103 protein-coding genes (2 of these 103 cut by a window edge) are annotated in these 115,343 nt (G+C 66.1%); 64 read left to right on the forward strand and 39 right to left on the reverse strand.

The window, feature by feature from the left end; all coding sequences use genetic code 11:
- The 6 genes in view from V6U71_RS15000 to V6U71_RS15025 are tightly spaced (at most 29 nt apart) and all read left to right on the forward strand, a layout consistent with a single transcriptional unit that may run on beyond the window.
- Positions 1-572, forward strand: the final stretch of a protein-coding gene (locus tag V6U71_RS15000; RefSeq protein WP_411339208.1) for a CpaF family protein. It extends 796 nt beyond the left edge of the window; only the last 572 of its 1,368 coding nucleotides appear in the window; its start codon lies beyond the left edge, outside the window; the stop codon is at positions 570-572.
- A gap of 1 nt (position 573) precedes the next feature.
- Positions 574-1,575 (forward strand): type II secretion system F family protein, encoded by a 1,002-nt coding sequence (locus V6U71_RS15005; protein WP_411339209.1) that lies wholly within the window; start codon positions 574-576, stop codon positions 1,573-1,575.
- A gap of 1 nt (position 1,576) precedes the next feature.
- A complete protein-coding gene (locus tag V6U71_RS15010; protein WP_411339210.1) occupies positions 1,577-2,557 on the forward strand; it encodes a type II secretion system F family protein in 981 nt (326 codons plus the stop codon).
- On the forward strand, positions 2,554-3,450 hold the full coding sequence (locus V6U71_RS15015; protein ID WP_411339211.1) for a hypothetical protein: 897 nt from the start codon (positions 2,554-2,556) through the stop codon (positions 3,448-3,450). Before V6U71_RS15010 ends, V6U71_RS15015 begins: the two co-directional genes overlap by 4 nt.
- Entirely contained in the window at positions 3,450-4,349 is a 900-nt protein-coding gene (locus V6U71_RS15020) for a tetratricopeptide repeat protein (protein WP_411339212.1), read from the forward strand. The genes V6U71_RS15015 and V6U71_RS15020 overlap by 1 nt, the downstream gene beginning before the upstream one ends.
- A gap of 29 nt (positions 4,350-4,378) precedes the next feature.
- A complete protein-coding gene (locus tag V6U71_RS15025; RefSeq protein ID WP_411339213.1) occupies positions 4,379-4,816 on the forward strand; it encodes an A24 family peptidase in 438 nt (145 codons plus the stop codon).
- A gap of 18 nt (positions 4,817-4,834) precedes the next feature.
- Here the strand turns inward: V6U71_RS15025 and V6U71_RS15030 are convergent, their stop codons facing one another.
- From V6U71_RS15030 to V6U71_RS15040, 3 genes are read right to left on the reverse strand one after another with little or no spacing between them, the layout of a single operon-like run.
- The gene (locus V6U71_RS15030) at positions 4,835-5,206 is read right to left on the reverse strand and encodes a TadE family protein (RefSeq protein WP_411339214.1); all 372 of its coding nucleotides are present in this window, start codon (positions 5,204-5,206) and stop codon (positions 4,835-4,837) included.
- A gap of 59 nt (positions 5,207-5,265) precedes the next feature.
- Positions 5,266-5,724, reverse strand: coding sequence for a TadE/TadG family type IV pilus assembly protein (locus V6U71_RS15035; RefSeq protein WP_411339215.1), 459 nt, complete (start codon positions 5,722-5,724; stop codon positions 5,266-5,268).
- Between the two features lie 4 nt (positions 5,725-5,728).
- Positions 5,729-6,883: a pilus assembly protein TadG-related protein gene (locus tag V6U71_RS15040; protein ID WP_411339216.1), complete on the reverse strand. Its 1,155-nt coding sequence runs from the start codon at positions 6,881-6,883 to the stop codon at positions 5,729-5,731.
- Positions 6,884-7,367: 484 nt separating this feature from the next.
- Here V6U71_RS15040 and V6U71_RS15045 point away from each other — a divergent pair, with 484 nt between their 5' ends.
- Entirely contained in the window at positions 7,368-9,152 is a 1,785-nt protein-coding gene (locus tag V6U71_RS15045) for a gamma-glutamyltransferase (RefSeq protein ID WP_411339217.1), read from the forward strand.
- A 112-nt stretch (positions 9,153-9,264) separates the two neighbouring features.
- Here the strand turns inward: V6U71_RS15045 and V6U71_RS15050 are convergent, their stop codons facing one another.
- The 5 genes from V6U71_RS15050 to V6U71_RS15070 form a co-directional block, all read right to left on the reverse strand.
- Positions 9,265-10,185 (reverse strand): alpha/beta hydrolase, encoded by a 921-nt coding sequence (locus V6U71_RS15050; RefSeq protein WP_411339218.1) that lies wholly within the window; start codon positions 10,183-10,185, stop codon positions 9,265-9,267.
- Positions 10,185-11,459: a metal-dependent hydrolase family protein gene (locus V6U71_RS15055; protein ID WP_411339219.1), complete on the reverse strand. Its 1,275-nt coding sequence runs from the start codon at positions 11,457-11,459 to the stop codon at positions 10,185-10,187. Before V6U71_RS15055 ends, V6U71_RS15050 begins: the two co-directional genes overlap by 1 nt.
- Positions 11,456-13,156: a DUF885 domain-containing protein gene (locus V6U71_RS15060; protein WP_411339220.1), complete on the reverse strand. Its 1,701-nt coding sequence runs from the start codon at positions 13,154-13,156 to the stop codon at positions 11,456-11,458. The genes V6U71_RS15055 and V6U71_RS15060 overlap by 4 nt, the downstream gene beginning before the upstream one ends.
- A gap of 17 nt (positions 13,157-13,173) precedes the next feature.
- Positions 13,174-14,877 (reverse strand): gamma-glutamyltransferase, encoded by a 1,704-nt coding sequence (locus V6U71_RS15065; protein WP_411339221.1) that lies wholly within the window; start codon positions 14,875-14,877, stop codon positions 13,174-13,176.
- Positions 14,878-15,085: 208 nt separating this feature from the next.
- Entirely contained in the window at positions 15,086-16,240 is a 1,155-nt protein-coding gene (locus V6U71_RS15070; protein ID WP_411339222.1) for a helix-turn-helix transcriptional regulator, read from the reverse strand.
- Positions 16,241-16,359: 119 nt separating this feature from the next.
- On the opposite strand from V6U71_RS15070, the gene V6U71_RS15075 reads away from it, so the two are divergent.
- From V6U71_RS15075 to V6U71_RS15120, 10 genes are all read left to right on the forward strand, one after another.
- Positions 16,360-18,399 carry a prolyl oligopeptidase family serine peptidase gene (locus V6U71_RS15075; protein WP_411339223.1) on the forward strand — a complete coding sequence of 680 codons (2,040 nt, stop codon included), beginning with the start codon at positions 16,360-16,362 and terminating at the stop codon, positions 18,397-18,399.
- A 105-nt stretch (positions 18,400-18,504) separates the two neighbouring features.
- Complete coding sequence (locus tag V6U71_RS15080; protein ID WP_411339224.1) at positions 18,505-20,505, forward strand: S9 family peptidase; 2,001 nt, start codon at positions 18,505-18,507, stop codon at positions 20,503-20,505.
- Between the two features lie 173 nt (positions 20,506-20,678).
- Positions 20,679-22,826 carry a TonB-dependent receptor gene (locus V6U71_RS15085; RefSeq protein WP_411339225.1) on the forward strand — a complete coding sequence of 716 codons (2,148 nt, stop codon included), beginning with the start codon at positions 20,679-20,681 and terminating at the stop codon, positions 22,824-22,826.
- 124 nt (positions 22,827-22,950) lie between these two features.
- Positions 22,951-23,835 (forward strand): bifunctional methylenetetrahydrofolate dehydrogenase/methenyltetrahydrofolate cyclohydrolase FolD, encoded by an 885-nt coding sequence (gene folD / locus V6U71_RS15090; RefSeq protein ID WP_411339226.1) that lies wholly within the window; start codon positions 22,951-22,953, stop codon positions 23,833-23,835.
- A 73-nt stretch (positions 23,836-23,908) separates the two neighbouring features.
- Positions 23,909-25,156, forward strand: coding sequence for a sarcosine oxidase subunit beta family protein (locus V6U71_RS15095; RefSeq protein ID WP_411339227.1), 1,248 nt, complete (start codon positions 23,909-23,911; stop codon positions 25,154-25,156).
- Positions 25,157-25,168: 12 nt separating this feature from the next.
- A complete protein-coding gene (locus V6U71_RS15100) occupies positions 25,169-25,468 on the forward strand; it encodes a sarcosine oxidase subunit delta (protein WP_054586972.1) in 300 nt (99 codons plus the stop codon).
- Positions 25,465-28,395 carry a sarcosine oxidase subunit alpha family protein gene (locus V6U71_RS15105; protein WP_411339228.1) on the forward strand — a complete coding sequence of 977 codons (2,931 nt, stop codon included), beginning with the start codon at positions 25,465-25,467 and terminating at the stop codon, positions 28,393-28,395. Before V6U71_RS15100 ends, V6U71_RS15105 begins: the two co-directional genes overlap by 4 nt.
- Complete coding sequence (locus tag V6U71_RS15110; RefSeq protein WP_411339229.1) at positions 28,388-28,951, forward strand: sarcosine oxidase subunit gamma family protein; 564 nt, start codon at positions 28,388-28,390, stop codon at positions 28,949-28,951. Before V6U71_RS15105 ends, V6U71_RS15110 begins: the two co-directional genes overlap by 8 nt.
- Before the next feature lie 84 nt (positions 28,952-29,035).
- A complete protein-coding gene (purU, locus tag V6U71_RS15115; protein ID WP_411342359.1) occupies positions 29,036-29,821 on the forward strand; it encodes a formyltetrahydrofolate deformylase in 786 nt (261 codons plus the stop codon).
- A 37-nt stretch (positions 29,822-29,858) separates the two neighbouring features.
- Positions 29,859-30,296 (forward strand): DUF1801 domain-containing protein, encoded by a 438-nt coding sequence (locus V6U71_RS15120; protein ID WP_411339230.1) that lies wholly within the window; start codon positions 29,859-29,861, stop codon positions 30,294-30,296.
- On the opposite strand, the gene V6U71_RS15125 is transcribed toward V6U71_RS15120, so the two are convergent.
- The 4 genes from V6U71_RS15125 to V6U71_RS15140 all read right to left on the reverse strand — a co-directional run bounded on the left by V6U71_RS15125 (position 30,284) and on the right by V6U71_RS15140 (position 35,010).
- The gene (locus V6U71_RS15125) at positions 30,284-31,522 is read right to left on the reverse strand and encodes a class I SAM-dependent methyltransferase (RefSeq protein ID WP_411339231.1); all 1,239 of its coding nucleotides are present in this window, start codon (positions 31,520-31,522) and stop codon (positions 30,284-30,286) included. The two genes, V6U71_RS15120 and V6U71_RS15125, sit on opposite strands and share 13 nt — an antisense overlap.
- Positions 31,523-31,560: 38 nt before the next feature.
- Positions 31,561-32,340 (reverse strand): molybdopterin-dependent oxidoreductase, encoded by a 780-nt coding sequence (locus tag V6U71_RS15130; protein WP_411339232.1) that lies wholly within the window; start codon positions 32,338-32,340, stop codon positions 31,561-31,563.
- The gene (locus tag V6U71_RS15135; RefSeq protein ID WP_411339233.1) at positions 32,337-33,176 is read right to left on the reverse strand and encodes a cytochrome b/b6 domain-containing protein; all 840 of its coding nucleotides are present in this window, start codon (positions 33,174-33,176) and stop codon (positions 32,337-32,339) included. Before V6U71_RS15135 ends, V6U71_RS15130 begins: the two co-directional genes overlap by 4 nt.
- Positions 33,177-33,297: 121 nt before the next feature.
- Complete coding sequence (locus V6U71_RS15140; RefSeq protein WP_411339234.1) at positions 33,298-35,010, reverse strand: class I adenylate-forming enzyme family protein; 1,713 nt, start codon at positions 35,008-35,010, stop codon at positions 33,298-33,300.
- A gap of 77 nt (positions 35,011-35,087) precedes the next feature.
- On the opposite strand from V6U71_RS15140, the gene lgt reads away from it, so the two are divergent.
- The 6 genes from lgt (at position 35,088) to V6U71_RS15170 (ending at position 40,963) form a co-directional block, all read left to right on the forward strand.
- Positions 35,088-35,963 (forward strand): prolipoprotein diacylglyceryl transferase, encoded by an 876-nt coding sequence (lgt, locus tag V6U71_RS15145; RefSeq protein ID WP_411339235.1) that lies wholly within the window; start codon positions 35,088-35,090, stop codon positions 35,961-35,963.
- A gap of 25 nt (positions 35,964-35,988) precedes the next feature.
- Positions 35,989-37,026 carry a class I SAM-dependent methyltransferase gene (locus V6U71_RS15150; RefSeq protein ID WP_411339236.1) on the forward strand — a complete coding sequence of 346 codons (1,038 nt, stop codon included), beginning with the start codon at positions 35,989-35,991 and terminating at the stop codon, positions 37,024-37,026.
- A complete protein-coding gene (locus V6U71_RS15155) occupies positions 37,023-37,541 on the forward strand; it encodes a GNAT family N-acetyltransferase (RefSeq protein WP_411339237.1) in 519 nt (172 codons plus the stop codon). The genes V6U71_RS15150 and V6U71_RS15155 overlap by 4 nt, the downstream gene beginning before the upstream one ends.
- Positions 37,538-38,299, forward strand: a complete 762-nt coding sequence (gene pgeF, locus V6U71_RS15160; protein ID WP_411339238.1) for a peptidoglycan editing factor PgeF — start codon at positions 37,538-37,540, stop codon at positions 38,297-38,299. The genes V6U71_RS15155 and pgeF overlap by 4 nt, the downstream gene beginning before the upstream one ends.
- Positions 38,300-38,317: 18 nt before the next feature.
- Positions 38,318-39,601 (forward strand): MFS transporter, encoded by a 1,284-nt coding sequence (locus V6U71_RS15165; protein WP_411339239.1) that lies wholly within the window; start codon positions 38,318-38,320, stop codon positions 39,599-39,601.
- A 69-nt stretch (positions 39,602-39,670) separates the two neighbouring features.
- Positions 39,671-40,963, forward strand: coding sequence for a cystathionine gamma-synthase family protein (locus tag V6U71_RS15170; RefSeq protein WP_411339240.1), 1,293 nt, complete (start codon positions 39,671-39,673; stop codon positions 40,961-40,963).
- On the opposite strand, the gene V6U71_RS15175 is transcribed toward V6U71_RS15170, so the two are convergent.
- A complete protein-coding gene (locus V6U71_RS15175; protein WP_411339241.1) occupies positions 40,960-41,685 on the reverse strand; it encodes an HAD family hydrolase in 726 nt (241 codons plus the stop codon). The genes V6U71_RS15170 and V6U71_RS15175 overlap by 4 nt on opposite strands.
- 89 nt (positions 41,686-41,774) lie before the next feature.
- Between V6U71_RS15175 and V6U71_RS15180 the strand changes: the two genes are divergently transcribed.
- The 4 genes from V6U71_RS15180 to V6U71_RS15195 are packed head-to-tail and all read left to right on the forward strand — an operon-like array spanning position 41,775 to position 45,323.
- Positions 41,775-42,881, forward strand: coding sequence for an ABC transporter permease (locus V6U71_RS15180; protein WP_411339242.1), 1,107 nt, complete (start codon positions 41,775-41,777; stop codon positions 42,879-42,881).
- A gap of 11 nt (positions 42,882-42,892) precedes the next feature.
- Entirely contained in the window at positions 42,893-43,759 is an 867-nt protein-coding gene (locus V6U71_RS15185; RefSeq protein WP_411342360.1) for an ABC transporter ATP-binding protein, read from the forward strand.
- On the forward strand, positions 43,759-44,700 hold the full coding sequence (locus V6U71_RS15190) for an MlaD family protein (protein WP_054730474.1): 942 nt from the start codon (positions 43,759-43,761) through the stop codon (positions 44,698-44,700). The genes V6U71_RS15185 and V6U71_RS15190 overlap by 1 nt, the downstream gene beginning before the upstream one ends.
- Before the next feature lie 11 nt (positions 44,701-44,711).
- A complete protein-coding gene (locus V6U71_RS15195; protein ID WP_411339243.1) occupies positions 44,712-45,323 on the forward strand; it encodes an ABC-type transport auxiliary lipoprotein family protein in 612 nt (203 codons plus the stop codon).
- Positions 45,324-45,333: 10 nt separating this feature from the next.
- On the opposite strand, the gene V6U71_RS15200 is transcribed toward V6U71_RS15195, so the two are convergent.
- Complete coding sequence (locus V6U71_RS15200; RefSeq protein ID WP_411339244.1) at positions 45,334-45,804, reverse strand: Lrp/AsnC family transcriptional regulator; 471 nt, start codon at positions 45,802-45,804, stop codon at positions 45,334-45,336.
- A 118-nt stretch (positions 45,805-45,922) separates the two neighbouring features.
- Between V6U71_RS15200 and V6U71_RS15205 the strand changes: the two genes are divergently transcribed.
- Together V6U71_RS15205 and V6U71_RS15210 are read left to right on the forward strand one after the other, a co-directional pair.
- Complete coding sequence (locus V6U71_RS15205) at positions 45,923-46,963, forward strand: Glu/Leu/Phe/Val family dehydrogenase (protein WP_411339245.1); 1,041 nt, start codon at positions 45,923-45,925, stop codon at positions 46,961-46,963.
- Positions 46,960-47,322, forward strand: a complete 363-nt coding sequence (locus tag V6U71_RS15210; protein ID WP_411339246.1) for a nuclear transport factor 2 family protein — start codon at positions 46,960-46,962, stop codon at positions 47,320-47,322. The genes V6U71_RS15205 and V6U71_RS15210 overlap by 4 nt, the downstream gene beginning before the upstream one ends.
- A gap of 4 nt (positions 47,323-47,326) precedes the next feature.
- Here V6U71_RS15210 and pepN read toward each other — a convergent pair whose 3' ends face one another.
- On the reverse strand, positions 47,327-49,918 hold the full coding sequence (gene pepN / locus V6U71_RS15215) for an aminopeptidase N (protein WP_411339247.1): 2,592 nt from the start codon (positions 49,916-49,918) through the stop codon (positions 47,327-47,329).
- A 46-nt stretch (positions 49,919-49,964) separates the two neighbouring features.
- Here pepN and V6U71_RS15220 point away from each other — a divergent pair, with 46 nt between their 5' ends.
- Positions 49,965-50,756 (forward strand): SDR family NAD(P)-dependent oxidoreductase, encoded by a 792-nt coding sequence (locus tag V6U71_RS15220; protein ID WP_411339248.1) that lies wholly within the window; start codon positions 49,965-49,967, stop codon positions 50,754-50,756.
- Here V6U71_RS15220 and V6U71_RS15225 read toward each other — a convergent pair.
- The 5 genes from V6U71_RS15225 to V6U71_RS15245 all read right to left on the reverse strand — a co-directional run bounded on the left by V6U71_RS15225 (position 50,753) and on the right by V6U71_RS15245 (position 57,677).
- The gene (locus V6U71_RS15225; protein WP_411342361.1) at positions 50,753-51,991 is read right to left on the reverse strand and encodes a DUF445 domain-containing protein; all 1,239 of its coding nucleotides are present in this window, start codon (positions 51,989-51,991) and stop codon (positions 50,753-50,755) included. The two genes, V6U71_RS15220 and V6U71_RS15225, sit on opposite strands and share 4 nt — an antisense overlap.
- Positions 51,992-52,106: 115 nt before the next feature.
- Positions 52,107-55,523, reverse strand: coding sequence for an efflux RND transporter permease subunit (locus V6U71_RS15230; protein ID WP_411339249.1), 3,417 nt, complete (start codon positions 55,521-55,523; stop codon positions 52,107-52,109).
- 31 nt (positions 55,524-55,554) lie between these two features.
- Positions 55,555-56,757 (reverse strand): efflux RND transporter periplasmic adaptor subunit, encoded by a 1,203-nt coding sequence (locus V6U71_RS15235; protein ID WP_407696664.1) that lies wholly within the window; start codon positions 56,755-56,757, stop codon positions 55,555-55,557.
- 265 nt (positions 56,758-57,022) lie between these two features.
- Positions 57,023-57,292, reverse strand: coding sequence for a GlsB/YeaQ/YmgE family stress response membrane protein (locus V6U71_RS15240; protein WP_054730500.1), 270 nt, complete (start codon positions 57,290-57,292; stop codon positions 57,023-57,025).
- A gap of 121 nt (positions 57,293-57,413) precedes the next feature.
- A complete protein-coding gene (locus V6U71_RS15245; RefSeq protein WP_054730503.1) occupies positions 57,414-57,677 on the reverse strand; it encodes a GlsB/YeaQ/YmgE family stress response membrane protein in 264 nt (87 codons plus the stop codon).
- Positions 57,678-58,059: 382 nt separating this feature from the next.
- On the opposite strand from V6U71_RS15245, the gene V6U71_RS15250 reads away from it, so the two are divergent.
- The 8 genes from V6U71_RS15250 to V6U71_RS15285 all read left to right on the forward strand — a co-directional run bounded on the left by V6U71_RS15250 (position 58,060) and on the right by V6U71_RS15285 (position 65,094).
- Positions 58,060-58,977, forward strand: coding sequence for an MBL fold metallo-hydrolase (locus V6U71_RS15250; RefSeq protein WP_411339250.1), 918 nt, complete (start codon positions 58,060-58,062; stop codon positions 58,975-58,977).
- A complete protein-coding gene (locus tag V6U71_RS15255; RefSeq protein ID WP_411339251.1) occupies positions 58,978-59,766 on the forward strand; it encodes a hypothetical protein in 789 nt (262 codons plus the stop codon). It begins immediately after the preceding gene.
- Positions 59,763-60,404 (forward strand): DUF4230 domain-containing protein, encoded by a 642-nt coding sequence (locus tag V6U71_RS15260; RefSeq protein ID WP_411339252.1) that lies wholly within the window; start codon positions 59,763-59,765, stop codon positions 60,402-60,404. The genes V6U71_RS15255 and V6U71_RS15260 overlap by 4 nt, the downstream gene beginning before the upstream one ends.
- Before the next feature lie 66 nt (positions 60,405-60,470).
- Complete coding sequence (locus V6U71_RS15265) at positions 60,471-61,184, forward strand: adenylate cyclase (RefSeq protein WP_411339253.1); 714 nt, start codon at positions 60,471-60,473, stop codon at positions 61,182-61,184.
- A 69-nt stretch (positions 61,185-61,253) separates the two neighbouring features.
- Complete coding sequence (gene nadA, locus V6U71_RS15270; protein ID WP_411339254.1) at positions 61,254-62,243, forward strand: quinolinate synthase NadA; 990 nt, start codon at positions 61,254-61,256, stop codon at positions 62,241-62,243.
- A gap of 129 nt (positions 62,244-62,372) precedes the next feature.
- Positions 62,373-63,554 carry a DUF2853 family protein gene (locus V6U71_RS15275; RefSeq protein ID WP_411339255.1) on the forward strand — a complete coding sequence of 394 codons (1,182 nt, stop codon included), beginning with the start codon at positions 62,373-62,375 and terminating at the stop codon, positions 63,552-63,554.
- A gap of 801 nt (positions 63,555-64,355) precedes the next feature.
- Positions 64,356-64,652 carry a hypothetical protein gene (locus V6U71_RS15280; RefSeq protein ID WP_411339256.1) on the forward strand — a complete coding sequence of 99 codons (297 nt, stop codon included), beginning with the start codon at positions 64,356-64,358 and terminating at the stop codon, positions 64,650-64,652.
- 130 nt (positions 64,653-64,782) lie between these two features.
- Positions 64,783-65,094: a hypothetical protein gene (locus V6U71_RS15285; protein WP_411339257.1), complete on the forward strand. Its 312-nt coding sequence runs from the start codon at positions 64,783-64,785 to the stop codon at positions 65,092-65,094.
- Positions 65,095-65,230: 136 nt separating this feature from the next.
- Here the strand turns inward: V6U71_RS15285 and V6U71_RS15290 are convergent, their stop codons facing one another.
- From V6U71_RS15290 to V6U71_RS15310, 5 genes are all read right to left on the reverse strand, one after another.
- A complete protein-coding gene (locus V6U71_RS15290; RefSeq protein WP_411339258.1) occupies positions 65,231-66,919 on the reverse strand; it encodes a M56 family metallopeptidase in 1,689 nt (562 codons plus the stop codon).
- On the reverse strand, positions 66,916-67,284 hold the full coding sequence (locus tag V6U71_RS15295) for a BlaI/MecI/CopY family transcriptional regulator (protein ID WP_411339259.1): 369 nt from the start codon (positions 67,282-67,284) through the stop codon (positions 66,916-66,918). The genes V6U71_RS15290 and V6U71_RS15295 overlap by 4 nt, the downstream gene beginning before the upstream one ends.
- Before the next feature lie 360 nt (positions 67,285-67,644).
- Positions 67,645-68,970, reverse strand: coding sequence for a L,D-transpeptidase family protein (locus V6U71_RS15300; protein ID WP_411339260.1), 1,326 nt, complete (start codon positions 68,968-68,970; stop codon positions 67,645-67,647).
- Complete coding sequence (locus V6U71_RS15305; protein ID WP_054730523.1) at positions 68,970-69,224, reverse strand: hypothetical protein; 255 nt, start codon at positions 69,222-69,224, stop codon at positions 68,970-68,972. Before V6U71_RS15305 ends, V6U71_RS15300 begins: the two co-directional genes overlap by 1 nt.
- 157 nt (positions 69,225-69,381) lie before the next feature.
- A complete protein-coding gene (locus V6U71_RS15310) occupies positions 69,382-69,822 on the reverse strand; it encodes an RrF2 family transcriptional regulator (RefSeq protein ID WP_411339261.1) in 441 nt (146 codons plus the stop codon).
- 134 nt (positions 69,823-69,956) lie between these two features.
- On the opposite strand from V6U71_RS15310, the gene V6U71_RS15315 reads away from it, so the two are divergent.
- Both V6U71_RS15315 and V6U71_RS15320 read left to right on the forward strand, forming a co-directional pair.
- Complete coding sequence (locus V6U71_RS15315) at positions 69,957-70,325, forward strand: group III truncated hemoglobin (RefSeq protein WP_411342362.1); 369 nt, start codon at positions 69,957-69,959, stop codon at positions 70,323-70,325.
- Positions 70,326-70,370: 45 nt separating this feature from the next.
- Complete coding sequence (locus V6U71_RS15320) at positions 70,371-70,820, forward strand: globin domain-containing protein (RefSeq protein WP_054730533.1); 450 nt, start codon at positions 70,371-70,373, stop codon at positions 70,818-70,820.
- A 203-nt stretch (positions 70,821-71,023) separates the two neighbouring features.
- On the opposite strand, the gene grxD is transcribed toward V6U71_RS15320, so the two are convergent.
- Genes grxD through V6U71_RS15335 form a run of 3 tightly spaced genes read right to left on the reverse strand, consistent with a single transcriptional unit; the run spans position 71,024 to position 71,971 of the window.
- Entirely contained in the window at positions 71,024-71,356 is a 333-nt protein-coding gene (grxD, locus tag V6U71_RS15325; RefSeq protein ID WP_054586938.1) for a Grx4 family monothiol glutaredoxin, read from the reverse strand.
- Positions 71,357-71,406: 50 nt separating this feature from the next.
- On the reverse strand, positions 71,407-71,640 hold the full coding sequence (locus V6U71_RS15330) for a BolA/IbaG family iron-sulfur metabolism protein (protein ID WP_054586937.1): 234 nt from the start codon (positions 71,638-71,640) through the stop codon (positions 71,407-71,409).
- A 4-nt stretch (positions 71,641-71,644) separates the two neighbouring features.
- Positions 71,645-71,971 carry a DUF1476 domain-containing protein gene (locus V6U71_RS15335; RefSeq protein ID WP_054730536.1) on the reverse strand — a complete coding sequence of 109 codons (327 nt, stop codon included), beginning with the start codon at positions 71,969-71,971 and terminating at the stop codon, positions 71,645-71,647.
- A gap of 213 nt (positions 71,972-72,184) precedes the next feature.
- Between V6U71_RS15335 and V6U71_RS15340 the strand changes: the two genes are divergently transcribed.
- The 8 genes from V6U71_RS15340 to V6U71_RS15375 all read left to right on the forward strand — a co-directional run bounded on the left by V6U71_RS15340 (position 72,185) and on the right by V6U71_RS15375 (position 93,108).
- Positions 72,185-75,286, forward strand: coding sequence for a CHAT domain-containing protein (locus V6U71_RS15340; protein WP_411339262.1), 3,102 nt, complete (start codon positions 72,185-72,187; stop codon positions 75,284-75,286).
- Between the two features lie 4 nt (positions 75,287-75,290).
- Positions 75,291-77,378 carry a CHASE2 domain-containing protein gene (locus V6U71_RS15345; protein WP_411339263.1) on the forward strand — a complete coding sequence of 696 codons (2,088 nt, stop codon included), beginning with the start codon at positions 75,291-75,293 and terminating at the stop codon, positions 77,376-77,378.
- Entirely contained in the window at positions 77,365-78,126 is a 762-nt protein-coding gene (locus V6U71_RS15350; RefSeq protein WP_411339264.1) for a hypothetical protein, read from the forward strand. Before V6U71_RS15345 ends, V6U71_RS15350 begins: the two co-directional genes overlap by 14 nt.
- A gap of 175 nt (positions 78,127-78,301) precedes the next feature.
- The gene (locus tag V6U71_RS15355; RefSeq protein ID WP_411339265.1) at positions 78,302-80,110 is read left to right on the forward strand and encodes a ShlB/FhaC/HecB family hemolysin secretion/activation protein; all 1,809 of its coding nucleotides are present in this window, start codon (positions 78,302-78,304) and stop codon (positions 80,108-80,110) included.
- 28 nt (positions 80,111-80,138) lie between these two features.
- Positions 80,139-90,248, forward strand: coding sequence for a hypothetical protein (locus V6U71_RS15360; RefSeq protein ID WP_411339266.1), 10,110 nt, complete (start codon positions 80,139-80,141; stop codon positions 90,246-90,248).
- Positions 90,249-90,294: 46 nt separating this feature from the next.
- Positions 90,295-91,761 (forward strand): cysteine--tRNA ligase, encoded by a 1,467-nt coding sequence (cysS, locus tag V6U71_RS15365; RefSeq protein ID WP_411339267.1) that lies wholly within the window; start codon positions 90,295-90,297, stop codon positions 91,759-91,761.
- Positions 91,762-91,799: 38 nt separating this feature from the next.
- Positions 91,800-92,156: a hypothetical protein gene (locus V6U71_RS15370; protein WP_411339268.1), complete on the forward strand. Its 357-nt coding sequence runs from the start codon at positions 91,800-91,802 to the stop codon at positions 92,154-92,156.
- A gap of 7 nt (positions 92,157-92,163) precedes the next feature.
- Complete coding sequence (locus V6U71_RS15375; RefSeq protein ID WP_411339269.1) at positions 92,164-93,108, forward strand: D-2-hydroxyacid dehydrogenase; 945 nt, start codon at positions 92,164-92,166, stop codon at positions 93,106-93,108.
- On the opposite strand, the gene V6U71_RS15380 is transcribed toward V6U71_RS15375, so the two are convergent.
- Positions 93,102-93,662 carry a hypothetical protein gene (locus V6U71_RS15380; protein ID WP_411339270.1) on the reverse strand — a complete coding sequence of 187 codons (561 nt, stop codon included), beginning with the start codon at positions 93,660-93,662 and terminating at the stop codon, positions 93,102-93,104. The two genes, V6U71_RS15375 and V6U71_RS15380, sit on opposite strands and share 7 nt — an antisense overlap.
- Positions 93,663-93,750: 88 nt before the next feature.
- Between V6U71_RS15380 and V6U71_RS15385 the strand changes: the two genes are divergently transcribed.
- A complete protein-coding gene (locus tag V6U71_RS15385; protein WP_411339271.1) occupies positions 93,751-94,794 on the forward strand; it encodes a winged helix-turn-helix domain-containing protein in 1,044 nt (347 codons plus the stop codon).
- Here the strand turns inward: V6U71_RS15385 and V6U71_RS15390 are convergent.
- From V6U71_RS15390 to pyk, 6 genes are all read right to left on the reverse strand, one after another.
- Complete coding sequence (locus V6U71_RS15390) at positions 94,791-95,639, reverse strand: phosphodiesterase (RefSeq protein ID WP_411339272.1); 849 nt, start codon at positions 95,637-95,639, stop codon at positions 94,791-94,793. The genes V6U71_RS15385 and V6U71_RS15390 overlap by 4 nt on opposite strands.
- Before the next feature lie 42 nt (positions 95,640-95,681).
- Entirely contained in the window at positions 95,682-97,616 is a 1,935-nt protein-coding gene (locus tag V6U71_RS15395) for a cytochrome C (protein WP_411339273.1), read from the reverse strand.
- Between the two features lie 10 nt (positions 97,617-97,626).
- Positions 97,627-98,508, reverse strand: a complete 882-nt coding sequence (locus V6U71_RS15400) for a hypothetical protein (protein ID WP_411339274.1) — start codon at positions 98,506-98,508, stop codon at positions 97,627-97,629.
- Entirely contained in the window at positions 98,508-100,940 is a 2,433-nt protein-coding gene (locus V6U71_RS15405; RefSeq protein WP_411339275.1) for an NAD(P)-binding domain-containing protein, read from the reverse strand. Before V6U71_RS15405 ends, V6U71_RS15400 begins: the two co-directional genes overlap by 1 nt.
- 206 nt (positions 100,941-101,146) lie before the next feature.
- Positions 101,147-101,920 (reverse strand): arginyltransferase, encoded by a 774-nt coding sequence (locus V6U71_RS15410; RefSeq protein ID WP_411339276.1) that lies wholly within the window; start codon positions 101,918-101,920, stop codon positions 101,147-101,149.
- A gap of 316 nt (positions 101,921-102,236) precedes the next feature.
- Entirely contained in the window at positions 102,237-103,691 is a 1,455-nt protein-coding gene (gene pyk / locus V6U71_RS15415) for a pyruvate kinase (RefSeq protein ID WP_411339277.1), read from the reverse strand.
- A 106-nt stretch (positions 103,692-103,797) separates the two neighbouring features.
- Between pyk and V6U71_RS15420 the strand changes: the two genes are divergently transcribed.
- The 15 genes from V6U71_RS15420 (at position 103,798) to pal (ending at position 113,152) form a co-directional block, all read left to right on the forward strand.
- Positions 103,798-104,118 carry a DUF1244 domain-containing protein gene (locus tag V6U71_RS15420; protein WP_411339278.1) on the forward strand — a complete coding sequence of 107 codons (321 nt, stop codon included), beginning with the start codon at positions 103,798-103,800 and terminating at the stop codon, positions 104,116-104,118.
- 62 nt (positions 104,119-104,180) lie between these two features.
- Positions 104,181-104,423: a DUF2312 domain-containing protein gene (locus V6U71_RS15425; protein ID WP_077148139.1), complete on the forward strand. Its 243-nt coding sequence runs from the start codon at positions 104,181-104,183 to the stop codon at positions 104,421-104,423.
- Positions 104,424-104,455: 32 nt separating this feature from the next.
- The gene (locus V6U71_RS15430; protein WP_054733731.1) at positions 104,456-104,773 is read left to right on the forward strand and encodes a heavy metal-binding domain-containing protein; all 318 of its coding nucleotides are present in this window, start codon (positions 104,456-104,458) and stop codon (positions 104,771-104,773) included.
- A 56-nt stretch (positions 104,774-104,829) separates the two neighbouring features.
- Positions 104,830-105,576 carry a YebC/PmpR family DNA-binding transcriptional regulator gene (locus V6U71_RS15435; protein ID WP_054586920.1) on the forward strand — a complete coding sequence of 249 codons (747 nt, stop codon included), beginning with the start codon at positions 104,830-104,832 and terminating at the stop codon, positions 105,574-105,576.
- Positions 105,573-106,046, forward strand: coding sequence for a crossover junction endodeoxyribonuclease RuvC (ruvC, locus tag V6U71_RS15440; RefSeq protein WP_411342363.1), 474 nt, complete (start codon positions 105,573-105,575; stop codon positions 106,044-106,046). Before V6U71_RS15435 ends, ruvC begins: the two co-directional genes overlap by 4 nt.
- Before the next feature lie 142 nt (positions 106,047-106,188).
- Entirely contained in the window at positions 106,189-106,788 is a 600-nt protein-coding gene (gene ruvA, locus V6U71_RS15445; RefSeq protein WP_411339279.1) for a Holliday junction branch migration protein RuvA, read from the forward strand.
- Positions 106,785-107,129 (forward strand): hypothetical protein, encoded by a 345-nt coding sequence (locus V6U71_RS15450; protein ID WP_411339280.1) that lies wholly within the window; start codon positions 106,785-106,787, stop codon positions 107,127-107,129. The genes ruvA and V6U71_RS15450 overlap by 4 nt, the downstream gene beginning before the upstream one ends.
- Positions 107,126-107,530, forward strand: coding sequence for a GFA family protein (locus V6U71_RS15455; protein ID WP_411339281.1), 405 nt, complete (start codon positions 107,126-107,128; stop codon positions 107,528-107,530). Before V6U71_RS15450 ends, V6U71_RS15455 begins: the two co-directional genes overlap by 4 nt.
- Positions 107,523-108,551 carry a Holliday junction branch migration DNA helicase RuvB gene (gene ruvB / locus V6U71_RS15460; protein WP_054730592.1) on the forward strand — a complete coding sequence of 343 codons (1,029 nt, stop codon included), beginning with the start codon at positions 107,523-107,525 and terminating at the stop codon, positions 108,549-108,551. The genes V6U71_RS15455 and ruvB overlap by 8 nt, the downstream gene beginning before the upstream one ends.
- 101 nt (positions 108,552-108,652) lie before the next feature.
- The gene (locus V6U71_RS15465; protein ID WP_411339282.1) at positions 108,653-109,132 is read left to right on the forward strand and encodes a YbgC/FadM family acyl-CoA thioesterase; all 480 of its coding nucleotides are present in this window, start codon (positions 108,653-108,655) and stop codon (positions 109,130-109,132) included.
- Positions 109,126-109,824, forward strand: a complete 699-nt coding sequence (gene tolQ / locus V6U71_RS15470) for a protein TolQ (protein ID WP_054730598.1) — start codon at positions 109,126-109,128, stop codon at positions 109,822-109,824. The genes V6U71_RS15465 and tolQ overlap by 7 nt, the downstream gene beginning before the upstream one ends.
- Positions 109,824-110,321 carry a protein TolR gene (gene tolR / locus V6U71_RS15475; RefSeq protein WP_411339283.1) on the forward strand — a complete coding sequence of 166 codons (498 nt, stop codon included), beginning with the start codon at positions 109,824-109,826 and terminating at the stop codon, positions 110,319-110,321. The genes tolQ and tolR overlap by 1 nt, the downstream gene beginning before the upstream one ends.
- 76 nt (positions 110,322-110,397) lie before the next feature.
- Complete coding sequence (locus tag V6U71_RS15480; RefSeq protein ID WP_411339284.1) at positions 110,398-111,162, forward strand: hypothetical protein; 765 nt, start codon at positions 110,398-110,400, stop codon at positions 111,160-111,162.
- A 2-nt stretch (positions 111,163-111,164) separates the two neighbouring features.
- Positions 111,165-112,529, forward strand: coding sequence for a Tol-Pal system beta propeller repeat protein TolB (gene tolB / locus V6U71_RS15485; protein WP_407696666.1), 1,365 nt, complete (start codon positions 111,165-111,167; stop codon positions 112,527-112,529).
- 113 nt (positions 112,530-112,642) lie between these two features.
- Positions 112,643-113,152 (forward strand): peptidoglycan-associated lipoprotein Pal, encoded by a 510-nt coding sequence (pal, locus tag V6U71_RS15490; RefSeq protein WP_201258368.1) that lies wholly within the window; start codon positions 112,643-112,645, stop codon positions 113,150-113,152.
- Here pal and V6U71_RS15495 read toward each other — a convergent pair.
- The 4 genes in view from V6U71_RS15495 to gspL are tightly spaced (at most 2 nt apart) and all read right to left on the reverse strand, a layout consistent with a single transcriptional unit that may run on beyond the window.
- Positions 113,139-113,915, reverse strand: a complete 777-nt coding sequence (locus V6U71_RS15495) for a prepilin peptidase (RefSeq protein ID WP_411339285.1) — start codon at positions 113,913-113,915, stop codon at positions 113,139-113,141. The genes pal and V6U71_RS15495 overlap by 14 nt on opposite strands.
- 1 nt (position 113,916) lies before the next feature.
- A complete protein-coding gene (gspN, locus tag V6U71_RS15500; protein ID WP_411339286.1) occupies positions 113,917-114,627 on the reverse strand; it encodes a type II secretion system protein N in 711 nt (236 codons plus the stop codon).
- A gap of 2 nt (positions 114,628-114,629) precedes the next feature.
- Positions 114,630-115,112: a type II secretion system protein GspM gene (gene gspM, locus V6U71_RS15505; protein WP_411339287.1), complete on the reverse strand. Its 483-nt coding sequence runs from the start codon at positions 115,110-115,112 to the stop codon at positions 114,630-114,632.
- A protein-coding gene (gspL, locus tag V6U71_RS15510) for a type II secretion system protein GspL (protein ID WP_411339288.1) crosses the window boundary here: on the reverse strand, positions 115,109-115,343 show its final stretch. It continues 908 nt past the right edge of the window; the window shows 235 of its 1,143 coding nt (coding positions 909-1,143); its start codon lies beyond the right edge, outside the window; the stop codon is at positions 115,109-115,111. The genes gspM and gspL overlap by 4 nt, the downstream gene beginning before the upstream one ends.

The following is a 115,343-nucleotide window of genomic DNA, read 5'->3' on the forward strand; positions in this document are numbered from 1 at the left end:
TGCAATTGCAGCAAGAACATGTCGCGCGCCTCGAGACGCGTCCCGCGAATATCGAGGGCCGCGGCGAGGTGACGCAGCGCGATCTTGTCAAGAATGCGCTTCGTATGCGGCCCGACCGGATCATCATCGGCGAGGTGCGCGCCGGCGAGGCGTTCGACATGTTGCAGGCGATGAACACCGGTCACGACGGTTCGATGACCACCGTCCACGCCAACACCGCCCGCGACGCGCTGGCCCGCGTCGAACAGATGGTCAGCATGAGCGGGATCGAGATGTCGCCGCGCGCCGCGCGGGCCCAAATCGCCTCGGCCATCAATGTCGTCGTCCAGATCGGCCGCCTGTCGGACGGGCGCCGCCGCCTGCTCAGCCTTTCCGAGATCACCGGGATGGAGGGCGATATCGTTACCATGCAGGATATTTTCCTGTTCCGCATGACCGGCCGCGATGCCGACAACCGGGTCCTCGGTCATTTCGAGGCGACAGGAATCCGTCCGAAGTTCCTCGATACCTTGTCGGCATATGGGATCGAACTGGCGCCCGACCTGTTCCGGCCCGACCGGCCGGTGGCCTGAGATGAGCGACACCGCCCTTCGTTTCGTGACCATGGTGGTGCTTTTCGCCTTCATCGTTCTGGTCGCGCAACTGGCGGGCGGCGCCATCGCCGACCGGCGCAGCAAGAGCCGGGCGGTCAATGCGCGTCTGCGGATGATCGAGGCGGGGGTCGACCGCGAAATGGTCACCGCCCGGTTGCGCAAGGACGTGCCGCACGACATTCCGGGAGCCCCGCGCTGGGTTTCCAACGCGGCGCGTGCGTTTCACCGCATGCTCAACGCCGCCAACATCAAACGCTCGCCGCTCGAGATCTTCATCTTCATGCTGCTCGGGGCGGCGATAGTCACGGCTGCCGTTCTCACATTGGCGGGATGGTCCGGCACCGCGGTCACCATCGGGGTCATCCAGCTTGCGATGGCGGTGGGCATCGTCGTCGGCCTGCTCCTGCCCTGGATGGTGATCGGCCGGCTGGCCGATGCGCGGCGGCGGCGCATGGAAAGCCAGTTTCCGGTCGCGCTCGACGTCTTTGTCCGCGGGCTGCGCGCCGGGCATCCGATCCCGGCCGCGCTCAACCTGCTGGTCGAGGAGATGGAAGATCCGGTCGGCACCGAATTCGGCATCGTCGCCGACGAGATCGCGTTCGGTTTCGGCCTGCGCGAAGCCTTGGCGCGGATGGCCGAACGGTGGGGCCTCCCCGACATCGACATATTCGTCGTATCGGTCTCGGTCCAGATGGAAACCGGCGGCAATCTCGCCGAAATCCTCGAGAATCTGGGCCGGGTCATCCGCGAGCGCGCCAGCATGTTCATGAAGGTCCGCGCCCTGAGTTCGGAGGGCCGGATGACCGCTCTCGTCCTGACCGTACTACCTATTCTGGCGTTCATCGGCCTGTTTACCGTCAGGCCGGCCTTCTATCTCGATGTTGCCGACGATCCGATCTTCATCATCGGTTTTGCGGCCATATTGCTGCTCTACCTGGTCGGCTTCCTTGCGATCCGGAAGATGGTGGACCTGAAGGTCTGATATGGTCGAACAGATCGCCCTGTCCCCCTTCATGCGCTGGGCCGTCCTGCTGCTGCTGTTCGCGCTCGTGACCGCCGCCACCTTTCTGGCGATCCGGACCGTACTCAGCCGCCGCCTGGTTCTCGATCGGCTTGAGGAGCAATCGAAGGCGGCCATTTCGGAAAGCGCCGCCGCCAGGCTGCAAGCGTCCGCAGCAAAGGCCAGCGCCTGGGCAAGGCTCACCGAGCGGATCGAGCGAGGCGGTCTTTCGCTGGGGGATTCCGATCCCAAGGCATTGCAGCGCAAGATGATCGCCGCAGGCTATCGCTCACCGCAGGCTCCGAAAATCTTCACGCTGGTCCGCCTGCTCTTGATCGTGCTCCTGCCCACGATCGTCGTTCTCCCCCAACTGGCGTCGGACAAGCCGATCTCGTTGCTGAGCCTCTATCTGCAGGGGGCGGGCTTCGCCGCGATGGGTCTTTTTCTGCCCAATCTCTACCTGACGGCGAAAGCAGACCGCCGGCGTCAGGAAATCGTCAACGGCTTTCCCGATTGCCTCGATCTGATGCTGGTCTGTGTCGAAGCGGGGATGGGGCTCGAAGCCGCGCTGGACCGGGTGGCGCGCGAAATGACGACTTCGCACCCGCTCGTCGCCGAAACGCTGCTGCAAACGACCCTCGAATTGCGCGCCGGCGCCAGCCGCGAAGAAGCGTTGCGCGCCATGGCCGACCGCACCCGCGTCGACGAAATCCGCGCCTTTGCGACGCTGCTGATCCAGTCCGACAAGCTGGGATCGAGCATCGCAATGACGCTCCGCACCTACGCCAGCGAGATGCGCGAAAAGCGGCGGATGCGCGCCGAGGAAAAGGCGCATCGCCTGCCCGTCCTCCTCTCGATCCCGCTCGTCGTCTGCATGCTGCCGGTCATGATCGGCGTGCTGATGCTGCCCGCTGCCGTCCGGGTCGTGCGCGAAGTCGCGCCGGCCCTGACGGGAGGGGGATGACCGTGCGCGTCCGTGCGCTGTCCTTTGCACTGGCCGCATGCGTTCTCGCAAGCTGCTCGTTCGGCCCGCGCCTGCAATCGGCGCTGCCGGTGGTTCGGGACGTACCGGTTCTCGCCGGCCTGTCGCCGGCCGAATCGCTCGCCCGCGCACGGACCTATCTGACGTCGCGGCAATATGGCCTGGCGATCGAACTGTTCAGGGCGGCGGGCCGCGATCCGGCGCTCGAGATCGACAGCCTGAACGGGCTTGCGATCGCCTATGACGGTATCGGCCGACGCGATCTCGCCGAGCGCTATTTCCAGAAAGCGCTCGCCTCGCGAACCGGCGACGAGCGCACGCGTCGCAACCTCGCGGCCTTCTATGCAGCGTCGGGGCAGTCCGAAAAGCGGCAGGCCCTGCTCGCCGACGCGGCGGCCGCGCCGATCGATACGCAGGCGGCCGCTGTCACGAGCGAGCCGTCTTTTCCGCCGACACCGGGGTCCGCCGCGCGACCGGTCGCGGCCGCGAGCGCCGATCTGCGCACAACAAGCCCGCTTGGCGAAAGTTTTGCCCCCTTGCTGGTAAAGGCCGGCTTCAGTGACGAAGCATCGCCGCTGCCGGCATCGCTTTCGGACGATTTATCGATAGCGTGCCTCGGCAACAGCGCGGCTGCGCGACGCGATGCCGACGGGGCGATGCGGATGTTTCGCATCAGTATCGGCGAAGTCTATATTGCAACCGAACCCGGCGGAACCTCCTGCGCCCTGGCCCCGCAGGCCGGGGATCCGGCGAGCGGAGCCGGGACGATGAGCAACACGGCCTATCTGGAGCTGCTCGCTGCCTATCTCGACCGGCTCAACCGGCTGAATCTTTTCGCGGAGCTTGCCTTGCCAGCCCCGACCGGGACCAGCTGATGCATCGCCGTCGTAACCCGGCCTTCGCGCTGATCGCGGCGATCGCTGCGGTCTGGCTGTCGATCGCTCCGCTCCGGGCCTATGAAAATCCACCCGCGCCTCCCCTGCCCACCAACCTCGCTGCACAGCGAGCCGATATGCTGGGGGCGATCGACAAGGCGTTGGCGGGTCAGCGGCTCGTCGAAGCAAAGGCCTTACTCGACCGGCTGGAACACGCGCCGGGCATGGACGAAGACGGCCGCGCCGACCTGCTTCGCGCCGAATGGCTGATCGCGGTCGGGCGTCCGCGCGACGCGATCCCGCTCCTCGTATCGACCGAAGAGGTCGACGGCCGACGGTGCCGGAAATTGTCGGCCGGCATGATCGCCCTCACCCAGCTTTCCGAACTCGATCAGGCCGACCGTCTCGCCGCTGCTCCCGCAGCGACCTGCATCGCGGATCCGTTATACTGGCGCAGCCTTGCCCGGTTGCACCTTGCCCGCGGTCGCGCGCCGGCCGCGGTAAGCGCGCTTCGCAGGGCTCTTGCACTGGTTCCGGAAAGCAACGCCGTGGCGGCCGATCTGGGCGTCGCATTGATCGCAACCGGCGACGCCGCCGAGGCGGCGGGTCTGTTGTCGAAGCTTCTGGCAAGCGACCCCGGTCAGTCCGAGGTCCGGATGAACCTCGATTATGCGAACGGCATGCTGGGATTGCAGCCAGCGCGCGCGGTATCAGACAGCGATCTCGGGTGGAGCAACCGCCTGCAGTTCGCGGGGCTGGGCGCACAGCGGGCGAACCATCTTGTGCTTGCCGAGGCCTTGCTGGGTCAGGCGCTGATCGAACGGCCGCGCCATGACGACCGGCTGTGGCACCAATATGTCGCCGTCGCCGGGCGCCACCGAAAGGGCGCGGGACTTTGATCGCCATCAAGGCGGCGTTTGTGACCATATTGGCGTTCGCCGCCTGGTCCGACGCGCGCCGCTTCCTCATTCCGAACATCTACCCATTGCTGCTGCTGTTGCTGGGCGCGCTGGCCTGGGTCGCGGGCTTCCCCTTTGCCGCGCCGCTCTGGTCGCACGCGGCGCATTTCGTCGTGGCGCTCGGACTTGGAATGCTGCTGTTTCATTTCGGCTGGTTCGGCGGCGGCGACGTGAAACTCTATGCGGCGCTCGCTTCGTGGTTCCCGCTCTCAAGCGGTCTTTTCCTGTTGCTTGCCGTGTCGTTGAGCGGTGCGGCGGTCGTCCTGCTGTCGATCGTCTTTCACCAGATCCGGGCATTTTACGGTCCGGCGGAGCGCAAAAAGAGCAGCTTCATGACGCGCCGGATTGCGTACGGGCTGGCGATTGCGGCCGGCGGGGCGTTTTCGATGTTCTGGCGCTATTCCTGACCGGCGGCCCGCGGGAACTCAGGTTACCGGCACGGCGGGACGGCAGGCCTTTGCGGTCAGTGTAACGCTCAGCGGGATCGCCGGCACGAGCGCCTGAAAATCATAGGATGCCTCGACCTGCCTGCCGCATGCGGGGGACGAGGCGGTGAAATTGTCCGCCGTGAGGACGACCCCCGCGTTGCTCGCGGCGGTCGCCGCAAAACCCTGAACATTCTCCGCTGTGTCGCACAGGCGGGTCGTCAGTTCGGGACGATCGAGCGCGTAACAACGCGCCGCCGCCTCGACCACCGATTGCATCGTGCTGCGCATCCACATCGCCCGCCCAAATTCGATGATGCCAAAACTGAACACCAGCAGCAGCGGCATGACCAGTGCAAACTCGGCCGCCATCGCGCCGCCCCGCGCGCGACGGAATCGGCGCAGCCACGCCGCCATTCCGGCCCGCCCGGTCATGATATACGCACCGTCGCGGTGCCCGACAGCGACACCGGACTGAACCAGATCGGCGTGTAGTCGGTGCTCGTCTGCACCGTCACATAGCTGCCGGGAAATTCATCATTCGCGCATTTGACGCCGGCGCTGCCGGGTGTGATTCCCGTTGTCGCGTCGGGACAGCCGAATGCCTTCGCCGGCGCCGCGGGGAAAGTGACCGCCAGATTGGTCGCGCTCGTTGCGGCTGCCTGGATTTTTACCGCGTCGAACCCCTTGGTCGCATTGACGAGCGCATAGTTGGCACCGGCACGCGCTGCCGCCTGCACCTCCATCTTCGTCCACGCCATCGCGCCGAGATCGATGGTGCCGATCAGCAGCGCGATCAGGATCGGCAACACCAGCGCGAATTCAACGCCGCTCGCGCCCGCTCGATGGCGCAGCAGTCGGTTCAGGAAGGAAGGCACGCGTCCGGGCATCGCTTCACTCCATCAACGCGATCGATGAACTACCCGGGCTGCGGATTCCGGTGCCCGGGCAATTATTGTTCATGTTCGCGTTGTTCTTCATGCTGATGCGTTGCGCCACCAACTGCGTGCACAGCCCGGCGTTGAACGTCATATTGTTCTTGAAATCGATATTCTGATTGCGGAAATACATCGCGCCCTGGACGTTGAACGTGACATTGTTCTTGAAGTCCTGGCTGGTCGGTGACGTCGCCAAGCTCATGATGGCAATGCCGGCATAGGTGCCTGTGCTGGGCGCCGTGATGTTCAACGTCATACCGTTGTTGGTGTTCGCGTCGTTAAACGCAGCGCCGTTCATAAGGATCAGGGTCACCCCGCCGGTTGCATTGATCGTCAGATTGTTGCCGTTGGTCAGGCTCTTTCCGATGTAGTAGGTGCCGGCGGACAAGTTGATGGTCACGCCGTTCCCGACCGCGATGCCTTCGCAAAAATAACCGGGGCTGTAGTTGACCGTCTGGTTGTTGCTCGCGGTCATTTTGGCGGTGCCGGTGCAGGAGGATGGCACCGTCACGTCGGCATAGGGGTCCGCCACGGGCGGAACGCCGGTCTGTTCGGTTCCGATCGTCGCGCCGTTGCTCTTGCTGACCGTCCCCGACACATAAGCCGATCCGAAAATCTTGCTGTTGTTGGACATCGACATATTGGCGTTCGAATAGACGGCACATCCGGGATTTGTGACTTCGTTGTTGTTGCTCATGCTGATCGCGGTGCCGCTCGTGGCAAGGCCGATGATGCAGGCGTTCCCGCCGGCTGAGCCGCCCGCGACCGCACGGGCGCGGACATTCGCTTCGCCGCCGAGCAGATATCCGGCGAGCCAGGTCGCCTGCGGCTCGGTCACCGTTACTTCCCAATAGCCGCTTTTCCCGGCAAACTGTCCCGCGGCTGGCGGGTTGGTCACGGTCACCGCGACGCCATTCTGGCCATCGACGAAACCCATGCCCGCCGTGATCGCGCGGGCATTCATTGCCGCGTTGGCACTGGTGTTCCCGGCTTTTGCCGCCACCGCCGCCGAGAAGGCGGCCTGATCGGCAGCGCCCTGCGCCTGCCGCTTCTGGACATTCCAGATGCCGACATCGACGGCCAACGCGCCCATGCCGACCAGAACCGGCATCGCGATTGCAAAAACGGCTGCCGTCGCGCCGCGGCGATCCGCAGGCAGCCTGGTCCAATTCCGCATGCGAGCCCTCCCACAAGAATCACGCTGCGACCCGCAAGAATGCTACGCCATGGTTGATGAATCTTCAACCAAGAAATGGGCAGAAAAGCGCTCCTTATGGCACAAAATGAGGCATATTATCCAAGCAAAGGCGGCGCGAATATTATAATCCTATCCGCCAGATTGCCGGACTCTGCCTTTCGCTCCGATGGAAAGATCCTTTTTCTTCCATGTCATCGTGTCCGATTTGCATCGGCCATGCTGTTTACCGCCAGATCTCGTCTCGTATATTTTCATTCTTTTATAGCGACTTATCTCGTCACCCGTTTCGCGAATATGCCGCACGACCAATTTTATACATTAGTGCTTGATTTACGCGAACGCTGGCGCCTAGACTTCCTGCACCGCATGCGCGGCGTGATCGGCGGAGGATTTCGACATGACAGACGCAGTGAAAGAAGGTCCGGCGCCCAGCAACGCAGCGCCGACCGCAAGCGCTGGCACCGGTGCGGCAAAGACGCTTGCTCCTTCGGGCTGGCCGGCGGCGGACCGCGACCATTTCTGGCAGATCCAGCAGACGGGGTTACCGGGCAATCCGGCCGGCCGCGGGCAAGGTGGTGCGGTCGCGACGGCGCTCAACGGCTTCGCGGCGCGCGTCGGCGAGGAGGCGCTGCGCCAGGGCGGGTCGGCGGTCGACGCGGTGATGAGCGCCGCGCTGGCGCAGATCGTCCTCGGCGGGGGCGCGGTGATCAGCTTCTTCGGTATCCTGGCGCTGATGCATGTCGACGGCGAAAGCGGCGAGGTGACCTCGCTCAATGCCGGCTGGAACACCGTGCTCGGCGAGGACGATCCGATGTCGATCCCGGGCAAGGTGAACGCCGCCGGCGACGGCATCGCGAACATGATGGGTTCGGGCGAGCCGTCGGGCCGCACCGCAATGGTCGGCGGTTTCATGCGCGGGCTCGAAGCGGCGCATCGCCGCTATGGCAAGCTGCCGTTCGCGCGGCTGTTCGAGGCGGCGATCGAACTCGCCGAAGACGGCTTCATCGTCTCGCCGGGGCTGGCGCGCTATATCGATATCCGCAAGCAGGACCTCGCGCGGCTTCCCGAGACCAAGGCGGTCTTCTTCAAGGCCGACGATACGCCCTATGTCGAGGGCGATCATTTCCGCCAGCCGGCGCTCGCCGAGACGCTGCGCCGCGTCGCGGTGGAAGGCGCCGACTATATGTACACAGGTGCATGGGCGGCAAAATGCATCGAGGCGATCCAGGCCGATGGCGGGCGGATGACGCTGGACGACCTTGCCGCCTACCAGCCGGTGTGGTCCGACCCGGTGACGATCGAGCGCCGCGGACACACGATCGCCCTGCTCGGCGAACCGTGCGAAGGTAGCGTCAACCTTATCGAAACGCTCAACCTGTGCGAAATCGCGGGCATCCGCGAGCGCGGCCATTGGTCGCAGTCGGCCGACAGCCTGATGCGCCTCGCCAAAAGCTGCGCGGCGATGGGCGGCATGCGCTATGAAACCGAAGAGGAGCAGGCGGCGACCTTCCCGGGGATCGAGATGAGCCGCGACGCACGGCTTTCCAAGGAGCATGCGCGCGCCCTCTGGTCGCGGCTCGAGGAGCAATCACCGATCCGCTTCCTGCCCAAGGGCACACACTCCGACGTCGTCGTCGCGGTCGATGCCGACGGCAATATGGCGGCGCTCTGCCACTCGATCAATTGCCTGATCTGGGGCCGCACCGCGATCGTCGTCGATGGCGTCTCGGTCGGTGATCCCGCTGCTTATATGCAGACGATGGTCGCGGCGACGCCGCAGGGCGGGCAGCTCCCCAATCCGATCGAGGTCGGGATCATCCTGAAGGACGGCAAGCCCGACACCGCCTGGTCGTCGATGGGGGTCGGGCTGCATTACCAGACGACGCAGTCGCTGCTCAACATCGTCGATTTCGACATGGACCTTGAGGAAACGGCGAATGCGCCGCGCCTGTTGCTGCCGATTTCGCCCGACGCGAGCCAGCGCGAGTTGATCCTGCGCGTCGTCGACGGCGAGTTTCCCGACGAAGTGCTCGATGCCACCGGGCTCGAAATCAAGCGCATCCAGCCGGTGGAGGCGCGTTTTGCGCAGGGGCTATGGGTCGCGATCCGGCGCGACGCGGCGACAGGCGAGCTGACCGCAATTTCGCCGACTTATACCAACGGGCAGGCTACCGCATTTTAGGTAAAAATGCCGTCATTGCGAGCGTAGCGAAGCAATCCAGAGCGGTTTACGCTACCCTGGATTGCTTCGCTACGCTCGCAATGACGAAGAGAGGGGCCATCCGCCGCAAATATCATTCGCTTGCGGCGAGCGCGGCCTGCCAGTCGGGCTTGCCCTCGACCGGCGGCAGGAGAAACTGCAACGCCCTGCCGATCGCGGCGCCGGTCACCGATCCGTGCGTCTCATCGGGGAACTGCGTGAAACGGGTCTCGACACCGTGACGCGCGAGCGCAGCGCGCATCCTGAGCGCGTTGCTGATGATCGCGAAGTCCGCGAACATCGTCCCCGGATCCTCTTCGAGCGCCCCGGCCGACAGGAAGGCGCGCAGCCCCGTTGGAAGCGCAGGCAGGTCTTCGATCAGCCGCACCATCACCGGATCGCCCGCCGCTTGCGGCAGCGCCCCCTCGACGAGCGATTGCGGGTCGACGAGCATCGGGCTCATCAAAGCGTAGCCCTGAAACAACTCCGGCGCTTCCGCCATCGCATAAGACGCGAAATGCCCGCCCGCCGACATACCGAGAAGGATGCGGCGCGCCGGGTCGATTCCCGCAACATGCCCCTCGACGGCGGCGATGACATGGTCGCGCAGCGCCGCAAGAAAGGCGTCGGCGCCGCCGAATTCGAAGCTGCCATAGGCGCCCGCCGAAAAGCTGCGCCGCGGCCCGCGATAGAAGTCGAGAAAGCGGCGGGTCGAGACGAAAGCAAGGTCGCCTTTCTCTTCGGCATAGCCGATCCCGACCACGACGGCGGGGGCAAGCTCGCCGCCGAGGCTGCCGACGCGAACCGCATCGACAACGGTGCCGAACATATAGTCGGCGTCGGTGACATAGACGACCGCAGTCGGGTCATCGCTCGCCCCGACCGCGGGCTGGATCGCGCGCGCGATCGAGATGCGCAGCGCCGTGCCGAGACCGGGCGGCTCGATGACGAAGGTTTCGATCCCTGCCGCCGGACCCAGTGCCGGCACCAGTTCGACGGGCGTGTCGTCACTCATCATTGCTTCTCCTTGCCGGCCGTTATGCCGAGATCCTTTACGATGCGTCCGTCCTGAATCACGAGCGGGATATGCGCGCCGCCGTCCTGGAACAGCCCGAGGTCGTCCAGCGGGTTGCCGTCGACGAGGATCAGATCGGCGATCATTCCCGGCGCGATACGGCCGAGATCATCCTCGCGCCGGATCAGGCGGGCGTTGACGATCGTCGCCGAGCGGATGAGGTCGGCCGCGGGCATGGCCTGCCCGCGGATCAGGAACTCGCGGCCCTGCCGGTCGTGGAACGGCCCCAGCAGGTCGGTCCCGAAGCCGAGCTCGACGCCCGCCGACCGGCAGGTTTCGAGCGATCTGAGCCCCGCGTCGAACACCCCGGCATTCTTGGCTAGCGCGGCTGCCGGCATGCCATATTCGGCGCCATGGTGATCGAAGCTTTCATAGGTGGCGAGCGTCGGGACGACGAAGGCGCCGCGTTCGGCGGCGAGCGCCGCCACCGGCGCGTCGATCATATTGCCATGCTCGATCGAACGCACGCCGCATTCGAGCGCGCGTCGAATCGCCGCCGCCGAATAGGCGTGGGCGCAGACATAGACGCCCCAATCGGTCGCCGCCTGCACCGCCGCAGCGATTTCTTCGGCGGTGAACTGGAGGCTGTCGAACGGATCGCTCGGCGAAGCGATGCCGCCAGAAACGGTCAGCTTGACATGATCGGCACCGCGCCGCAATTGCTCGCGCACCCCGCGCAGCATGTCGGATACGCCGTCGGCGATGTGCGAGAGCAGGTCGATGCCGCTGCAGCAACCGCAGGTCGCCGGGCCATGTTCGACGGGGCTGCGATAATCGACATGGCCGCCGGTCTGGCTGATTGCCTTGCCCGCGATGAACAGCCGCGGGCCGCGCAGCGCGCCGCTCGCCACCGCTTCCTTGAGCCCATGATCGGCGCCGCCGGTGTCGCGCACCGTCGTAAAGCCGCGGTCGAGCATTGCGCTCAGGATCGGTCCTGCCCGAACCGCGGCGAGCGTTGCGGGCATCGTCTTCAATCGGCCGATATCGAGCTCGGAAATCATCGCATGGACGTGCGCGTCGATCAGCCCCGGCATCAGCGTCCGGCCGCCGCAGTCGATCACCGCGCCGTCGTCGGGCGTCGCCGGCCGATCGGAGACTTCGCCGATCCGGGCGCCCCGCACGAAGACCGACCGGCCTTCGGACAGCCGCCCGGCCTCGACGTCGAGGATGCGCGCGTTCGTCAGGACGAGCGCGGCATGGCCTGTAATGGTCAAGCCGCCTCCGCGACCTGCTGCCGCGCAGTCCAGTCGTCGATCAGCGCCTCCAGCACCGGCAGCGTCACCGGCCCCGCCGCCATCAGCGCATCGTGGAAATCGCGGATGCGGAAATCGTCGCCGAGCGCCGCCTCGGCCCGTTCGCGCAGTTCGCGGAACTTGAGGTTGCCGATCTGATAGGCGAGCGCCTGTCCCGGCAGGCCGATATAGCGGTCGACCTCGGCGGTCACCGTGTCGAGCGGCATCGCCATATTGGCCTGGAAATAGGCTATTCCCTGCTCACGGCTCCACCCCTTGGCGTGGATGCCGGTATCGACGACGAGCCGGACGGCGCGCCAGATTTCCATCTCCAGACGCCCGTAGCGCTTTTCGGGCGTGTCATAGAAATCCATCTCTTCGCCGAGCCGTTCGCAATAGAGCGCCCAGCCTTCGAGGCACGCCGAATAGCGCAGCCCACCGGCGCGGCGGAAGGCCGGAAGCTCGTGCATTTCCTGGATCAGCGCGAGGTGCATGAGATGCCCCGGCCACGCCTCATGGAGCGCCAGCGGGATATGCATGTAGCGCGGACATTTGCCGGGGATCGAGGTGATCCAGTGGACCCCCGACATGCTGCCGTCGGCGGGATTGGGCTGCGCATAGGCGGGCGGCATCTTCTCGGCGACCGCCTCGGGGATGCTTTGCACGCCATAGGTGGTCCGCGGCAGGCGACCGAAGAATTCGGGGATGCGCGCGTCGATCCGTTTCGACAATATCTCGATCTGCTCGCGCAGCGCCTCACCGCTTTCGGCGATCTGGCTGTTGTCGGTCTGGAGCCGGCGGCGGAACTCTCCAAGGTCGCCTGCGCAGCCCGCGTCGGCGGCCACCGCCAGCATCTCGCCGGTAATCCGCTCGACCTCCGCCAGGCCGAGTGCATGGATATCATGGGGATCGCCCGGCAGGGTGGTATATTCGCGGATCAGATGGCCATAGAAAGCGTCGCCATCGACATCGTCGATACTCGCCAGCCCGTCACGCGCCGCGGGCAGCAGCACCGTCTCCAGGAAATCGGCATAAGCCAGCACGGCGGGATAGACCGCCCGCTCGACAACCGCCCTGCCCTCTTCGGCCAGCGTCGCCCACGCCGCCGACCGGCTGGCGGTGCGCGCCAGCGGCTGGAAGAAGGCATTGGCCGCGACGGGCATCGCCACCATGCCGCGCGCCTGTTCGACCGCACGCTCGATCACCAGCCGCGGATAGCGCAGCCCCTGCCCGGCACCCTCTCCCAGCAAAGCGCGGATGTCGCCCAGCGCTGCCGGAACCGTCTGCAATCGCGCGATATAGATGTGCGCGTCGGCGACGGTCGCGAGCGCGGTGGCGTTCGCCCAGTAGGAAAGGGTGAAATCGGGACCGAGCGGATAGAGCGGCGGCCTGAGATACGCGCGGCAGGCGACCGCCGAGACGAGCGCCGACAACTCATGTTCGAGGAGCAGCCAGCTCGCCCGGTCCTGCGGGTCGAGCGCGTCGGTCGCGATCGTCCGGAGTTTCGCGAGCGCCGCTTCCGCCCATTCGGCGCGGCGGCGATGGTCCGCCGGCGCTTCGCGAAACAGGCTACCGGCATCGGTCGCGACGCCCGCCATGATCGCCTCGATCGGAAATTCGGCGCAGCGGAACGCCCAATAATCTTCGGCGAACTGCTTCAATAGCTGATGCTCGGCCATTTTTTCTCTCCCGTTCTTCAAGCCGCGATGCCGTCGGCAACCGCACAGCGGCGGGGGTCGGCGACCGCCGTCAAGGTTCCGCTCGCTTCGTCATGCGCGATGACCGAGAAGCTGCCCATGTGATAATCATAGCCCGACAGCGCACCGACGCGGACGCCGAGCTTGTGCAGATCTTCGACGACGCCGGGCGCAAGACGATCCTCGATCGCGACAAGCTGTGCTTCGCTCATCGGCAGCATCCGCGGCGCATCGACCGCGGCGTAGGGATCGAGCTTGAAGTCGAGCAGATAGGCAAGCACCTGCGGCAGCGTGCAGTGGATGTTGCCCGGCGACCCCGCCGAGAAGACCGGCTTGCCGTCCTTCAGCACCAGCGTGTTGCCGATGATGCAGCGCGCCTTGGCGCCCTTGATCAGCACCGTGTCCATCGGGCTCTGCAAGGCACCGAAGGTCGCGTGGCTGCCGACCATCGGGATGCCGCCGACAACCTGTCCGGGGATACCCGAACCTTGCAGCGTGTCCATGAACTGGCACCAATTGCCTTCGACATCGACGACCGCGATCTCGCAGCTTCCGCTCGGCTGCTTCTCCTCATGGTTGACCAGCCGCGGCTTGCCCGACGGCCCGGCAAAGGCCGACATCATGTCGCCCGCGCCCGTGCCGTCGCCCGCCAGGCGGATATGATCGGTCATGTCGACCTTCGGCCGCGACCCGCGGATCAGCTTGGCGAGATGCTTGTGGTAATCGTCGTCGAGCACCTCGGCACGCGGCACGCCATAGACCTGATCGTCGCGCGCATATTCCCAGTGCCGCTGGCCTTGACGCAGCGCATGGCCCATCGCCCAGATATGTTCTGCCGACCCCGGCGCCATGTCGCGGATGCAAAGATGCTTGAGCACGCCGAGCGCGACGCTGCTGAAAAAGCCCTGTGCCTGCGGCGGCCCGAGGAACAGAACCTCATATTCATTGTAGGCGAAGCGCAGCGGTTCGACCCAGCGCGGCGGCGTCTCGGTCATATGGTCCAGCCTGACCTTCCAGCCGAGCGCGTTGCCCTTGGCGACGAACTTTTCCGCCCACGGGCCGGTGATCATATAGTCGGGCCCGTTGTCGCGCACGCCGCGCAGCGTATCGGCCATCCCCGGCGGGGTGAAGATGTCGCCGACGTTCGGGAAATAGCCGTTCGGCTGATAGAAATCGCGGCCCTCGGGGAAATAGGTGATGAACTTCTCGCCGAAGATGTTGACGCCATATTCGAAGGTGGAAACCTCATGGCCTTTCTCGGCCCAATGCACCGCATCGGCGCAAAGGTCGGCCCAGTCCTTTGTCGCAAATTTCCGGTGGATTTCCTTGAGGCCGGGCATGAAGCCGGGGATGATCGCCGACGGCGGCGAGGTCGCGTAGCTGCCAAGGCCCGGCGGCACCGGCTTGAACGGCGGCAGACCCGACGGATGGCCGCCAAGGCTGTCGAGCTGGTGGACCTTGCCCGTCTTCGCCTCATAATAGAGCATGGTGACAAGACCCGCATGATTGGTCATGAAGGGTTCGGCCGCAGCCTGCACCATCGCGCCCGCGATCACCGCGTCGGCGGCGTTGCCGCCGCTGTTCAGCACCTTCATGATCGTTTCGGTAACGATCGCGCTGTCGGTCGTGACGGCCGCCTTGAGACCGGTGACCGGCGTCTTCGGGCCGGGGTTGCGGACATAGTCCGAGGGATTGCTGCTCAACGCTTGTCTCCTTGTCCCAAAGCGACGGCTTATTGCCGTTCGGCGCCCACCGCCCGTTATCGCGGGCCGAAATCAAGACAGTGCTGAACTGACTGGGGCGCTTCACTTTAACATGCATTGCTGTCTTTTTTGATGCAAGCCCTTTTGTGCGAGGTGCCGCACGACCCGTTCAAAAGCCGGTAGCGCTATCGCTGACGTACAGGGACGATCAGACGAACGGCAGCGCGCCGCGGCGCAGTTCGCTGGGGCTGATGCCGAAGCGGCGCTGGACCGCGACCGAAAAGCTCGACGGATGGTTGAAACCGACGGCATAGGCGATCTGGGTGATCGACGTGTCGCGCTGCCCAAGCAACGCCAGCGCGTGCTGCATGCGCAGGTCGCCGACATATTCGAAGACGGTCTGCCCGACGATCTGCCGGAAACTGGCGCAGAGCCCGCTGCGGCTGAGACCGACCTGCTGGGCCAGTTCTTCGAGCGACGGCGGGTCGACGAAATTCTCCATCAGCAATTGCTGCGCCTTGAGCACGCCGCGCGTCGTCAGCGCGGAGGCCTCGATAAAGGCAGCGCCCTCCTCCTGCCCCAACGCGTCGAACATATGGCAGAGAATCTCGATCGCCCGCGACTGGATGAACAGCCGGCGGCCATGCCCCTTCAGCGCGCACGCATGCAGCCGGTCGAGACCGCGGAGCAGCGCCGCGTCGAGCGGCAGGCGGCGCGCGACGGTGCGCTGGAGGCTGCCCGCAAGAAACGCCTGCACCACCGCGGGCAAATCCTGTTCGTTCCCCGCGTAGAGGCGCTTCAGCGCATCGCGGTGGAGATAGATCTGCACCATATGATTGTGTCCCGCGAACACGGCTTCGGCGGGCGGCAGCCCCGGGGGCTCGATGATGATCGCGGCGCCGGGCCCCTTGATGTCGAGCGTATCGCCACGCGACGCGACATATTCACCGTCGCCGGCGCTGGCGATCCGCACCCGCAACATGCCGGGCGCCGATACCGACAGCGCATAGGGTTCGGCGAAGGTGACCTCGCCGATGTGCACGAAAAATCCGTCGGCGAGCCCGCAAACTTCGGCGTAACCCGAGCCCAAGGCTTTCGCGAAGTTCATCCGATAGTGGCCGGGGTGGCCGAGCGACTCGAACGATTCGACCTCGGGGGGCAGACGCTCGTCTTCGGCGAGCATATAGTCGCCTGCCGCACCACTCAGCGCCAGCGGCTGCAGATCGTCCGACGGTACCGGAAAGCGCCGTGGCCGGCCCGCCGCGACATTGTTGCGGTTTCCAGGCCCAAGACGGGCGACCGAACGCGCAACGGCCGGCGACCCGGCGGGTCGCGCTGCGGCGGCTTGGCTCGATCGAGGCATGGCAGTCTCCCGGTCCGGTCACTTCGCGACGCTCGGCAAACAGTTTTGTACGTTATCGAAAGCAACCCGTCCAGTGGCGGCTAGGATCGCGGTCAAGACACGAAAGAGAGGATCAGACCATGCAAGCCATTCCCGTCCGGAAAATCGTCGGCGGCGTCGCGTTCGAGGATCGCTTCGCCCATCTGCAGGACGACACGCCCGAAGCGCTGGAATGGCAGTGGGCGCGCAGCAGCGCCGCGCAGGCAGCCGCCGAAGCCTCGCCCAATTATCGCCCCGTTTATGACCGGCTGCTGGCACTGGCCAGCGGCGGCGGCCTGTTCGCGCCGCGGAAAGTCGGGGGCATCTGGTTCGGTTACACGGGCGACGGCGGCGACATCACCTTGCGCGCCGGCGAAACCGCGCCCGGCGAAGGCCGGGCTATCGCGTCGACCGGCAGCCTCGCCGAAGCGGCGGGCGGCGGCGCCGTCATGATGACGTGGTTCGAACCTTCGCCGAATGGCCGTTTCGTCGCGCTGGCATGGGGACGCGATGGCGACATGAGCGGACAATGGACGGTGTTCGAAACCGCAACCGGTCGGCGCATCGTCGATGTTCCCGCGCTCGCCTACACCGGCGCCCGTCCCGGCTGGCTGCCCGACGAGAGCGGTTTCTGGATCGACGGCCGCACCGATGAAGGGCTGCACCGCCTGCGCTTCGTGCCTGTCGCCGATGGCGCAACCGAACGGCCCGACGTCGTGCTGCCGGAAACGCTCGTCGAGGCGAAGCATTCGGGGCTGACAGCGCATGTGTCGCCCGACGGCCGCCGCGCCATTCTGGTCACCGAACCGCACGAGCATATCGCGCTCGCCCTGCTCGATCTCGACACGCTCGCCGCGGCGCCCTTCCTTCCCGGCGGCTGGGACGGCGAATGCGACGGAAGCTGGATCGACGCCGAAACCTATGTCGCGCGCGTCAACGACGGCGCGCCGCAGGGCCGGGTCGTCGCCATTCCGGTATCGCATTCGACCGACCGGTCGACGTGGCGCGAGCTGGCCCCCGAAAGCGAAGGCTTCATCGGTTGGGCCGGCGTGATCGGCGGGCGGCTTTATGTCGGCGACCTACTCGACGTGTCGCTCCGCGTGCGCGTCTTCGATCTCGATGGCCGACTGGTCGAGACGCTGCCGCTCGAAAATCCGGGCTCCTCGCCGTCGCTGATGCTCGAGCGCTGCGTCCGCCCGAACGACATGCTCGTCTTCACCCATGCCACCTTCACCCGCTCGGCGGTCTTGCTGACGCACGATCCGAAGACGGGCGAATTGCGGCAACATGACGAGCCCGTGCATCGGCTGGACGATGCCGTCGCTGAACGCCGTTTCGCAACCAGCCGCGACGGCACGCGCATCCCCTATTTCATCGTTCGCAAGCAGGCGCTGCCGCTCGACCGCCCGCAGCCCGCGCTCGTCCATGCCTATGGCGGCTTCAACGTGTCGATGCTGCCGAGTTTTCCGTCGAATTTCGTACCCTTCATTGAGGCCGGCGGCATCTTCGTCCAGGCATCGCTGCGCGGGGGGGCCGAATATGGCAAGGGATGGCACGACGCCGGCCGCCTCCGCAACAAGCAGAACACCTTCGACGATCTCGCAGCCGTCGCCGAGGCGCTGATCGCCGGCGGCGTTTCGCAACCCGATCTGATGGCCTTCATGGGCGCGAGCAACGGCGGCATGCTCGCCGGCATCGCGATCGTCCAGCAACCGCATCTGTGGCGGGCGGTCGTCCCGTCGGTGCCGATCTTCGACATGATGGAAATGCTGCCGCTGACCGCGGCGACCGCCGGCGTCCGCGCGATCATGTATGAGGATTATGGCGATACCACCGTGCCCGACGTCGCCACGTCCGTCATCCGCTGGTCGCCCTATCACAACATCGCCGACGGCGTCGCTTACCCCGCAGTCTACCAGATCTTCGGCGAGCACGACGTCGGATGCATGCCCTTCCATGGCCGCAAGTTCACCGCGCGGCTCGACGAAGCCGACAGCGGCGGCCGCCCGATCCACTTCCGGGTGTGGCGCGACACCGGTCATGGGGTGGTCGATCCGGCGAAGGTGGCGGCGTGGAATGGCGAATGGCTGGCGTTTGTCATGGACCAGATCGGGATGAAGGCGGCCGAACCCGCCGCGTGACGGCGATCGCCTTTGCGGCCTGAAACGTCGATCCGACCATACACTATTGTACGTTTCGTCAATCTCGATATCATCGCATCCGAAAATTTCAGCCGAGGGAATCACATGCAGACCGATTTTCGCCGCCACCCGCTGTTCGAGAAGGCCGAGGCGCTGACCCGCGCCTGGCTGCGCCCCGGAACGGGCGAAGTGGCCGCGCTCGGACAGCTCGCGGCGAGCCCCGACGGCCGCCGTGCGGCCGCCGCCGCCCAGCTTTGCGAAGCGCTCGAAGGCGCGCCCTCGACGCGGATCGCCATCGTCGACCTCGCGTCGGGCGATCTCGATATCGTCACCGACGGGCCGCGCTCCGACAGCGCGCCGGGCTGGTCGCCCGACGGCCGCTCGATCGCCTTTCTGTCGGATCGCGAGCAGGCCTATGCGAACCGCCTGCGCATCCTCGACGTCGAAACCGGCGCCGACCGCGCCACGGCTGCGGTGAACGGCTTCGTCGAATATCTGCAATGGTCGGCCGACGGCAAGGCGATCCTGCTCGGCGTGGCGGGCTATGGATCCGATCTCGCTGGCGCGCAGGGCGCTTTCTCGGTCAGCCTCGAAAGCGAAGCCGGCGAACAACCGGCATGGGCACCGACGGTCGAGGGCGCACCCGAAGCGGCGCCATGGCGGAGCGTCTGGCTCTATGATCTTGCCAGCGACACCGCGCGTCAGATCACCCCGGCCGGGGTCAATGTCTGGCAGGCCGTCTGGTGCGGCGCCGACCATATCGCAGCCATCTGTTCCGACCAGCCCGAGGAGACATGGTGGTATTCCGCCGACGTCCGGCTGATCGAGGTCGCCAGCGGCGGCGTCCGCACGCTCTTCGAGCCTGCCGACCAACTCGGTTCGCTTGCCGCAGCACCCGCCGGGGCCACGGTTGCGGTTGTCGAGGCGGTGTGCAGCGACCGCAATATCGTCGCCGGCGACCTGCGCCTGATCGACGTGGCCAGCGGTGAGATCGCCCGGCCCGCGACGCTCGATGCCGACGTCGTCCAGTTGGGCTGGCGGAGCGACGACACGCTGCTGTTCGTTGTCGCCGACGGTCCCGAAACCGCCGTCGGCCTGCTCGACCGGCCCGCGGCGGCGAGCCGCGAAATCTGGCGCGGCGGCGAACGCACGCCTTCAGGCATGATGTTCCCCGAGGTCGCGCCGCTGGGCAGCGGGGCCGGTGATATCCTGTTCATGTGCGAATCCTTCTTCGAGGCGCCGACCTTGCGGGCCCTCGAAGAAGGAACCGAGCGCGAAATCCGCCGCTTCGGCACCCCGGAGGTCGACGCCGCCGTGGCCGGGCTCGGGTCGGCCCGCGACTTCAGCTGGACCGCGCCCGACGGGCTGGAGGTTCATGGCTGGCTGCTCACCCCGCCGGGCCCCGGGCCGCATCCCCTGATCATGCAGGTCCATGGCGGCCCGGTCTGGTATACGCGGCCGATCTACATCGGCCGCTCGGCGCTGCCGCAAATGGCATTGGCGGCCGGCTATGCGCTGTTCCAGCCCAACCCGCGCGGATCGAGCGGACGCGGCCAGGCCTTTGCGCGGCAGGTGTTCGGCGACATGGGCGGCGCCGACACGCATGATTATCTATCCGGGCTCGACGCGCTGGAGAAGGCGGGCATCGTCGACCCGGCCCGCATCGGCGTGACCGGCGGCAGCTACGGCGGCTTCATGACCTCGTGGCTGATCACGCAGGACCAGCGCTTTGCCGCCGCCGTCCCCGTGGCGCCGGTGACCAACTGGGTCAGCGAGCATCTGACCTGCCATGTCCCGACCTTTTGCGAGATTTTCCTCGACGACCGGCTCAGCAATCCGACCGGCAAATATTTCTCGCGCAGCCCGATCCATTTCGCCGATCGCGTCAAGACGCCGACGCTGAACATCTGCGGCGCGCTCGACAAGATCACGCCGGCGGGACAGGCGCTCGAATTCCATCACGCATTGCAGATCGCCGGGGTCGAAAGCGTCCTCCTGACCTATCCGCAGGAGGGGCATGGCGTCCGCACCATGCCGGCATCGTTCGATTATACAGCGCGCCTGATGAGCTGGTTCGCAAGGCACATGCCTGCAGATCCGGCCTGACCCATCGAGCGATTCGAAGCGGTCGAAACGCACCGATTACGATCAAAAATGCCGCAGTTTTCATGGGTTATCGGCGACCCAATTTTGCGTTGACCTACAGTACACTACTGTATAGTCATTGAGTCGAGAGAGATAAGATTGGACCAGTTCGGGAGGGTGGAATGAAACAGTGGATGGTGGCTCTTTTGGTCGGGACGGCATTATGTCCGGCGGCCGCATACGCCCAGTCGAACGCCGAGGCCGAGGCCGATCAGGCCCCGGGTGACATCATCGTGACTGCGCAGCGGTACGAGCAGCGCCTTCAGGATGTCCCGGTGTCGATCACCGCAATCGGCGCCGACGAACTCGCCTCGCGCGGCGCTGCCACGCTCGGCGACCTCCAATATTCGGTGCCCGGCCTGTCGCTGTACGAATATGGTCCCGGTAAGCAGGTGGCGCAGCTCCGCGGCATGGCGAACCTTCAGGGCGCATCGACCGTCGGCATCTATCTCGACGAAACGCCGCTCGCGCTCGACATCCAGGGGGATTCGATCTCGGTCCGCCTGCTCGACATGGAACGGGTCGAAGTGCTGCGCGGACCGCAGGCGACGCTTTATGGCGAAGGGTCGATGGGCGGCACGATCCGCTATATTCCCGCCGCGCCGAAGCTCGGCCAGGTGAGCGGCTCTGCCGAAGGCGAATATAGCAGCACGCGCTATGGCGGCGACGGTTACAAGGGCGTCGGCGTCATCAATGTGCCGCTCGGCGAAAAGGGCGCCGTGCGCCTCGTCGGCGGCTATGAGCGCCTTGCCGGCTGGATCGACAATGTCACGACCGGCGACAAGAACGTCAACTCGCAGGATCTCTATACCGTGCGCGGCAGCCTGCTGGTCGAACCGACCGACCGGCTCAGCCTGTCGCTGATGGGGCTGTATCAGAAGAGCGATCAGGCCAATCAGGATTTCGGCGTCAACCGCCAGACGATCGTCGCGACCCCGGCGTTCAACAAGGAACGCTATGCGCTGGTGCAGGGCAAGTTCGACTATGACCTCGGCGGCCCCATCCTTGCGGGTTCATTGAGCTATATCGACCGCACGAACCGCAGCGCGAGCGACCTGTCGCCCTTCTATGTGCCGGTGCTCACCGCGCCGCGCGAATTGGGCGGGCTCGGCCTGGCGCCTGGCTTCATCGACCAGGTCGTCCTTGCCGCCACTTATGACCAGCAGGTCTTCAACTCCGAACTGCGGCTTTCGTCGCAGGGCGAAGGCCCCGTCGGCTGGTCGCTCGGCGTCAACTATCGCGAACTCAAGAACCGCGTGATTTCGAGCGCCGAAACCGAACCCAACGACGTTCCGGCCGACGCCCTCTTCGGCGATGGCCGGCCATCGATCCTCTATCTCGATCAAAAAACCAAGATCCGCTATCTCGCGCTGTACGGCGAAGTGACCGGCGAGATCACGCCCGAGCTGAAGGTGACTGCGGGCGTCCGTTATTTCCGCGAACGGAAAAGCCAGGTTTCGGACAATACCAACTTCGGCATCGATGTTCTCGACATCAACGCGGGCACGTTCGAAACGGTCAACCCGCGCCTCAACCTCAGCTATGAATTCTCGCCCGATTCGATGATCTATGCGAGCGTCACCAAGGGTTTCCGCGGCGGCGGTTTCAACCTGACGTCGGCGGGCGGTGGCATTTTCGAGGTTCCGCCGACCTTCAAGCCCGACGAGGTCTGGACCTATGAGGTCGGGACGAAGCATCAGCTCTTCGACGGCAAACTGCTCCTCGACGCCAGCGTCTACCGCACCGAATGGTCCGACGTGCAATCCTATGCCTTTGCGCCGGGCAGCGCGATCACCATCACCACCAATTCGGGCGACGTCGCCGGCTGGGGCGTCGACCTGTCGGCGATGTTCCGTCCGATGCGCTCGCTGACGCTCAGCGCCACCTATGGCTGGAACAACCTCGAGTACAAGAATGCGACGGCCGACAAGCTGCCGGGCGATCCGGTCGATGCCGCGGTTCCCGAATCCTGGTCGGCATCGCTCGATTTCCGCCCGGCGCTCGGCGGAGACGTCACCGGCATCTTCCGCGTCGACTATCAGCACGCGGCGGCGGGCCAGATCACCCTGCGCAACTTCGGCGGCCAGATCATCCCCCGCCCCGGCCGCGACCTCGTCAATGCGCGGGTCGGTGCGGCAATCGGGCCGGTCGAGGTCGCGCTGTTCGCCAACAACCTGTTCAACGAGGACGCGCCGAACATCGTCGGTCCCTTCGGCGTCTTCCTCGAAAACCTCGAACAGCGGCCGCGGACGATCGGGATCAATGCCCGCATGAATTTCTGACGCACCATCCGGCGGCCTTGTCGCGGGGGATGCAGCGGTTCCGCCTTCCGGCGGGGCCGCTGCAATGCCGTCCGGCAAGATCGCACGGTGGGCAAGCCCCTCTCTCCATCGAAGGACCGGAACATTGGCAAAAATCATCGACGGACAAAAGCTGGCGCGGGCCTTGCGCGGCGACCTGCTGGAGCGGGCAGACGCTATCGCGGCGCGGCGCGGCACAGCACCCGGGCTCGCGGTCATCCTCGTCGGCGACGACGCCGCATCGGCGGTCTATGTGCGGAACAAGATTCGCGCCTGCGAAACGGCCGGCATCCACTCGACCTGCCTCCGCTTCCCTTCGACCGTCGGCAACGACGAATTGCTCGCGACGATTACGGCGCTCAACGAAGATGCCGCGATCGACGGCATCCTGGTGCAATTGCCGCTGCCGCCGCACATTGTGCTCGATCAGGTGCTGGAGGCGATTTCGGTCGAAAAGGATGTCGACGGCTTCCATCTCTACAACGTCGGCGGGCTCGTGACGGGCAACACGATCTTCTCGCCCTGCACCCCCTATGGCGTCGTCAAGCTGCTCGAGAGCGAGAATATCGCGATCGAAGGGCAAAATGTCGTCGTCGTCGGTGCCAGCAATATCGTCGGCAAGCCGATGGCGCTGATGCTGATGGCGCGCGATGCGACCGTCGCGATCTGCCACGCCAAGACGCGCGACCTCGCGCAGTTCACCATCCTCGCCGACATCCTCGTCGTCGCGGCGGGGGTGCCCGGGCTGATCATCCCGCAGATGGTCAAGACCGGCGCCGTCGTCATCGATGTCGGGATCAACCGGCTGCCCGACGGGCGCATCACCGGCGACGTCGATTTCGAAGGTGTTTCGGCCAAAGCGTCGTGCATCACGCCGGTACCCGGCGGCGTCGGACCGATGACGGTGACCATGCTGCTGGAAAACACCATTGCATCGGCGGAGCGTGGCTTGGCTCGCAGTGGGAGACTATTGGAAAATATGGATTCATAAGTGCGATTCTGCTCGCAATTCCAGTTGAAAAGTAAAATACACCTCTGTATAAAAAGAATCGGAGGAACCGAGATTGACCAGACATTATTCCGCCCTGTCCCTGCTCCGCGAAGGCCTGAACGGCCAGCGCGGCTGGCAGCCCGCCTGGCAAGACGCCGATCCCAAGCCGCGCTATGACGCGATCGTGATCGGCGGCGGGGGGCACGGTCTGGCGACCGCTTATTATCTCGCGAAGAACCACGGCATCACCAATGTCGCGCTGATCGAGCGCGGCTGGATCGGCGGCGGCAACACGGGCCGCAACACGACGATCATCCGCTCGAACTATTTCTTCCCCGAGACCGCGGCTTTCTTCGAATTCGCGCTGAAGCTCTACGAAGACCTGTCGCGCGAGCTCAATTACAACATCATGTTCTCGCAGCGCGGCATGTGGATGCTCGGCCATGATCGGCACGGCATGGAGATGCTGCGCCGCTCGGCGAATGCTATGCGGCTCAACGGCATCGATGCCGAGCTTCATGACGAAGCGGGCGTGCGCGCCGAGATTCCGGGGCTCAACGACTCCCCCCGCTTCCCGATCATGGGCGGCCTCAACCAGCCGCGCGGGGGATCGGCGCGCCACGATGCCGTCGCCTGGGGCTATGCGCGCGCCGCGTCGGCGCTTGGCGTCGACATCATCCAGAATTGCGAGGTGCAGGGTTTCCTGATCGAGGACGGCCACGTCCGCGGGGTCGAAACCAGCCGCGGAACGATCCGCAGCGAGTGTGTCGGCATGGCGGTCGCCGGCCATTCTACCGTCGTCGCCGAAAAAGCCGGCGTCCGCCTGCCGATCAGTTCCTATGCGCTGCAGGCTTTCGTCTCCGAACCGGTCAAGCCGTGCCTCGACACGGTGCTGCTGTCGCCGGCTACGGGCACCTATCTCAGCCAGTCGGACAAGGGCGAACTGGTTATCGGCGCGGGACTCGATCTTTATCTCTCCTACGCCCAGCGCGGCAATTTGCCGTGGATGGAGCGCGCCGCGGCGGGCGTGATCGAGCTGTTCCCGGCCTTCTCGAGGATGCGCTTCCTGCGCCAGTGGGCGGGCATCGTCGACGTCGTCCATGACTCGACACCGATCATCGGTGCCACCGACCTCGGCGGCTTCTACGTCAATTGCGGCTGGGGAACCGGCGGTTTCAAGGCGATCCCGGCGGGCGGCTGGTGCCTCGCACACGTCATGGCGACCGGCACCTCGCACCCGCTCGCGAGCGCGTTCAGCCTCGACCGTTTCAGGACCGGCGCGCTCATCGACGAGGCCTCGGCCTCGGGCATCGCGCACTAAGGGGGATCGACCATGCTTCTCATCACCTGCCCCCACTGCGGCCCCCGTGCCGAAATCGAATTCCGCTGCGGCGGCGAAGGGCATATCACCCGGCCCGGCCCGCACGACGCGGTCAGCGACGCCGAATGGGCCGACTACCTATTCTATCGCACCAATCCGAAGGGTGAGCATCGCGAGCGCTGGCTGCATTCGGCCGGCTGCGGCCAGTGGTTCAATGTCGCGCGCGACACGATGACGCACCAGATTTCGGCGGTCTATCCGATGGGTGAGACCTTGCCCGAAGCGTCGCCTGCGAAGGAGGCCGTGGCATGAGCGGCTGGCGATCCCAAGGTGGCGGCGCGGTCGATCGCGGCCAGCCGGTTTCCTTCCGCTGGGCGGGTAAATCCTATCAGGGCTATGCCGGCGATACGCTGGCGTCGGCGCTCATCGCCAACGGCGTCTCGATCATCGGCCGCAGCTTCAAATACCACCGTCCACGCGGATTGATCGCGGCAGGGCTCGAGGAACCGAACGGCATCGTCCAGCTCGAAGAGGGCGCAGTCACCGTGCCCAACGTCAAGGCGACGCAGATCGAGCTTTACGAAGGCCTGTCGGCGGCGCCGGTCAACGCCAAGCCCAGCGTCGAGTTCGACCTGCTCGCGATCAACTCGCTGTTCAAGCGCTTCATTCCGGCCGCCTTCTATTACAAGACCTTCTTCTGGCCGAGCTGGCACCTGTTTGAACCGTCGATCCGCAAGGCAGCGGGGCTCGGCACCGCACCGGCCGAGCGCGACCCCGACCGCTACGAACATCGCTTCGCGCATGTCGATACGCTGATCGTCGGTTCGGGCGCGGCGGGACTCGCGGCGGCCGAAGCGGCAGCAGCCCTGCCCGGCAACGAACGCGTCATGCTCGTCGAGGCCGATTTCGAATTCGGCGGCGGGCTTCTCTCCGCCGCTGAACCGATCGACGGTCTCGCCCCGCTGGCGTGGCGTGACGCGGCGCTCGCCCGCCTGCGCGCGGCCCCGAACATGCTGATGCTCGATCGCACGATGGCGTTCGGCTATTACGACCATGGCCTCGTCGCGCTCTACGAACGCGTCAGCGACCACCTGCCCCCCGCGCAGCGCTCGGGCCCGCGCCAGCGGCTGTGGAAGGTGCGGTGCAAGAGGGTCATCCTCGCCACCGGCGCCTTCGAGCGGCCGGTCGCCTTTTCGGGCAACGATCTTCCCGGGGTAATGCTCGCCTCGGCGGCGCAGACCTATGCCCGGCGTTACGGCGCGCTGGTCGGGCGCCGCGCGGTGCTGTGCACGAACAATGACGGCGCTTACGACGCGGCCTTCGCGCTCCTAGACGCCGGCGGCACGATTGCCGCAATCGTCGACTCGCGGCCGGCGCCGGGTGCGGCCGCCGAAGAGGCGCGCCGCCGGGGGATCGAAATCCTCACTGGGTTGGTGCCCGTCGCCGCCAAGGGCCGCCGCGCGGTGCGCGGGATCGAGGTCGCGGCGCTCGATGGCAGCGCCCGCCGCCGCATCGCCTGCGACACCATCCTGACCTCCGACGGCTGGAACCCCGCGGTCCACCTCCATTCGCAGGCCGGCGGATCGCTGGCCTATGACGACGCGCTGCAGGCCTTCCTGCCCCGCGGGACAGTACAGGACGCGGTCAGCGTCGGCGCCGCCGCCGGCATTCTCGAGACCGGTACCGCCATCGCCGCCGCGCGCGCGGCGGTGCGCGGCGAGCCGGTCGAAATGCCGGTGCAGGCCGCCGTCGGCCCGACGCGCCGCTTCGCCGACGGCGATATCAAAGCGCAGACAGCGTGGCTCGATTTCCAGAACGATGTCACCGTCGCCGACGTCCAGCTCGCGAGCCGCGAGAATTTCCGCTCGGTCGAGCATCTGAAGCGCTACACGACGCTCGGCATGGCGTCGGACCAGGGCAAGACGTCGAACGTCGCGGGCATCCATGTCCTGTCGGGCCTGCTCGACAAGCCCGCGCCGGCGATCGGCACCACCAAGTTCCGTCCGCCGTTCGACCCGGTAACCATCGGCGCTTTCGCAGGCCGTGCGACAGGCGAGAATCTCGCGCCCGCCGCACATACCCCCTCGCACGCCGCGCAGCTTGCTCTCGGCGCGAAGATGGAAAATTACGGTTCCTGGCTGCGTCCCGCCTGTTTCCCGCAGGCCGGCGAGAACGAGCATCAGACGATCGCGCGCGAAGTGAAGGCGGTGCGCCAGTCGGCCGGGCTGTTCGATGCGTCGACGCTCGGCAAGATCGAGGTCAAGGGTCCCGACGCCGCCGAATTCCTGCAGCGCATCTACGTCGGCGGCGTCCGGACGCTCAAGGTCGGGCAGTGCCGCTATGGCCTGATGCTGAGCGAGCATGGCATCGTCTATGACGACGGCGTGTTCGCACGCATCGGCGAGGATCATTATCTGGTCGGCACCACGAGCGGCCATGCCGCCGCGATCACCGAAACGCTGAACGAATGGCTGCAGTGCGAATGGCCTGATCTCCGCGTCCTGGTCGAGAATGTGACGACCGCATGGGCGGTGATGAATGTCGCGGGCCCGCAGGCACGCGCCATCTTCGCCGCGGTGGGCACCGACATCGACCTGTCGCCCGAAGCTTTTCCGCATATGCAATATCGCGCCGGTACCGTCGGCGGTGTCCCCGCCCGCGTCCAGCGCGTCAGTTTCAGCGGCGAGCTGTCCTATGAGATCGCCGTGCCATGGGGGTATGGCGCGGCTCTGTGGGACGCGCTGATGCGCGCCGGACGCCCGCATCGCATCACCCCCTTCGGCGTCGAATCGCTGATGGCGATGCGGATCGAAAAGGGCTTCCTGCACGTCGGGTCGGATACCGACGGCACCACTTATCCGCAGGATCTCGGCTTCGGGGCGGCGATCGCGAAGAAGAAGGATGATTTCGTCGGCCGCCGTTCGACGATGCGCCCCGATGGCCTGCGCGACGACCGGCGCCAGCTCGTCGGGCTGGAAGTGACCGACGGCGGCGGCGCGCTGGAGACCGGCGCGCACGTCCTGCCCGCCGATGCGACCGAAGCGCGCGGAACGCAAGGCTGGGTGACGTCGAGCATCCACTCGCCCACCCTCGAACGCCCCATCGCGATGGCGCTGGTCGAGCGCGGCCGCGACCGGATGGGCGAAGCGGTCCGCGTCTGGGACCTTGGCCAATGGCGTGCGGCGCGGATCGCCGACCCGCGCTTTTACGACCCCGCAGGAGAGCGCACCCATGGCTGAGCCCGATACCATCGTCATGCTGCGCCGGGCGGCACCCGATACGGCCGACATCGACCGGCCCGACCTGTCCTTCCGCCGCGAACCGGAACTCGGCATCGCCAAGCTCCGCCTGTGGGGCCGCACGGCCGATGCCCGCTTTCAAGAGCTCGTCGGCATCGCCGCGCCGCGTGTCCGCACCGCCGTCGACCATGGGAGATTGAGCTTCGCCTGGCTGGCGCCCGGCGAATGGCTGGTCACCGGCGCCGAAGCCGCGGTCGCGGCGTGGGTTGCGGGCGCCATGGCGGCGGGCGCCGACGACGTGCTCGCGATCGATTACAGCTACGCCCGCGCCGCCTTCACCGTCGCGGGTACCAACGTCCGCGCGGCGCTCGCAGCGCACTGCCCGCTCGACCTGTGGCCCGACGCCTTTCCGGTCGGTGCGGTCGCGCGATCGCTGTTCGGCGACACCGGCCTGTTCATCGCCCGCCTCGCCGATGCAGAGGGCACCCCCCGTTTCCGGATCATCGTCGATCAGACGATGACCGCCTATGCCGCGCGCCTCTTCGCCCGCGCTTAGGGTTCATATTCATCCGATCAGGAGCCTGACCCCGTGACCCATAACTTCGTCCTGCGCTTCCGCTCGCCCGATCGCCCGGGAATCATGGCAGCGGTGACCCCGCTCGTCGCTGCGCAAGGCTGCGATATCCGCGCCGCCGAAGTCTATGGCGACCCCGAAACCGGCCATTTCTTCTGCCGCATGGAGCTGGTGAGCCCGGTCGATCACGAAACGCTGTCTGCGAAGATCGCGGGCGCGGAAGACTATCTGCTCGACTGGGATCTCAAGGATCTAGCCCACAAGCAGCGCGTGCTGATCGCGGTTTCCAAATTCGGCCACTGCCTCGTCGACCTGATCCACAAACAGGAAATCGGCCAGCTCCCGATCGAGATCGTCGGCGTCGTTTCCAACCATGATGCGATGCGCAAGACGGTCGAGTGGCACGGCCTGCCCTATCACCACCTGCCGATGAGCGACGGCAAGGACGCGCAGGAGGCGCGTTTCCTGTCGATCATCGAGGAAAGCAGCGCCCAACTGACCGTGCTCGCACGCTATATGCAAATCCTGTCGGACGAATTTTCGGCGCGGCTCGACGGGCGCTGCATCAACATCCATCACAGCTTCCTGCCGAGCTTCAAGGGCGCCAAGCCCTATCATCAGGCGCACACCCGCGGGGTGAAGATCATCGGTGCGACGGCGCATTTCGTGACCGCCGACCTCGACGAGGGCCCGATCATCGAACAGGATGTCCGCCGCGTCAGCCACGCCGTCGTCGCCGACGAGATGGTGGCGATCGGCCGCGAGATCGAAGCGTCGGTGCTCAGCCGCGCCGTCCGCTGGCACGCCGAGCACCGCATCTTCCAGAACGGTAACAAGACGGTCGTGCTCTGACCGCCTTTCGGTTACCCTGCCGGCAGGGAGACCGCCGATGGGCAAGACCGAAATAAAGACCAGGGCCACCGAAATCAGCGTCGCCGACTTCATCGCCGCCGTCCCCGACGCGCGGCGGCGCGAGGAAGCGGCGGTGATCGACGCGATGCATCGCCGCGTCACCGGCCTCGAGCCGAAGATGTGGGGTCCATCGATCATCGGCTATGGCAGCTATGACTATGTCTATGACAGCGGCCATTCGGGTACGATGTGCCGCGCCGGGTTCAGCCCGCGCAAGGCGGCGATGACGCTCTATCTGATAGGGCATTATTGCGACCGTCAGCCCGAGGCCGACGCGCTGCTGGCAGAGCTCGGCAAATATAAAAACGGCAAGTCGTGCCTCTATGTGAACAAGCTTGCCGACGTCGATCTGGAGGTGCTCGAAAAGCTCGTCGTGCTGAGCTGGGACGTGATGAACGAGCGCTACCCGGCGTAGCGCGCTTCCGCCTCGCCCAGATAATCGCGCGTCAGCGGCAAGGCATGGCGGCTGCGCGCGAACTGGATCTGGTAATTGCCCATCCCGCCGCTCTCGAACGCCGCGGTCGCGCCGGCGAGATAGAAGGTCCACATGCGGAAGAAGCGGTCGCCCATCATTTGGGCGATCTCGTCCTCGTGCGCCAGCGTCCGCGTATACCATTGGCGGAGGGTCAGCGCATAATGGAGGCGCAGCGTCTCGATGTCGGTGGCGATCAGCCGGCTCTTCTCGCTCGCCGCCAGCGTTTCGCTGAGCGCCGGGATATAGCCGCCGGGGAAGATATATTTGCGGGTGAAGGCATCGGTCGCGCCGGGCTTGCCGAAGCGGCCGATCGTGTGGAGCATCATGACGCCGTCGGCGGTCATCAGATTGGCGGCGGCGCGAAAAAAGGTGTCGAAATTGGCGGCGCCGACATGCTCGAACATGCCGACCGAGACGATCCGGTCGAACCGCCCCGGCTCGCGCGCGGCGAGGTCGCGATAGTCGATCAGTTCGAAGGTCACCCGGTCGGCGACCCCCGCCGCTTCTGCCCGCTGACGGGCGAGCGCGAGCTGCTCCTCCGAAAGGGTAATCCCGAGCACCTCGACCTTTTCGAGCTTCGCCAGCGTGATCGCCATCCCGCCCCAGCCGCAGCCGATATCGAGGATCCGCTGCCCCGGTGCGAGCGCCAGCTTTGCGGCGATATGTGCCTTCTTGGCTTCCTGCGCTTCCTCGAGCGTCATATCGGGGCGCGGCCAATAAGCGCAGCTATATTGCATGTCCGCGTCGAGGAAGAGGCGGTAGAGATCGTTGCCGATGTCGTAATGATGTTTGACGTTGGCGCGCGACTGGCGCTGGCGGTTGATCGAGCCGAGCCGTGTCTTGAGCCAGTCGGTGCGCCGGCCGAGCCATGTCTTCTCCTTGAGCTTCGCGCCGCGATCCCACGGCGTGTTCATGCGGATCAGCGCGACAAGCTGCATGATGTCGCCGTCGATGATCTGCAGGTCGCCGTCCATGAAGGCTTCGGCGGCACCGAGCCGCGGATCGAGGATGATCCGGCGCATGCCCTTGTTGCTGGCGAAACGGATGATCACTTCGGGAAAACCCGATGCAGGCTGCCCATAATCCTCGCGCCCGCCATCAGGGGAGACGACGGTCAGCCGTCCCTGACGAATGATACGGGAGAGAAACGGACGCAGGATCGACATTTTACGAACCGAACCCGCAATCTACCGAAAGGTTGCGATCAAATCCCGGCGTACCATTCATAGTCGATGCGGTCTTCCCAATAGCCGCCCTTGCCCGCACCGATCGCATCAAGACTGGCGACCGCCTCGATCGCATTCACATATTTGGCATGCTTGTATCCAAGCTGCCGTTCGATCCGCAGGCGCAGCGGCGCGCCATTGGCGATCGGCAGCACCGCATCGTTGAGCGCCCAGGCCATGATCGTCTGCGGGTGCAGCGCGTCGACAAGGTCGCAGCTTTCATAATAGAGCGCGTCGCCGATCCGGTCGGCGCAGCGAAAGACGATGTAGCGCGCGTTGTCGCGGAGCCCGGCGGCGGCAAGGATGCGGCCGAGTTGTGGCCCCGTCCACTGGCCGATCGCGCTCCAGCCCTCGACGCAATCGTGGCGGGTGATCTGGGTGCGCTGCGGCATCGCGCGAATGTCGGCCATCGACAGCGACAGCGGACGCGCGACAAGACCGGTGACCTGTATTCGCCAGTCCGCAAAGCCGGTGGCGGCATGCGCGGCATACCCCCCCCCGGCCGGGAGTTTCGTGCCGTTCGACCGGAAGACCGGCGACAGGTCGGCGCGGGTAAACTCGCGCGCCAGCGCATCGCGATCGGTCAGTGCGCGCTGGCTGTGCTGGTGCATCGCCTCACCCATCGACAATATCTTGCGCACCGCGGGCGCCCCGTTGATCGCGTCGCAACCCGACAGCAGCGGCAAGGTGCCTGCCGCCGCGACCAGCCCGCCGGCACGCGCGATCAGTCGACGCCGCGGCAGGACGATGCCGCTCATGGCGCCGCGTCCCGTTCGGGCGGCAGGCGAAACCAGCCGGTGACCATCGAGCGAACCTCGTTCACCGGCCCCGCGAGCAACACCATGACGATATGGACGAGGAAGAAGAGGACGAGCGCCCACGCCGCGATAAAGTGCACCGAACGCGCCGACTGCCGCCCGCCGAACAGGTCGAGCAGCCACGGCGCGGTGGCATTGAACCCGGGCGACATGGTGAGCCCGGTCAGGATCATCAGCGGCAGCAGCACGAATATGACCCCGATATAGCTGAATTTCTGGAGGATATTATAGCGCGCCGCCGCTTCGCCCCGCGGAAAGCGCAGCCGGGCATGATCCTTGATATCCTGCCAGATATGCCGCGGCGACCATTCGCCGCGCCGGATGTGCAGATCCTTCGCCAGATGGCCGCCAAGCAACGCCCACAGCATGTAGAGCGTCAGCGCGATCGACAGCACCCACGCGAAGAACAGGTGCCAGCGGCGCCCGTCGGCGAGGCTGTAGCTGGTCGGGATCGTCGCCCAGCCGGGGAAGGCCCAGGTCTGTTCGACACCCCTGGCGTCGATCCAGCGGCCCAGCACGCCGGTCGTTTCGATCCGCGTTTCGCCGATCCGCACGAAGCCGGTTTGCGGGGTCGATCCGATCGCGAACCAGGCATTGTCGGCGTTCGCGCCATATTGGCCCCAATAGAGCCGCGGGTGCGCGTTGAAGATCATCAGCCCGCTCATCAGCAGGATGAGCAGCGTCACCGCATTGAGCCAGTGCCAGATGCGCGTCGGCAGCCGGTGGCGATAGACGCGCTTCGTCGGCGGAGAAATCGGAGCAGCGATCTCGTCCATGACCTCCGTCCCCGCTCATATGCCGTCATCCCGGCGAAGGCCGGGATCTCAACGGCGCATCAAAATGCCAAGTCGAGATCCCGGCCTTCGCCGGGATGACGGTCAAGGAGGGGGCGCTTCGCTACGCAACCGCCTCCGCGGCATATTCTTCGCGATATTGACTGCGCAGAGTGACCTTGTCGATCTTTTCGCTGCCGAGCTTGGGCAGCGCGGCGTTCGACATCCAGATCTTGCACGGCACCTTATAGGGGGCAAGCCGCGCGCTGAGGAACGAGCACATGTCCTCCGCAGTCACCGTGCTGCCGGGTTTCATCCAGACCACCGCACCGACAACCTCGCCGAGCCGTTCATCGGGCAGCCCGAAGACAGCGCATTCGTTCGCCTCGGGATGTTCGTAAATCGCCGCCTCGACTTCCTGGCAACTGATATTCTCGCCGCCACGGATGATGATGTCCTTCTTGCGGTCGACGATGAACAGATAGCCGTCTTCGTCGAGGTAACCGAGATCGCCGGTGCGGAAATAGCCATTGTCGAAGAAGGCCGCCTTGGTCGCCGCTTCGTTGTTCCAATAGCCTTCGAAATTGGCGATCGACCGGATGCACACCTCGCCGACCTGTCCCTGCGCAAGGGCGTTGCCATTATCGTCGAGGATCGCAAGGTCGACGAGCGGTTTCGACGCCGGCCCCGTCGACAGCGGCTTGGCGAGGTAGTTTTCGTTGATGATGCCGCATCCGACCGCATTGGTTTCAGTGAGGCCATAGCCGAGCAGCGGCTTGGCGTCGCCCATCTCTTCCGACAGGCGCTTCACATGCTCGGGCGGACGCGGCGCGCCACCGCCGGCGTAGCTCTTGCACGTCGACAGGTCGTAATTCTTGCGGTTCGGATGGGTGAGGATCTCATAGCTCATCAGCGGCACGCCGACGAAATAGTTGCACTGCTCGTCCTGGATCAGCCGCATCGCTTCTTCGGCGTTCCACTTGGGCATCAATACGAGTTTGCGCCCCAGCGCGAAGCTTTGCAGGAACACCGGAATCTCGGCGGTCACGTGGAACAAGGGGGTACAGATCAGCGTCGCCGGCTGGATGTCGGACATCAGCCCTTCTTCGGTCAGCAAATGGACGATGCTCGCGGTCTGCGTCACATAGTTGAAGATCCCCTGCACCACCGCGCGGTGGCGCGAATAGGCGCCCTTCGACTGGCCGGTCGACCCCGAGGTGAAGAGGATCGTGGCGAGGTCGTCGCCGGTGAGGACGGGAAGCACGGTGTCGGCGCTGCCGCCGGCGTCGGTGATCGGGGCGATCGCCTTGTCGATCGGCTGCGCGATGTCGAGCGTGACGACCTTCGCACCGTGGCTGACGCCGGGTTCCTCGAGCCGCGCCGCGCGCTGGACGTCGGCGATGACGAGTTTCGTCTCGCTGTCGTCGATCCCCGCCGCAAGTTCGCCGCCCTGCCACCAGCCGTTGAGCAAAGTGGCGCAGCCGCCCGCGAGCAGCACCCCGACATAGGTCACGCACCATGCGTTGGCGTTGCGCATCGCGATGCCGACGCGGTCGCCGCGCTGGACGCCATAGCCTTCGATCAGCCCGGCCGCGACCTTGCGCGCGGCGGCATAGACCTGGCTAAACGACAGCCGTTCGTCGCCCTCGACCAGAAAGGTCGCATCGCCATGCTGCGCGGAAAAATAGGCAACATAATCGGCAAGGTTGGTCGGCGCATTGGCAATGAAAGGCAGCTCGCGTCCGAAACGTTCGATGGATCCGACCTGGATCGGCCCGCCCGGACCGGTGATCAGATTATAGGCGGCGTCCAGGCGCAAATCGAGCGCGGATGGCATCGGGCATCTCTCCTCTTGGTCTCGCTCGCCTTACCCCCTATGGGGAAGGCCTCTCCTGGGGAAGGGTCCGAGACTTTATGTTTCTTTTTGCAACCTTAGCCGAAGCAACGCAATATGTGAACTTTCACGACCTGATGGGCGAGAATAGCGAGATTGCGTTCAGCGTCTTCGGCCTCCCCATCCGCTGGTATGCGCTGGCGTATCTGGCCGGGATTTTCGTCGGCTACTGGTATCTGTTGAAGCTGATTGCCCAGCCCGGCGCACCGATGGCGCGGCGCCATGCCGACGACATGATCTTCTACGCGATGCTCGGCATCATTCTCGGCGGCCGGTTGGGCTATGTGTTGTTCTACAACCTTGGTTCCTATCTCAAGGACCCGATCTCGATCTTCAAATTATGGGACGGCGGCATGTCGCTCCACGGCGGCGTCATCGGCGTGCTTACGGCGATCTGGTATGTGACCCGCAAGGAAAAGCTGAGCTTCCTGCGCTTCTGCGACTATATCGCCTGCGTCGTCCCCTTCGGCCTCTTCTTCGGCCGCCTTGCCAATTTCGTGAACGGCGAGCTGTGGGGCCGCGCGACGACGGTGCCGTGGGCGATCATCTTTCCGGGCAGCGGCACGATGGACCCGCGTCACCCGAGCCAGCTTTACGAAGCGGGGCTCGAGGGTATCGTCATGTTCGCCATTCTCGCCTTCTGCTTCTGGCGCACCGACGCGCGCTACAAGCCCGGTTTCCTGTTCGGGCTGGCGGCGATCATCTATGGCCTCAGCCGCTTTGCGGTCGAGTTCGTGCGCGAACCCGATGTCCAGCTCGGCACCTTGTCGTGGGGGCTGACGATGGGCCAGACGCTGACCGTGCCGATGCTCGTCGCCGGCGTCTGGCTGGTCGCGACCGCGAAGGGGCGACGCCAGCGGATCGAACCGGTCGCGGGAACCGACAGCATTGCGTGACGGGCGGCCGAGCCCCGCGGACCTGATGCTCCAGATCGCGGCGGCGCGGGCGATGACGGTGGCCGATTATATGGCCGCGGCGAACGCGCATTATTATGCGACGCGCGACCCGCTCGGCACGGCCGGAGATTTCACAACAGCGCCCGAAATCAGCCAGATGTTCGGCGAACTGGTCGGCATCTGGATCGCCGACCTGTGGATGCGCGCCGGCAGCCCCGCCTTTCGCTACGTCGAACTCGGCCCCGGCCGCGGCACGCTCGCTGCCGATGCGCTCCGTACGATGGCACGCTTCGGCTGCGCGCCGCAGGGGGTCCACCTCGTCGAGACCAGCCCGGTGCTGCGCGCTGCGCAATCCGCCCACTTGCCCGCCGCCGTCCACCATGACGATATCGCAGGCCTGCCCGACGATGCACCGCTGATCATCGTCGCGAACGAGTTTTTCGATGCGCTGCCGATCCATCAATATGTCCGGACGGCGGACGGTTGGCGCGAGCGTCACGTCGAGCGCCACCACGGCCATCTGGTGCCGGTACCCGGAGATGTCCCGGCCGACGAGGCGGTTCCCGCCGTGCTGCGCGAGCAAAGCGAAGGCACGATCGTCGAGACCGCGCCCGCCTCCGCCGCGATCATGCAGAGCTGCGCTTTCCGCCTTGCGCGGCAGGGCGGTGCAATGCTCGTCATCGACTATGGCTATAGCGGCCCCGTGGCGGGCGATACGCTGCAGGCGGTCAAGGCGCACCGCTTCGCCGATCCGTTCGCCGATCCGGGCGAGGTCGACCTGACCGCGCATGTCGATTTCTCCCCGCTCGCCGATATCGCCGGGAGCGCCGGGGTACGTGTCGCCGGGCCCGTCGGCCAGGGCCACTGGCTGCGCCGGCTCGGTATCGACGCGCGCGTGTCGGCGCTCGCCGCAGCGGCGCCCGGTCGCGCCGACGAGCTTGCGGGCCAGCGCGACCGGCTCGTCGATGCAGACGCGATGGGCGTGTTGTTCAAGGTCATGGCGCTCTACGCCCCGCAATGGCCGCATCCCGAAGGCTTTGACGCAAGCGAAGAGGCAATATGACAAAGATAACTCCTGCCGCCGACGCGGATGTCGGCGAACTGACGCTGTTCGCAAGCCAGACCTTCACCCATACGTTCGGGCATATCTATGACCCCGCCGATCTGTCGGCCTTTCTCGCGGGATGGAACCCGCCAGAAAAGCTGCGCGCGCAAATCGCCGATCCGGCGTGGGCGATCGCGCTTGCCCATGGTGCCGACGGCGCGATCGCCGGTTTCATCAAGATGGGTCCGCTCGATTTCGACCTGCCCGAAGGCCAGCCGGGCGACGATGCGGCCGAGCTTCACCAGCTTTATGTCGGCCCGGCGGCGCAGGGCACGGGCATCGCCGCGGCGCTGATGGACTGGGGCATCGCCTGGGCGCGCGAGCGCGCATCGATCCTGTATCTCTCGGTGTTCACAGAGAACGCCCGCGCCCAGGCTTTCTACCGCCGCTATGGCTTCGTCGATGTCGGACGCAACGCGTTCCGCGTCGGCAATCATATCGACGAGGACCGCTTTTTCAGGCTCGATCTGTGACGATCCCGTTCGATACGGCAGCCGCGCTGGGCGACATCCCGCATGGCTTCTTCGGCCGCCGCGGCGGCGTGTCGACGGGCGAACTCGCCGCGCTCAACTGCGGCCTCGGTTCGGGGGACGATCCGGCGCTGATCGCCGAAAACCGGCGGCGCGTGGCCGAAGCGACGCTGCCCGGCGCGGCGCTGGCAGGGCTCTATCAGGTCCATGGAAATCGCTGCGTTATCATTGATGAAGACAGCGACCTTGCCGCACGCCCCGAAGCCGACGCGCTCGCCACCAATCGGCCGGGCATCCTGCTCGGCATCCTCACCGCCGACTGCGTGCCGGTGCTGTTTGCCGACCGCGAAGCCGGCGTCATCGGCGCGGCGCACGCGGGGTGGAAGGGCGCCATAGCCGGGGTGACCGATGCGACGCTCGACGCGATGGAAAGCCTCGGCGCCCGCCGCAAAGATATTGCCGCCGCGATCGGCCCGTGCATCGGCCGCGCCTCCTATGAAGTCGACGAAGGCTTCGTGCAGCGCTTTCTCTCCGACGATCCGGCCAACGAACGTTTCTTCGCGGCCGGTCGCGCCGGCCATGCGATGTTCGATATCGCCGCCTATGTCGCGGCGCGGCTCGCCGCCGCGGGGGTGACGCGAATTGCCATTGGCGGGCAGGACACTTATGCCGATGCCGAAAGCTGGTTCAGCTATCGCCGCGCGTGCCATAAAAATGAAAACAGCTATGGTCGCCAACTATCGGTAATCGGGCTGAGATAAGATAAAACGGGGGAAGCGATGAAAGCCTTGGCGATACCACGCAAGCGGCTGGTTTCGATCATCGGCGGTTCGGCCGGCAATCTCGTCGAATGGTACGACTGGTTCGCTTATGCCGCCTTCGCCATCTATTTCGCCCCGGTCTTCTTTCCCAAAGCCGATCCCACCGCGCAGCTCCTGAACTCGGCCGCGATTTTCGCGGTCGGTTTCGTCATGCGGCCGATCGGCGCGTGGGTGATGGGGCGCTTCGCCGACACGCGCGGGCGCAAGGCAGGATTGTCGCTGTCGGTCGCGCTGATGTTCAGCGGATCGATGCTGATCGCGGTGGCGCCGACCTATGCAACCGCGGGGCTGCTCGGCCCGGCGACGCTGCTGATCGCGCGGATGTTGCAGGGCCTGTCGCTCGGCGGCGAATATGGCGCGAGCGCAACCTATCTCTCCGAGATGGCGCCGCGCGAGCATCGCGGCTTCTGGGCGAGCTTCCAGTATATGACGCTGTGCGGCGGCCAGCTCTGCGCGATCTTCGTCGCCGTGGTGTTGCAGGGTTTCCTGACCGAAGCCGAACTCACCGCATGGGGCTGGCGTATCCCGTTCGTCATCGGCGCGCTGCTCGCGCTCGGCGTCTATCTGTTGCGCCGCAATCTCGCCGAAACCCCGTCGTTCGAGAATCAGGCGGTCGACCGCCCGGTTTCAACCGCCAAGCTGCTGTGGACCGAACACCGCCGCGAGAGCATCCTTGTCGGCATGTTGTCGGCGGGCGGCGGCCTCGCCGCTTATACCTACACCAGTTACATGCAGAAATTCCTCTATAACACCGTGGGTTTCGACAAGGCGACCGCGACCTATATCATTGCCGCCGCGCTGCTGTGGTTCACCGCGATGCAGCCGGTGTTCGGCGCACTGGCGGACAGGTTCGGGCGCAAGCCGATGCTGCTGCTGTTCGGCATCGGCGGCGCAATCGCGGCGGTGCCCACCTTCATGACGCTGGAGACGGTGACCTCGCCGGTCGTCGCGGCGCTGCTCATCATGATCCCGCTGACGCTGCAGAGCGGCTACAGCGCGAACAATGCACTGGTGAAGGCCGAGCTGTTCCCGGCGCACATCCGCGGCCTCGGCGTCGCCCTTCCCTATGCGATCGGCAACGCGATGTTTGCAGGGACGCTCGAAATCGTCGCGCTCGGCCTGAAGGACGCCGGCGTCGAACGGGTCTTCTATTTCTACGTCGCCTTCGTCATCGCGATGGCGGGCGTCGCGACGCTGCTGCTGCCCGAGACACGCGAGCGAAGCCTGATCGTCGAGGATTGACCCGCGCAATATAGTATCAAAGGAAACCGGGACCGCTATAAGGGTTGATCCACTGAACGGAGCATCCCCATGGCCAGGCGCGGCAATCCCAAGATGAACAGCAAGAAAATCGGCGACAAGACGCTGAGCCCCGCAACGCTGATGATGGGGCTCGGCTACGACCCCATGCTTTCCGAAGGTTCGCTGAAGCCGCCGATCTTCCTGACCTCGACCTTCGCCTTCGAAAGCGCGGCCGCAGGCAAGCGTTTCTTCGAGCATATCACGGGCAAGCGGCAGGGCCCTGCCGACGGCCTCGTCTATTCGCGCTTCAACGGGCCGAACCAGGAAATCCTCGAGGACCGGCTTGCGGTCTGGGACGGCGCTGACGACTGCCTCGTCTTTTCGAGCGGCATGTCGGCGATCGCGACCCTGCTCCTCGCGCTCGTCGGCCAGAATGACGTCATCGTCCATTCGGGCCCGCTCTATGCCGCGACAGAGACGCTGATCGCGCGCATCCTGTCGCGCTTCGGGGTCAGCTTCGTCGACTTCCCCGCCGGCGCGACTCGCGAGGAGATCGACGCGATCCTCGCCCGCGCGCAGACGCTCGCCAACGAAAAGGGCGGCAAGGTCGCGCTCGTCTACCTCGAAAGCCCCGCGAACCCGACCAACGCGCTCGTCGATGTCGAGGCGGTGCGCGCGGCCCGCGACGCAGCATTTACCGGCGATCAGAAGCCCGCAATCGCGATCGACAACACCTTTCTCGGTCCTCTCTGGCAACAACCGCTCCGGCAGGGCGCCGAACTCGTCGTCTACAGCCTGACCAAATATGCCGGCGGCCATTCGGACCTTGTCGCGGGCGGCGTGTCGGGCGACCAGCGGCTGATCGATGCGATCCGCCCGATGCGCAACACGATCGGTACGATCTGCGATCCCAACACCGCATGGATGCTGCTGCGCAGCCTCGAGACGCTCGAACTGCGCATGAGCCGCGCGGGCGAAAATGCGTTGAAGGTTTGCACCTTCCTGCGCGATCATCCCAAGGTCGACGGTCTCGGTTATCTGGGCTTCATCAGCGATCCGCGACAGAAGGATATCTTCGACCGCCATTGCAGCGGCGCGGGGTCGACCTTCTCGCTGTTCATCACGGGCGGCGAAACGGAGAGCTTCCGCTTCCTCGACGCGCTCAAGATCGCCAAGCTCGCGGTCAGCCTCGGCGGCACCGAAACGCTCGCCAGCCATCCCGCGGCAATGACCCACCTGTCGGTGCCCGACGAGCGCAAGAAAGCGCTCGGCATCACCGACAATCTGGTGCGCGTGTCGATCGGGATCGAGAATGCCGACGACCTGATCGCCGACTTCGCGCAGGCGCTTGGCGCGGTCTAGCGGCGGCGCTTCGCGCGCCAGTCGACGACCTGCCAGCCCATTTTCGGCGCTAGACGCTTGAGCCCGCGCGACGGTGTGGTCGCCACCGCCTCGTCGGCGAAGTGCAGCATCGGGTGATCGGAGACATGGTCCGAATAGGCGCGAATGTGTGCAGCATCGCGCGTGATCGCGTTCGTTTCCAGCCAGCCGGAGATGCGAGCGAATTTCGCCTCGCCATAGCAATTGTCGCCCGACAGTCGCGCGTGGATATGGTCGGCGCCATCGGGCTCGTCGAGCTGCGTCGCCAGCACATCGTCGATGCCCAGCCGCGCCGCGATCGCATCGACATACAGGTGGAAGGATGCGGTCGCGAGGAGCAGACGGTACCCCGCCTCGCGATCGGCGGCGATCTGTTCGAGCGCGGCCGAATGCAGGCCGCGCGCGATCACCTTGTCGGCATAGCTTTCGGCGAGCGGAGCGATTTCGGAGCGAGGAAAGCGCTTGCCGACGAGCAGGCGAAGATTGATCGCCTTGAGCCGCGACCGGTCGATCAGGCGCGCCGCATAGGCAAGGCCGGCGAGCCCCACGACGGGCAGGAGCAGCAACCGCCATTGCTGGCGCCGCTGCGCGACATGCATCAGGAAACCGCTGTAGGTGCCCGATCGCGTGATCGTCCGGTCCATGTCGTACATCGCGACGCGATGGGTGTAGTCGATCGTCGGGGCAGGCGGCGGCGCTTCCATTCCGCCGCTCTAGCCGCTGGCCGCGCGGCGGCCAAGAGGGCGGGATTCGCTTGCCGTGCCAAGGCAAATAATACAGGGTCGCCCGCAAGATGGTGGCCAAGGCTGATTTTGAATATGACGAGGGGACCGGCGGCGCCGATGTGCGCTTTTCGGGGCGCCTGACCCTCGCGCGGCTGAACGACCTGCCCGCCCGGCTCGAGGCGCTCGGGCCGATCGCGACGCTCGACCTGTCGCGAATCGACCGCATCGACACGGTCGGCGCGTGGATCGTGACCCGAACGGTCAATGAACATGGCGCCAAAGTCACCGGGGCGAGCGAAGAAGCCCAGCGGCTGCTCGAAGCGCTGGCCGACGACAAGAGCGAATATCGCGTCCATCGCGACCGCCGATCGCCGCTGATCCGCATGCTTGAACAGGTCGGTACCGCGAGTGTCGCAGTGTGGCATGAACTGCTCGGCATCGTCGGCTTTTTCGGCGCGATGATCATCGCGCTCGGCACCCAGATTCGGGCCCGGCGGCGGCTGCGCTGGAATGCCATCGTCACCCGCTTCCAGACCGTCGGGGTCGACGCCCTCCCGATCATCGGCCTGATGACCTTCCTGATCGGGATCGTCATCGCGCAGCAGGGCGCTGTCCAGCTTCGCCAGTTCGGGCTGGAGGTGTTCACGATCAACCTCGTCGGCCGCGCCTCGATCCGCGAACTTGGCCTGCTGATGACCGCGATCATGGTCGCCGGCCGGTCGGGATCGGCCTTCGCGGCGCAGATCGGCACGATGAAGCTGACCGAGGAAATCGACGCAATGCGCACGATCGGCGTCTCGCCGATGGAAGCGATCGTTTTGCCGCGCGTCGCGGCCGCCACCATCCTGATGCCGCTGCTCGGCTTTTATGCCAGCATCTGCGCGATCATCGGCGGCGGCGTCTTTTGCTGGATCGGGCTGGAGATCGCCCCGCTCACCTATATCCAGATGCTGCGCGACATCATCCCGATGACCGATTTCTGGGCGATGCTGATCAAGGCGCCGGTGTTCGGGCTGCTGGTCGGCGTCACCGGCTGTTACGAAGGCATGCAGGTGCGCCAGAATGCCGAAGAGGTCGGCAAGCGCACCACGTCGGCCGTGGTTGCCGCGATCTTTCTCGTCATCGTCCTCGATGCCTTTTTCGCGGTCTTCTTCTCTTCGATCGGATGGAACTGATGAGCGAAGAGATGAAGGAAGAGATTGCGGAAGAGCTGGCAGCCGCCGATGCGGTGCGCCCCGAAAAGTTCGAAAATGCCATTTGCATCCGCGGTCTCGTCAACAAATTCGGCGATGCGGTGATTCACGACGGGCTCGACCTCGACGTGCGCTCGGGCGAGATATTGGGGGTCGTCGGCGGATCGGGCACCGGCAAGTCGGTGCTGATGCGCTCGATCATCGGCTTGCAGACCCCCGATGCCGGCGAGATCGAGGTCTATGGCAAGACGCTCGACACCATTGCCAACGAAGAGGAATCGCGCGACCTGCGGCGCCGCTGGGGTGTGATGTTCCAGGGCGGTGCGCTCTTCTCGACGCTGAGCGTTGCCGAGAATATCCAGGTGCCGCTGCGCGAATATTATCCGCGGCTCGACCAGCGGCTGCTCGACGAAATCGCTGCGTACAAGGTCGCGATGGTCGGCCTGCCGCCCGATGCCGGGCCCAAATATCCCGCCGAACTGTCGGGCGGCATGGTCAAGCGCGCCGGCCTTGCACGCGCGCTTGCGCTCGACCCCGCGCTGCTGTTCCTCGACGAGCCGACCGCCGGGCTCGACCCGATCGGCGCGGCGAAGTTCGACGAGCTGATCCGCGAGCTCGCCGACACCATGGGCCTCACCGTCTTCCTGATCACCCATGACCTCGATTCGCTTTATGCGACCTGCGACCGCGTTGCGGTGCTCGCCGAAAAGAAGGTGATCGCGGTCGGCACCATCCCGGAACTGCTTGCCACCGAGCATCCGTGGATACAGGATTATTTCAACGGACCGCGCGGCCGCGCTGCGGCGGGCGGGAACCAAACCGCGAAGAAAACCGTCTTGGGCGGCGATAGGAAAAGCTGATGGAAACACGCTCGAACAACGTCCTCGTCGGCGCCTTCGTCCTCCTTTTCACGGCAGCACTTGCCTTTTTCGTCGTCTGGCTCGCCAACGACAGCGGCGGCGACAAGCGCGAATATGACATCTTCTTCAAACAGTCGGTCGACGGCTTGAACAAGGGCGCGCAAGTGCAATTCTCCGGCGTCCCGGCGGGACAGGTGCGCGAAATCGCGCTGTGGCCCGACGATCCGCAATTCGTGCGCGTGCGCATCGAAGTGAACGAGAATGTCCCGGTGCTGCAGGGAACGACCGCGGCGCTGGAGGGTGTCGGATTCACCGGCGTGTCGCAGATTTCACTCGACGGCGCGGTCAAGGGCGCGCCGCCGATCACCGACAAAGGGCCGGCGGGCAAGCCAGTGATCCCGACCCGGGTCGGCGGTCTCGGCGAATTGCTCAACACCGCGCCGCAACTGCTCCAGCGGCTGTCGACGCTGTCCGAGCGGCTTGCCGAACTCGCCGACGACCGCAATCAGGAAAGCTTCGCCGCGATCCTCAAAAATGTCGAGCAGTCGACCGCGATCCTCGCGCGCAACGGCCCGGCGATCGAGAAGGCGCTTGCCGACACGCGGATCGCGATCCAGCAGACGGGCAACGCGGCCGAACAGATCGGCAATCTCGCCGCCTCGGCGCAGGGCACGATCGACCGCAATGTCGACCCGGCGATGGCCAATCTGCGCGATACGCTGAAATCGGCGAGCGCTTCGATGGCGACGCTCGAAGCCGCGATCGCCGACGCGCGTCCCGGCCTCCAGACCTTCAGCGAAACCACCGTTCCCGAAGCCAATGCGCTGATCCGCGACCTCCGCCGCACTTCCTCGACGCTGTCCAGCCTGACCGACAAGCTCGACCAGCAGGGCGCCGGCGCCGTGATCGGCGGCAGCAAGCTGCCCGACTATAAACCATGAGGACCCTGCTTATGCTCCGCCGCTTGCGCTCCCTGCCGCTGCTCGTCCCCATCCTGTTCGGCGCCGCCGTTTCGCTTTCGGGCTGCGTCAGCCTGGGCGGCAAGACCCCGCCCTTCCTGCTGACCCTCGACGCCGCGGCGGCTCCCGTCGCCGGCGAAGCGCGCACGGCGAGCGAAGCCGCGACGCTGACGATCCTCATTCCGACCGCGCCCCAGAAACTGCGCACGGTGCGCATTCCGGTGCAGCAGGACAATGCCAGCATCGCCTATGTGAAGGATGCGCAATGGGTCGAGGCGCCGCCACGCCTGTTCCAGCGCCTGGTGTCCGAGACCGTCGCCGCGCGCACCTCGCGCGTCGTCCTCGACGAAGGGCAATATCTGACTGCGCCGGGCGACCAGCTCGCCGGGCAGCTCATGGAATTCGGCGTCGATGCGGCGACGAACGAGGCGGTCGTTGTCTATCAGGCGATGCTCGTCAACGCGCGCGGCAAGAGCGTCACCCAGCGGCGCTTCGAGGCGCGCGAACCGATCGGCAGTAAGGTCGAGGCAAAACCGGTCGGCGAGGCGCTGACCGCAGCGGCGAACAAGGTCGCGGTCGATATCGCCGGCTGGCTCGGCAGCTAAGGCGAAGCGATCAGCCGGCGTGGCCGAGCGGCAGAGACGATGTCCGCTTGACCTCGCTCATCACGACGCTCGACGTCACCTCCCCCACCGCGGGAAGCTGCGAGAGCGTTTCGTAGAAGAATTTCTCGTAATAGCCGATGTCGGGAACGATGACCTTGAGCAGCACGTCGATCCCGCCGAGCAGGATATAGCATTCGAGGATTTCGGGAATTTCCTGCACCTGCTGCCGGAACGCCGAGGTCGCCTGCGGATCGTGGGCAACGAGCTTGACCGTCGCGAATATCTCGATGGCCAGGCCCAGCGCGGCAGGATCGACCAGCCATGTCTGGCGCCGGAGCACGCCCCTTTCCTTGAGCGCCCGCACGCGCCGCCAGCAGGGCGGCGGGGTCATTCCGAGCTTGTCGGCAAGCTCGGCGATCGAAAGGCCGCCATCCTCCTGCAACAGCGAAATGATTCGGCGATCAATCGCATCCAAGGTCATATATTTTTTCTCATATGCCAATATTAGGTATCATCGTTACCCTTATTGACGATTTGGCGCAATCATCCCGAATGAAATTACCCGCCTCTCGTGCGACATTCGTTCGCAGGAGGAAGCGATGTTTCAACACCATCCGTCATTCGCCCGGCACAAGCTGGTCACCGCGCGCCACGATGAGGCTTCAGGCTTGTCGGCGATCATCGCGGTCCACGACGACAGCCGCGGCCCGGCGATCGGCGGGTGCCGGATCAGTCCCTATGCGACGCCCGATGCCGCGCTCAACGACGTCCTCCGCCTGTCGCGCGGCATGACGTACAAGACCGCGATCGCCGACATCCCTTATGGTGGCGGCAAGGCGGTGATCATCGCCGATCCGCGCACCGACAAGACGCGCGCCCTGCTCGAAGCGATGGGCGATTTCGTCGAGAGCCTTGACGGCGCCTATATCACCTCGTTCGATTCGGGTTCGACGCTCGACGATGTCAGGACCATTGGCACGCGGACGCGCTTTTCCGCGGGCACCCTGCCCGAAGCCGGTGATGCGTCGCAGTCAACCGCCGAAGGCGTTTTTGTTTGCATGCGCGCCGCGGCGGAGCTTGCCCTCGGCCGCCCGACGCTGGAGGGTTGCCGCGTCGCGGTGCAGGGGGTCGGGAACGTCGGGCGGCGACTGGTCCGGCTGCTCGCCGACGCCGGGGCGCACATCCAGCTTGCCGACGCCAACGAGAATCTGGCGCGCGCGGTCGCGGCGGAAACCGGCGCGTCGCTTTGCGGCGTCGACGACGTGCACCGGATCGACGCCGATATCTTCTCCCCCAACGCGCTTGGCGCGGTCCTCAATGAACGCAGCATCCCCGAACTCAAGGCGAAGGTCGTGGTCGGCGGCGCGAACAACCAGCTCGCCACGCCCGCCGACGACCTCCGGCTGCGCGCAGCGGGGATCACCTATTGCCCCGACTTCCTCGCCAACGCTGGAGGGATCGTCAATCTCCATTACCAGCGCTCGACATGGTCCCCCGCCCGGCTCGGCGACCATATCGAAGGGCTGGCAGGGACGTTTCGCGAGATTTTCGAAACCGCTGCCAAATCCGGCGCGGGCATGGGTTCCGTCGCCAATGCCATTGCCGAGGACCGTATTCGCGCCGCCGGGGGCCAGCGGTGACGGCGCAGATCATCCGCGAATATTACGCACGTATCGACCGCTGCGACACCGACTGGGTCGTCGACCTGTTCGATGACGACGCAGTCTATGAACGCGCCGAGACCGTCTATACGGGGCGCCCCGAAATCGCCCGCTTCTTTCGCGAGGAACGCCGCATCCGCGGCGTCCACCATATCGAAGCGATGGTTTCCAGCGACGACGGCGATCTGATCGTCGCCATCGGCCATTTCGACGGCACCGGCGTCGCCGGAGATCCACGCAACGTCGGATTCGCGGACGTCTGGCAATTCGGCGATGGCGGACGCATCCATCTCCGCCGCACCTTCCTGGCGCGCGGCAGCGACTACGTCCGCCAGTAAAGCCCTATCCCGCCAGGCTCTTGCTTGCCTGTTCGGTCACGTCGCGCGATAGCCCCGGCTGGGCAAGGATGCGTTCGAGCTCCGCACGCATCATCGCCCCCCGCGCTTCGTCGAAGCGTTTCCAGCGGCCAAGTGGCGGGATCATCTTGGCGGCGGTCTGCGGATTCTTCGGATCGAGCGCGATGACGAGGTCGGCGATCAGCCGGTAGCCCGCACCATCGGCCTGGTGAAACGCCGCCTGATTGCCGCTGAACGCGCCATAGAGCGAGCGCACGCGATTGGGGTTCGCCAGCGTGAAGTCGGGATGCTGCGCGAGCGCTTTCACCGCATCGACGGTGTCGGAGCGCAGCGACCACGCCTGCACCTGAAACCATTTGTCGAGCACGAGCGGATTGTCGCGATAGCGCTGGTAGAAGATGTCGAGCGCATGGGCCCGCTCGTCGCTGTCGCCATGCGCCAGCGTCGCGAGCGCGGCCTGCCGCTCGGTCATCCCGTCGGCGCCGGAGAAAATCCCGAAGGCGAGCCCGGGGATGTCGTCCTGCCCCGTCGCCGCGAGATAGGCGAGCGCGACGCCGCGGAGGCGCCGGCCGCCCTTGGCCTTGCTCGACAGGTCGGTCGCCGGCGGCGCGGCGCCCGCGAGCACGGCGCGCCATTCACGCTCGAGCGCGGCGCCGATCGCCGCCTGCAGCGCCAGCCGCTCGCGGCGGATCGCGTCGGGATCGACCGTCACCATCTGGTCGCCGATGAACGCCTCGCTGGGCAGCAGCACCGCTTCGGCGACGAAGGCCGGATCGGCCGCAGCGCCCGCAAGCGTCTGCGCGACGGCATCGATGACCGCCTGCGCATCGCCCGTGTCGCCCGAGGCCGCAGCGACGAGCGTATCGAGCATCAGTTGCTGGAGCGCCTCGTACCGCGCGAACGGGTCATCGTCGTGCGCTGCGAGCCAGGCGAGCTCGCCCGGTGCACGCTCGAAATCGACGATCACGGGAGCGGAGAAGCCGCGGTTGACCGACAGCGCCGGCCGCGATGCGAAGCGGCCGAGCGGCACCCGCTGCGCCGCGCCGGTCAGCGTCACCAGCGTGTCGGGCAGCGTAGCGCCGCTGCCGTCCATCGCAAAGGCGGCAAGCCGTAGCGGCATCATCATCGGCGCCTTGTCGGGCTGCCCCGGGGTGGGGGGCACGGTCTGCCTGATGTCGAGCGACCAGTCGTCGCCATCCTGCGCCAGCGTCAGCGACAGTCGCGGCGTGCCCGCCTGTTCGTACCAGCGGCGGAACTGGCCGAGGTCGATATCGCCGCCCTCCTCCATCGCGCGGACGAAATCCTCGCAGGTCGCCGCTTCGCCGTCGTGACGATCGAAATAGAGGTCGGTGCCCTTGCGAAAGCGCTCGGGCCCGAGCAGCGTCGCCATCATGCGAATGATCTCGGCGCCCTTGTTGTAAATGGTCGCAGTGTAGAAGTTCGAGATTTCCTGATAGCTGTCGGGACGGATGGGGTGCGCGAGCGGCCCCGCATCCTCGGGAAATTGCGCGGCGCGGAGCAGGCGGACGTCCTCGATCCGCTTGACCGGCGGCGACCCCATGTCGGCCGAGAAATTCTGGTCGCGAAAGACGGTGAAGCCTTCCTTCAGGCTCAATTGGAACCAGTCGCGGCAGGTGACGCGATTGCCCGACCAGTTGTGGAAATATTCGTGCGCGACGACCCCCTCGACCCCGTCATAATCGACGTCGGTCGCGGTGTCGGGGTCGGCAAGGATGTAACGCGTGTTGAAGACGTTGAGCCCCTTGTTCTCCATCGCCCCCATGTTGAAATCGCTGACCGCGACGATGTTGAACAGGTCGAGGTCATATTCGCGGCCATAGACGCGCTCGTCCCACGCCATGCTGTCCTTCAGCGCCTTCATCGCATGACCCGTGCGCGCTTCGTCGCCCTTGCGGACCCAGATGCCGAGTTCGACCTCGCGCCCCGACATCGTCGTAAAGCTGTCCCGGTTGACGACCAGGTCGCCCGCGACGAGGGCGAAGAGATAGGAGGGTTTCGGCCACGGATCTTCCCAGAGCGCCCAGTGGTCGTTCCCCGCTTCGCCCTGCTCGACGCAATTGCCGTTCGACAGCAGGATCGGGAAAGTCGCCTTGTCGCCCGTCATCCGCACCTTGTAGCGGCTCAGCACGTCGGGCCGGTCGGGGTGGAAGGTGATGCGGCGAAACCCCTCCGCCTCGCACTGAGTGCAAAGCATGTTGTTCGAAGCATAGAGGCCCATGAGCTGGGTGTTCGACGCGGGTTTGATCACCGTATCGACCTCGACCGCCGCCGCCGTGCGGTCGCCAAGGTCGACGATCAGGTCACTGCCGTCCATCCGCCAGTCGTTCCACACCGCACCGTCGACGCGCACCTCGGCCGCGGTCAAGCCGTCGCCGCGCAGGAGCAAGGGCGCGGGGGCAGCCGCATGGCGGACAACCGAAAGCGCGGCGCTGACCTTCGTCTGCTCGACGCCCAGCGCGAAATCGAGCGCGATGTCGGGAATTTGCCATTCGGGCGGGGCGTAATCGCCGCGATGAATGGTGACGGGGATGGCGGGCGTGGAAGAGAGGTCGGTCATGCGAACGATCTAGGCATGGCGCCGCCGACGCGCAATAAGGCGCGCGATGGCACATATGCTGATTTTTGGAATGGGTTACGCGGCAGGTCACCTTGCGGGGCGGTTGCAGGCGCGCGGCTGGGAAGTGCTCGGCACGACGCGCGACGGACGCGGCGACACGATCGCCTTCGCGGACGAGACGGCGGTCCTGATCGCGCTGCGCGACGCGACGCACATATTGTCGTCGGTCCCGCCGGTCGATGGTATCGATCCGGTCCTCGCGCGCTATGGCGAAGCGATCGCCCTCTCCCCCGCCGGCTGGACCGGTTATCTGTCGTCGACGGGAGTCTATGGCGATGCAGGCGGCGCCTGGGTCGACGAAAGCGCGCCGGTCAAGGGCCGCCGCCCCGATCGCAACGCCGCCGACGCCGCATGGGGGGCGCTGCGCAGCGATGTCCGCATCTTCCGGCTGCCCGGCATCTACGGCCCCGGCCGTTCGATCCTCGACCGGATCGGCGAAGGCCGCGCGCACCGCATCGCCCTGCCCGGCCAGGTCTTCAGCCGCGTCCATGTCGACGATATCGCGGGCGGCATCATCGCGTCGTTCCGGGGACCGGCGGGAACCTATAACCTTGCCGACGACGAACCCTGTCATCAGAACCGGCTCGTCGAATGGGGTTGCGCGATGCTCGGCGTGCCGGTGCCGCCGCTCCAGACTTTGGACGAAGCCGGCCTGTCGCCCGCCGCCCGCGCCTTCTATGCCGAAAACCGCCGCGTCGCGAACGGCAAGGCGAAGCGGCTATTGGGATGGACGCCGAGGTATCCGACGTTTCGGGACGGGCTGGCGGCCTGCCGCTAAATCAGCACGTCGACCGTGTGGATCAGCACGCCGACCAGTCCGCCGACGAGCGTGCCGTTGATGCGGATATATTGGAGGTCGTCGCCGACGGCATTTTCCAGCCGGTCGGTGATGGTCTTCGCATCCCAGCCGCGGATCGTGTCCGACACCAGTTTGAGCGCGGTTTCGCCATAGCTGTCGACCATGCCAACGACGGCGCGGCGCGCATAGCGGTTGAGCGTGCGCTTGATCGCGGCATCCTCGCCCAGCATGCTGCCGAACTGCGTCACAAGTTCGCCGATGCGGCCCGCGAGCATCGTGTCGGGGTTGCGCGCCGCCTTGAGCAGCGCGCTGCGGCCCTGTTCCCAAAGCCCGTCGAGCCAGCGTTTCACCGCCTTGTTCTCGAGCAACTCGTCGCGCACCTTGGCGACCTTGGCCTGCACCTCGGGATCGTGCTGGAGGTCGAGCGCCATCTTCGCGAGCCCTTCCTCGACGCGGATACGCAGCGGGTGCGTTTCGTCGACCGCCATTTCGCTGAGCAGCTTCGACAGCCCTGCGACGATGCGGTTCGAGATGCTCTCGTCGAGCCCGGTGAAGCGGACGATTGCATTGCTGTTGTCATGGACCATCTGGTGAATCAGATGTTCGTTGAGTTCGAGCGTCTTGGACCCCCATTTGACCATCGCGTCGAGCAGCGGCTGATGCCGCCCCTCGGCAAGCGCAGCCTGCAGGGCCTGACCAAGTAGCGGCGCGACGTCGAGTTCGCGAAGGCGGTCGGCGATCGCCGATTTGACCATCCCGCCGAGCCGCTGCTGGTCGAGCGCGCCGAGCCCGTCGGCGATGATACGCGACGCGCCGAGCCGCAACCGCCCGCCGCCCTCACCCGGTTCGGAGAGGAATTTGCCGACCGCGCCCGCGACGTCGACCGTCTGCATCTTGCGTGCGATCAGCCGCGGCAGCAGGAAATTGGTGAGCAGGAAGCGTGCGAGCGTATCGCCGATGCGGTTCTTGTTGCGCGGCACGATGGCGGTGTGCGGGATCGGCAGCCCCATCGGATGCCGGAACAGCGCCGTCACTGCGAACCAGTCGGCGAGCCCGCCGACCATCGCCGCCTCGGCAAAGGCGCGGACGAAACCGATCGCCGGGTGGACGTCCTGATAATATTTCGCGCCGACGAAGACGAATGCCATGACGACCAGCATGCCCGTCGCAACGACGCGGATGTTGAACCCGCCAGTCGGCACGGCGACGCCCATGCCCCGGGGGCGTGTGCCAAGGTCTTCCGAAGAATTGCTGTCCGTCATCACCATTCAAATGGCGGCTTGCCGCAAAGGTTGCAACCGGCGCGGCCTCCATCCGCGCCGTGCCGTATCATTCGGCCGGATGCGGCGCGGGCGCCGAGTGCGGCTTCGTATCGTCGCCGGGCTGGTACGTCAGCAGGTTGCGCGCGAAGAAGCGGCCGAGACGCTTCTCGATGCTGTCGGCAAGGCTGAAGCCGGCAGGAACGATCAACAGCGTCAGCAGCGTCGACAGGATCAGGCCGCCGATCACGACCACGCCCATCGGCGCGCGCCACGCCCCGTCGCCCGACAGCGACAAGGCGGTCGGCACCATGCCCGCGACCATCGCGACCGTCGTCATGACGATCGGCTGCGCGCGCTTGCGGCCCGCGTCGAGCAACGCCTCCATCTTCCCGACCCCTTGATCCATTTCCTCGATCGCGAAGTCGACGAGCAGGATCGAGTTTTTGGCGACGATGCCGAGCAGCATCAGCAGGCCGATATAGACCGGCATCGAAATCGCCATGCCGGCGACAACGAGCCCCAGCAGGCCGCCGAGCGGCGCGAGCAGCAGCGACGACATGTTGACGAGCGGCGACACGAAGCGGCGATAGAGCAGCACCAGCGTCGAGAAGACGAGCATCAGGCCCGCCACCACCGCGATGATGAAATTCTTGATCAGCTCGCCCTGCCATTTGGCTTCGCCCTGCACGATCTTGCGGATGCCCTGCGGCATGGTCTTCACCGCAGGCAGCGCGTCGATCTTTTGCTGGGCGTTGCCCGTTACCAGCCCCGGGGCCAGGTCGGCACCGATCACGATGCGCCGCGTCTGGTTATAGCGGCGCAGTTCGGTGGGGCCGGCACCAAAGCCGATCTCCGCCACCGATTTCAGCGGCACCGTCACGCCGCGCGACGTCGGCACAGGCAGGTTCTCGATCGTCGACAGGCTGCGCCGCGAATCTTCGGACAGCAAGACGCGGATCGGAATCTGGCGATCAGACAACGAGAATTTGGCCGCATTCTGGTCGATATCGCCGAGCGTCGCGATGCGGATCGTCTGGCTGAGCGCCGCCGTCGTCACGCCCAGATCAGCGGCAAGGTCAGTGCGGGGCGTCACGATGATTTCGGGGCGCGGGATATCGCCCTCGATCCGCGGCGAACGGATTTCCTTGAGCCCGCGCATTTCGCCAACGATCTTCATCGCATGTTTTTCGAGCGCGACCGGATCGTCGCCGCCGATCACCATGGTGATATCGCGCCCGGAAAAGCCGCCCGACTGGCTCTGGAAGCTTACGCGGGCGTCGGGGATCGCCGCCATCTTCGGTTGCAGCGCACGTTCCCATTCGACGCTCGTCACCTCGCGCTTTTTCTTGAGCGTGATATAGACACCGCCGCCGCCGACGTTGACGTCATAGAAGGCATTTTCGACATTCTTGTCGCCCGACAGGATCGTGTTGATCTGGTCGGAGATATGCTCGCTCTGCGCCAGCGTCGAACCCGGCGGCAGCTCATATTTGACCTGGCTGTAGTCGCTGTTGATCGTCGGCTGGAACTGCTGCGGCAGCACCGCGAACAGGATGATGCTCGTTACGAAAGCGGCCCCGCCGATACCGACGATCCAGACGCGATGGTCGTACAGTCGCGCCCAGGCGCGCTGGACCATGAACTTCGCCCAATTGGTGAAGGCGAACCGGCGCACGCCGATCTTCCATGCCAGCGCCCCGAGCAGGATCGCGAGCAGGCTGGTCAGCAGGAAAGTAACGATCGCTATTGCCGGCGTCTGCAGCAGGAAGTGCAGCGCCGTGTTCGGGCGGCTTCCCCCCGGGGGGACCGGCTGGAAATAGGAGACGATCGAGAAGACGACCGTGACAGCCGCGAGCAGCAGCGGAACGAAAAGGAAGGCAAGCCGGGTCTGCACGGCCTCGAAACGCTCGCGCACGGCCTTGTGCTTGCTGTTGTCGAGCGTCCACGCGAGGACGCGCTCGTACCGGTCGATCCATGGCCCTTCGGCGTGTGCCTGCTCGCCCTGCGCGGACAGGAAATAGGCGGCGATCATCGGCGTGATCATGCGCGCGACGGCAAGGCTCATCAGCACCGCGAAGACGACGGTCATGCCGAACTGGATGAAGAACTGGCCCGAAATGCCCGGCATCAACGCGACCGGGAGGAAGACCGCGACGATCGACATCGTCGTCGCGACGACCGCGAGCCCGATCTCGTCGGCGGCGTCGATCGACGCCTGATAGGCGGTCTTGCCCATCCGCATATGTCTGACGATATTCTCGATCTCGACGATCGCGTCGTCGACGAGCACCCCGGCGACGAGGCTGAGCGCGAGCAGCGACAGGGCGTTGAGCGAGAAGCCCATCATGTCCATGAACCAGAAGGTCGGAATGGCGGACAGCGGGATCGCGAGCGCACTGATCAACGTCGCGCGCCAGTCGCGCAGAAAGAGGAAGACGACAACGACCGCCAGCACCGCGCCCTCGACCATCGCCGCCATCGAGCTGCGATATTGTTCCTTGGTATAGTCGGTGCGCGTGAAGAGGATCTTGAAATCGACCTTCGGGTTGTTCTTCGTGATTTCGGCGAGCTTCTTCATCGTCTCGTCGTGGATCGTGACGTCCGACGAGCCCTTTGCCTTTTCGATCGCAAAGCTCAGCACCTGTTTGCCGCGGATCTTCGCGAGATTGCGCTGCTCGGCATAGCCGTCGGTCACCTTGGCCACATCGGCCAGACGAATGGTGCGCCCGTTGCCGATCGAGATGCGCGTCTCGCCGAGCTGGAAGGCGCTCGCCGCATTGCCGAGCACGCGGACCGCCTGTTCAGCGCCGGCGATCTCGGTACGTCCGCCGGCGGCGTTGAGGTTCACCTGGCGCAATTCCTGGTTCACCTGGCTTGCGGTCAGGCCATAGCTCTGCATCCTTGCGGGATCGAGGATGACGCGGATTTCGCGATCGACCCCGCCCGAACGGCTGACCTTCGCCATGCCGGGGATCGAGAGGAGTTCCTTCGCCACCGTATTGTCGACGAACCACGACAGCTGTTCGAGCGTCATGTCGGTCGCCTCGACCGCGAAATAGGTAATCGGTCCGCCCGCGGCGTCGACGCGCACGACCTGCGGCTCGAGAATGCCTTCGGGCAGCTCGCTGCGAATTTGCTGAACGGCCTGATTGACGTCGTTATAGGCGCGATCGATCGGGGTCCCGATCGCAAACTGGATCATTGTCGAGCTGCTGCCCTCGTTGACGTAGGACGACATTTCATCGACGCCGCTGACGCCGCGAACCGCTGCCTCGATACGCTGCGTCACCTGCGTTTCGAGCTCGGTCGGCGCCGCGCCGGGCTGCGCCACCATGACCTGCACCAGCGGAAATTCGACGTCGGGCTGGTCGTTTACGTCCATCCGGTTGAAGCTGACGATCCCCGCCAGCAGCAACAGCACGAAGAGGACGATCGGCGGCACCGGATTGCGGATGCACCAGGCGGAAATATTGCGAAAGCTCATGATATAAACGCCTTTGTGCGCACCATCCGGATTATTGCGACGCCTTCTGAATCACCGGCTTCACCTTGTCGCCGACGTTCAGGAACGCGCCCGCCAGCACAACGACCTTTTCGTTTCCGGTCAGGCCCGACGCGATCGACACGCCGCTGTCGCTGACGGTGCCGACCTTGATCGCGCGCTGTTCGATCTTGTCGTCCTTGCCGACGATCAGCACATAATTGCCGTCGGCCCGGCTGTGGACCGCACTTTCGGGCAGCAACGGCGCCTCGGCAGTGCCCGCCACCAGCCGCGCATCGGCAAAGCCGCCCGGCCGCAGCGAACTGCTGTACGGGATCGCGATCCGCACCATGCCCTGGCGCGTGTCGGTGTTGACGACGGGCGAAACCTGCCACACCTGTCCGGCAATCTGCAGGCTGGTTCCGACCGGGGTGACAGTCGCGCGCGTTCCCGCGGCGACGCGCTGCAGATCGGCCTCGGCCATCTGCGCGAGCATTTCCATTTCGCCGCCCTTGGCCATACGGAACAGCACGCCGCTGCCCGCGCCGACGATCTGGCCCGGCTCGACCTGCCGCGTCAGCACAAGCCCCGCAGCCGGCGCCACGATGTTGAGCCGGCCGTTGCGCGCGACCGCTTCCTGATATTGCGCCTGCGCGACGCGGACGCGCGCGTTGGCGGCATCGCGCGTCGCGCGCTTGCGGTCCATGTCGGCCTTGGAAATGAAGCCGCGTCCGACCAGCGCTTCGGCGCGTTCGAGTTCGGCCTGCGCGAGGTTCGCATCGGCCTGCGCGACGCGGATCGATGCAGAGAGACCCGCCGCCTGCTGCGTCTGCACCGACCGGTCGATGATCGCCAGCGTCTGCCCCGCGCCGACCCACTGGCCCGGCTCGACGAGTACGCGCACGACTTCGCCGCCCTCGCCCGCGACGCCGACCGGCATCTCGCGGCGCGCCGCAATCGTGCCATTCGCAGAAATCGCGGCCTCGACCGAAACGCGTCCAGGGATCACCACCGTGACGCTGGGCGCATTCGTCGTAGCAGCCTCGTCCCCCGCAGTAGCGGCTCCGTCGCCCATGCCTTGCTTGAACCCGTACCAGGCCGCCACGAGCACCAGCGCGACCAGCACAAGCGCGACGATCAGCCGCGTCCGCTTGCGGCGATTGTCCGCATCGTCGTAAAAGCTTTGGGTCGACCCCGTCAGGCTGTCCATCACATCCACTTTCCGCTCGTAGTTCACGCCGAATTCCCAATCTGCCGTTCGTGGCAGCCGACACGACGATCGCCCGACAGCGATCCGCCCCCAGTCCGCACGACCCAGTTTCGTCGAGGTGTATTATCTAATTAAATCACCCGTGACAAGGGGGAAACAACGCCGCTTCGCCCGCAATCCGGCTGCGCCTCATAGCCGCCGACCCTAGCGATTTCCAAAGAAAAAGGGCGCCCCGCCGATGCGGGCCGCCCTTTTTGCTGCCGGTCCGGAACGGACCGGAACAGGCGTTTCGTCAGCGCACGCGACCGCGCCGGACGAGGTTTACGATGGCGAGCAGGATCACCGCGCCGATGAAAGCGGTGAGCAAGGTCATCGGGTCAAAGGCGTCGCCGCGCAAATGTCCGCCGCCGAGGAAGCGCCCGAACAGGAAGCGTCCGAGGATCGATCCGATACAGCCAACGATAATGTTGAGGAAAATACCCTGCTGTGCGTCGGTACGCATCACGATACTGGCCAGCCAGCCGATCACGCCACCCATGATGATTGCGATAATGAAGTCCATAATATTGACCCCCTACGATCGTTTCCATCGCCTGCCTTCGCAGACGCCATGTTGGTAACCCAAATATTTGAAATCGCCTAGCAGAATGGCGGCGGCGCCGAAGGGAGCCGCCGCCGTCCCGTCAGCGCACGCTGCCGCGGCGCACGAGGTTGATGATGCCGAGCAGCACCACTGCACCGATAAAGGCCCAGAGCAGGCCGACCGGACTAAAGGCATCGAGGCTGGCACCCATGCCGAACATGCCGCCGAGAATGTTGCCGAGGAACGCGCCGACGATGCCGACGACGACGTTCAGGATGATCCCCTGCTGCGCGTCGGTACGCATGACGATGCTGGCCAGCCAGCCGATGACGCCGCCGACGATCAATGTAATGATCAGACCCATGTTATTCCCTTCCTGAACCGGCCGGGCAGATGCCGAAACGCCGGCAAAAAATGCGAACGCCTCATCGCGTCCGGACATCGTTTCAACGATGCTGCTAAAATGCGAAGGGGGTACGAAAGGTTCCCGGCCGGCCCCGAAAGACGCGGCCGGGAAAGTAGGATCAGTTCCCGATCTGGAACTGTTCCGGGTCGCAAGACGGGAATAGCGGCGCGCCGCTGGAGGCGATGTGAGATGCCTCACAGGTCAGAATATTTTTCGGAAAAATATGCCGCCCCGACGAAAGCCGGCTGCCGGCGGAAACGGGCGTCCTGAAATCGGTACCCGGCCTTCTTTTCCCCCGGCGACCCTTTTCCTTTGGGCGCCGCGATGCCACATGACGCGTATGAGCGAAGAAAAGCCCTGGCCCGACACGATCCGCGCCGGCGACTGCGAGCAGCACGAGCCGCTCGTCCGGCGGGTGCTCGCACCCAACCCGTCGCCCTATACCTTTACCGGCACCCAGACGTGGATCGTCGGGGCGGGCGCCGACGTCGCGGTGATCGATCCCGGCCCCACCGGCAGCGGCATGAGCATCGGCGATCCGCCCGACGCGAACGGCGCCGGCCATGTCGACGCGATCCTGCGCGCGGTTGCGGGACAGCGCGTCGCCGCGATCCTTTGCACCCACACCCATCGCGACCATTCGCCCGCCGCCGCGCCGCTCAAGGAAGCGACCGGCGCGCCGATCATCGGCTGCGCGCCGCTCGTCCTGACCGACGATGGCCCGCGCGCCGATTCGGCCTTCGATCCGGACTATGCGCCCGACCGCGTGCTTGCCGACGGTGAACGGATATCGGGCGACGGTTGGACGATCGAGGCGGTCGCCACGCCCGGCCACACGTCGAACCATCTCTGTTTCGCGTTGCCCGAAAGCCGCGCGCTGTTCACCGGCGACCATGTCATGGCGTGGTCGACCAGCGTCGTCAGCCCGCCCGACGGCGACATGGCGGCCTATATGGCGAGCCTCGCAAAACTCTACGACCGCGACGACCGCGTCTATTACCCTGCGCACGGCCCCGCGGTAGCCAAGCCGAAGCAGCTTGTCCGCGGCATGCTGGGCCATCGCAGGCAACGCGAACGCCAGATCCTGCGCGAACTCGAAAAGGGAACGGCTGTGATACCGGTCATGGTGCAGAATATGTACAAGGGCCTAGACCCCCGCCTGACCGGCGCCGCCGGCCGTTCGGTGCTCGCCCATCTGCTCGATCTCGAAGCGCGCGGCATCGTGCGTACCGAGAACGACGAATGGGAACTTGCCTGAATGCTTTTGCCGATCCTGATCGCTGCCGCACAGCCGGTTGCTGCGCCCCCATCCGACGCGATCGTCGTTGCCCTCGTCGCGGGCGATGGCGAAGCGCGCTGCCTGCCCGACCGCAGCCTCTGCCTCGAACTGCCCGGCGAAGGAAAGGACGAAGGCGGACGCGAGCTGCGCATCTCCTCGCCGCGGTCGGGCGGCGATACTGGCACGATCACGCTGCCGCTGCCTTACGGCGCCGACGGCAGGGGTGTGAGCCTGTGGCCGAACATCATCCCCATCCCGAGCACGAACGAAGACGCTACACAGCCCGCAGCAGAATTCCTCGTCGGCGTGATCGAGGAGGAGCGCGCGATGTATTCGGGCGGCGGCGGGTCGGGCGGGAGGCTCCACCTGCTCCGCGTCGGCATGGCACCGCACGCAGCGGGCCTCGTCGAGGTGCTCGACACCGTCTGGGACAGCTCGCTGATGATCCGCGCCTGCTTTTCGGAGCAGGATATGAAAAACCGGCTCGAAGCCTGTCATGACGAATATAGCTTCACCGGAACGCTGGCCGCGGCGGCGCCCGATGGCGGCGAACTGCCTGCGCTCACCCTCCGCACGGCCGCAACGGCTTATCCGCAGACGTCGCGCCGAACCGAGGACAACAGCAATATCAAGCTGAAGAAGAGCGACCTTACGCACTGGAAGGATCCCGAATGCAGCTATACGCGTTTGCTGCATTATAACCCCGCGACGGCGCGATATGAAATGGATCGCCCGGCGCCCGATTGCTCGGTCTATACAACGCCATGACATCATCCTCTTCCTCGCCCCGCATCCTCTCCCGCCTCATCCTGCTCGCCGCCGCGCTGGTGATGCTGCTCGCCGTCTGGTGGGCGGTCGCGGCATGGCGCGACTGGCAGAAGGGCTATGATCCCGAAACCGTCGTCGCCGCGAGCCTGCAGGGCCTGCAGGAGCAGAATATCCTCGTGCCCTTCACCGCGCGCTACGTCGCAGTCGTGACCTCGACCCAGAGCCGGCTCGGCCTCAGCGCGAAGAAGACGCTGATCATGCCGGGTACGGTGCGCTACGAACTCGACCTCGGCAAGCTGAAGCAATCGGATCTCGACTGGGATGCCGCGACCAACGCGCTGACCGTCACCTTGCCGCCGCTTCGTCTCGCGGGGCCCGAGATCGATATCGACGCGATCAGCGAGTTTCGCGACGGCGAAATCCTGCTGGCGCTCACCGATGCCGAACGGACGCTCGACGCCGCGAACCGCAAGCGCGCGCAGGAAGAGTTGATCAAGCAGGCCAAGGGCACGACGCCGATGCGGCTCGCGCAGGGTGCGGCGCGGACCGCGGTCGAACAAAGCTTCGCGATGCCGCTCAAGGCGGCGGGGATCGACGCGAAGGTGACGGCACGCTTCGCCGCGACGCCGGGCGGCTAAGAAGCCGCTTTCCGCTTTTTCACAGCTGCGCTATCCTCTGTCCGGGGTCGGACAGGGGGATGGGGCATGGCTACGACCGCAGGAGGCGCGGTACGCGCCGAGCTATTCTGGCATCGCATGGCGATCGGCCTCGCGATATTCATCGTCTTCGGTTTTCTCCAGTTCGCCTTGCGCGGCTTCGTCGATCCGGTCGCGGCGCCGTTCTGGGTGCATGCGCACGGCGTCGCGATGCTCGCATGGCTCGGATTGCTGATCGTCCAGCCGACGCTCGTCTCGCGCGACAATCTGCCGCTGCACCGCAAGCTCGGATGGGCCGGGGCCACGCTGGCGCTGGCGATCACCGCGCTCGGCGTCTTCACCGGCGTCGCATCGCTGGTACTGAACCGGTTTCCGCCTTTCTTCTCGCCGCCCTATTTCCTGGCCCTGACCACGATCGAGGCGCTGGCGTTCGGGGCGATGGTCTGGGCTGCGGTGCGCCGCCGCCACACCACCGCGTGGCACCGGCGGCTGATGATCGGCGCGACCATTATCATTCTTGAACCGGCGCTGGGCCGCCTCCTGCCAATGCCGCTGATGGTCGGCTGGTCCGACATCCCGGTCGGCCTCATCCAGCTTGCGGTCGTCGGCATCATCGCGCTTTACGATCGCCGCACGCTCGGCCGCATCCACCCGGCAACCAAGGCGATCGCGGCGGTTGTCATCCTGGTGCGCGCCACCATCTATCTGTTGGCGTTGACGCCCCCCGTCATCGCGCTTGCGGAAAGACTGGCCGGCGGCTGACGCGGCGAATTGCCCTGCCGCAGGTCGCCGTGTAGAGGGGGCGCCAAAGGCACCAGACAAGGATAAGCCATGACTGCTCCCGTTCGCGAGAATCTCTCCGGCCTCGACCTGCGCGCCGAAATCGACCGCCTCCGCAAGGAGCGCAACGCCGTCATCCTTGCCCATTATTACCAGAAGCCCGAGATTCAGGATCTCGCCGATTTCGTCGGCGACAGCCTCGAACTGTCGCGCAAGGCGGCCGATACCGACGCCGACGTCATCGCGTTCTGCGGCGTCAAGTTCATGGCCGAGACGGCGAAGATCCTGAGCCCGCAGAAGACGGTGATCCTGCCCGACATGGATGCCGGGTGCAGTCTGGAAGACAGTTGCCCGCCCGAACAGTTCAAGCGCTTCCGCGAAGCGCATCCCGACCATATCGCGCTGACCTACATCAACTGTTCGGCGGCGGTGAAGGCGCTCTCCGACGTCATCGTCACCTCGTCGAGCGCCGAGACGATCATCAGCCAGATTCCGCCCGAACAAAAGATCATCTTCGGTCCCGACCGCCATCTCGGCGGCTATCTCAACCGCAAGTTCGGGCGCGAGATGCTGTTGTGGCCGGGCGTGTGCATCGTCCACGAGGCGTTCAGCGAGACCGAGCTTCTGAAGCTGAAGGCGCAGCACCCGAACGCGCCGGTCGCCGCGCACCCCGAATGCCCGCCGCACATCATCGACCATGCCGATTATGTCGGCTCGACGAGCGGCATATTGCAGTTCGCGAAGAGCTTTCCCGGCGACACGCTGATCGTCGCCACCGAGCCGCACATCATCCACCAGATGGAACTGGCGCTGCCCGGGAAGACGTTCATCGGCGCGCCCGGCGCCGACGGCAACTGCAACTGCAACATCTGCCCGTACATGGCGCTGAACACGATGGAAAAGCTGTACATCGCGCTGCGCGACCTCGAGCCCAGAATCGAGATGGAGGAAGGGCTGCGCCTCGCCGCGCGCAAGAGCCTCGACCGCATGCTCGAAATGGCGTCGGGGACGATCGGCAAGGGCGATCTCGGCAAGCGATAGGCGGCCCCGCCCTGCTGCCGGTTGCCTTCGGGGAAAAAAGCCATAGGTTCCAACGACCGGGGCCCGAGTCCCGCCGCTCCGGCGGGCGCCTGATGGCGGTTGCTTGCGCCCCCGAAGGAGGTAGGTCGCATGGCTCAAGACTGGCTGGCTGATGTCCGCAAATATGCCGCCGACGCCGATGAAAAGGTGGTCGCGGCAATCGTCAAATATCTGGGTATCGCGCTCAGAAAGGTCGATTCTTCGCTCGTTTCCTTCACCGACAAGAAGGAAACCGACCGCGTTCGCGAAAATTTCCTCAAAAAGAAGCTCGGCCTGACGCACGATGACGCGACACTCGACGCCGCGATTGCCGGGGTCGGCGAGCGGATGAAGGGCGACCGGACCAAGAACCGGGTCACCGTCTATTATCTTCTCGCCGAACATTTCGGGCTCCTGACGCTGTTCGGCGGGGTCGCGGGCGCCGCTGCCGGCGCCGCAGGGCTTGCCGGAGCGGCCGGCGCTGCTGCGGGCCTGGCCGGATCGGCGGCAGGTGACGGCGGCGGCGTAGACACCAATGGCGGCGCCAAGGCGGACGACCCCGCCCCGGCACCCGACGCGCCGCTTGCGGCGGCCGCGCTGGGTGCTGCCGGAGCAGCGGCGGCGACTCCTGCCGCCGCGGCGCCCCCGCCGCCGGAACCCGTGCCACCCCCTCCGCCCCCACCGCCACCGCCCTCTGCTGCGCCGGCCACGCCGCAGGCCGCCTATTCGGCGCCCGAGGAGCCCCCCGGCGGCGGCGGCATGGGCTGGCTGCCCTGGCTGCTGCTTGCGCTGCTCCTGCTTGCGCTGATCTTCTTCGGCATGCGCTATTGCTCGAAACAGGAAGCGCCCGTCACGCCGACCGGCGACGCCATCGCGATCAGCGAAACCGCGACGCCCCCGGCCGGCGACGCCATACCGGCTCCCGCCGCGGCAATTCCCGAGGGCGCGGGCGTGATTGCGGCGGAGCGCGAAGGCAAGCCGATGCTGACGGTCTATTTCGATACCGGCAAATCGGTGGTGTCGAACGACCTGTCGACCGCGGCAGCGGCGGTGAAGACCTATATCGACGGTAATCCCGCCGCGACGCTCGCCGTGTCGGGCTATAACGATCCGACAGGCAATGCCGCCGCCAATGCCGAACTGTCGAAGAACCGCGCGCAGAGCGTCAAGGCTGCGCTCGAAAAGCTCGGCATCGCCGCCGACAGGGTGGTGCTCGAAAAACCCGCCGAGACGACGACGACCGGGACCGACAATGCCGCGGCGCGCCGCGTCGAGGTGACCGTCAAGGGTTAGTCGGTCCTTCGGACGAAAGGGAAGCGGGGCCCTCGGGCTCCGCTTTTTTTGCGCCTCCGGTCTCCTCCGAGTCGCGATCGCCCCGATGTCAAAAAGCGGCCGATGCGACTCGCGACCACCGCAAAGATGGTCCATTTCGAATCCGAAAATGTTGCGCCGCTGTTACAAAAATGCTGCGCAGCAAAGGCTTGTTACTAATGCCGGACTTATCCACAAGCGCGACGGTTGGGGCGCCGCATTTCGATGCTTTTTTGTTGGCGGCCCCGCGGCTTCATGTCAGCTTCAAATCATCGGACGACAGAGACGTCGATCCGCCGGGACATTAAGGGTGGTTGCAAGACTAGCCGGAAGAGAACGGATCGGACTGACGAGGAAATCGAACGATAGCTTGATCACGGAACGCAGCGATTCCCACGAGTTGAGGCGGACCCGATCGGGTACAGGAAGACAGCCCATCGCTTGGACAGCGATTGCTTCGGCAGACGCAAGAAGAGATGATGAAGAGTTTTCCAGGTGCGGCCGGCCCCCGAAAGGGGGCCGACCAAACCGTCGCCGGGCTGTTACGGCGCGTGCGAAGACGCATCGTTTTGCGGGCTGCTGATCGCAAGAACAGCGGACCGGGATGAAGCGGATCGCCGCCACTGGAGCAAGACCGGATAGTGGGGGTTGGCAGCGATGCCGGCCCCCATTTCGTATGCGCTCCGCTCCCGGTGGCCGCGCGTCGGGCCTTGTTGCCGACGACGACGTCCCAGCAGATTTCGACCGATTGCGGACATCCGATCCCAGAGATATGCTTATTTCATGAACGACGCAAATGATTGGGATGGCGACTGGTACCGGGTGACCAGTGAGACCGAACGGCGAGAACTTGGAGAAGAACTGGAGCGCGAGCTTAGCCCTGGCCATATCCTTTACGGCACCAAGGCAACAGCATTGGGGCGTCGATTTCGGCGCGATGATGTTCTTTTTCGGCTCGAAGATGGGCGCGTTGCGCGGCTCCATTTGACGCGTCGCAAAGAGAGCAATCCGTTATTTCCGACCACCGATGTCTACGACAGTTATGCCGACTGGGCTGCTCTTCCCCTTGAGGATCGCTGATCTAGTTCGTCACCGCGTTTGTGCTGACGTCCGATGGTATTGTCGGGCTGGCCACAGTCGACCGATTGCGGGCATTCGAGTGACGGTGTAGCCATTTTATGTATAAATATTTCTATTCTCGGCGCCTGGAATGAAGAGCTATTTCCTTGAAGGTCTCGCAAGCCGCGAGGTGGCGCTTATGGGCCTGCGCCACGCGTTTCCGGATCAAGTTGTCACAGAAACTGCAGTGGTCTTTGCTCCGTCGAGCGATTCCCCGATATCTTGGTCATACGTCACCGAGCCTGATGACCCCGAGGAACAAGATGGGCCATTTTTGATCCAAGCAGACGTCACAGGATGGCGATACGATTTCGGCGTTGACGAGTTGGTGATCGGCGCGCTTCGCGTTGTTCAGGCCAAGGTTGGAGGCACCATCCGCGACGACGACGGCCGCCGTCGCTAAACTTCAGCTCACCACGCCAAAACGCACACACGCCGGCAAGGCGGCACGGGAGAAGCGAGTGGACGCGCCACTCTCTTCCCCCGCCCCTGCCGCCGACCTCACCGGGGACGAAGGTCGGCGTCGAAACTCCGGAAATTCAGTCGCCCGATTTTTCCGTTTCGGCGATCGCCTTGTCCAGATCGGCCGCCACCTTGGCGCGCATCGTGTCGGACATTGCTCCGTCGTTTTGGCGGAGATTGTCGCGCGCCTTCTTCAGCGCCGAAAGCCGCGCGGCCTTGCCGCCGGGCCCATCGGCGCAGGCGATCATCACGAAACGGCTGCGCTTGCCGCCGTCGTTTTCCTCGCGGTCGACTGCCGGCGGGGCGCTGCCGTCGCCGCAGCGGGCGATCGCCATCGCCTGCCCGCGCACCGGCGCCCATCCGGCGGCAGGCATCGGCGGCATGGGTGGCATCGGGGGGAGCGGCGCCAGTGCGGTGCGGAAGCGCGCCTTGCGCTTCGCCTCCAGCTTGTCGGCGATCGCTTCGGCGCGGGTTCCGGTGATGCCCTGTTCCCTCAGCGTCGCGATGACATCGTCGCGCGACAGGCCGCCCGGCATCGCGAATTCCAGATGACGGACGCCCGTCGCGCCCCTGTCGCCGGTGCTGCCGCTGTCGTCGCCGCCTTCGCGGATCGTGATGCGCCGTACCTCCCGCTTCGAACCGTCGTCGGACGTCCAGACCTGTTCGGTCACGCCGTCCTTGCCCGAGGTGACGAGCATCACCCCGTGCGGCGCATCGGGCGCCGCCGGGGCCTCAGGCGGCAACGGCGCGTCGGGCGGCAGCGGAGCTGCGGGCGGTGGCGGCGGGGCCGGAGGTTCGGGCATGTCGGCGGGCTGCACGCTCGCGCTCGCGATCCCGGCAGGGACGAGGGTCGCCGTCGTTGCAAGGATGCCGAGCGCCACGCCGCCGACGAGCAGCCGTCCCGCGAGACCGCGCCGTTTCGAGATATCCTGTCGCATCAACATCGTTAGCCTCTCCTGCAGATTGTCGTGCACCGCCATCGGCGCGGCCAACGACAGCCGCGCGCCCACCGCCGCCTTGGCAATCGCCGTGGCATAGCGGGCAGTGCGCACATCGCGCGGCGCCGTGTCCGCCATCGTCAGCACCCGGGCGTCGCACGCCGCTTCCTGATCGAAGCGGAAAGCGCGGAGCGCGCGCCAGGCGAAGGGATTGAACCATTGCGCCGCGAGCAGCAGCAGCGCGGCGGCATTCGCCCACAGATCGCCGTGGCGGTGGTGCGTCAGTTCATGGTCGATGGCGAGGGCGCGTTCCTCGGCGGCATAGCGCGCGAAGAAATCGCGCGGGACCGCGACATAAGGACGGAGCAGGCCGAAAGCGACCGGGCCGTCGACCGCCTCGCTCATGACCAGCCGGACCTTGCCGACCGCTTCGAGTTCGACCCCGCCGCGCAGCACCGCGGCCCGAAAACGATGGTGCGCCAACAACGCGCTGGCGAGCACCGCAATCGCCCCCGCCGCCCATAGGGCGAACAGCAGCGGCGCGGCATCGGCCACCGACCAGACTGGTGCATCGGCGGCCGAAACGACCGTCGTCACCGGCGCGACCGTGGCAAGCAGCGCAGCATCGACCGGCACCGTCACCACAGGATCCGCGAACGGCAGCGGCGGCAGGATCAGGCGCAGCGCCGGCACCAGCCACAGCGCATAGGTCAGCCGCGGACCGAAATGGCGCGCGAAGGGTTTGCGGACGACCAGCACCGCCAGCACGAGGATGGCGGTGGCGAGCATCGTGTCGCCCCAAGCCTGCATCAGCACCGCGGCGCTCATGACCTGAGCTTCCGGAGCAGCGCCTCGATTTCGGCGATATCGGTGTCGGTCAGCGCCTCGCGCTCGGCGAGATGCGCGATCATCGGACTGACCCGCCCCCCGAACAGCCGGTCGACGAAGCGCTGCGATTCCTCGCCCACCGCCTCGGCGCGTTCGACCGCGGGGCGATAGAGATAACGCCGGCCGTCGGCCTCGGCGGTGACGGCGCCTTTCTGGACCAGCCGCGCGAGCAGCGTCTTGACCGTCGCCTGCGTCCAGCCATTGGCCTTGCCGATGCGCGTGGTGAGTTCGGCGGCGGTCTGCGGGTTATCGTCCCACAGCGCCGACAGCACCTGCATTTCCGATTCGCTTGCCCGTTCCGCCATATCGAAAACCCCTCCGTCCGGCGTCGCCTTGCAACGCGACTACAAATGTAGTCAATTGCCTGAACGGCAGATGAATGATAGCGCGATCGAAGGTGTCGGAATATTTGACAAGCCGGAACGGCGGTAAGCTTTTGCTAACCAGCGTCTCCTGCCGGAATCCGTGTCCGCGCGAAACTGGCACGGCAATTGTATGGTATGAGATGTTCCCGAGTGTTCCGCTCAAGCGAGCGGCGGGGGACATCGGTCTGGTCCCTGATGTCCCCTGCCCTCACCGGGAAATCCCCACTTACCCCCGAAGCAGACGGGGGGCGGAGCGGCCGAAAGGCCCCGCCCCCCGGAAGCTCTGCAACGATGCGCGCCCTATCCGTCGCGGCCGTAGACGTCGTTGCGGAAGGCGACGCCGCGTTCGGTGGCAACGGCGGTGATATAGGTGAGGTAGACGGGCACCTGCACCGGCAACGCCACGGCCTGTTCGGGGGCCTTCGACCTGGTGCGGATCGACCGCTGCATCAGCCACTGACCAAGCTCGGCGGCATTTTCCAGCCGGATGCAGCCGTTGCTGAAATGGCGGTCGGGTTTCGCGAGCAGGTCGCGCGCCGGTGTATCGTGCAGGTAGATGCCCTCCTTGTTCGGGAAGAGGAATTTCACCTTGCCCATCGAATTGGCACCGCCCGGCAGTTCGCGCAGCCGCAGCACCTGCGACCCCGATGCCACCGCGTGCCAGTCGATTTCGGATTGGGACAGCTTGCGCGGATTGGGCCCCCAGTCCGACAGCGCCTCCATCCGCAGCGAAGCGAGGCTGCGCCCCGCAAGCACCTTCGGCGCGATGCTCTTTTCGGCGAGATAGTCGGGGACGTTCCAATAGGGATTGAGGATCGCCCATTGCAGCTTGCCGGCGAGCATCGGCGTCTGCGTCTCGGGCGCCCCGACGACCACCTTCATCGTCCCCGCGCGCTTGCCGTCGCCATAATACCAGAGCTGCCCCGACGAGGCATCGACGACGACATGGTGGACCCACGGCCCCGGCAGGACGCGCGCGCGGTCGAGGTTCAGGCGCAGACGCGCCATCTCGGCCTTCGACGCCCCCTGTTTCTGCGCATGGCCGACGAGGCGGCGGAGGCGGACATAATGTTCGCTCATCCAGCCCATGTCGTCGACATAGGCGGCGAAGGATTTGGGAAAGGCGGCGGCACGCAGCACAGTCAGCGTGTCAGGGCGCTTCGGTTTCAGCGTCTTGTCGGCATAGGTCATCTTCGCCTTGCCGGAACCGCGCTGGTCGCGGACATAACGCGCGAAGGCGTCGGACAGCGCGAGTTCGGCATCGGCAAGCGCCTGCGGATTGCCGGTTCTGGCCCGCGCGACCAGCGCGCGCAGCTCATCGACGTCGTAGGAGGAGGGCTTGAGGCCGTCGAGGCCGGCCGAGTCGAGATAGGTGATCAGCGTCGCCGCCTGCGGTCCCACCCCGCCCGACCCGACCCACAGCGGCTTGAAGCCACGTTCGGCGTAAAAGCGCCGGAGATCGCCGCCGGCTTCCGCACGCATCGCATCGAGGACGGCAGCCGAAACCGGAGCCGCGCGGAGGGCCCTAGGCGCGGCGATCGCGGGCGGTTGCAAGCCGGCGCCAAGCGCCAGCGCGATGAGGAACAGGGGAACGCGGCGGCGCCGCGTTCCCCGGCCATGCGGCATCAGCCGCGTTCTCCGAGACGGGTCGGGGCAGGCGGCGGCGGGGGCGGCATCATCGGCGCGTTCGGATGATAGATGCCGTCGGCGGTGTAATAACCGTCGATAATCCCATCGCCGTCACGATCGGCGGCGACGCTGCCGGGGACGGCGCCGGGCGGCGGAGGCGGCGCGGCAGCGACCTCCTCCTTCTGCGAGCAGGCCCCGAGCGCCATCGCTGCGGCGGCGGTCACGGTCAGGACAAGAGGTTTGAAACGCATAGAGACCACTCCTTTTTTGGGCGCACAGAACTGCGTTCGCGCGCAAGAGCCCAACCCGGAGAAAGGTGCCTATGTTGCGCCGAGGCGTTATCGGGCGCGGTCAAAGGTGCTTTTTGAACGATAGTTCGTGCAACCTTGCCGCTTGTGCCGGCGCACTTCAAGCGGCGGTAGCGCTGTCCTCGATGCCGAACAGCGCCGCAAATGCCTGCCGCTTTTGCAGCAGATCGGCGAGACTATAGCCGTCGAGTACCCGCATGAAGGCCGCGAGCGCTTCGGCGAGCGCGCCCGTCAGGCCGCATGCGGGCGCGATGATGCAGCTTCCGCAATCGACCAGATCGAAGCCTTCCTCGGTATGGCGAACCACCGCCCCGACATTGATCTTCGCCGCCGGCCGCGCAAGGCGAACGCCGCCGAACCGACCGCGCACGCTTTCCAGATAGCCGGCGTTCACCAGGTCGTTGACGACCTTCATCAAATGGTTCTGCGAAATGCCGTAGGCGCGCGAAATCTCCGAGATCGGGCTCAGCCGCTCGCTGTCCTGCGCGCCCACATAGAGGAGCACGCGCATCGCATAGTCGGTGTAGCGCGTCAGGCGCATCGCAATCCTCGGAAAATCGAGCTTCGATCAGATAATATGCATTTTTGTTGCATGTTTCAAACGGTGCGAATACATGCGCATCAAATACATGATTGGAGCGAGTCGTGGAACAGGATGACCAGATCGATGAAGCGATGCTCGAGCGCCTGATTCCGCGCTTTTACGAGCGCGTGCGCGCCGATGCCGAAATCGGCCCGTTGTTCGACGCGGCGGTCCATGACTGGCCCGGCCATCTCGACAAGCTCGTCGCCTTCTGGTCGTCGGTGATGCTGACCAGCGGGCGCTACAAGGGCAATCCCGTCGCCGAGCACCTGAAGCACAAGGCGCAGATCACCCCCGCGATGTTCGACCGCTGGCTCGCGATCTGGACCGCGACGACCGGCGAACTGGTGGCGCCCGCAGCGGCCGCGGCCCTGCAGGCAAAAGCGGCGCGTATCGCCGAAAGCCTGCAACTCGCCCTCTTCTTCCGCCTCAACGACCCGTTGGGCCGCAAGGCGGGCTGACCGCCCGCAACCCGTCTCCCCTCCCTGAAACAGAAGGATAATGCCATGCGTACCGCGTCCGCCCATGCCATGGAAATCGTCAAGGCCACCGCACCGGCGCTCGAAAAGCACGGCCTTGCGATCACCACCGCCATGTATGCGCGCTTGTTCCGGAATGCCGAGATCGAGGCGATGTTCGACCGCGCCGCGCAGGCGAACGGCGAGCAGCCGAAACGGCTCGCGGCGGCGATCCTTGCCTATGCGAAGAATATCGACAAGCTGCAGAACCTCGGTCCCGCGGTATCGCGCATGGTCGCGCGCCATGTCGAAACGGGGGTGAAGCCCGAACATTATCCCCATGTCGCCAACGCGCTGCTGCCCGCGATCCGCGACGTGCTGGGCGAAGCGGTCGCGACCGACGAGGTGCTCGCGGCGTGGGGCGAGGCCTATTGGATGCTCGCCGACATCCTGATCGCCGCCGAGGCACAGGCGTATGAGGATGCCGAAGCGGCCTGATGGCTTTCCGCCCGGTCTCGGTCGTTTCCGCCATCGTCACCCCGGACTTGATCCGGGGTCCATGACTTGGGCGCCGCAGTGGATCCCGGATCAAGTCCGGGATGACGAAAATGGGTGGAGCTACGTCCGCTCCCCCAAAGCCGACAAACAAAAGGCCCGCCAGCGCGTGCGCCAGCGGGCCTCGATGTCCGCCGGTCGGCCGCTTATTCGGCGCGCGCCGGGATATCCTGGACCAGCGTGTGGAGTTCGCCGGCTTCCCACATTTCCATCATGATGTCGGACCCGCCGACGAATTCGCCCTTTACATAAAGCTGCGGGATCGTCGGCCAGTCCGAAAATTCCTTGATCCCCTGCCGGATTTCCATGTCCTGCAGCACATCGACGCTGTCATATTCGACGCCGAGGCGGTCGAGCATCGCGATCGCGCGCGAGGAAAAACCGCATTGCGGGAACAGCGGCGTGCCCTTCATGAACAGCAGGACGGGATGATCGGCAACCAGCTTGGCGATGCGGTCGTGGGTCGTGGGGTCGGTCATGTCGTGTCTCCGGTCCGGCGCGCGAAACTGCGCCGCAAAAATCATGCCCCCTATGAAGGAACGGCGGTCGTCAATTGCAAGGCATGAAGTTCGCCGCCCATGCGTCCGCCGAGCGCGGCATAGACCGCCTTGTGCTGCGCGACGCGGGACATGCCGCGGAACGATTCGCTGACGACATGCGCGGCATAATGGTCGTTGTCGCCCGCGAGATCGCGGATCGTCACCTCGGCATCGGGGAACGCCGCCGCGATCATTGCCCGCAGATCATCCTCGCGCATGCCCATGATATCAGCCCTGGCTGTCCATGAACTGGCGCCGTGCCTCGGCGGTCTTGTCATTGAGCACGCTGCGAATCTCGGCATCGCTGATCTCGACACTGGCCGCGGTCAGGTCGCCCGCGAGCTTGCGGATGACGTCCTCGTCGCCCGCTTCCTCGAAATCGGCCTGGACCACCGCCTTGGCATAGGCGTCGGTTTCCTCGGGGGTCAGCCCCATCCGCTCGGCCGCCCATTCGCCGACGAGCCGGTTGCGACGCGCGGTAATGCGGAACTGCACTTCCTGGTCGCGGGCGAATTTCGTTTCGAAAGCCCGTTCACGATCGTCGAATGCGCTCATCTTGTCCTCTTTGCAAAAAATCTGCCGGTCCGTTGCAGATAGGTTGCGCGCCCCGGCGAAGCAAGCCGCCTGTGCCGCAGATCACTTCCCTTTTTGATGCGAAGGGGTTAGGGTCCGCCGCACACGGGAATGGGTCGCACCGCAGCGTTGAAAGACTGCGCCTTGCCGTAATGCACCGGCGGGCGCCCAGGCTTGTGTTTGGGGGATTGCGTAATGACGGCTCGACGCCCGGCTCTTCGGCCGTACTTTCTGGCGGCGCTGGCGATGCTGGCGACCACCTCGACCGGTGCCGCACAGGCACAGGGCGGCGATCCCACGCTTCGCGACAGTTTTTCGATCGGCGATCAGGGCGGCTCGCTGTGCGAAGTGCAGTCGACGGTGCGCGACAGCGTGATCAAGGGCATGTTCGACCGCGCATGGATGATCGTCTGCCGCGATGCGAGCCAGCCGGTCGGTTATGTCCGCATGCTGCGTTCGCCCCCCGGCGAAGCGCTGGCACAGATCGAGGCAGGCCGCGTGGGGACGATCGTCTGCGCCGCCAGCGGCGCCTGCGCGGTCAAGGGCAGCGACGTCGCATGGCAAACGCGCGTCGAGGCCGACGGTAACACCAGCTACAGCGTCGAGGGATTCGCCGCCTATGGCGATGCGCTGAACCTTGCGCTCCAGTCGGTGCGCGAGCGCCGGGTCGTACCGGGGGTGATCAAGGTGGCGACGACCTCGGTCGGCGGCAACGACGGCTTCGCCCGCACCCTCGCTGGCACGATCGACGTCGACCGGGCGCTGGCCGAGGGATATCGCCGCAACCACAGCGGCGATTATGCCGAGGCGGCCGAATTTTTCGAGGCGCTGTCGCGCCGCGCGATCGAGGAACAGGCCGCCGCCGACCTCGACCCCACCGAATTCACGCTCAACCGCGCGCTCCAGAAATCGAATCTCGGCGAATTTGCCGAGGCCGAACGGCTGTTCGGCGAGGTCGAGGCGATCCCGACCAGCGACGCGGTACAGCTTCGCCTGCGCCGCAATTTCCGGGCGATCCACGCGTTGAACCAGCGCGATTACGACGGCGCCGCGGCGCTGCTGCAGGCGCCGATCCCGCCGCTCGCCAACGCGGTGAGCGTCAACGGCGATGCGGTCACGCTGACGCCCGAGATCGTCGCCGGGGTCAACAGCGGCGCGAACGCCCGCGCTATCCGCCAGACCTCCGACCGCGAACGGCTGACGCCTGCGGAACGCGCGCAGATCATCGACGCACAGGCGGTCCACCTGCTCGGCACCGTCGAACGGCTGCGCGGCAATCCGGCGGCGGCGAAGGCGGCGCAGATCAAGGGGCTCGCCGATGCGATTGCCGTCCGCGAAGGACGCGTCACCTCGATCGTCCGCTTGCGGTCGCAGATGCTCGGCGAACTCGCGCTTGCCGAAGAGGCGGAGGGCGATATCGCCGGCGCCGATGCGCGCTTCCTCGAATCGATCAACGCGCTGGCGGTCGAATATCCGGAAACCAACGCGCTCGCTTCGGCGCGCGCGCGCTATGCCGCCTTCCTGACCCGCCACGGACAGGACGACAAGGCGCTGGGCATTTACCGCGAGGTCGTCGCGGCGCTTGCGGGATCGCAGCGTTCGACCACCGGCATGGCGAATATGATGGCGCCCTATTACCGCTTGCTCGCGGCGCGCAGCGCGACCGACCCGGCGGCGATCGGCGATTTCTTCGTCGCCAGCCAGTTGCAGGTGCGCCCCGGCGTCGCCGACACGCAAGCGGTGCTCGCCCGCGAACTGTCGGCGGGCAGCAGCGAGGGATCGCGGCTTTTCCGCCAGGCGACGACGCTGAACCGCGACATCGAACGCGCGCGGATCGAAGACGCGCGGCTCGCGCAGATGCCGGTCACCCCCGAAATCAACGCCCTGCGCGCCGACCTCAAGACCCAGCTCGACAATCTCGGCTTCCAGCAGGCCGAGACGGTCGTGGCCCTCTCCGCCTTCCCGCAATATCGCGTCGTTGCGCCGGGCAAGCTCGACCTTCCCGAACTGCAGCAGGTGCTGCGCCCCGACGAAGCCTATCTCAAGATGCTCGTCGTCGGCGACGCGGTCTATGCGATGCTGATCGAACAGGGCGGCGCGCAGCTCTGGCGATCGGACATCGGCGCGGGCGACCTGGAGACCGCGGTCGACACGATCCGCGCGTCGATTTCGGTGGTCGAGAACGGCCGCCGCGTCACCTATCCGTTCGACGCCGCCGCGGCGCGCAAGCTCTACACCGGGTTGTTCGGCCCCGCCGCGGAGCGCCTGCCGGCCATCGCCCACCTGATCTTCGAACCCGACGGCGCGATGCTGCGCCTGCCGATCAACCTGCTGGTCACCGCCGACACCGGGCTGGCCGATTACGAACGGCGGCTTGCCGATCCCGAGGCCGATGCCTTCGACATGCGCCAGATCGCGTGGCTCGGCCGCTCGACGCGCCCGAGCACCGCCGTCTCGGCGCTCGCCTTTCGCAACGCGCGCCAGTCGGCGCCATCGGCGGCGGCGAACCAATATTTCGGGCTCGGCCAGAACCTGCCCGTCGCCGGCACGCTGCCTTCGCTCGGCTCGCGCGGCGCCGCGGGCGGCACTGATGCCGATTGCCAATGGGACATCGCGCAGTGGAGCCGGCCGATCTCGGCCGACGAACTCGTCACGGCGCGCAGCGCGATGGGCCGCGATTCCGCGACGCTGCTGACCGGCGGCGCCTTTACCGATACGGCGGTCAAGGCGCGCGCCGACCTCGCCGATTACCGGATCATCCATTTCGCGACCCACGGCCTCGTGACCGCGCCGCGCGCCGCCTGCCCAGCGCGGCCCGCACTGGTCACCTCGTTCGGCGACAGCAGCTCGGACGGGCTTTTGACCTTCCAGGAAATCTACGACCTCAAGATCGATGCCGACCTCGTCATCCTGTCGGCCTGCGACACGGCGGGCGCCGCCTCGGTCAGCGCGACGCGCGAGGCCGGCGTCGCAAGCGGCGGCGGTAACGCGCTCGACGGGCTGGTGCGCAGCTTCATCGGCGCCGGCGGCCGCTCGGTCATCGCGAGCCACTGGCCCGCGCCCGACGATTTCGACGCGACCAAGCGGCTGATCGGCGGCCTGTTCGGGACCCAGCGCGGGACCAGCGTCGCCGACGCGATGTGGGCGACGCAAGCGCGGCTGATGAACGAGAAGCAGACCTCGCATCCCTATTATTGGGCCGGTTTCGCGATCATCGGCGACGGCGGCCAGCCGCTGCTCCACGATACGGCGAAGACGGCGCAGCAGGGGGAGGCAGCCGGCCGCGCGGCCCGCTGAGACCATGGCGACGAGCAAAGCGATCGAACCCGCGCCCGAAATCGCGGCGCCGGCCGACCGGCCGGCGGCGGTGCCGCTGCGCAAGCGTGTCCGTCAGCTCGCGCGGCAGCTCGGGCCGGCGCGGATGGTGGTACTGTTGCTGTTGCTGCTCGCCGCCGTGGCGATCGCCCGGCTGAGCTGGCAGATGCCGCTGATCAATGCCCCCGAGCGCGCCCTCTACGACGCGCGTGCGACCGCGATGGCGCCGCATGTCGGACAGGACAAGCGCATCGTCATGATCACCTATAATGACGAGACATTGTTCAACACGGGCATCCGCTCGCCGCTCGACCGGACCTTGCTCGCCAACGCGCTCGGCAATCTCGACCAGATGGGCGCAAAGGCGATCGGCATCGATATATTGTTCGATTCGCCGCGCCCCGACGACGACCTGTTGAAAACGCAGCTCCGCGCGATGAAGACGCCGACCTGGCTCGCCTATGTCGAGCAGGAGAGCAACCCCAACACCATCTTCTATGAACAGCAGAAGTTCCTCGAGGCGTGGCACGCCGATGTACGGACGGCGAAGACACGGCCGACGAGCGTGTTGTTCCGCACCGACGACGACAGCGTGATCCGCAAATGGCCCGACCGGCCGAAGAAGCTGCCGCCGCTGATGGCCAATGCGCTCGCCCCGGTCGACGCGGCGCACGCAAATTATCAGGGCAATATCCGCTATCTCCTCCCGGCCCGCGCTGCCGAAGGGCAGGAGGAACCGGTGTTCGCGAACATCCCGATCGACGCCTTTGCGGTGCCGATGGACGCCGAAACGCGCGCCGGTTTCGCCGATCTGGTCAAGGACCGCTATGTCCTGATCGGCGGCGACATCATCGATACCGATCAGTTCAACACCCCGCTCAGCCGCTTCATCAATCCGCTGACCGGCCAGCACGAAACGATGATCGGGCTGGAGGTGCACGCCCTGATGCTCGCGCAGCAGCTCGATGGAGCGTGGGCGACGCCGCTGTCGTCGCCGATGCTGTGGGCGCTCGCCATCCTCGTCGTACTGGCCGGCGGGCTGACCAGCCTGATCGACATGCGGCCGCGCTGGGTCATCCTCGCCTTCATCGCGCAAATGGCCTTTTTCATCGTCGTGCCTTTCTGGTTGCAGCGGCAGGGCATCGACACCACCACCCTCCCCGCCTTCGGCTGGGCGCTCGGCTGGCTGTTCGGCTATGCTGCGGTCGGCACAGCGGCGCGCACCGTCGGGTCGCGCCAGCGCGCCTTTGCGCAATCGGCGCTCGGCAAATATCTGCCCGCCGACGTCGCGGCGCAGATCATGCGCGACCCCGACCAATTGTCGCTGCACGGCGAACGGCGCAACATCTTCTGCATTTTTACCGACCTCGAAGGCTTCACCAAATTGAGTCACGCGACGACGCCGGAAACGGTCGCGCGCCTGCTCAACGCCTATCTCGACCGCCTGTCGGACATCGTGCTCGACCATGGCGGCACGATCGACAAGTTCGTCGGCGACGCGATCGTCGCCTTCTGGGGCGCGCCGCTCAGCCGTCCCGACGACGGGACACGCGCCGCCGCCGCAGCGCTCGCCATGTATGAAGCAGGCGAGCAGTTCCGTATCGATCTCGCCGAAGGCGTGCCACCGCTGGGAATGACCCGCGTCGGTCTTCACGTCGGCGACGCGATCGTCGGCAACTTCGGCGGCGAAGGGCGCATCCAGTACACCGCGCTCGGCGACAGCATGAACACCGCCTCGCGGCTCGAGGCCGCGAATAAGAGCCTGAGGACGGGGGTGCTGATTTCGGCCGAGGCCGCGGCACGGTCGGGCCGCGACGATCTGGTGCCGATGGGGCGCGTCACGCTGCGCGGCCGCGCCCAGCCGGTCGACACCTTTACCCCGCGCCCCGACCTGTCGCCCGAACGCCGCGCGCGCATCGCCGCGCTTGTCGCCGCGCACGCCGCGGGCGATAAGGACGCTTATGTGACCTGCGCCACAGCATTGGCGAAAGAAGAGGATCAGGATGCATCCGTCCTGTTCCTGATCGAACGCCTGGACGAGACCGAAAAAGGAGAAAGCTATGCCCTTTCCTGACCTGCCGATGCGCCGCCTGGGGATGGCCGCCGCCGCGATCATGGCGGTCGCGGTTGCCGGCACCGCTGCCGCCCAGTCGATGGTCGTCCGCTCGACCGGTCCGTCGGCGAGCAAATATCCGACCGGGACGAAATTGAAGTCGACCGACAAGGTGACGCTCGTCAACGGCGACAAGGTCGTGCTGATGCAGGCGGGGAAGACCCGCACGCTGTCGGGTCCCGGCACCTTCGGCGCGACCGGCACCGTGCAGGTCAGCCAGTCGATGGGAACGACGGTGACGCGGATGATCGCCAAGAGCCCGACGATGCGCTCGCGCGGCGGGGCGACGCGCAGCGACATTGTCGCGGTCCCGACCGATATTCGTGCGCCGAACCTCTGGTATCTCGACTATCGCGAAGGCGGCACTTTCTGCGTCGCCGACCCCGCGACCCTGCTGCTGTGGCGTCCGACCATGGATACCGAAGAGCTGCTGACCATCGAGCAGGCGGGCAAGATCGAAAAGGTCGCGCTCGTCAACGGCGCCAATTTCCGCAAATGGCCGACCGACGTCATGCCCGTCCAATATGGCGTTGAATATCGCCTGTCGGGCGCGGGTCTGCCGACGCCGGTGCGGGTGCGCTTTGCGCAGGTGGACAGCGTTCCCGACACCGTCGAGGGATCGGTCGACATGCTGGTCGCCAAGGGCTGCTCGCCGCAACTCAACCGGCTGGTCGACGCGATGTCCGAATCGGAAACCGCAGGGGGCTGAGCCATCGTGCCCATTGAACGGACGGGGGGCATCTGATACCAGTCGAACAAGCCGCCGGGTTGAGCGGTAAGTCCTTTCCTTGGGTCGATAAATTCGCGCTGCCGCCTGTTCGGCAGGGCATCTGAATTGGCACGTCGCGAGCGATCGCGCGGGCGTTCGTACACAAGGGGTGGTGATGGGGTATCTGGGGGATCACGCGAAGGCCGGCAGCGGGCGATTGAAGGCCGTCCTGTCCGGTTCGGCGGCGCTGGCGGCCGTAGTTGTTCCCGGCGCAGCGCTGGCGCAGGCGACGCCGCAAATCCCGACGCGCGAGGAGATTCAGCAGCCGGTCCTGCCCCCCGCCGTGCCTCCCGGCGAACAGATCGTCACTGCCGACGACAGTATCGAGCGCGCGCCCTGCCCGCTCGCCAATCCCGAATTTTCGAACGTCCGCATCACGCTCCGCAGCGTGCAATTCTCCACCGTCGACGGGATCGACCCGGCGATGCTCGACGCAAGCTGGTCCGATCGCGTCGGGCAGGAAGTGCCGGTTGCCGTCGTGTGCGACATTCGCGACCGCGCGGCGACGATGCTGCGCGCACGCGGCTATCTCGCCGCGGTCCGCGTGCCGCCGCAGACGATCGACGACGGCATTGTCCGCCTCGACATTCTCGCCGCACGCATGACGCGCATCGAGGTGCGCGGCGATGCCGGCGCCAACGAGGGGCTGCTCCAGCGTTACCTGTCGCGGCTCGACGACCAGCCGGTGTTCAACATCGTCGATGCCGAACGCTATCTGCTGCTCGCGCGCGACATTCCCGGAATGGACGCGCGGTTGACGCTGCGCCCCGGCATCGCGCCCGGCGAAGTGGTCGGCGAGGTCACGGTGGCGCGAACGCCGGTTATGTTCGACGCCAATATCCAGAATTTCGGGTCGCACGACGTCGGCCGCTGGGGCGGCGTCGCCCGCGTCCGTTTTGCCGGGCTGACCGGCATGGGCGACCTGACCACCGCGAGCTTCTATGCCAGCGGCGATCCCAAGGAACAGAAGGTGCTGCAGCTCGCGCACGAGTTCCGGGTCGGCGGCGACGGGCTCCGCTTCGGCGCCAATTACACTTATGCCTGGACCCGCCCCGACATCGCCGGCTTGCCGATCAAGTCGAACACGCAGATCGTCAGCCTGTTCGCCGCCTATCCGCTCATCCTGACGCAGGCGCGGCGGCTGACCCTCGCCGGCGGGATCGACATCATCGACCAGGACATCGGCCTCGGCCCCGTCCCGATCAACCGCGACCGGCTGCGCGTCCTCAACCTGCGCGCCGACGCGGGCTGGATCGACGCCGCCTCGATCGCCGGCCGCAACGGGTACAGCCCCGCCGAGCCGCGGTTTTCCTTCGCCACGTCGGTCGAAGCGCGGCAGGGGCTGAATGCACTCGGCGCGAGCAAGGATTGCGGCCCGACCGGCGCTGCCTGTTTCCTGCCCGGCCGCGTGCCGCTGACCCGTATCGAGGGCAAGCCCGACGCTTTCCTCGTCCGCGCCAATGCGAACGCCGAATGGCGGCCGACGAAATTGTTCACGCTGGCCGCGGCGCCGCGCGCGCAATGGGCGAGCGATCCGCTCCTCTCCTACGAGGAATTTTCAGGCGGCAATTTCACCGTCGGACGCGGGTTCGACCCCGGCACGATCATCGGCGACAGCGGCGTCGGGATCGCACTCGAGGCGCGTTACGGTTCGTTCGTTCCCGCCAATACCAAAAGCTTCGCATTCCAACCCTTCGCCTTTTTCGACGCCGGCTGGGTCTGGAACAAGGATCGCGCCTTCGCAGGCCTCAATCCGCAGAAACTCTATTCGGCCGGCGGCGGTGTGCGGGTCGCCTATGGCGCTCTCGCGCGCGTCGATGTGACCCTCGCGGTGCCGCTCAATCGGGCCGGTTTCCTGACCGAACGGCCCGACCCGCGCTTGCTGGTTTCGCTGACGACCCAATTCGGCGTGCGGGCGCGCTGACGTGAATTTTGCATCGAGGATGACTGCCATGCGTGCCATCTCCACCCCGTCGCCGGTCCGCCCTGACAGGAAGCGCCTGCTCGAAAGCTGCGCCATCGCGGCCAGCCTGATCGCCCTCGCGCACGGCGGACCGACCGCCGCGCAGGTCGCGGGATCGGGGACGATCACCACGCTGCCTTCGGGCACCACCAACAGCACCGGCACGAACCCGTCGACGGTCAGTGTGAACGGATCGCAAAGTATCATCAACTGGACGCCGTCGAACACGCCGGTCGATGGTGTGATCGATTTTCTGCCGTCGGGGAATTCGCTCACCTTCATCGGCGACACGGCAGGCTATATCGTCCTCAACCGTTTCGTCTCGGTATCCGGTACGTCGATCACCGATCAGATTGCGCTTAACGGGACGGTCAACAGCTTTGTCGCTAGCCCCGGCCTGTCGGGCGGCAACATCTGGTTCTATAACGCCGGCGGCATATTGATCGGCAATGGCGCGGCGATCAACGTCGGCAGCCTTCTACTGACCGCCAACGCAATCGATACGACGGACGGCCTGCTCGGCCCCGGCGGCGAAATCCGCTTCCGCGGTCTCGCGAGCACGTCGACGGTCGAGATCGCGCAGGGCGCGACGATCAACGCCCTCAACACTGGCAATCCAGGCGGCAACTATGTCGCGCTGGTCGCCCCGCGCATCGTTCAGCGCGGCACCGTCCGCACCGACGGTTCGACCGCCTATGTCGCCGCCGAACAAGCCGACATCAGCATCAACAACGGCCTGTTCGACATCAACGTCACCGTCGGCGCCGCCGATGGCGATGTCATCGACCACAGCGGCGTGACGGCGGGCCCGGCGCACCAGCAAGGCGATACCGACCAGAGCCGCATCTATATGGTCGCGATTCCCAAGAACGACGCGGTGACGATGCTGGTCTCGGGCCAGATCGGCTACGACGACGCCCTCTCGGCGCAGGTCGACCCCGACGGCGCGGTGCGCCTGTCGGCGGGCTATAATATCGTCGACGGCGAAATCGCCGCGGCGCCCGTCGCGACCGGCACGGGCAATATCACCGTCAACGACACGCTGTTCCGCAGCGACGTCGTCGCGCACGCCAACGGCGCCTTTGTCGGCCGGCCGCTGAGCGAAATCCCGCCGCCGATCCTCGATACCCCCGACGTTGCCCATGTCGGCCGCATCTCGGTGCAGGGCAACGCCACCTTCATCGGCGACGCGAGCACGACGATCACCGTCGACGCGAACCGTTTCGTCGGCGCGACGGGGGATCTGATCATCCAATCGGGCGGCACCAACGGCGTGCCGGGGGTGACGACCGTGACGGTCAATGGCGGCCAACTGGGCGCCAGCAACAATCTGTTGATCCTTGCCAATGGCGCGGTCGACGCCGCCACCGGCGACAGCAGCGGCGGCACCGCCAGCCTGACCGTGTCGAACGGGGGCACCGCCGCCGCAGTCGGCACGCTGGCCATTGCGGCCAATGGCGTGGCCGGCCGCGATCCGTCGGGCGCCGGAGGCGACGGCGCCGGCGGCAATGCCTCGCTCACCGTGACCGGAACGAATCTCGCGACCGGCACCGCCAGTCAGGCTTTCGGCAACAATATATCCGTCGAGGCGAACGGCGTCGGCGCGTTCAGACCTGGCCCCGCGGACTCCTTCTTTACCGCTGGCGATCAAGGCGGGAACGGCACCGGCGGAACCGCAACGATCAGTGTGCAGAACGGCGGCGCATTGACCGCAACGGACGGACCGGTTGCCGTCAGCGCGAACGGTTTCGGCGAAGTCGGCAATATCCAGTCGGGCACTGGCACCGGTGGGACGACACGGATCGAGGTTGCTGGCGCAAATAGCACCTTCGACGCACTGTCGACGGCGATCAGCGCGACCGGCGCAGGCGGCGGCAGCTATTTCCAGATCGATTTCGGGATAGTCCAGTCGCAGAACGGCGGCGACGGCCGCGGCGGATCGGCGACGCTGAGCATTTCCGGCGATGCGTCGACCACGGTCGATCTCGGCGACACCAGCCTAAATGTCAGCGCCAACGGCGGCGGCGCAGAGAGCACCGGTAATATTGCAGGCGGCGACGCGTTCGGCGGCACCGCGACGGTCGAGGCGAGTGGGCTCGTTGCGGTCACCTTCCCCACGCTCATGGTGAATGCCGACGCCCGCAGCGGCAGAGCTTCGTCGCCGAGCTCGCCGACCACGCGGACGGGCGATGCGACGGGCGGAACGATCAATATCACCGCCGATAACGGTGCGGCTCTGAACATCGATTCAAACCTGCAGCTGTCCGCCGCAGGATCGGTCGCGTTCGGCGAAAACCTGGGCAGCGGCCGTGGCGGCAACGTCACGGTTTCGGCCGAGGATGCAGGCGCGATCGACGTCGCCGGCGGCGTGGTGGTCGACGCATCGGGCGGCGGCTTCGGCAACGTCATCGCCGCAAGCGCCGGCAGCGGCACCGGCGGCAATGTAAATCTGCTGGCCGCGCGCGGCGGCACGCTGACGGCGGCGCAATATGACGTGAACGCGAGCGCCCGGACCGCGAATGTCTCCGGTGCGAACGGCGCGGCGCAAGGCGGTTTCGTCAATGTCGAGGCGACCGCCGGCGGGCAGATTGCGGGGACCGACATCAGCCTTGGCACCAGTATCGATGCCAGCGCGCTGGGCGGGATCAGCGCCGACGGATCGGTCGGCGGCGGCGGCACAATCCAGCTCACCGCCGGCGGCGGCAGCATTGCCCTGGGTGCCACGACGTCGCTGCTGGCCAGCGGCGTGTCGGGTGGCGCCACGAATCCGGCCAGCAGCACGACCGGCAACGGCGGCATCATCCAGATTCAGCTGCTAGCCGATCCCACGGCACCGGGCTCGATGACGTTCGACACGCTACAGGCCAGTGCCGACGGCAGGACCGCCGTCGATGTCGAGGCCGCACCGGGCCTGGCGGAAAGCACGGGCGACGGTCAGGGCGGCACCATGACGATCAGCGTCGCACAAGGGACCTTCAGCGCCAGCTCGATCAACGTGACCGCCGACGGCTATGGCGGCGGCGTCGGTTCGGCGAGCGGTATCGGCCGCGGTGGCGCGGCGAGCTATGTCCAGACCGGCGGCGACGCAACGGTCGGCGACATGTCGGTCAGCGCCAATGGCTTCGGCGGCTTCGCCCCCGACGTGTCGGGTCAGGGCCTTGGCGGCAATGCGACCATCGACCTGCTTGGCGGGACGCTGACCGGCGCCGATATCATCGCTTCCGCGGTTGCCGTCGGCGGCGACGGCGCCACAGGCAATGACTTCGACCCCGCCGGCCCCGTGCCCAGCGGTGACGGCGGCGACGGCCAGGGCGGCACCGCGACGATCAACATCGATGGCACAACCGTCGATGCCAGCATCCTCGCCGCCTACGCGACCGGAACCGGCGGAACGGGCGGCATATTTGCAGCTTCATCGTTCGGCGATCCGCCGGGCAACGGCGGCGCCGGCGGCAACGGCACGGGCGGCACGGCGACGATCAACGTCACCACGGGCACGGTAACGACCAGCAGCATCCTTGCCGATGCCGCCGGTATCGGCGGCGAAGGCGGCAATGTCTTTGCATCGAGCAGTTCGGGCGTCCCGGTCGGCACCGGCGTCGGCGGCAACGGCGGCGAGGGCCGCGGCGGCAACGCGACGATCGATTTCACCGACGCGGCGACGGTGACCGGCGACATCACCAGTTCGGCGGCGGGGATCGGCGGCAGCGGCGGCGGCGGCTTTTCGGGCGGCAACGGCGGCCTTGCCATCGGCGGGCTCGCGCAAGCGATCGTCACCGGTTTCGATGCGGGAACGCTGGACGTCACCGTCGATTCGAGCGCGGTCGGCGGCAACGGCGCCGACGGCAGCAATGGCACCGGCGGCCGCGGCGGCGACGCCCGCGGCGGGACGGCGCGCATCGAAGCGACAGGGGCCGGCGCCAGCGCGACGGTCGGTCAGGCCAATTTCGTCACCGACGGCGTGGGCGGCAACGGCGGCAATGGCGCGCTTCCTCTCGGTGCGACGCCCGCCGTCGCCCCGCGCGGCGGCGATGGCGGCACCGGCGAAGGCGGCGCGCTGGAAGTCGTCGCCAGCGGCGGCGCGACCGTCTTACTCGGCCCCGATACCAGCGGCACCGTGGCGCTCGGCAGTCGCGGCACCGGTGGCAACGCCGGCAACGGATCGGCGGCCGCCTTCCCCGACGGATCGCAGGGCGGCGACGGCGGCAACGGCGGCGGCGCGATCGGCGGCACCGTCCACCTGCTCGCGAGCGGCGGCACGATCACCTCGAACGGCGTCCCGGTGGATATCACCGTCGATGGGACCGCAGGCGTCAGCGGCAGCGGCGGCGCCGGGACCGGTACCGGCGCGGACGGCGCAGGCGGCAGCAGCAACGGCACGACGGGCGGCCGCGTCAGTTTCGAAGCTTTCAGCAATCCGGGCGAAGCCGGCCGGATCGCCCTGGGCGCCACGACGATCGCCGCGAACGGCGACAGCGCCGGGCGCATCGAGATGCGCGCCGAAGGCACGATCGCGATGGCGAGCCTCTCGGCCGAAGCGCTGGGCCTCGCCCCGCCGACCAATCTCGACACCGACACCGCCAGCACCGGCATCTTCATGAGCGTTTACGGCGATGCCGGCGCGATCACGACCACCGGCGCGATGTCGCTTAACACCGGCAGCTCGATCGGCGTCTATGCGCAGGCGGCCGGGACGGTTGCGGCGGGCGGCGACCTGACGATGCAGGCGGCCGACGAGATCGATATCCGCCACGATTTCCGCACCGGCACCGCACCGACCATCGCGGCGGGTGGCGCAATGTCGATCAACGCCGCGGTCAGCATCCGCGCCCAGACCGACAGCTTGCTCAGCGCCGGGACGTCGCTTCTGCTCAACGCCTTTGCCGCCAACGGCGGGATCAATGTCGACGGAATCGAAGCGGGCACGTCGACGCTCATCCTCTCGCAGAATGTCGCGCGCGTCGGTTCGTCGACCAGCGGCGACGACCTGACCATCAATTCGTTCCTCATCGACGTCGGCAGTGCCAACGCCGGTGACGATATCAGCATCATCGGCAACAATCTGACGCTCGGCACGCTGACCACCGATGGCAGCGGCCTCGACTCCGAAATCGACGGATCGAACATCTTCCTTCAGAGCGCCGCGGCGACGACGGTGACGCATGCCGAAGCCGATAATGATTTCACCGCCGTCGTCGGCAGTTTCCAGACCGGGCTCAACTCGATCATCACCGGCGGCGACATCATCGTCAACTCGCCGGGAGCCGTCGACCTTGGCAATTCGACCGCGGGCGGTTTCGTCTCGGTGAACGGCCAGTCGATCGCCTTCAATGCGATCGACGCCGGATCGACGGTCTTCCTAACGGCAACGGGCACCGTCCCCGGCGCCGCAGGCATCGGCGGCGTCTCGATCGATGCCGGCGACAATATCAGCCTGAATGCGACCGAGATCGGAATCACCGGCACGGTAGCCAGCGGCGGATCAATCGTCGCGAACGGCAGCGCCGGCGCGGTCGCGATCGGCACCGCCAATGCCAACGATACCATCTTCATCGAAGCGACCGGTGACATCAACGGCGCCTACAACGGCTTCCGGGGTGTCTCGCTGAACGCGGGCGGCGACGTCACCGGTTCGGCCAGCGCAACCGGCTTCGAAAGCTCGAGCAGCGGCACCCCGATCGCGGCCAGCGTGTTCGTCGATGCCGGCGGCAACGTCACCCTGACATCGGGCAATGCCGCAGGAATGTATGGCGTCAATGCCGGTGGCAGCGCGACGCTGACCGGCGTCAGCGCCGGCGAGGATTTGCTCGTCCGGGCCGGCACCACCGCGAACCTGACCAACCTGACTGCGGGCGACGACCTGACGGTGCAGGCACCCGGGACGATCACTGCGGCCGGCCTGCTCACCACCGGCACCGGCCCCGACAACCAGTCGATCGATTACAGCACCGGTTTCGACGTTGTCACCTCGTCCCCCGACGGGTCGAACATCGTTCTGATCTCGACCGGCGGCAATGTCGCCGCGAACAGCGCGAACGCCTTCGACAATCTGACCGTCAGCGCGGCGGGCACCTTATCCTCGACAGGACTGCTGCAATCGGGGCTGGCGACCAGCCTGACGGGCAACCTCGTCAATCTGACCGCGGTCACCGCGGGCACCGACATCGGCGTCAATTCGGCCAGCGCCGCATCGGCAACCGGCGCGCTCGCCGCCGGGCACGACGTAACGGTCGTTGCCGCGGCCAACGTCAATATCGCCGAACTCGATGCCGGCGACGACGTGAGTGTCGATGCGGGCGGCACCGCACGGATCGGCGCCGCCTACAGCTATGGCAGCGGGCTCGACAATGAAGGCAATGGCAGCAACATCGGCGTCACCGCCGGCGGCGCGCTGACCTTTACCGGTCTCGCCCAGTCGGCAGGCAATGTCACGCTGCAAGGTCTGTCGGTGACAGCCCAGACGATCGATGCCGTCGGCGACATCGCCGTCACGGCCACGTCGAGCAGCATCGTCGCGAACGGCGACATCAGCGGCTTCCGCGTCACCCTCGATGCCGCCGGAAATATCAGCCACGCGGCCGACAGCAGGATCGAAGCCGACTTCACGCTGCGGCTCGACGCCGACGGGAACATCAGGGTCGGCACGGCGTCGTCGGGCGACGACATGTTCCTGACGGCGGGCGGGACGATCACCGGCGGGGCACTCACGTCGGACCGGAACATCCTCCTTTTCGCCGACCAGGCGGTCAATCTGACGGGCGACGCCAACGCCGGGCTTGCGCTGCGCATCGAAGGTAGCGCGGTCGACCTTGGCGATATCGCGGTCGATGCCGCCGAACTCGGGATCACCGCGACGAGCGGCGGCGTCCAGTCCACCGGGGCGATCAACGCCAACGGCCCGGTCACGGTCGTCGGCGCGGGCGCGGTTTCCATGACCGGCGACATGATCACGCCCAGCGTGATCAACATCCGCGGCGCATCGGTCACGGTCGGGAACGTGACCGGCAGCGATTCGATCAGCCTGATCGCCAGCGACGGCGCGGTCAACTCGACGGGGACGCTCGACGCCGGGCGCAACATCTTCATCTCGACCACCGACGGCGGCAGCTTCAACCGCATGGTCGCGGGCGACGATATCGCCATCAACGGCAGTGGCGACATCGATATCGCCTTCATGGACGCGACGGGCGACAATCCCGACGGCGAGGAAATCGGCAGCAACGTCGGTATCAACCTCACCGGCAATGTCTTCGTCGCGCATGGCGAGGCGACGGACGACTATGTCGTCAACGCGACCAGCTTCCGGACCGGGCTCAACTCGATCATCGCCGGCGGCAATATCGACATCACGACCGCAGGTGCGTCCGATCTCGGCAATTCGACCGCGGGCGGATCAATCACTGTCGATGCGCAATCGATTGCGTTCAACACGCTCGATGCCGGGGCGACGATCAACCTCACCGCGAACGGCACCGCGGCGGGTGCCGAAGGGATCGACGGGGCGACGGTGATCGCGGGCAGCGACATCAACATGAACGGCAACAGCATCGCGATCACCGATTCGGTGACCGGCGCCGCCAATTTCTTCGCGATCGGCAGCGGCGGGGCGGTTGCGGTCGCCCGCGCCGATGTTACCGGCACCATCTCGATCTTTGCCAACGGCAATCTGACCGGGACCTATGTCGCGGGGAACAATATCTTCCTCGATTCGGCCGCCAATATCACCGCATCGGCGAATGCCAACGGCGGCAACCTGTTCGTCGACGCCGCGGGCAATGCGACGCTGACCGACAGCGGCGCGGCCGGCATGTTCGGCGTCAATGCCGGACAGGCGGTTTCGGTCACCGCCGGCACGGCGGGCGAAGATCTGCTCGTCGTCGCGGGGACGACCGCGAACCTGTCGGACGTGACCGCGGGCGACGACGTCACCGTGCGCGCCAACGGCGCGATCACCGCGCAGGACGTCCGCGCCACCGGCGCCGGGGCCGACAACCGCGCGCTGACCTATTCGACCACCAGCGGCTTCACGATCGCGTCGGGCGAAGGCACCTCGGCCACCGACGGCGCCGATATCGTCATGGCGTCGACCATCGGCGCGATCAACGCGGGCGGATTGTCGGCGGGCGACGATATCCTGCTCACCGCCGCGACGACGCTGGCGCTGAACGGCGCCACGACGCTGGGCCTCGGCTTCACCGGCGGCGACAGCAGCATCCGGACGCAGAGCGCCAGCGCGGCGCTCGGCGGCCTCGCCGCCGCGAGCGACGTCGTCGTCGATGCCAGCGGCGCGATCGCGGTCAACAGCCCCTCGACCGCCGGACGCGATGTGATCATCACCGCCGCCTCGGCCAATATTGCGACATTGACCAACCCCGCGGGCGACCCCGTCAACACGCTGACCGCCGGGCGAGACCTGTCGATCCAGACGGCGGGCACGATCGCGGGCGGAACGCTGCGCGCCGGGCGCGACCTGACGCTGTCGGCGGGGTCGACCATCGACATCGCGCGCGCCTCGACCGCAGCAGGCGGATTGCTGACACTCGACGCAGCCGCCGGCATCGCCGCCGCCTCACTGGGCAGCGGCGGCGCAACCCGACTGTCCAGCGCTGACGGGGCGATCCTGGTCGGCAACCTTGCTTCGGCGGGACCGGTCAGCGCCATCGGCGACAGCGTCGCGATCGACGGCGCGGGCAATCTGATCTTCAGCCAGCTTCAGGCGGCGGGCGGCAACGCCCGGGTCACCACCGGCGGCAATCTGTCCATCACTGCCGGAACGGTCTCCGGCGAAGCGCGGCTGTCCGCCGGCGGCAGCCTTGCCGTGACCCGCCTCGATGCCGGCGATGCAACGCTTGCATCGAACGGCACGATGACGCTCGGCAACGTAACCGCCGACGAAACCCTCGCGGCAACCGCACAGTCGCTGCTGACGGTGAACGGCACTGTGACGGGGCGGACGATGTCGCTCGCCTCTGCCGATATCGGGATCGGCGCTACCGGCCGCGTCGGCACCGGCGGCACGACCGAAAGCCTCGAGCTCAGCAATATCGACAATCGCGTGCAGACCTTCATCGGGGGCACCGGCACGCAGAACGGCTATCATATCGACAGCGACGAGTTGACGCGCGTTTACGGCACCGACATCCGCATCTTCGCGCCTGCGGTCGACCGGTCGGGCGGGCGCTTCATCGGCACCCTGCCGCCCGATGTGGTGATCGACGATTTCACGATGACCGCGGGGTCGTCGACCTCGAACCTCGGCACGAACGGATCGCTGACGATCGCCACGCCGGGGACGGCGCGCGTCGTCGGCGATGTCGCACTGACCGGCATGGGCGACAACAACGCCCTCAACATCTTCGCCGACCAGTCGCTCGAAATCATTCTGGGCGAGGCGTCGATCCGCCTTTCGGGGAGCAGCAGCGGCGCGCCCGCCGGGCGGTTGAACCTCGCCTCCGAAGACGTGATCGTCGCGACGCTCGCGGCGATCGACGATGTCGCGGCGGCCGGCAGCACCGACACGATCGAGGACCGGCTGGCACAGAACGACGGGATCACCAGCGACGAAGGCGCGCTCTTCGCGGGCGGCATCAATGTGGGGGTCAGCGGCGGCTTCTATGTCCAGAACAGCGGCGGCAGCGACTTCGGCGAACGCCGCGGCCTGACCTTCGGCGCACTCGGCCTAAACGTCGATACCGCGGGTACGGACACGCGGATCGTGATCAACGGCGTCCATCTCGGCCCGTCGGGACAGGTCACCGGGCTCGATACGATCCCTCTGCTGACGATCAACGGCATCGCGAGCGGGCAGGCACCGGCCACCTCGTTCGACCAGCGATCGCGGTTGAACGGCTGCCTGATCGCCAACACCGGCGCCTGCCTGACCGTGCCCGAGCCCGAATATCACAACAGTTTCCCGGTGCAGGATGTCATCGAGGAAGAGGTCGACGACGACGGCGACGACGGTATCACGCTGCCGCAATCGCTGATCACGATGCGCGACCTCGATCCGCTGACCGGCGAGCCGCTGCTCGACGATCCGGTGACCGGCGCGGGCAACGACGATCTGTGGACGCCGGCCACCGACACGCAGCAGCCCTGAGCCTTTCGGTTGACGGACCGCCTTGGCGCGAGGCATGGGCGACGGCATGACCGACGCCCCTGCCCCCGCGCCCTTGCGGCTGTTCAACAGCCTGACGCGCAGCCTGGAACCATTCCAGCCCGTCCACCCCGGCGAGGCGCGGGTCTATTCGTGCGGGCCGACGGTCTATAATTATCAGCATATCGGCAATATGCGCGCCTATGTCTTCGCCGACACATTGGGTCGCACCCTGTCGTTCAAGGGCTATGCGCTGCGCCACATCATCAACATCACCGACGTCGGCCACCTGACTTCGGATGCCGATGCCGGCGACGACAAGATGGAGAAGGCCGCGGCACAGCAGGGCAAGACGGCGTGGGACATTGCCGCCTTTTACACCGCCGAATTCAAGCGCGACCTCGACTGGCTGAACGTCCGCGACCCGGCGAAATGGACCGTCGCGACCGATTATGTCCCGCGGATGATCGAGTTCGCGAAGCGTATCGCCGACACGCATTGCTACGAACTCGACAGCGGCCTCTATTTCGACGTCTCGACCGTCGCCGACTACGGCCGCCTCGCGCGCGCGGTGACCGACGAGGGCGAGGGGCGGATCGAGGAAGTGGACGGCAAGCGCCATTCCGCCGACTTCGCGATCTGGCGCAAGACGCCGGCCGGCGAGACGCGCCAGATGGAATGGGATTCGCCCTGGGGCCGCGGTGCGCCCGGCTGGCACCTCGAATGCTCGGTGATGGGCGAAGCCGAACTGGGCATGCCGTTCGACATCCACACCGGCGGCATCGATCACCGCGAAATCCACCACCCGAACGAAATCGCGCAAAATCAGGCCTATCGCGGCTGCGGCAGTCTGGACTGCGCCGAACATTCGGGTGCGCGCCTCTGGATGCACAATAATTTCCTGATCGACCGCGGCGGCAAGATGTCGAAGTCGACGGGCGAGTTCCTGCGGCTCCAGCTGCTAGTGGACCGCGGCTATTCCCCCCTCGCCTACCGACTGATGTGCCTGCAGGCGCATTATCGCAGCGAGCTGGAATTCTCCTGGGAAGGGCTCGGCGCGGCGCTGACGCGGCTCAAGCGGCTGGTGATGGCGGCGGCCACGGTTCGGGAAACCGAAGGCACTGCGGTAACCGACCGCCGGCTTGCCGATCTGCTCGAAAAATTCGACGCCGCCATGTCGGACGATCTGGGCACCGCAGTCGCGCTCACGCTGCTCGAAGAAGCGGCGGCGATGAAGAAGGTCGATGCAGGGCAAAAGCGGGCGACGCTGGCGGCGATGGATGCGGTTCTCGGCCTCGGCGTGCTGACGCTCGAACGCACCGACCTGCGCATCCGCCCGAAATCGGCGACCATCGCCGAAGACGAGATCGAAGCCGCCCTGGCCCGCCGCAAGGAAGCCCGCGCCGCCAAGGACTTCGCCGCGTCGGACGCGCTGCGCGACGAACTCATCGCGGCGGGGGTCGAGGTGATGGACGGCGACCCGCTCGGCTGGGACTGGCGGCTCGAAGCCAATTAGAGGCTTGTTCCGCCTTCGCGGGCTGCTAGCCTCGTTGCATGTCGCAACTCATCTGCTGGCTCCTCGTCGGACTTGTCCACCTGATTCCGGCACTGGCCTTGTTCCGGCCGTCGCTGATCACCCGGCTCTATGGCGTCCAGCCCGACAGTCCGGTCTTCGTACTAATGCATCACCGCGCGGCGCTGTTCTTTGCCGTGCTCGTCGCGTGCGTCTGGGCGGCCTTCGATCCAGGCGGGCGAAAGCTGGCAACGCTGCTCGCCGCGGTGTCGATGCTGAGCTTCCTGTTGCTCTACCAATCATATGGACGCCCGGCACAGCTCGGCACCATCGCGCTCGTCGATCTTGTCGGCCTCATCCCGCTCGCATGGGCGGGCTGGCACGCGTTTCAGCAGTAGGAAAACCATGACCAAGACCATCACCGTCCTTTCGGGCCTGATCCGGCCGCTCGTCGAAAACCGCCTGCCCAACTGGGTCGAACCGCGCTTTTTCCAATCGAAGGAAGAGGCGCTCGAACTCGCGCCGGAGGCCGAAATCGGCTGGTTCGACATGTACGACAAGAAGGATATGGCGGCGGCGATCGGCGCGGCGACCAGGCTCAAATGGCTGAACTCCATCTATGCCGGGGTCGACGGCATGCCGCTCGACCTGCTCCGCGAACGCGGGACGGTGGTCACCAACGGCGCCGGGATCAACGCGATCACCATAGCCGAATATGTCGTGATGGGCATGCTGACCGTCGCCAAGGGCTATCGCGACGTCGTCCGCGCGCAGGAGCGCCGCGAATGGCTGATCAACTCGCCGGGCAAGGTCGAACTCTTCGGCTCGAAGGCATTGCTCCTCGGCTATGGCGCGATCGGCAAGCTGATCGAGGAACGGCTGCAGGCGTTCGCGGTCGACGTCACCGTCGTGCGCCGCTCGCCCGGCCCGAACACGCTGGGCCCGGACGAATGGCGCGCAAGGCTCGGCGAGTTCGACTGGGTAATCCTCGCGGTCCCCGCGACGCCCGAGACCGACGGCATGATCGGCGCCGTCGAACTCGCGGCGATGAAGCCGACCGCGACACTGATCAACATCGCGCGTGGCAGCGTCGTCGATCAGGCCGCGTTGGTTACGGCACTCGATGCAAAGCAGATTGCATCGGCCTTCCTCGACGTCACCACCCCCGAACCGCTGCCCGCCGACGACCCGCTGTGGAGCCTCGACAACGCCCACATCACGATGCACCTGTCGGGCCGCGCACAGGACAAGATGTTCATCCGCGCGGCGCAACGCTTCCTCGAAAACCTCGAACGCTGGAACAAGGGCGAGCCGCTCGAACCGCGCGTCGATTTGACGCTGGGTTACTGATCCGCCACCGCGGCGGCCCGGAACAGCAGCCCCGCGGTGAGCCACATCAGCACGAAAATGACCGTGACCGGCAGCACCGCACGATCGGCGCCGAACGCGGCCGCGCCGATGGCGAGCTGGACCAGCGCTGCCGCCGCCATCGCGCGGGCGAGCCCTGCTGCCCGCTTACCCGCGCCGACCGCCCCGGCGATCGCGGCGAGCAGGACGCTGCCGAACATCAGATTGGCCGGATTGCCCTCGTCGCCGATGACCCCGACCGCGCCGTTGACCCAGACGAGCAGGAAACCCGCGAGAAGCGCAATGCCGGTACCAAGCCGGTAGGCGATCCTGTCGCTGCTGTGCACCGCGACTTCGAGCACACCGCCGACAATGGCGAACATCACCCCCGCGAAGATGAAATCGCCGGCACTCCAGTCGACCGCGTCGGTGAACTGCATCGCGACCAGCGGCAACAGCAGCAAGAAAGCCGCCATCCCCCAGCCGACGATCCGCCAACCGCGCCAATACACCGCGCGCCGTGCGAGGCTCGCGTCCACTGATTCGATATTCGTCATTGTCTTGCCTCCATTCCTGTGTGAGGCCTGCAGCGTGCCCCCGGCGCGAGGTGAGCGGCATGAGCAAAATATGAGATTTGGCTGAAAAATGACCGTGGGAAGCTATCGCTTCGATGCCTTTCTGTTCGAGCCCGGCGACCGGCGTCTGCTGAAAGGCGGCAGCCCGGTCGACCTCAACGCCCGCTATCTTGACGCGCTCGCGCTGCTCGTGCGCGAACACGGTCGGATGGTGCCCAAGGATCGCTTCATGGCCGAGGTCTGGCATGGCGTGCCGGTGACCGACGAGGCGCTGACCCAATGCATCCGGACGCTGCGCCGCCTGCTTGGCGACGACGCGGTACGGCCAAGTTTCATCGAAACGGTTCCCAAGCACGGCTATCGCTTTATCGCGGCGGTCGAAACCGCCGCAGCGCCATCCACGTCGCCGGCGCCGCCGCCCCGCATCCACGACATTCTGCTGACCGGAGCCGCGGGTACGGGTGGCGCGGCGCTCGCCGGCGCGATCGGCGGGCTGCTCTATGGTCTGGTTGCGGCGGCCCAGCCATCGGCGACGAGCGGCAATGCCCTCTCGGTGCTGCTGGTGCTGCTCGCGCTGACCACCACGCTGGCGGCGATCGGCGGCGCCGGCGTATCCTTCGGCATCGCCGCTGCGCACTTCGCCCCGGCGCGGCGCGGCATGTGGACGATCGTCGGCGGCGCAGCCGGCGGTTTTCTGGTCGGGGCGATCGCCAAGCTGATCGGACTCGATGCGTTCAGCCTGCTGCTGGGACAAAGCCCGGGCGATTTTACCGGCGCGGCCGAAGGCGCCCTGCTCGGCGGGACCGTCGGTATTGCGCTCTGGGTTGCCCGGCGCGCGCCCGGCTGGCCGTTCGCAAGGCGCACCGCACTCGCCGCACTCGTTGGCGCGGCCGGCGGCGCGACGATCAGCCTGTTGGGAGGGCGGCTGTTCGGTGGCAGCCTCGCGCTGCTCGAACGCCGCTTCCCCGGCTCACGGCTCGATCTCGATGCGATCGGCGCGCTCTTTGGCGAGCGCGGTATCGGAGCCGCCGGCGAGATGGCCACGGCGATGCTGGAGGCGGCGTTGTTCGCCGCGTGCATCGCCGGCGCGATGATCGCGGCCGAAAAGAATTAAGCCGGCCGCTCGGCCTTCAACTCGCGCACCAGCGGCTGCAGATTGCGGTCATATTTGGCGAGCATCGTGTGGGCGCCGGCATGATCGTAGAAGCTCACCAGTTCGCGCCCGTTCCAGCGGTGGAGCGCATAGGCGGGATCTTCGGCGACGATCATCGGGCGATCATCGGGGTGGTCCTCGTCGATCGGCCTGAGGTCGAGCGACACCTGCGGCGCCGTCGATGAGCAAATCGCGATGGTGCGGCCTTCCCATGCGACGGTGACACTGCGGTGCAGGTGGCCGCAGATGAGGCCACGGACCTGCGGGTGGCGCCGCACGACATCGCCGAAGGTCGCGACCCAGGGCTCGTCAGGGTGCGTGTTCATCCACTCGATGCCGCTCTCCACCGGCGGATGGTGCATCACGATATAGGTCGGCTTGCTCCCGTCCTTCGCCAGTTCGGCGTCAAGCCAGGCGGCGCGGTGCTCGCAAAAGGCGCCGCCGTGACGCCCTTCCTCGAGCGTATCGACCGTCACCAGCCGCAATTCGGGCAGTTCGATCGCATATTGGACAAAGCCGTTGCCGTCGTCGAACCCCGGAAACTGTGCGTGAAAATTGTCGCGCACGTCGTGGTTGCCGACGCTCGGCCACACCGGGAAGGGACAGCGCGAAAAGGCGGTGGCGAGGCGGCGATAGCTGTCGGCATCGCCGCGGTCGGTGATATCTCCCGTGGCGAGCAAAAGGTCGGGACGGTTCGGGCCGTCGATCAGCACGTCGAGGACCTCGTCGAGCCGCTTGCGGTTATATTCCGCCGGATTGTCCGGATCGAAACCGATATGAATATCGGTGATCTGGGCGATCAGCATATCCGTCCCCTGCTCCGGCCGGCTGGTCCGACCGCCCAATCTTCATCCACCCCTGTCAGCGGGTCTTAGCGCAGGCGCGCGCCACGTCACATCATAAAGACCGCGCCGCTCGCCACCTGTGATCAGGCTCACAGCATAAGCGCCGCGCGGCGGCCGGTCTGTGATCGCGCTCACATTCTTCTTGCGCTGCGTCGGCGGCATCCACGGCTTGCCCCCGTCCGAATGATATTCGTGACACATCGCGCACGGCGATTCGGTCGCCGTCTCGACCTTCACCAGCCGCGCACCGCCCTCGCCGACATGGCAGTCGCGGCACTGGCGCAGCCCCGGAACGAGCAGGTCGGTTGCCGCCTTCGATCCGGGTGCGGCGGTGTGACAGTCGGCGCAGTCGGTTTCCTTGTGCGCGTCATGATCGAACCAGCCCTTTTGCAAGAAGCGTGCTGTCTGGTCGACCGCGGCGACCCGCCAGCCCTGCCCTGCCTGCGGCGCGAAGATCGTGTGGCAGTCGTAACAGGCGCCGCCCTTCGAGAAGACCGCGCGCACCGCGTCCTGCGCCCGGCTCGGCCGCACCGCGACCTCGCGGAAATAGATGTTGTAGACCTGCCCCTCGGCATAGTTTCCGGGCCGCCGCCGCTGCATTCCGCCGAGCTGGAGCGGCCGCGCCGGCGGGGTCGAGCGATAATAGGCGGTGAGGTCGGCGACGACCTGATCGGGCTCGCCATGGCGCAGCGTGCGCGTGACACCGCCGACGGTCTCGAAGGCGAGGCTGTGGCACATTGCGCAGTCGCGCTGCATCTCGACCGGCTTGATCCGAACCCCGTCGGCGTCGGGGCGGTGGCAGTTTTCGCATTCGAGCTTTTGCCCGAAATCGTATCGGCCGCGGAAACTCGCCGCCATCCGTGCGACGCCGCCCGTCGCCTGCAGGTGCATGTCGTGCGGGAATTTGAGGCCGTTATAATCGACCGTGCCCTTCGCGAGCGTCGTGCGGACCAGCTTCGCGCCGGGCGCCGACCGGACGAGCGGACGAAATTCCGGATGGCTGGTGCCGAAATCGCCGGCATCGGCGAGCAAGGTCGGATGCCCCGCCGTCTTCAGCCGCGCCGACATGCCGTCGTGGCAATCGGCGCAGAATTTCTGCGGCGTCGCGGGCATCGGTCCCGCGCCCTCATGCTCGGTATGGCAATCGACGCAGCGCCCCTGCGGCTTGTTGAAGGTCTTCGCGAAGCCGGCGAGGATCTTCTCGCCCACCCCCGGCGGATGGCGTGCCGCGAGCAGCATCGCTGCCGGGGCGTTCGCATGCGCCATGCTCATCGCCTTGTGCTCGCCGGTATGGCAATTGACGCACGCCTTGTCGGTCACCGCAACGAACGGCTCGACGTGGCACGACTGGCAATCATTCTTCAGGCTGGCGTGCGCGCTCGACAGCGGCCCCGACAGCCAGGCGCTGTCGGCATGATAACCGTCGGGGCGCTCGTTCACATTCTTGTAGCTGTACCACGCCCAGATCGGCCCGATCAGGAAGGCGGCCAGCATCAGCAAGCCGAACACCCACGCCCCCATGCGCTTGCCGGGCATCACCCCGGCGAGCGAAAAGGCCTTGGCCTCGTCGACGTCCTTCGACGATTGCGACAGCTCATCGATCCGCTCGACGAGCAGAATGATGTCGTCGCCCTCGCGCGCGATCGTCAGCCGGTGGCCGCCGAAACGCAGTTCGGCGCCCGCGGCGCTGTCGATATCGGCGGTATCGACCGAGCGGCCGTTGATATCGAAGCCCAGCCCTTCGCTCGCCGCGACGCGGACGTGGCGCCCGTCGGCGCTGCTGATCGTCGCATGATGGGGATTTACCGCGAGATCGGCGACGTGGATCGTGTTGCTGCCCTCGCGGCCGAGCGTGATCGTGTCGCCGGGCAGCGGCGCATCGCGGATGATCTGCTTGCCCGTCTTCGTCGTCGAGATACGGCGCAGGATGAAGCTCATCGGTCCCGCCTCACCAGTAGAAGAAGACGCTGATGATGTGCGCCGACAGCGCCGCGATCAGCGCAAAGGTCAGCGGCACATGCACATAAAGCCAGATTTCGAGCAGCGCACGGATGCGAAGATGCTGCCGCAGCCGCCCCAGTGCCGCCTGCTTCTGCGACAACAGCCCGACCACCTTCTCACGCGCCTCGGCATCGCTGCTCCGCGATGCGGAAAGCGCGCGGTGCGCCGCCGCCGTCGCACAATCGGGGTAGCGACCCGACAGCCGCGCGCCGATGCCGCCCGCGAACGGGTCCTCGTCGAGCGCCGCAAGCACCGGCGCCGTGTCCTCGGGCGTCAGCGGCTGCGCTGCCGTATGGAGCTGGCGGTCGAAGGCGCGGATCGCCTCGAGCATCTGCATCTGCGTCATTTCGTCACGGTTGTTCGACAGCGCGGCGGGCAGAGTTGCATAGACGACGACACCATAAAGCCCCGACAGGATGACGAGCATCATCAGCGCCCAGGCCAGCGTGTGGACGTTCCAGCCAAGCTGGAAGCCGGTGTGCCAGGTGCCGATGATAATCAGGCTCAGCCCCAGATAGACATGCGCCGAGGTCCACGCCTTCAGCGACCAGGCGTCGCTCGTCATCTTGCGTTTGCGATAGCCCAAGGCGGTGAGCCACAGGATCAGGCCGGCGCCGATCGTGCCCAGCGTATAGCCGTACCAGCTGCCGCCATTGTGCCGCGGCGTCACGTCGACCAGCGCGTAACTGACGATCACGAGCAAGCAAAGGCTGGCCGAAATCTTGGCCCAGCGGAAACCCGCATAGCGCAGGAAACCCTCGTGCCGGCGTTCGCGGACGCGATCAACCTGCGTGGCCTTGTTGCGGCGCCGCTGAAACAGGCTCGCCATCAGTCGGCGTCCTCTTGCAGCCGCGCGATCGACAGGAATTCCTCGGGCGACACGCGGATTGCGGCGCCGGTCGGGCAGGCCCGCACGCAGGCGGGCCCGCCCGCGATGCCCTTGCACATGTCGCACTTCACCGCGATTTTCTTGGGCTTCTCCTCACCCAATTGCTTCTTCGTCCATTTGGGCGATGGCTCGCCGGGGCCGGGGCCGAAGCCGGTGAGCAGCCAGCGCAGCAGGCTTGGCTTTTGCGGCGGCGCCGCCTCCATGCGGATCACGCCATAGGGGCAGTTGCGCATGCAATTGCCGCAACCGATGCACCCCGGCTCCATGAACACCTCGCCGTCGGGGCCGCGGTGGATCACGTTCGGCGGGCAGTCGGCCATGCAATGCGGATGCTCGCAGTGGCGGCAGCTCGTCGGGACGTGCAGATGCGCAAAGGTCTTGCCCGCCTCGCGGTCGAGCCGCGACAGGCCTTCATGGCTGTCGGCGCACGCTTTCTCGCAATTGTCGCAGCCGACGCAGAGATTCTCGTCGATCAAGAGCGCGTCGGTCGCTTCGCCGAGCCCCTCCTTCATGATGAAGCTCGCGGTGTCCGAATACAGGTCGACCGCGCTCGAATAGCTTGCCTTGCGCGATTCGATGAAGCTGTTCATCTGCGCGCGTTCGGCGACCGCCGCCTCGGTCGCCTCGCGTACCTGCGGCCGCGCGGCGAGCATCTTGCGGAAGCTTTCGCCGGTCAGCTTGATGAGTTCGGCGCCCACCGCCGCCTTCACCGTGGCGTTGCGCGGCTCGCCGCTCAGCACGCCCATCTCGCCAAAGAAGCTGCCCGCGGGCAAATAGCGGAGGAAGATCGGCTTGCCGCCGATATCCTTCTCGACCACCATCGATCCCGAACGGATGACATAGACGTCGTCGCCCTGCTCGCCCTCGGTCAGCACCGTCTTGCCCGCGGGTACGCGCTCGACCTCGGCCGTGTCGACGACCTCGGCCAGATCGTCGACCGTCAGCCCGCCCTTGAAGATCTGCAGCAACTGGCGCTCGAGCGAGATGCGGTTGATCACACGCTTTGCGCCGGGCACCGCCGCCATCAGCTTGAGCGCCGCAGTCCGCGACACCTCGACGAAAATGCTGTCCTCGCCGGCGCGAATCGTCGCGCCGCGCTTGCGCCCCGAAATCAGCCCGACCTCGCCGAAGATCGATCCCTGCTCGATCGGCACGGTGAAATCGGGCCCGACCTCAACCTCGGCATGGCCGTCGGCGATCGCGAACAGCGAGGATCCCGGCTCGCCCTTTTCGAACACCACATCGCCCTTGCGATAGAAAGCAACCTTCGAATCGAGCATGAATTCGCGCATCTGCAGCGGCGACACATCGGCGAAGATGCGAATGCGGGTGCGCAGATATTCGAGCCATTCGCTCACCGGTTTCTGCTGCGGCAGCCCTGCGAAGATTGCGGCCAGATCCTTTTCGTCGGCGGGGGTCAGCGCGGTGTTGCCATTGATGAACTCGACGACGTCATAGCCCTGGTTCATGCAATGCTTGATCAGCGGATAACCCGCGAGTGCGCCGATCACGAAAATGCCGGGTACGGTCGATTCAAAGGTCGGCGACAGCTTGGGAAAGGCCTCGCGGTCGGGCCCGGTGAACTCGATCCCCATCGATTCGACGAAACCACGCGGCGCGACCGACCCCAGCCGGGCGACGATCACGTCGCACTGGATCTTCTCGTCGCCGGTCGGCGTTTCGAGCGTCAGCCAGCCGGGTTCGACCAGCTTCGGCTGTGTCTCGGTACGGATCGACATGAAGCCGTTCTCGCCCGCCTCCATCATGTCGGAGACGTTCTTCGCCTTGGCGCGCGCGAAATCCTTCGACCGGTTCAGAATGGTGACGGTATTTTCGAGCGCCTCTTCGGCGACGCCGAGCGCATTCTCGATACCCGCGTCGCCCGATCCGACGACGGTAATATGCTTGTCCTTGAAATCCTCGGGGTCATCGACGGTATAGATGATGTGCGGCAGGTCGTTGCCCGGACAGCGCATCCGGTTCGGATTGCCCTGCGTGCCGATCGCCAGCACGATATTTTCCGCCTTGAATACGCCCTTGCTGGTCTTGATCTCGAATGCGCCCTGCTGCCCGGTCACTTCGGTGACTTCGGCTTCCTTGACGACATTGACCTTGTTGTTCGCGGCATCCTCGTCCCAGTTGCCGAGAATATATTCGCGCGCGCCCTCGGCGAAACGGCAATCCGATCGCAGGTCGAGCCGATCGGGCGTCGCGAGGACACGCTTGCCCTTCTGATATTTGAAGATCGTATCGGAAAGATGGTCGGTCTTTTCGAGCAGCACATGACTGAGCCCGAGCTGCCCGGCACGCGACGCGGCGCTGAGTCCCGCGGGACCCGAACCGATGATCGCGACCTTGACCGCGTCACTCATGCACGCGCACCTTCGCGGCCGGAAGCCTCGATCGAAAAGACATGGAACGCGTGAACGGGCATCCTATTCCCCCCAACCGCTTACCCCTAAGCGACCTTAATATGGATGCGACCCGGACTTATGTCCTGAAGATGAAGCTATGCCCTTGAAAGCGGGAAAAGGTCAACCGGCGAGGCGGAGCTGCGAGACGTTCGCAATAGACCGATTCAGGCGAGCTCGAACATCGCCGCGATGCGGTCCGAAGCCACCGGCTCGAACCGCGCCCAGCCGTCGGGGCCGAGCTTTTCGAGCGGGCGGAAGCGTGCCTTGTACGCCATGCGCGCCGATCCCTCGATCCAGTAGCCGAGATAGACATAGGGCAAGCCGGCGTTCGCGGCGCGGATCACATGGTCGGCGATGATATAGGTGCCGAGCCCCTCGCGCATCGGGTGCGCCGCGTCGAAGAAGCTGTAGATCATCGACAGCCCGTCGCCCTGCCGGTCGGTCAGGCAGCAGCCGACGAGGCGGCCGCGACTGCCGTCGGCGGTCGGTTCGCGATATTCGATCATATGGCTGTCGACCGGGGTCTGTTCGACCATGTCGGCGAAATCCTGATCGTCCATGTCGGCCATGCCGCCAGTGGGATGGCGCGAGGCGAGATAGGACTGGAGCAGACTATACTGCTCGTCGGTCGCCCATGGCTTGCAGGCGGTCGCGATCAGGTCGCCATTGCGGCGCAGGTTGCGCTTTTGCGAATTGCTCGGCTTGAACTCGCTTGCACAAACACGGACCGACACGCACGCCGAACAATCGGCGCAGCTCGGGCGATAGGCGACCGACTGGCTGCGGCGGAAACCGATACGGCCCAGCGCATCGTTGAGTTCGTTCGCATTGTTGCCGCTGAGTTCGGTGAACACCTTCCGTTCGGTCTTGCCCTCCAGATAGGGGCAAGGTGCCGGGCTGGTGACGAAGAAACGCGGGAAACGGAACGGTGCGGACACGCGTGGGAACCTCCGGGCTTTTGCGATGCCGATCCCCCCGACGCGGGTCCCGACGCGCTACATGCACCGAATATGCCGCGCCCGGTCAATGGTGCAAACAGCATTTACCATTTTTGTTCGTCCCGTTCTGACTCAACTTCGCAAATTGCTGAATCGGCGGGTAACTTTTGTGCCGAAGTGAATCACTTCCTCCCTGTGCCGCAGGCATGGGGAGGTGGCAGCGCGAAGCGCTGACGGAGGGGCTGGGGCTTCTCGCCCCTCCACCGCCTTCGGCGGTCCCCCTCCCCACCGCTGCGCGGCAGGGAGGATGCATTGCTTAGGCGTATCCGCGGAGCTCGTCGCCGGTCAGCGTTGCGACATGCAGCACGTTGGTCGACCCCGGCGTACCGAACGGCACCCCCGCCATCATCACCAGCTTGGCGCCCGCCTTGCCGATGCCGTGGCGCAGCGCCATGCGCTTGCCCTTGGCGATCATCTCCTCGAAGCTGCCGATATCGCGGGTCGGCACCGCATGCGCCCCCCACAGCAGCCCCATTCGCCGTGCCGCCTCTTTCTTCGGGGTCAGGACGAGCAGCGGGGCGCCCGGCCGCTCGCGCGCGACGCGGCGCGCCGTCGAGCCCGAGAAGGTGAAACAGATGATCGCATCGGCGGCGATCGTCGTGATGATGCTGCCCGCCGCCTCGGCCAGCGCGTCGGCGGTCGTCGCGTCGGGCGCCGTCTCGGTAAAGTGCAGCCGGCGGAAATAATCGGGGTCGCTTTCGACCGAACGCGCGATCGAATCCATCATGGTGACAGCTTCGACGGGCCACGCCCCCGCCGCGGTCTCGGCCGACAGCATGATCGCGTCGGCGCCGTCATAGACCGCGGTCGCAACGTCGGACACTTCGGCGCGTGTCGGCGACGGCGACGTAATCATCGATTCGAGCATCTGCGTCGCGACGACGACCGGTTTGCCCATCCGCCGCGCCGTCGCGACGATCCGCTTTTGCAGCGGCGGCACCGCTTCGGGCGGCAACTCCACCCCCAGATCGCCGCGCGCGACCATCGCGGCGTCGGCGATCTCCAATATTTCCTCGATCCGCTGGACGCCGGACGGCTTTTCGAACTTCACCAGCAAGGCCGCCTTGCCGCCGATCAGCCGCCGCGCCTCGGCGACGTCCTCCGGCCGCTGGACGAACGACAGCGCGATCCAGTCGACATGCTGTTCGAGCGCGAAGGTCAGGTCCTTGCGGTCCTTTTCGGTGAGCGCGGCGAGCGGCACCACGACATCGGGGACGTTGACGCCCTTGCGATCGGAAATCCTGCCGCCGACCTCGACGATCGTCTCGATCCGTCCGGCCTCGACCTTCTTCACTCGCAGCACCAGCTTGCCGTCGTCGACGAGCAGCCGCGTCTCGGGTTCGAGCGCGGCAAAAAGTTCGGGATGCGGCAAGTGGACGCGGGTCGCATCGCCCGGCGTCGTGTCGGTATCAAGGACGAACTTCCGACCCTTCACCAGCTCGGCGGGGCCGTCCTTGAAGATGCCGACGCGCAGCTTCGGTCCCTGCAGGTCGACAAGGATCGTCGTCGGGCGTCCGGTCTCTTTCTCCAGCGCGCGGATCGCCGCGATGGCCTTCGCATGCCCGGCATGATCGCCATGGCTCATGTTGACGCGGAAGGCGTCGGCACCGGCGCGGTGCAAAGCCGCGATCATCTCCGGGTTCGCGCTCGCGGGGCCGAGGGTCGCCAGGATGCGGACCTTGCGCTGGCGGGGCGTAAAACTCTGGGCCACGGGTGCTCCGACAATTGGAAAGGCTGGGTGGCTTGCCTAGGGCGTATATCCCCGGCAAGGCAAGCCGCGTATAGCTATTCATCTGCCGACCAGAAGGAAATCCACCATGTCCTGCAGCGACGATCCGGTTCCCGCAAACGACGCGCTCGACAGCCTCGACGATGCGGTGGCCGCGGCCGCGTTCCGCCGTCTCGCGCGGTTGCTCCAGCACCGCAGCGACGCCGCGAATATCGACCTGATGGGGCTCGCCGGTTTCTGCCGCAATTGCCTCGGCGACTGGATCGCCGAGGCGGGCGGTATGGATAAGGAGGCCGGCCGCGCCATCGTCCACGGCATGCCGACGGCCGAGTGGAAAACACGCTTCCACGTCGCCGCAACGCCTGAACAACTCGCGCGGATGGAAGAAAGCATGGCGAAGAATCCCTGACGCCGCTAGGACGCGCCAGCCGCGATTCTCGCGTCACATCTTTCCCATCACCGGAGCCTGAAATGAGCGAAGCCACCACCACCGACCAGCAACTGCGCCTGTTCATCGAGCGCGTCGAACGGTTGGAAGAAGAGAAAAAGGGCATCGCCGACGATATCCGCGACACCTATAACGAGGCGAAATCGCAGGGTTACGACCCGAAGATCATGCGCCAGATCGTGCGCCTGCGCAAACTGCCGCCGCACGACCGCAAGGAAATGGAAGCGATCCTCGACGTTTATAAATCGGCGCTCGGCATCGACTGACGCGCCCCACGACAACCCGCAGGAGAGTGACGATGTTCAGCACCACCACCAACAATGTCGAAGGCCGTCCGGTCCGCGAATATCTGGGCATCGTCACCGGCGAGGTGATCGTCGGCGCCAACCTGTTCCGCGACCTGTTCGCGAGCATCACCGACATCGTCGGCGGCCGTTCGGGCAAATATGAGGACGTCCTCGCCCGCGCCCGCAAGGAAGCGATCGCCGAGATGGAGGCCGAAGCGACGCGCCTCGGCGGCAATGCGGTAATCGGCGTCGACCTCGATTACGAGGTGCTCGGCCAGAACGGCTCGATGCTGATGGTCTCCGCCAGCGGAACGGCCGTGGTTGTCTGATCGGCGCGGCCGCGCTAGGGCGGCCGCCATATTTTTCGATCCGATGGAGGTAGGCTGTGGCCGGCCATAGTAAATTCAAGAACATCATGCACCGCAAGGGTGCGCAGGACAAAAAGCGCAGCAGCCTCTTTTCGAAGCTCAGCCGCGAAATCACCGTCGCGGCGAAGATGGGCCTGCCCGATCCCGACGCGAACGCGCGCCTGCGCGCCGCGGTCAACGCCGCCAAGGCGCAGTCGATGCCAAAGGACAATATCCAGCGCGCGATCGACAAGGCGGCGGGCAACGACGGCGATAATTACGAGGAAATCCGCTACGAAGGCTATGGCCCCGGCGGCGTATCGCTGATCGTCGAGGCGCTCACCGACAACCGCAACCGCACCGCGACCAACGTGCGCACCGCGTTCAGCAAGAACGGCGGCAACCTTGGCACCAGCGGCAGCGTCAGCCACGGCTTCGACCGGCTCGGCCTGATCAATTATGGCGTGAGCGCGGGCGACGCCGACACGGTGTTCGAAGCCGCGCTGGATGCTGGCGCCGACGACGTCGAATCGTCCGAGGACGGCCACGACATCTGGACCAGCGTCGACAGCCTGCACGAAGTCGCGAAAGCGCTCGAAGCGAAGCTCGGCGAGGCCGAAGGCGTCAAGCTGGCATGGAAGCCGACGCTGAAGAGCGAAGTCGGCGACGAAAGCGTCGCGCAGACCTTGTTCAAGCTGATCGACACGCTCGACGACGACGACGATGTCCAGACCGTCTGGGGCAATTATGAAATCCCCGATGCGGTGATGGAGAAGCTCGGCTGATCATCCTCGGCCTCGATCCCTCGCTCAGTTGTACCGGCTGGGGCGTCATCCGCGTCGAGGGCAGCCGGATCAGCCATGTCGCCAACGGGCAGGTAAAGACCGACGCGAAGGCGTCCCTGCCCGACCGGCTCGCGCATCTCGATACGGTGCTCGCGGCGGTGATCGCCGATCATGTACCGGCGTGCGCAGCGGTCGAGGAGGTTTTCGTCAACGACAATCCGCAATCGACGCTGAAGCTTGCGCACGCCCGCGGCGTGGTGCTGCTGGGCTGCGCGCGGAGCGGACTCGCGGTCACCGAATATGCGCCCCGGCTGGTCAAGAAGGCGATCGTCGGGACCGGCGGGGCGGCGAAGGAACAGGTGCAGGCGATGCTGCGCGTGCTGCTCCCCGGCGCCAAGGTGGCGGGAGCCGACGCCGCCGACGCGCTCGCGGTAGCGATTTGCCACGCGAACCACCGCCCGCGCCTCTGAACCCCGCTTTTCCAACCTTCGTGACCCCGGACCTGATCAGGGGTCGATCGCTGCCGCGCCGATATGGATGCCAGATCAGGTCCGGCATGACGAAAGAGGGAAATTGATTCCCTTTTCGTTCTCCTCGCGCTAGGCACGGGCCATGATCGCGAAACTCACCGGACGGCTCGATTCCAGCGGCGCAGGCCATGCGGTGATCGACGTCGGCGGCGTCGGCTATCTGGTCGAAGCCTCGGCGCGCACATTGGACGCCCTGGGCCCGGTCGGCGGCGAGGTCACCATCCACACCGAAATGCTCGTCGGCGAGGATTTCCTCCGCCTGCTCGGCTTTGCGAAGGCCGAGGAACGCGACTGGTTCCGCTTGCTCACCAGCGTTCAGGGCGTCGGCGCCAAGGTCGCGCTCGCCATCCTCTCGGCGCTCGAAATCGGCGATTTGCAGCGCGCCCTTGCGAGCGGCGATAGCGCGATGATCGCGCGCGCCAACGGCGTCGGGCCGAAGCTCGCGCAGCGGATCACGCATGAACTGAAGGACAAGGCGGGCGCGCTCGGCGGCATCGCCGGTTCGGGGGCCGCCCTATCCGCCACCGCCGGCCCGCTCGGTGACGCGGTTGCAGCGCTAACCGGGCTCGGCTTCAAACCCGGCGAAGCGAGCGCAGCGGTTGCGGCGGCGAGCGAAGAACTGGGTGTGCGTGCCAGCCTCGACGCTTTGGTACGCATAGCACTCAAAAAGGCGGCAAAGTGAGTCGCATACTTATTGTTGCGGCGGCCGCAGGTGCCATGCAATGCCTCGGCGGCTGCGATGCGGCAATGGATCGGATCGCCCAGGATCGCGCCATCGAACATGCAAAGGGACAGGTCGCGGGCGCGCTCGGTGGAGGCGAGCCCCGCTTTCGTAACGTTTTCCAATCGCCGGCGAACTTCACCTGCGGCGACGTTGCCCGCTATCAATCTGTCAAATTCCAGCGCTTTTTCGCCTCCGGTATCGACGAACCCTTTCTCGAAGAGGATTTCGGGAAAGATAAGATGGATATGATGTGGGATGCCGCATGTGTCCGGCCGCCGAGCGGGAAGCCGAAAGAATGAACAGCATCATCCGCCACGCCTCCTGCCGCTGCGGCCAGCTCCGCATTACCTGCTCGGGCGAACCGATCCGCGTGTCCGTCTGCCACTGTCGCAATTGCAAGGCGCGGAGCGGAAGCGCCTTTTCCGCACAGGCGCGCTTCCCTGCCGATCAGGTTCGCACCGAAGGCGAAGCGAAATTGTACCAACATGCCGGCGGCAGCGGCACTCTCGCGGACTTCTACTTTTGTAAGGACTGCGGCTCAACGCTCTGGTTTCTCAATCATCCGGAGCTCGACAGCTATGCCGTACCGATCGGCAATTTCGAACCCGGCCATGACTTCGAGCCGCAATTTTCAGTCTATGAGGATCGTCAGGAGCCTTGGGTTTGCATCCTCGGCGAGGCAATAGAGCGTTATGACTGAGCCCGCCCTCACCACCCCCATTCGCACCCCCGAGGATGCCGATGCCGCGCTGCGGCCGAAGTCGCTCGCCGAGTTCGTCGGGCAGGCGGCAGCGCGCGAGAACCTCCGTATCTTCGTCGAAGCCGCGAAGTCGCGCGGCGACGCGCTCGACCATGTGCTGTTCTTCGGTCCGCCGGGGCTTGGCAAGACGACGCTCGCGCAGATCGTCGCGAAGGAGCTCGGCGTGGGTTTCCGCTCGACCAGCGGCCCGGTGATCGCCAAGGCCGGCGACCTCGCCGCGCTGCTCACCAATCTCGAGGACGGCGACGTCCTGTTCATCGACGAAATCCACCGCCTGTCGCCCGCGGTCGAGGAGATCCTCTACCCGGCGATGGAGGACCGCGCGCTCGACATCATGATCGGCGAAGGACCGTCGGCGCGCAGCGTCCGCATCGATCTGCCCAAATTCACCCTCGTCGGCGCGACGACGCGGCAGGGCCTGCTGACGACGCCGCTGCGCGACCGCTTCGGCATTCCGGTGCGACTCAATTTCTATACCCATGCCGAACTCGAACAGGTGATCACGCGCGCCGCGCGGCTGCTCGCGCTGCCGATCGCGTCCGACGGCGCGCTCGAGATCGCCAAACGCTCGCGCGGCACGCCGCGCATCGCCGGGCGGCTGCTGCGCCGCGTGCGCGATTTCGCGACCGTCGCGGGGCATGCGGTGGTCGATGCGAAAGCCGCCGATGCGGCGCTCAACCGGCTGGAGGTCGACGCGCTCGGGCTCGATGCAATGGACCGGCGCTATCTGACGATGATCGCCGATATCTATCGCGGCGGGCCGGTCGGGGTCGAAACCCTCGCGGCCGGATTGTCGGAGCCGCGCGACACGATCGAGGACGTCGTCGAACCCTATCTGCTGCAGATCGGGCTCATCGCGCGCACCGCGCGCGGCCGCATGCTCAACGCCAGCGCATGGAAGCATCTGGGGCTCAATCCGCCCGCCGGATCGCAGGACGGACTATTCGATCAGCAAAAATAGGCGGATTTCTGCCGATTTCATTCTGCCAACCGGCTTCGATCTGCGACGAACCGTTCAAGAGGGGTTTGCGACGAGTCGTTGCGACGCTATCGGTCAGGACAATGGTAAACGTCCCGCCTCCTTTCGTCCCCGGCGCCTTCGTCGGGGCTGCGCATCATTACCGGGCGCGCGTCTACTTCGAGGACACCGACCTCAGCGGCATCGTCTATCACGCCAATTACCTGCGTTACATGGAACGCGCGCGATCGGACATGCTGCGCCTTGCCGGCATCGACCAGCGCGCTGCGATGGACGCCGGCGAGGGCGCGTGGGCCGTCACCGACCTTGCGATCAAATATCGCAGCCCCGCAAAGCTCGACGACGACCTGCTCGTCGTAAGCACCGTGGAGGCGGTGCGCGGGGCAAGCGTGATCATCGCGCAGCGCATCCTTCGCGGGACTGACACGTTAAGCGGCGAGACATTAACGGACGGGCAGGTCACTGCAGCCTTCCTGTCGCCCGGGGGGCGGCCACGCCGCCAGCCGGCGGGCTGGGCCGACCGGTTTACCGCCATCATGAATGGAGAGAATATCCCTTGCTAGACAATATCAAGCTGGCCGCTGACGCGGCGACGCTGTCCCCCATCGCCTTGTTCCTCCAGGCCGACTGGATCGTGAAGGGCGTGATGATCGGGCTGCTTCTGGCCTCCATTTATGTCTGGGCGGTGATTTTCACCCACGGCCGCAGCGTCGGCAAGCTGATGGGCGCGTCCGAACGCTTCGAACGCGATTTCTGGCGCGCGGGCAATCTCGACAAATTCTATGACGAGAACGGCCGCGAGGAACTGCCCAGCGCCAAGATCCTCGCCGCCGGAATCAGCGAATGGCGGCGCTCGACCGCGGGCAAGAATGTCGACCGCGACGGCACGCGCGAACGGCTGGGCATCGCGATGAACGCCGCGATCGCAGGCGAGGTCGACAGGCTGGCCGAAAAGATCGGCACGCTCGCGACGATCGGTTCGGTCGCCCCCTTCGTCGGGCTGTTCGGCACCGTCTGGGGCATCATGCGCAGCTTCACCGCGATCGCCGCATCGAACAACAGCAGCCTCGCCGTCGTCGCGCCGGGCATTGCGGAAGCATTGTTCGCGACCGCGATCGGCCTGTTTGCCGCGATCCCCGCGGTGATCGCCTACAACGCCTTTTCGCAGCGGCTGAACCGGCTCGAATCGCGGCTGGGGCGCTTTGCCGACGGGTTGCACGCCACCTTCAGCCGCGAGCTCGAGGTCGAAGCCTGATGGGCATGACCGGTCCCTCGGGCAGCATCGGCGGACGGCGCGGCCGCGGCAGCCGCCGCGCGCCGATGTCGGAAATCAACGTCACGCCGCTCGTCGACGTGATGCTGGTGCTGCTGATCATCTTCATGATCACCGCGCCGCTGCTCGCCTCGGCCGTTCCCGTCGACCTGCCCGAAAGCCGCGCCAAGCCGGTCGAGACCGAGGAGCAGGAGCCGGTGCAACTGTCGATCACCGGCGACGACACCCTCTATATCGGCGAGGAGCCGGTGAGCGAGGCCGAACTCCCGGCCCGGCTCGACGCCATCGTGCGCGAGCAAAAGGAGGGTGAACGCCCGCGGCAGATCATGCTGCGCGCCGACAAGGGGCTCGATTACGGTCGCGTCATGCGCGTGATGGGCGAACTCAACCGCGCCGGCCTTTCGCGGATCGCACTGGTCACGACGGGCTCCGACACCGAACCCGCCGTGGTCACCAGCGGTTCAGAAACCGGGCAATAGGCTGGAAATCATGGCCGTAACACGGGCAGAGAGGGGCAATCAGCGAAGCGGCATCCTTGTCGCAGTGGTCGCGCATGTGCTGATCATCGGCCTGCTTTCGGTACAATGGACCGCGGGCGAGCGACGTTTCGACAATCCGCCGATGGAGGTCGACCTGATCGCCGAAACCGCCGCCACATCCAGCGCGCCGGTGATCAGCGAAACCCCGCCGGCCGCGCGGCTGGGCGAAGAGGATGCCGTCGACATCGCCGCCCCCGAACCGATGCCGGCACCGCCCGAACCCGAACCCGTCGTCCGCCCGACCCCGGCCCCGGCGCCGAAACAGGTGTCGCGCCCGACGCCGGTACCGCCCAAGAAAACGCCGCCCGCAGCCAAGAAAGCCCCGCCCAAGGCAGCCCCCAAATCCGCTCCGTCGAAAAGCGCCACGGCGCGCCCGACGGGCCGGCTGGACGGGATCACCGACGGGCTGGGACGCGAACAGACCAAATCGCCGAGCAAGGGCGCCCCGGCCGCAAAGACGGCGGCGGAGGTCCGGCGATCTGCACAATTGGCCGTGGATCGCGAAATTAGGCCCTATTGGCAGCGGAATGCACCGCTCGGATATGAAGTTGAGCTTCTCCGGTTAACCTTGGAAATACGCCTCCGCGCCGACGGCACCGTGATCGATGTCAAGCAAGTTGGCGAATTAGGCGGCACAACTGAATCCAATGCGCCACAACAAAAACGATTCGTCGAACAGGCCCGCAAGTCGGTTGTTCAAGCTGCCCCATTCGAAATTTCGGCGGAAGGTTATGATGGCGTCATCGTCATCAGGCAGCCTTTCGCGGCTGTGAGGAGATGAAGATGAAAACCCCTCTCGCATTAGCGATGAGTTTTTTGGCGCTGGGAGCCGCTCCGGCATTTGCGCAGCAACCGACGCCGCCACAACCGGCAGAACAAGTCCAGGACTCGCCGGAAGTCGTTGCAGAGATTGGTAGCGAAAAATCGGTCATCGCGATCCCGGCGCTGGCGACCCCCGCAGTCACCACCGTCGCAGGTTTGCGCACCGATACCCTCGGCCGCCAGATCGCCGAAGTCATCGCCGCCGACCTCGAACGCAGCGGGCTCTATGCCCCGCTCGGTCCGGGCAGCGTCCGCGCGATCACCATGCCCGAAGTCACCGCGCCGCGCTTCGCCGACTGGCAGGCGCGCAATGCCGAGAATGTCGTCCATGGCTTTGTGCGCACCAACAGCACCGGCGGGCTGATCGTCGGCTGCTATCTTTACGACACCGACCTCGGTAGCGAACTGGTGCGGCAGGGCTTCGAAATCCAGCCCGGCGACTGGCGCCGCGCCGCGCATAAATGCGCCGACGCCATCTATTCGCGCCTGTCGGGCGAGGCACCCTTCTTCGACAGCCGTGTCGCGTACATCGCCGAGAGCGGCCCCAAGGGGAACCGCATCAAGCGGCTCGCGATCATGGATTCGGACGGCGGCAACCACCGCTTCATCACCAACGGTCAGGCGCTGGCGATCAGCCCGCGCTTTTCGCCCGACTACAAGAAGATCGTCTACGTCAGCTATCTGAACAACCGCGTCCGCGTCTTCATCTACGACGTCGCCAACGGCTCGCAGAAGCTGGTGACCGAAAGCGGCAACGCCACCTTCGCGCCGCGCTGGTCGCCCGACGGGACGCAGATTCTCTATTCGATGGCGGTCGGCGGCAACACCGACATCTATCGCATCTCGGCAAACGGCGGCACGCCGGTGCGGCTGACGACCACTGCGGGAATCGACGTCGGCGGCAGCTTCTCGCCCGACGGCAAGAAGATCGTGTTCGAAAGCGACCGGTCGGGCAGTCAGCAAATCTATACGATGAACATCGACGGGTCGAACCAGCAGCGGATCAGCTTTGGCGGCGGGCGCTATGCGACCCCCGAATGGTCGCCGCGCGGCGACCTCATCGCCTTCACGCGCATGGGCGGCGGCGAGTTTCGCGTCGGCGTGATGACCCCGGCGGGCGGCGGCGTTCGCCTGCTCACCAACAGCTGGCAGGACGAAGCACCCACCTGGTCGCCGAACGGCCGCGTCATCCAGTTCTTCCGCACCTCGCCCGGCCGCGAGGGCAAATCGAGCCTGTGGCAGGTCGACCTGACCGGCGTGAACCTGCGCCGTCTGCCGACCCCGCAGGACGGGTCGGACCCGAGCTGGGGCCCGGTGCTCCCCTGATCGACGAAGCCCGAGGCGGAACCAAAGGAAATCCGCGGGGTTGAATCGCCATCCCGATGCGGCTTAACTCCGCATCGTCACCATAAGAGTGCAACAACAAGAGGACAGAAGACATGACGATACGCAAAACCACCGCGATGATCGCGGCGATCACCATGCTCGCTGTTGGTGCCTGTTCGAAGAAGGCCCCTGACACGCTTCCCCCGGCGCCCGAAGGCACGGGCACCGACACCGGACCCAGCACCGGCGGCGTCGTCCCCGGCTCGCAGCAGGATTTCATCGCCAACGTGTCTTCGGACCGCATCTTCTTCGGTTTCGACCAGTATAATGTCGATGCCGAGGATCAGGCGACATTGCAGAGCCAGTCGCAGTGGCTGCAGCGCAACCCGGCGGTCCGCGTCCTGCTCGAAGGCCATGCCGACGAACGCGGCACGCGCGACTATAATATCGCGCTCGGCGAACGCCGCGCCAATGCCGCGAAAAACTATCTTGCCTCGCTGGGTATCGATCCCAACCGGATTCAGGTGATTAGCTATGGCAAAGAACGCCCCGCTGCGGTGGGATCGAACGAGGAAGCCTGGGCGCAGAACCGCCGCGCGGTGACTGTCGTTATCGAACGCTGATCAACAGCAGCCAGACCGGCACCGCGATCCACGCCGCGGTGCAGAGGAAGACACCGAAGGGGACGCGCCGCAACGCCAGCGGCGCGTCGCCTTCCCTTTTCTGCGCAACGAGCACCCACGCAATGCCGCCCAGACTGGCGAGGAGCAGCATCAGCGGCAGCGCCTGCCAGCCGAGCCAGGCGCCGACCGCCGCGACGAGCTTCGGGTCGCCGCCGCCCATGCCCTCGGCCCCGCGCACGCGGCGATAAAGCAGGGCTATCGCTGCGAGGGCCACGCCCCCTGCGAGCGCGCCGATCCAGCGATCGAGCAGCGGCGTGCCGAGCAGCGGGCCGGCGAAGAGCAGGCCCACGACCGCGAGAAGGGCATTCAACCGGTCGGGTAGCCAGAAATGGCGCGCATCGAGCAGCGCGAGCGGCAGCAGCAGCCAGCCGAACAAGGCCCAGAGCCAACCCGCCGTCCCCGGCATCGACACCAGCGCCACGGCGCCGATCAACGCCGACGCGATCTCGACCCGGCTGTGAAAAGGATCGATCGGAGCGCCGCATCGGCGACAGCGTCCGCGCGACCATAAAGCCGACAGCAAGGGCACAAGATCGCGGGCGCCGAGCGGCTGGTGACATGCGTCGCATTGCGACCGCCCGAGCACCGATCGCCCTTGCGGCCAGCGCAGCACCAGGGTCGCGATAAAGCTGCCGAGGACGAGCCCGATCAGCGCGGCGAAAGCGACACCGATGCCGACGGGCAAGGCGCCCGGGTCGGGCACCTCAGAAACGGCCCGCGCTGGTCAGGACGAAACCGCCCTGCCCCGGCTTGAAACCCAGCGCGGCAAGTGCCGCCGCCATCGCCGGGTCGCGGTCGACATTGATCGCGAATCCGGCGCGATAGGCGCCGCTGCCATCGAACGACAGCGTCAGCCGCTCCATCCCCGACTGGCTGGCGAGCGTGGCCTGCGCGCGGCCGCCCGCACAGCGGAGCGGTCCCGAAAGCCCGCGCGACAGATCGAGTCCGGCGATCATCGTCCCGACGACAAGCTGCAACCGGCCGCCCGCTTCGACGCATTTGCCCGCCGCATCGAACCGCGCCGTCGCGCCCTCGAAGCGGATGGTGTCGACCGGGATGAGCCCGAAGCCGCCCGCCAGCGATGTCATGCCATTGATGTCTGACATCCCGCGCGGGTCACTGCCGTGGAGGCGCCCGGCAAGCGCGCCGAGCCGCGCGTCGGTGCGCGAGAAGACGAGTTCGGTGCGCCCGCCGAGCAAAGCCAGCGGCGACAGGCTGGCGCCTACGGTGCCGAGCGGCAGCGCGCCGAGCCGCGCGTCGACCAGTTCGCCCGCCCAGACCGAACCCCGAATCTCCCGCGCGGAAATCCCCGCATCGGTCGCGCCCGACAGCCCGAGCGCGAGCCGCATCGGGAAGGTCGCGATGATCAGGATCAGCGCCAAAAACACCGCCGCGATCGTCATGCGCCGCCGCATCGTCACTGGCCGCCCTTCCTCAGTTCGGCCGTCATACCGACGGTTCCGTCGACCGCCGGCGTGATCGTCAACTGGTCGACGACGAAGCCCTGCCCTTCGAGCGAAGCGAGCCAGTCGGTGAGCACGGGCGCTTTGGCCGTCGCGATCGCGATTGTCGCCTGCCGCTGTCCGCGCGCCTCGTTGCGGTCGAGCGTCAGCCCGATCTCGCTCGCCGACTGGGCAAGATATTGGTCGATCGCTACCGCATCGACCGCCGCAGCGACCGATTTCGCCGGGCGCTGCGCCAGCAATTGCACCTTCGCCGCAACGCGCCCCTCGCGCTCGACCGCAGCGCGATGCTCCGCCTCGAGATCGGCAATGGCAGCGACGGCCGGGCGGCCGATGCCCCACAGGATCACGCCGAGCGCCAGCACGCCCGCGATACCGACCAGCCAGCGCTCGCGCCCCGAAAGCCCCGTCCACCAATTCTGCAATTTCTCGGTCATGGCACCGCCCGGATCGTCACATTGGCCATTTGCAGCCCGTCGGTTCCCGCCATCGGCTGCGCGGTGACGCGATAACCGCGGGCCTGCAACGCCAGCAGCACCTTGTTCACATCGTCGACACGCGGCGCTGCCAGTGTTGTCGTCAGCGTCCCGTCGGTACGATGCGAGAGGCTTTTGAGCGTAACGCCGGGCACGTCGCCCATCGCCCCGTAGAGCGCCGAGGCGGGCACG

The sequence above is a fragment of the Sphingopyxis sp. J-6 genome (genome assembly GCF_046603995.1).
In the GTDB taxonomy this organism is placed as follows: Bacteria; Pseudomonadota; Alphaproteobacteria; order Sphingomonadales; family Sphingomonadaceae; genus Sphingopyxis.

Bases quoted from the DNA above. Each gene is read 5' to 3' on its own strand.
- V6U71_RS15005 (WP_411339209.1), top strand. From the start codon at position 574: ATGAGCGACACCGCCCTTCGTTTCGTGACCATGGTGGTGCTTTTCGCC.
- V6U71_RS15010 (WP_411339210.1), top strand. From the start codon at position 1,577: ATGGTCGAACAGATCGCCCTGTCCCCCTTCATGCGCTGGGCCGTCCTG.
- V6U71_RS15015 (WP_411339211.1), top strand. From the start codon at position 2,554: ATGACCGTGCGCGTCCGTGCGCTGTCCTTTGCACTGGCCGCATGCGTT.
- V6U71_RS15020 (WP_411339212.1), top strand. From the start codon at position 3,450: ATGCATCGCCGTCGTAACCCGGCCTTCGCGCTGATCGCGGCGATCGCT.
- V6U71_RS15030 (WP_411339214.1), bottom strand. From the start codon at position 5,206: ATGGCGGCCGAGTTTGCACTGGTCATGCCGCTGCTGCTGGTGTTCAGT.
- V6U71_RS15035 (WP_411339215.1), bottom strand. From the start codon at position 5,724: ATGCCCGGACGCGTGCCTTCCTTCCTGAACCGACTGCTGCGCCATCGA.
- V6U71_RS15040 (WP_411339216.1), bottom strand. From the start codon at position 6,883: ATGCCGGTTCTGGTCGGCATGGGCGCGTTGGCCGTCGATGTCGGCATC.
- V6U71_RS15045 (WP_411339217.1), top strand. From the start codon at position 7,368: ATGACAGACGCAGTGAAAGAAGGTCCGGCGCCCAGCAACGCAGCGCCG.
- V6U71_RS15050 (WP_411339218.1), bottom strand. From the start codon at position 10,185: ATGAGTGACGACACGCCCGTCGAACTGGTGCCGGCACTGGGTCCGGCG.
- V6U71_RS15060 (WP_411339220.1), bottom strand. From the start codon at position 13,156: ATGGCCGAGCATCAGCTATTGAAGCAGTTCGCCGAAGATTATTGGGCG.
- V6U71_RS15070 (WP_411339222.1), bottom strand. From the start codon at position 16,240: ATGCCTCGATCGAGCCAAGCCGCCGCAGCGCGACCCGCCGGGTCGCCG.
- V6U71_RS15075 (WP_411339223.1), top strand. From the start codon at position 16,360: ATGCAAGCCATTCCCGTCCGGAAAATCGTCGGCGGCGTCGCGTTCGAG.
- V6U71_RS15080 (WP_411339224.1), top strand. From the start codon at position 18,505: ATGCAGACCGATTTTCGCCGCCACCCGCTGTTCGAGAAGGCCGAGGCG.
- V6U71_RS15085 (WP_411339225.1), top strand. From the start codon at position 20,679: ATGGTGGCTCTTTTGGTCGGGACGGCATTATGTCCGGCGGCCGCATAC.
- V6U71_RS15100 (WP_054586972.1), top strand. From the start codon at position 25,169: ATGCTTCTCATCACCTGCCCCCACTGCGGCCCCCGTGCCGAAATCGAA.
- V6U71_RS15105 (WP_411339228.1), top strand. From the start codon at position 25,465: ATGAGCGGCTGGCGATCCCAAGGTGGCGGCGCGGTCGATCGCGGCCAG.
- V6U71_RS15110 (WP_411339229.1), top strand. From the start codon at position 28,388: ATGGCTGAGCCCGATACCATCGTCATGCTGCGCCGGGCGGCACCCGAT.
- purU (WP_411342359.1), top strand. From the start codon at position 29,036: ATGGCAGCGGTGACCCCGCTCGTCGCTGCGCAAGGCTGCGATATCCGC.
- V6U71_RS15120 (WP_411339230.1), top strand. From the start codon at position 29,859: ATGGGCAAGACCGAAATAAAGACCAGGGCCACCGAAATCAGCGTCGCC.
- V6U71_RS15125 (WP_411339231.1), bottom strand. From the start codon at position 31,522: ATGTCGATCCTGCGTCCGTTTCTCTCCCGTATCATTCGTCAGGGACGG.
- V6U71_RS15130 (WP_411339232.1), bottom strand. From the start codon at position 32,340: ATGAGCGGCATCGTCCTGCCGCGGCGTCGACTGATCGCGCGTGCCGGC.
- V6U71_RS15135 (WP_411339233.1), bottom strand. From the start codon at position 33,176: ATGGACGAGATCGCTGCTCCGATTTCTCCGCCGACGAAGCGCGTCTAT.
- V6U71_RS15140 (WP_411339234.1), bottom strand. From the start codon at position 35,010: ATGCCATCCGCGCTCGATTTGCGCCTGGACGCCGCCTATAATCTGATC.
- lgt (WP_411339235.1), top strand. From the start codon at position 35,088: ATGTTTCTTTTTGCAACCTTAGCCGAAGCAACGCAATATGTGAACTTT.
- V6U71_RS15150 (WP_411339236.1), top strand. From the start codon at position 35,989: ATGCTCCAGATCGCGGCGGCGCGGGCGATGACGGTGGCCGATTATATG.
- V6U71_RS15155 (WP_411339237.1), top strand. From the start codon at position 37,023: ATGACAAAGATAACTCCTGCCGCCGACGCGGATGTCGGCGAACTGACG.
- V6U71_RS15165 (WP_411339239.1), top strand. From the start codon at position 38,318: ATGAAAGCCTTGGCGATACCACGCAAGCGGCTGGTTTCGATCATCGGC.
- V6U71_RS15170 (WP_411339240.1), top strand. From the start codon at position 39,671: ATGGCCAGGCGCGGCAATCCCAAGATGAACAGCAAGAAAATCGGCGAC.
- V6U71_RS15175 (WP_411339241.1), bottom strand. From the start codon at position 41,685: ATGGAAGCGCCGCCGCCTGCCCCGACGATCGACTACACCCATCGCGTC.
- V6U71_RS15180 (WP_411339242.1), top strand. From the start codon at position 41,775: ATGGTGGCCAAGGCTGATTTTGAATATGACGAGGGGACCGGCGGCGCC.
- V6U71_RS15185 (WP_411342360.1), top strand. From the start codon at position 42,893: ATGAAGGAAGAGATTGCGGAAGAGCTGGCAGCCGCCGATGCGGTGCGC.
- V6U71_RS15190 (WP_054730474.1), top strand. From the start codon at position 43,759: ATGGAAACACGCTCGAACAACGTCCTCGTCGGCGCCTTCGTCCTCCTT.
- V6U71_RS15195 (WP_411339243.1), top strand. From the start codon at position 44,712: ATGCTCCGCCGCTTGCGCTCCCTGCCGCTGCTCGTCCCCATCCTGTTC.
- V6U71_RS15200 (WP_411339244.1), bottom strand. From the start codon at position 45,804: ATGACCTTGGATGCGATTGATCGCCGAATCATTTCGCTGTTGCAGGAG.
- V6U71_RS15205 (WP_411339245.1), top strand. From the start codon at position 45,923: ATGTTTCAACACCATCCGTCATTCGCCCGGCACAAGCTGGTCACCGCG.
- pepN (WP_411339247.1), bottom strand. From the start codon at position 49,918: ATGACCGACCTCTCTTCCACGCCCGCCATCCCCGTCACCATTCATCGC.
- V6U71_RS15220 (WP_411339248.1), top strand. From the start codon at position 49,965: ATGGCACATATGCTGATTTTTGGAATGGGTTACGCGGCAGGTCACCTT.
- V6U71_RS15225 (WP_411342361.1), bottom strand. From the start codon at position 51,991: ATGGGCGTCGCCGTGCCGACTGGCGGGTTCAACATCCGCGTCGTTGCG.
- V6U71_RS15230 (WP_411339249.1), bottom strand. From the start codon at position 55,523: ATGAGCTTTCGCAATATTTCCGCCTGGTGCATCCGCAATCCGGTGCCG.
- V6U71_RS15240 (WP_054730500.1), bottom strand. From the start codon at position 57,292: ATGGACTTCATTATCGCAATCATCATGGGTGGCGTGATCGGCTGGCTG.
- V6U71_RS15245 (WP_054730503.1), bottom strand. From the start codon at position 57,677: ATGGGTCTGATCATTACATTGATCGTCGGCGGCGTCATCGGCTGGCTG.
- V6U71_RS15250 (WP_411339250.1), top strand. From the start codon at position 58,060: ATGAGCGAAGAAAAGCCCTGGCCCGACACGATCCGCGCCGGCGACTGC.
- V6U71_RS15255 (WP_411339251.1), top strand. From the start codon at position 58,978: ATGCTTTTGCCGATCCTGATCGCTGCCGCACAGCCGGTTGCTGCGCCC.
- V6U71_RS15260 (WP_411339252.1), top strand. From the start codon at position 59,763: ATGACATCATCCTCTTCCTCGCCCCGCATCCTCTCCCGCCTCATCCTG.
- V6U71_RS15265 (WP_411339253.1), top strand. From the start codon at position 60,471: ATGGCTACGACCGCAGGAGGCGCGGTACGCGCCGAGCTATTCTGGCAT.
- nadA (WP_411339254.1), top strand. From the start codon at position 61,254: ATGACTGCTCCCGTTCGCGAGAATCTCTCCGGCCTCGACCTGCGCGCC.
- V6U71_RS15275 (WP_411339255.1), top strand. From the start codon at position 62,373: ATGGCTCAAGACTGGCTGGCTGATGTCCGCAAATATGCCGCCGACGCC.
- V6U71_RS15280 (WP_411339256.1), top strand. From the start codon at position 64,356: ATGAACGACGCAAATGATTGGGATGGCGACTGGTACCGGGTGACCAGT.
- V6U71_RS15285 (WP_411339257.1), top strand. From the start codon at position 64,783: ATGAAGAGCTATTTCCTTGAAGGTCTCGCAAGCCGCGAGGTGGCGCTT.
- V6U71_RS15290 (WP_411339258.1), bottom strand. From the start codon at position 66,919: ATGAGCGCCGCGGTGCTGATGCAGGCTTGGGGCGACACGATGCTCGCC.
- V6U71_RS15295 (WP_411339259.1), bottom strand. From the start codon at position 67,284: ATGGCGGAACGGGCAAGCGAATCGGAAATGCAGGTGCTGTCGGCGCTG.
- V6U71_RS15300 (WP_411339260.1), bottom strand. From the start codon at position 68,970: ATGCCGCATGGCCGGGGAACGCGGCGCCGCCGCGTTCCCCTGTTCCTC.
- V6U71_RS15305 (WP_054730523.1), bottom strand. From the start codon at position 69,224: ATGCGTTTCAAACCTCTTGTCCTGACCGTGACCGCCGCCGCAGCGATG.
- V6U71_RS15310 (WP_411339261.1), bottom strand. From the start codon at position 69,822: ATGCGCCTGACGCGCTACACCGACTATGCGATGCGCGTGCTCCTCTAT.
- V6U71_RS15315 (WP_411342362.1), top strand. From the start codon at position 69,957: ATGCTCGAGCGCCTGATTCCGCGCTTTTACGAGCGCGTGCGCGCCGAT.
- V6U71_RS15320 (WP_054730533.1), top strand. From the start codon at position 70,371: ATGCGTACCGCGTCCGCCCATGCCATGGAAATCGTCAAGGCCACCGCA.
- grxD (WP_054586938.1), bottom strand. From the start codon at position 71,356: ATGACCGACCCCACGACCCACGACCGCATCGCCAAGCTGGTTGCCGAT.
- V6U71_RS15330 (WP_054586937.1), bottom strand. From the start codon at position 71,640: ATGGGCATGCGCGAGGATGATCTGCGGGCAATGATCGCGGCGGCGTTC.
- V6U71_RS15335 (WP_054730536.1), bottom strand. From the start codon at position 71,971: ATGAGCGCATTCGACGATCGTGAACGGGCTTTCGAAACGAAATTCGCC.
- V6U71_RS15340 (WP_411339262.1), top strand. From the start codon at position 72,185: ATGACGGCTCGACGCCCGGCTCTTCGGCCGTACTTTCTGGCGGCGCTG.
- V6U71_RS15345 (WP_411339263.1), top strand. From the start codon at position 75,291: ATGGCGACGAGCAAAGCGATCGAACCCGCGCCCGAAATCGCGGCGCCG.
- V6U71_RS15350 (WP_411339264.1), top strand. From the start codon at position 77,365: ATGCCCTTTCCTGACCTGCCGATGCGCCGCCTGGGGATGGCCGCCGCC.
- V6U71_RS15355 (WP_411339265.1), top strand. From the start codon at position 78,302: ATGGGGTATCTGGGGGATCACGCGAAGGCCGGCAGCGGGCGATTGAAG.
- V6U71_RS15360 (WP_411339266.1), top strand. From the start codon at position 80,139: ATGCGTGCCATCTCCACCCCGTCGCCGGTCCGCCCTGACAGGAAGCGC.
- cysS (WP_411339267.1), top strand. From the start codon at position 90,295: ATGACCGACGCCCCTGCCCCCGCGCCCTTGCGGCTGTTCAACAGCCTG.
- V6U71_RS15370 (WP_411339268.1), top strand. From the start codon at position 91,800: ATGTCGCAACTCATCTGCTGGCTCCTCGTCGGACTTGTCCACCTGATT.
- V6U71_RS15375 (WP_411339269.1), top strand. From the start codon at position 92,164: ATGACCAAGACCATCACCGTCCTTTCGGGCCTGATCCGGCCGCTCGTC.
- V6U71_RS15380 (WP_411339270.1), bottom strand. From the start codon at position 93,662: ATGACGAATATCGAATCAGTGGACGCGAGCCTCGCACGGCGCGCGGTG.
- V6U71_RS15385 (WP_411339271.1), top strand. From the start codon at position 93,751: ATGACCGTGGGAAGCTATCGCTTCGATGCCTTTCTGTTCGAGCCCGGC.
- V6U71_RS15390 (WP_411339272.1), bottom strand. From the start codon at position 95,639: ATGCTGATCGCCCAGATCACCGATATTCATATCGGTTTCGATCCGGAC.
- V6U71_RS15395 (WP_411339273.1), bottom strand. From the start codon at position 97,616: ATGAGCTTCATCCTGCGCCGTATCTCGACGACGAAGACGGGCAAGCAG.
- V6U71_RS15400 (WP_411339274.1), bottom strand. From the start codon at position 98,508: ATGGCGAGCCTGTTTCAGCGGCGCCGCAACAAGGCCACGCAGGTTGAT.
- V6U71_RS15405 (WP_411339275.1), bottom strand. From the start codon at position 100,940: ATGAGTGACGCGGTCAAGGTCGCGATCATCGGTTCGGGTCCCGCGGGA.
- V6U71_RS15420 (WP_411339278.1), top strand. From the start codon at position 103,798: ATGTCCTGCAGCGACGATCCGGTTCCCGCAAACGACGCGCTCGACAGC.
- V6U71_RS15425 (WP_077148139.1), top strand. From the start codon at position 104,181: ATGAGCGAAGCCACCACCACCGACCAGCAACTGCGCCTGTTCATCGAG.
- V6U71_RS15430 (WP_054733731.1), top strand. From the start codon at position 104,456: ATGTTCAGCACCACCACCAACAATGTCGAAGGCCGTCCGGTCCGCGAA.
- ruvA (WP_411339279.1), top strand. From the start codon at position 106,189: ATGATCGCGAAACTCACCGGACGGCTCGATTCCAGCGGCGCAGGCCAT.
- V6U71_RS15455 (WP_411339281.1), top strand. From the start codon at position 107,126: ATGAACAGCATCATCCGCCACGCCTCCTGCCGCTGCGGCCAGCTCCGC.
- ruvB (WP_054730592.1), top strand. From the start codon at position 107,523: ATGACTGAGCCCGCCCTCACCACCCCCATTCGCACCCCCGAGGATGCC.
- V6U71_RS15465 (WP_411339282.1), top strand. From the start codon at position 108,653: ATGGTAAACGTCCCGCCTCCTTTCGTCCCCGGCGCCTTCGTCGGGGCT.
- tolR (WP_411339283.1), top strand. From the start codon at position 109,824: ATGGGCATGACCGGTCCCTCGGGCAGCATCGGCGGACGGCGCGGCCGC.
- tolB (WP_407696666.1), top strand. From the start codon at position 111,165: ATGAAAACCCCTCTCGCATTAGCGATGAGTTTTTTGGCGCTGGGAGCC.
- pal (WP_201258368.1), top strand. From the start codon at position 112,643: ATGACGATACGCAAAACCACCGCGATGATCGCGGCGATCACCATGCTC.
- gspN (WP_411339286.1), bottom strand. From the start codon at position 114,627: ATGCGGCGGCGCATGACGATCGCGGCGGTGTTTTTGGCGCTGATCCTG.
- gspM (WP_411339287.1), bottom strand. From the start codon at position 115,112: ATGACCGAGAAATTGCAGAATTGGTGGACGGGGCTTTCGGGGCGCGAG.